General features: G+C 61.7%; 89 protein-coding genes, 3 tRNA genes and 1 pseudogene (1 of these 93 cut by a window edge). 22 read left to right on the plus strand and 71 right to left on the minus strand.

Annotated features, from left to right (window positions below):
* Positions 1-615 carry the 3' portion of an acyl-CoA carboxylase subunit beta gene (locus tag AC0ZT5_RS31050; RefSeq protein ID WP_488499543.1) on the plus strand. Its footprint begins 918 nt before the window's first position, so only the last 615 of its 1,533 coding nucleotides appear in the window; its start codon lies beyond the left edge, outside the window; its stop codon occupies positions 613-615.
* 7 nt (positions 616-622) lie between these two features.
* Positions 623-1,693, plus strand: a complete 1,071-nt coding sequence (locus AC0ZT5_RS31055) for a M48 family metallopeptidase (protein WP_488499544.1) — start codon at positions 623-625, stop codon at positions 1,691-1,693.
* Between the two features lie 29 nt (positions 1,694-1,722).
* Here AC0ZT5_RS31055 and AC0ZT5_RS31060 read toward each other — a convergent pair whose 3' ends face one another.
* The gene (locus AC0ZT5_RS31060) at positions 1,723-3,840 is read right to left on the minus strand and encodes a hypothetical protein (protein WP_488499545.1); all 2,118 of its coding nucleotides are present in this window, start codon (positions 3,838-3,840) and stop codon (positions 1,723-1,725) included.
* Positions 3,723-5,255, minus strand: a complete 1,533-nt coding sequence (locus AC0ZT5_RS31065; RefSeq protein ID WP_488499546.1) for an NAD(P)H-hydrate dehydratase — start codon at positions 5,253-5,255, stop codon at positions 3,723-3,725. Before AC0ZT5_RS31065 ends, AC0ZT5_RS31060 begins: the two co-directional genes overlap by 118 nt.
* Before the next feature lie 359 nt (positions 5,256-5,614).
* Here AC0ZT5_RS31065 and AC0ZT5_RS31070 point away from each other — a divergent pair, with 359 nt between their 5' ends.
* Positions 5,615-5,953 (plus strand): P-II family nitrogen regulator, encoded by a 339-nt coding sequence (locus AC0ZT5_RS31070; protein WP_006205430.1) that lies wholly within the window; start codon positions 5,615-5,617, stop codon positions 5,951-5,953.
* Positions 5,954-6,019: 66 nt separating this feature from the next.
* Entirely contained in the window at positions 6,020-7,429 is a 1,410-nt protein-coding gene (glnA, locus tag AC0ZT5_RS31075) for a type I glutamate--ammonia ligase (RefSeq protein WP_111548994.1), read from the plus strand.
* A gap of 689 nt (positions 7,430-8,118) precedes the next feature.
* On the opposite strand, the gene AC0ZT5_RS31080 is transcribed toward glnA, so the two are convergent.
* Complete coding sequence (locus AC0ZT5_RS31080) at positions 8,119-9,159, minus strand: glutamine synthetase beta-grasp domain-containing protein (protein WP_488499547.1); 1,041 nt, start codon at positions 9,157-9,159, stop codon at positions 8,119-8,121.
* Positions 9,160-9,476: 317 nt separating this feature from the next.
* On the opposite strand from AC0ZT5_RS31080, the gene AC0ZT5_RS31085 reads away from it, so the two are divergent.
* Positions 9,477-9,674: a DUF2735 domain-containing protein gene (locus AC0ZT5_RS31085; protein ID WP_457155357.1), complete on the plus strand. Its 198-nt coding sequence runs from the start codon at positions 9,477-9,479 to the stop codon at positions 9,672-9,674.
* 83 nt (positions 9,675-9,757) lie between these two features.
* Here the strand turns inward: AC0ZT5_RS31085 and AC0ZT5_RS31090 are convergent, their stop codons facing one another.
* The 10 genes from AC0ZT5_RS31090 to AC0ZT5_RS31135 all read right to left on the minus strand — a co-directional run bounded on the left by AC0ZT5_RS31090 (position 9,758) and on the right by AC0ZT5_RS31135 (position 21,575).
* Complete coding sequence (locus AC0ZT5_RS31090; RefSeq protein WP_488499588.1) at positions 9,758-11,647, minus strand: MFS transporter; 1,890 nt, start codon at positions 11,645-11,647, stop codon at positions 9,758-9,760.
* Between the two features lie 190 nt (positions 11,648-11,837).
* The gene (locus tag AC0ZT5_RS31095) at positions 11,838-12,629 is read right to left on the minus strand and encodes an ATP12 family chaperone protein (RefSeq protein ID WP_488499548.1); all 792 of its coding nucleotides are present in this window, start codon (positions 12,627-12,629) and stop codon (positions 11,838-11,840) included.
* Between the two features lie 12 nt (positions 12,630-12,641).
* The gene (locus tag AC0ZT5_RS31100) at positions 12,642-13,514 is read right to left on the minus strand and encodes a DMT family transporter (RefSeq protein ID WP_488499589.1); all 873 of its coding nucleotides are present in this window, start codon (positions 13,512-13,514) and stop codon (positions 12,642-12,644) included.
* Positions 13,515-13,561: 47 nt separating this feature from the next.
* Positions 13,562-14,542, minus strand: coding sequence for an RluA family pseudouridine synthase (locus tag AC0ZT5_RS31105; protein ID WP_109672261.1), 981 nt, complete (start codon positions 14,540-14,542; stop codon positions 13,562-13,564).
* Positions 14,543-14,604: 62 nt separating this feature from the next.
* Positions 14,605-14,979 carry a fluoride efflux transporter CrcB gene (gene crcB, locus AC0ZT5_RS31110; RefSeq protein WP_488499549.1) on the minus strand — a complete coding sequence of 125 codons (375 nt, stop codon included), beginning with the start codon at positions 14,977-14,979 and terminating at the stop codon, positions 14,605-14,607.
* Between the two features lie 140 nt (positions 14,980-15,119).
* A complete protein-coding gene (locus tag AC0ZT5_RS31115; protein WP_488499550.1) occupies positions 15,120-16,778 on the minus strand; it encodes a hypothetical protein in 1,659 nt (552 codons plus the stop codon).
* Positions 16,779-17,062: 284 nt separating this feature from the next.
* The gene (locus tag AC0ZT5_RS31120) at positions 17,063-17,893 is read right to left on the minus strand and encodes an aspartyl/asparaginyl beta-hydroxylase domain-containing protein (RefSeq protein WP_488499551.1); all 831 of its coding nucleotides are present in this window, start codon (positions 17,891-17,893) and stop codon (positions 17,063-17,065) included.
* A gap of 161 nt (positions 17,894-18,054) precedes the next feature.
* Entirely contained in the window at positions 18,055-18,732 is a 678-nt protein-coding gene (locus AC0ZT5_RS31125; RefSeq protein ID WP_488499552.1) for a DUF930 domain-containing protein, read from the minus strand.
* Between the two features lie 5 nt (positions 18,733-18,737).
* Complete coding sequence (locus AC0ZT5_RS31130) at positions 18,738-20,045, minus strand: replication-associated recombination protein A (protein WP_095089693.1); 1,308 nt, start codon at positions 20,043-20,045, stop codon at positions 18,738-18,740.
* A gap of 42 nt (positions 20,046-20,087) precedes the next feature.
* Positions 20,088-21,575, minus strand: a complete 1,488-nt coding sequence (locus AC0ZT5_RS31135; RefSeq protein WP_488499553.1) for a DegQ family serine endoprotease — start codon at positions 21,573-21,575, stop codon at positions 20,088-20,090.
* 215 nt (positions 21,576-21,790) lie between these two features.
* Here AC0ZT5_RS31135 and AC0ZT5_RS31140 point away from each other — a divergent pair, with 215 nt between their 5' ends.
* The gene (locus tag AC0ZT5_RS31140) at positions 21,791-22,321 is read left to right on the plus strand and encodes a hypothetical protein (RefSeq protein ID WP_488499554.1); all 531 of its coding nucleotides are present in this window, start codon (positions 21,791-21,793) and stop codon (positions 22,319-22,321) included.
* Positions 22,322-22,391: 70 nt separating this feature from the next.
* Here the strand turns inward: AC0ZT5_RS31140 and rplQ are convergent, their stop codons facing one another.
* The 28 genes from rplQ to AC0ZT5_RS31280 all read right to left on the minus strand — a co-directional run bounded on the left by rplQ (position 22,392) and on the right by AC0ZT5_RS31280 (position 37,932).
* Entirely contained in the window at positions 22,392-22,823 is a 432-nt protein-coding gene (gene rplQ, locus AC0ZT5_RS31145) for a 50S ribosomal protein L17 (RefSeq protein WP_056588614.1), read from the minus strand.
* Between the two features lie 37 nt (positions 22,824-22,860).
* Positions 22,861-23,871, minus strand: coding sequence for a DNA-directed RNA polymerase subunit alpha (locus tag AC0ZT5_RS31150; RefSeq protein WP_013531438.1), 1,011 nt, complete (start codon positions 23,869-23,871; stop codon positions 22,861-22,863).
* Between the two features lie 105 nt (positions 23,872-23,976).
* Positions 23,977-24,366 carry a 30S ribosomal protein S11 gene (rpsK, locus tag AC0ZT5_RS31155; protein WP_006205444.1) on the minus strand — a complete coding sequence of 130 codons (390 nt, stop codon included), beginning with the start codon at positions 24,364-24,366 and terminating at the stop codon, positions 23,977-23,979.
* A gap of 125 nt (positions 24,367-24,491) precedes the next feature.
* Positions 24,492-24,860, minus strand: coding sequence for a 30S ribosomal protein S13 (gene rpsM, locus AC0ZT5_RS31160; protein ID WP_006205445.1), 369 nt, complete (start codon positions 24,858-24,860; stop codon positions 24,492-24,494).
* 192 nt (positions 24,861-25,052) lie between these two features.
* Positions 25,053-25,649, minus strand: coding sequence for an adenylate kinase (locus AC0ZT5_RS31165; protein WP_488499555.1), 597 nt, complete (start codon positions 25,647-25,649; stop codon positions 25,053-25,055).
* Positions 25,646-26,986: a preprotein translocase subunit SecY gene (secY, locus tag AC0ZT5_RS31170; RefSeq protein ID WP_126069209.1), complete on the minus strand. Its 1,341-nt coding sequence runs from the start codon at positions 26,984-26,986 to the stop codon at positions 25,646-25,648. Before secY ends, AC0ZT5_RS31165 begins: the two co-directional genes overlap by 4 nt.
* A gap of 184 nt (positions 26,987-27,170) precedes the next feature.
* Positions 27,171-27,644, minus strand: a complete 474-nt coding sequence (gene rplO, locus AC0ZT5_RS31175) for a 50S ribosomal protein L15 (RefSeq protein ID WP_027044981.1) — start codon at positions 27,642-27,644, stop codon at positions 27,171-27,173.
* Positions 27,645-27,666: 22 nt separating this feature from the next.
* Complete coding sequence (rpmD, locus tag AC0ZT5_RS31180; RefSeq protein ID WP_023736690.1) at positions 27,667-27,864, minus strand: 50S ribosomal protein L30; 198 nt, start codon at positions 27,862-27,864, stop codon at positions 27,667-27,669.
* A gap of 24 nt (positions 27,865-27,888) precedes the next feature.
* Positions 27,889-28,452, minus strand: coding sequence for a 30S ribosomal protein S5 (rpsE, locus tag AC0ZT5_RS31185; RefSeq protein WP_006333394.1), 564 nt, complete (start codon positions 28,450-28,452; stop codon positions 27,889-27,891).
* Between the two features lie 82 nt (positions 28,453-28,534).
* The gene (gene rplR, locus AC0ZT5_RS31190; RefSeq protein ID WP_023757972.1) at positions 28,535-28,894 is read right to left on the minus strand and encodes a 50S ribosomal protein L18; all 360 of its coding nucleotides are present in this window, start codon (positions 28,892-28,894) and stop codon (positions 28,535-28,537) included.
* 141 nt (positions 28,895-29,035) lie between these two features.
* Positions 29,036-29,569: a 50S ribosomal protein L6 gene (gene rplF, locus AC0ZT5_RS31195; RefSeq protein WP_095089683.1), complete on the minus strand. Its 534-nt coding sequence runs from the start codon at positions 29,567-29,569 to the stop codon at positions 29,036-29,038.
* A gap of 89 nt (positions 29,570-29,658) precedes the next feature.
* Positions 29,659-30,057, minus strand: coding sequence for a 30S ribosomal protein S8 (rpsH, locus tag AC0ZT5_RS31200; protein ID WP_006205453.1), 399 nt, complete (start codon positions 30,055-30,057; stop codon positions 29,659-29,661).
* Between the two features lie 12 nt (positions 30,058-30,069).
* Entirely contained in the window at positions 30,070-30,375 is a 306-nt protein-coding gene (gene rpsN, locus AC0ZT5_RS31205; protein WP_013895695.1) for a 30S ribosomal protein S14, read from the minus strand.
* 27 nt (positions 30,376-30,402) lie between these two features.
* Positions 30,403-31,002 carry a 50S ribosomal protein L5 gene (gene rplE / locus AC0ZT5_RS31210; protein WP_095089681.1) on the minus strand — a complete coding sequence of 200 codons (600 nt, stop codon included), beginning with the start codon at positions 31,000-31,002 and terminating at the stop codon, positions 30,403-30,405.
* Complete coding sequence (gene rplX / locus AC0ZT5_RS31215; protein ID WP_013531428.1) at positions 30,995-31,309, minus strand: 50S ribosomal protein L24; 315 nt, start codon at positions 31,307-31,309, stop codon at positions 30,995-30,997. Before rplX ends, rplE begins: the two co-directional genes overlap by 8 nt.
* Positions 31,310-31,321: 12 nt before the next feature.
* A complete protein-coding gene (gene rplN, locus AC0ZT5_RS31220) occupies positions 31,322-31,690 on the minus strand; it encodes a 50S ribosomal protein L14 (protein ID WP_006205457.1) in 369 nt (122 codons plus the stop codon).
* A gap of 72 nt (positions 31,691-31,762) precedes the next feature.
* Positions 31,763-32,002, minus strand: a complete 240-nt coding sequence (rpsQ, locus tag AC0ZT5_RS31225) for a 30S ribosomal protein S17 (RefSeq protein ID WP_010909280.1) — start codon at positions 32,000-32,002, stop codon at positions 31,763-31,765.
* An 11-nt stretch (positions 32,003-32,013) separates the two neighbouring features.
* Positions 32,014-32,214 carry a 50S ribosomal protein L29 gene (rpmC, locus tag AC0ZT5_RS31230; protein ID WP_006205459.1) on the minus strand — a complete coding sequence of 67 codons (201 nt, stop codon included), beginning with the start codon at positions 32,212-32,214 and terminating at the stop codon, positions 32,014-32,016.
* A 13-nt stretch (positions 32,215-32,227) separates the two neighbouring features.
* On the minus strand, positions 32,228-32,641 hold the full coding sequence (rplP, locus tag AC0ZT5_RS31235; RefSeq protein WP_013531427.1) for a 50S ribosomal protein L16: 414 nt from the start codon (positions 32,639-32,641) through the stop codon (positions 32,228-32,230).
* A gap of 27 nt (positions 32,642-32,668) precedes the next feature.
* On the minus strand, positions 32,669-33,394 hold the full coding sequence (rpsC, locus tag AC0ZT5_RS31240; protein WP_013895697.1) for a 30S ribosomal protein S3: 726 nt from the start codon (positions 33,392-33,394) through the stop codon (positions 32,669-32,671).
* Complete coding sequence (rplV, locus tag AC0ZT5_RS31245) at positions 33,394-33,783, minus strand: 50S ribosomal protein L22 (protein WP_006205462.1); 390 nt, start codon at positions 33,781-33,783, stop codon at positions 33,394-33,396. The genes rpsC and rplV overlap by 1 nt, the downstream gene beginning before the upstream one ends.
* Before the next feature lie 2 nt (positions 33,784-33,785).
* A complete protein-coding gene (rpsS, locus tag AC0ZT5_RS31250; protein ID WP_006205463.1) occupies positions 33,786-34,064 on the minus strand; it encodes a 30S ribosomal protein S19 in 279 nt (92 codons plus the stop codon).
* Positions 34,065-34,080: 16 nt separating this feature from the next.
* Entirely contained in the window at positions 34,081-34,914 is an 834-nt protein-coding gene (gene rplB / locus AC0ZT5_RS31255) for a 50S ribosomal protein L2 (RefSeq protein WP_488499556.1), read from the minus strand.
* A gap of 22 nt (positions 34,915-34,936) precedes the next feature.
* Positions 34,937-35,230 (minus strand): 50S ribosomal protein L23, encoded by a 294-nt coding sequence (locus AC0ZT5_RS31260; protein WP_010909275.1) that lies wholly within the window; start codon positions 35,228-35,230, stop codon positions 34,937-34,939.
* Positions 35,227-35,847, minus strand: a complete 621-nt coding sequence (gene rplD, locus AC0ZT5_RS31265; RefSeq protein ID WP_006333366.1) for a 50S ribosomal protein L4 — start codon at positions 35,845-35,847, stop codon at positions 35,227-35,229. Before rplD ends, AC0ZT5_RS31260 begins: the two co-directional genes overlap by 4 nt.
* A complete protein-coding gene (gene rplC, locus AC0ZT5_RS31270) occupies positions 35,847-36,560 on the minus strand; it encodes a 50S ribosomal protein L3 (protein ID WP_379097705.1) in 714 nt (237 codons plus the stop codon). The genes rplD and rplC overlap by 1 nt, the downstream gene beginning before the upstream one ends.
* 61 nt (positions 36,561-36,621) lie before the next feature.
* On the minus strand, positions 36,622-36,930 hold the full coding sequence (rpsJ, locus tag AC0ZT5_RS31275) for a 30S ribosomal protein S10 (RefSeq protein WP_010909272.1): 309 nt from the start codon (positions 36,928-36,930) through the stop codon (positions 36,622-36,624).
* A gap of 69 nt (positions 36,931-36,999) precedes the next feature.
* Positions 37,000-37,932, minus strand: a complete 933-nt coding sequence (locus tag AC0ZT5_RS31280; protein WP_488499590.1) for a GTP-binding protein — start codon at positions 37,930-37,932, stop codon at positions 37,000-37,002.
* Positions 37,933-38,029: 97 nt separating this feature from the next.
* Here AC0ZT5_RS31280 and AC0ZT5_RS31285 point away from each other — a divergent pair, with 97 nt between their 5' ends.
* Positions 38,030-38,917 (plus strand): DMT family transporter, encoded by an 888-nt coding sequence (locus tag AC0ZT5_RS31285; RefSeq protein WP_488499557.1) that lies wholly within the window; start codon positions 38,030-38,032, stop codon positions 38,915-38,917.
* Positions 38,918-39,051: 134 nt separating this feature from the next.
* Positions 39,052-39,189, plus strand: coding sequence for a hypothetical protein (locus AC0ZT5_RS31290; RefSeq protein WP_184872294.1), 138 nt, complete (start codon positions 39,052-39,054; stop codon positions 39,187-39,189).
* A 113-nt stretch (positions 39,190-39,302) separates the two neighbouring features.
* Here the strand turns inward: AC0ZT5_RS31290 and AC0ZT5_RS31295 are convergent, their stop codons facing one another.
* Positions 39,303-39,557: a GlsB/YeaQ/YmgE family stress response membrane protein gene (locus AC0ZT5_RS31295; protein WP_477291784.1), complete on the minus strand. Its 255-nt coding sequence runs from the start codon at positions 39,555-39,557 to the stop codon at positions 39,303-39,305.
* 130 nt (positions 39,558-39,687) lie between these two features.
* Between AC0ZT5_RS31295 and AC0ZT5_RS31300 the strand changes: the two genes are divergently transcribed.
* From AC0ZT5_RS31300 to AC0ZT5_RS31310, 3 genes are all read left to right on the plus strand, one after another.
* Positions 39,688-40,152 (plus strand): YidB family protein, encoded by a 465-nt coding sequence (locus tag AC0ZT5_RS31300; RefSeq protein ID WP_457152121.1) that lies wholly within the window; start codon positions 39,688-39,690, stop codon positions 40,150-40,152.
* Positions 40,153-40,504: 352 nt separating this feature from the next.
* A complete protein-coding gene (locus AC0ZT5_RS31305) occupies positions 40,505-41,095 on the plus strand; it encodes an ankyrin repeat domain-containing protein (protein ID WP_488499558.1) in 591 nt (196 codons plus the stop codon).
* Between the two features lie 12 nt (positions 41,096-41,107).
* On the plus strand, positions 41,108-41,611 hold the full coding sequence (locus tag AC0ZT5_RS31310) for a YHS domain-containing (seleno)protein (protein ID WP_488499559.1): 504 nt from the start codon (positions 41,108-41,110) through the stop codon (positions 41,609-41,611).
* 11 nt (positions 41,612-41,622) lie between these two features.
* On the opposite strand, the gene AC0ZT5_RS31315 is transcribed toward AC0ZT5_RS31310, so the two are convergent.
* The 3 genes from AC0ZT5_RS31315 to AC0ZT5_RS31325 all read right to left on the minus strand — a co-directional run bounded on the left by AC0ZT5_RS31315 (position 41,623) and on the right by AC0ZT5_RS31325 (position 44,629).
* On the minus strand, positions 41,623-43,800 hold the full coding sequence (locus tag AC0ZT5_RS31315; RefSeq protein ID WP_488499560.1) for a tetratricopeptide repeat protein: 2,178 nt from the start codon (positions 43,798-43,800) through the stop codon (positions 41,623-41,625).
* Between the two features lie 581 nt (positions 43,801-44,381).
* A tRNA-Gly gene (locus tag AC0ZT5_RS31320) sits at positions 44,382-44,455 on the minus strand.
* An 89-nt stretch (positions 44,456-44,544) separates the two neighbouring features.
* Positions 44,545-44,629, minus strand: a tRNA-Tyr gene (locus AC0ZT5_RS31325).
* A gap of 198 nt (positions 44,630-44,827) precedes the next feature.
* On the opposite strand from AC0ZT5_RS31325, the gene AC0ZT5_RS31330 reads away from it, so the two are divergent.
* Complete coding sequence (locus AC0ZT5_RS31330) at positions 44,828-45,676, plus strand: TrmH family RNA methyltransferase (RefSeq protein WP_488499561.1); 849 nt, start codon at positions 44,828-44,830, stop codon at positions 45,674-45,676.
* Positions 45,677-45,790: 114 nt separating this feature from the next.
* Here AC0ZT5_RS31330 and AC0ZT5_RS31335 read toward each other — a convergent pair whose 3' ends face one another.
* The 3 genes from AC0ZT5_RS31335 to gcl all read right to left on the minus strand — a co-directional run bounded on the left by AC0ZT5_RS31335 (position 45,791) and on the right by gcl (position 49,503).
* A complete protein-coding gene (locus AC0ZT5_RS31335; RefSeq protein WP_488499562.1) occupies positions 45,791-46,708 on the minus strand; it encodes a 2-hydroxy-3-oxopropionate reductase in 918 nt (305 codons plus the stop codon).
* 191 nt (positions 46,709-46,899) lie between these two features.
* The gene (gene otnI, locus AC0ZT5_RS31340) at positions 46,900-47,697 is read right to left on the minus strand and encodes a 2-oxo-tetronate isomerase (protein WP_488499563.1); all 798 of its coding nucleotides are present in this window, start codon (positions 47,695-47,697) and stop codon (positions 46,900-46,902) included.
* 24 nt (positions 47,698-47,721) lie between these two features.
* The gene (gene gcl, locus AC0ZT5_RS31345) at positions 47,722-49,503 is read right to left on the minus strand and encodes a glyoxylate carboligase (RefSeq protein ID WP_488499564.1); all 1,782 of its coding nucleotides are present in this window, start codon (positions 49,501-49,503) and stop codon (positions 47,722-47,724) included.
* 214 nt (positions 49,504-49,717) lie between these two features.
* Here gcl and bhcR point away from each other — a divergent pair, with 214 nt between their 5' ends.
* Complete coding sequence (gene bhcR / locus AC0ZT5_RS31350) at positions 49,718-50,539, plus strand: HTH-type transcriptional regulator BhcR (protein ID WP_095091670.1); 822 nt, start codon at positions 49,718-49,720, stop codon at positions 50,537-50,539.
* Between the two features lie 16 nt (positions 50,540-50,555).
* On the opposite strand, the gene AC0ZT5_RS31355 is transcribed toward bhcR, so the two are convergent.
* From AC0ZT5_RS31355 to AC0ZT5_RS31370, 4 genes are all read right to left on the minus strand, one after another.
* On the minus strand, positions 50,556-50,798 hold the full coding sequence (locus AC0ZT5_RS31355; protein WP_488499565.1) for a hypothetical protein: 243 nt from the start codon (positions 50,796-50,798) through the stop codon (positions 50,556-50,558).
* A gap of 146 nt (positions 50,799-50,944) precedes the next feature.
* Positions 50,945-51,250 (minus strand): BA14K family protein, encoded by a 306-nt coding sequence (locus AC0ZT5_RS31360; protein WP_477228473.1) that lies wholly within the window; start codon positions 51,248-51,250, stop codon positions 50,945-50,947.
* Positions 51,251-51,508: 258 nt separating this feature from the next.
* Complete coding sequence (locus AC0ZT5_RS31365) at positions 51,509-51,700, minus strand: hypothetical protein (RefSeq protein WP_488499566.1); 192 nt, start codon at positions 51,698-51,700, stop codon at positions 51,509-51,511.
* A 388-nt stretch (positions 51,701-52,088) separates the two neighbouring features.
* Positions 52,089-52,256: a hypothetical protein gene (locus AC0ZT5_RS31370; RefSeq protein WP_477291804.1), complete on the minus strand. Its 168-nt coding sequence runs from the start codon at positions 52,254-52,256 to the stop codon at positions 52,089-52,091.
* 157 nt (positions 52,257-52,413) lie between these two features.
* On the opposite strand from AC0ZT5_RS31370, the gene AC0ZT5_RS31375 reads away from it, so the two are divergent.
* Positions 52,414-52,489 (plus strand) — tRNA-Thr (locus AC0ZT5_RS31375).
* Between the two features lie 807 nt (positions 52,490-53,296).
* Here the strand turns inward: AC0ZT5_RS31375 and AC0ZT5_RS31380 are convergent.
* Complete coding sequence (locus AC0ZT5_RS31380) at positions 53,297-53,863, minus strand: DUF2569 family protein (protein ID WP_095090677.1); 567 nt, start codon at positions 53,861-53,863, stop codon at positions 53,297-53,299.
* A gap of 112 nt (positions 53,864-53,975) precedes the next feature.
* On the minus strand, positions 53,976-54,590 hold the full coding sequence (locus tag AC0ZT5_RS31385; RefSeq protein ID WP_184870629.1) for a TetR/AcrR family transcriptional regulator: 615 nt from the start codon (positions 54,588-54,590) through the stop codon (positions 53,976-53,978).
* Between the two features lie 91 nt (positions 54,591-54,681).
* Here AC0ZT5_RS31385 and AC0ZT5_RS31390 point away from each other — a divergent pair, with 91 nt between their 5' ends.
* From AC0ZT5_RS31390 to AC0ZT5_RS31410, 5 genes are read left to right on the plus strand one after another with little or no spacing between them, the layout of a single operon-like run.
* The gene (locus AC0ZT5_RS31390; RefSeq protein ID WP_488499567.1) at positions 54,682-55,773 is read left to right on the plus strand and encodes a polyamine ABC transporter substrate-binding protein; all 1,092 of its coding nucleotides are present in this window, start codon (positions 54,682-54,684) and stop codon (positions 55,771-55,773) included.
* A 13-nt stretch (positions 55,774-55,786) separates the two neighbouring features.
* On the plus strand, positions 55,787-56,653 hold the full coding sequence (locus AC0ZT5_RS31395; RefSeq protein WP_488499568.1) for an ABC transporter permease: 867 nt from the start codon (positions 55,787-55,789) through the stop codon (positions 56,651-56,653).
* 1 nt (position 56,654) lies between these two features.
* Complete coding sequence (locus AC0ZT5_RS31400) at positions 56,655-57,437, plus strand: ABC transporter permease (protein WP_457153373.1); 783 nt, start codon at positions 56,655-56,657, stop codon at positions 57,435-57,437.
* Entirely contained in the window at positions 57,434-58,498 is a 1,065-nt protein-coding gene (locus tag AC0ZT5_RS31405; RefSeq protein WP_488499569.1) for an ABC transporter ATP-binding protein, read from the plus strand. Before AC0ZT5_RS31400 ends, AC0ZT5_RS31405 begins: the two co-directional genes overlap by 4 nt.
* Positions 58,499-58,500: 2 nt before the next feature.
* Positions 58,501-59,259, plus strand: a complete 759-nt coding sequence (locus tag AC0ZT5_RS31410) for an MBL fold metallo-hydrolase (RefSeq protein ID WP_488499570.1) — start codon at positions 58,501-58,503, stop codon at positions 59,257-59,259.
* A gap of 8 nt (positions 59,260-59,267) precedes the next feature.
* Here the strand turns inward: AC0ZT5_RS31410 and AC0ZT5_RS31415 are convergent, their stop codons facing one another.
* From AC0ZT5_RS31415 to AC0ZT5_RS31445, 7 genes are all read right to left on the minus strand, one after another.
* Positions 59,268-59,957, minus strand: coding sequence for a TetR/AcrR family transcriptional regulator (locus AC0ZT5_RS31415; protein WP_488499571.1), 690 nt, complete (start codon positions 59,955-59,957; stop codon positions 59,268-59,270).
* A 109-nt stretch (positions 59,958-60,066) separates the two neighbouring features.
* On the minus strand, positions 60,067-61,494 hold the full coding sequence (locus AC0ZT5_RS31420; protein WP_488499572.1) for an amidase: 1,428 nt from the start codon (positions 61,492-61,494) through the stop codon (positions 60,067-60,069).
* Between the two features lie 89 nt (positions 61,495-61,583).
* Positions 61,584-62,618: an extracellular solute-binding protein gene (locus AC0ZT5_RS31425; RefSeq protein WP_488499573.1), complete on the minus strand. Its 1,035-nt coding sequence runs from the start codon at positions 62,616-62,618 to the stop codon at positions 61,584-61,586.
* Between the two features lie 39 nt (positions 62,619-62,657).
* On the minus strand, positions 62,658-63,458 hold the full coding sequence (locus AC0ZT5_RS31430) for an ABC transporter permease (RefSeq protein WP_488499574.1): 801 nt from the start codon (positions 63,456-63,458) through the stop codon (positions 62,658-62,660).
* Complete coding sequence (locus tag AC0ZT5_RS31435; RefSeq protein ID WP_488499575.1) at positions 63,451-64,371, minus strand: ABC transporter permease; 921 nt, start codon at positions 64,369-64,371, stop codon at positions 63,451-63,453. The genes AC0ZT5_RS31430 and AC0ZT5_RS31435 overlap by 8 nt, the downstream gene beginning before the upstream one ends.
* 4 nt (positions 64,372-64,375) lie before the next feature.
* A complete protein-coding gene (locus AC0ZT5_RS31440) occupies positions 64,376-65,467 on the minus strand; it encodes an ABC transporter ATP-binding protein (RefSeq protein WP_488499576.1) in 1,092 nt (363 codons plus the stop codon).
* A gap of 361 nt (positions 65,468-65,828) precedes the next feature.
* Positions 65,829-66,785, minus strand: coding sequence for an NAD-dependent epimerase/dehydratase family protein (locus AC0ZT5_RS31445; RefSeq protein WP_488499577.1), 957 nt, complete (start codon positions 66,783-66,785; stop codon positions 65,829-65,831).
* A gap of 659 nt (positions 66,786-67,444) precedes the next feature.
* On the opposite strand from AC0ZT5_RS31445, the gene AC0ZT5_RS31450 reads away from it, so the two are divergent.
* Positions 67,445-68,218: an NAD kinase gene (locus AC0ZT5_RS31450; RefSeq protein ID WP_488499578.1), complete on the plus strand. Its 774-nt coding sequence runs from the start codon at positions 67,445-67,447 to the stop codon at positions 68,216-68,218.
* 193 nt (positions 68,219-68,411) lie between these two features.
* Positions 68,412-70,004, plus strand: coding sequence for a DEAD/DEAH box helicase (locus AC0ZT5_RS31455; RefSeq protein WP_477287625.1), 1,593 nt, complete (start codon positions 68,412-68,414; stop codon positions 70,002-70,004).
* A 171-nt stretch (positions 70,005-70,175) separates the two neighbouring features.
* Here AC0ZT5_RS31455 and AC0ZT5_RS31460 read toward each other — a convergent pair whose 3' ends face one another.
* The 10 genes and pseudogenes from AC0ZT5_RS31460 to AC0ZT5_RS31505 form a co-directional block, all read right to left on the minus strand.
* The gene (locus AC0ZT5_RS31460) at positions 70,176-70,781 is read right to left on the minus strand and encodes a hypothetical protein (protein WP_488499579.1); all 606 of its coding nucleotides are present in this window, start codon (positions 70,779-70,781) and stop codon (positions 70,176-70,178) included.
* A 244-nt stretch (positions 70,782-71,025) separates the two neighbouring features.
* Positions 71,026-71,676 (minus strand): YiaD family glycine zipper/OmpA-like lipoprotein, encoded by a 651-nt coding sequence (locus AC0ZT5_RS31465; protein ID WP_095090696.1) that lies wholly within the window; start codon positions 71,674-71,676, stop codon positions 71,026-71,028.
* A 153-nt stretch (positions 71,677-71,829) separates the two neighbouring features.
* Positions 71,830-72,198, minus strand: a complete 369-nt coding sequence (locus tag AC0ZT5_RS31470) for a GFA family protein (RefSeq protein ID WP_095091674.1) — start codon at positions 72,196-72,198, stop codon at positions 71,830-71,832.
* 138 nt (positions 72,199-72,336) lie between these two features.
* Positions 72,337-72,711 (minus strand): hypothetical protein, encoded by a 375-nt coding sequence (locus AC0ZT5_RS31475; protein ID WP_488499580.1) that lies wholly within the window; start codon positions 72,709-72,711, stop codon positions 72,337-72,339.
* Positions 72,712-72,903: 192 nt separating this feature from the next.
* Positions 72,904-73,323 (minus strand): GFA family protein, encoded by a 420-nt coding sequence (locus AC0ZT5_RS31480; RefSeq protein ID WP_488499581.1) that lies wholly within the window; start codon positions 73,321-73,323, stop codon positions 72,904-72,906.
* A 285-nt stretch (positions 73,324-73,608) separates the two neighbouring features.
* A complete protein-coding gene (locus tag AC0ZT5_RS31485) occupies positions 73,609-73,923 on the minus strand; it encodes an EthD family reductase (RefSeq protein ID WP_488499582.1) in 315 nt (104 codons plus the stop codon).
* 53 nt (positions 73,924-73,976) lie between these two features.
* Positions 73,977-74,758, minus strand: a pseudogene (locus AC0ZT5_RS31490) (IS5 family transposase).
* Positions 74,759-74,827: 69 nt separating this feature from the next.
* Positions 74,828-75,959, minus strand: a protein-coding gene (prfB, locus tag AC0ZT5_RS31495; RefSeq protein ID WP_477306147.1) for a peptide chain release factor 2 whose coding sequence is annotated in 2 segments (ribosomal slippage) — positions 74,828-75,892 and positions 75,894-75,959 — 1,131 coding nt in all. Because the reading frame shifts where the segments join, the coding sequence is not laid out codon by codon here.
* Between the two features lie 117 nt (positions 75,960-76,076).
* On the minus strand, positions 76,077-78,533 hold the full coding sequence (locus tag AC0ZT5_RS31500; RefSeq protein ID WP_477228494.1) for a penicillin-binding protein 1A: 2,457 nt from the start codon (positions 78,531-78,533) through the stop codon (positions 76,077-76,079).
* 213 nt (positions 78,534-78,746) lie between these two features.
* A complete protein-coding gene (locus AC0ZT5_RS31505) occupies positions 78,747-80,009 on the minus strand; it encodes an N-acetylmuramoyl-L-alanine amidase (protein ID WP_488499583.1) in 1,263 nt (420 codons plus the stop codon).
* A gap of 653 nt (positions 80,010-80,662) precedes the next feature.
* Between AC0ZT5_RS31505 and AC0ZT5_RS31510 the strand changes: the two genes are divergently transcribed.
* Positions 80,663-83,644, plus strand: coding sequence for an Rne/Rng family ribonuclease (locus AC0ZT5_RS31510; protein ID WP_488499584.1), 2,982 nt, complete (start codon positions 80,663-80,665; stop codon positions 83,642-83,644).
* Positions 83,645-83,688 lie beyond the last annotated feature (44 nt).

An 83,688-nucleotide genomic window follows, 5' to 3' on the forward strand; every position in this document is an offset into this window, starting at 1 on the left:
ATCGTCACCGGGTTCGGACGCGTCGAGGGCCGCACCGTCGGCTTCGTCGCCAACCAGCCGATGGTGCTGGCTGGCGTGCTCGATTCAGATGCAAGCCGCAAGGCGGCTCGTTTCGTGCGCTTCTGCGACTGCTTTTCGATCCCGATCGTCACCTTTGTCGATGTTCCCGGCTTCCTGCCCGGCACCGCGCAGGAATATGGCGGGCTGATCAAGCATGGCGCGAAACTCCTCTTCGCCTATGCCGAGGCCACCGTGCCGAAGATCACCGTCATCACCCGCAAGGCCTATGGCGGTGCCTATGACGTGATGGCGTCAAAACACCTGCGCGGCGACATGAATTATGCCTGGCCGACGGCGCAAATCGCGGTGATGGGCGCCAGGGGCGCGGTCGAGATCATCTACCGCAAGGACGTTGGTGATGCTGAAAAGATCGCAGCCCATACAAAGGCTTACGAAGATCGCTTCCTGTCGCCCTTCGTCGCCGCCGAGCGCGGCTATGTCGATGAGGTGATCATGCCGCACTCGACCCGTCGCCGCATCGCGCGCGCGCTCCGGATGCTGCGCAACAAGGACATGCAGAACCCCTGGAAGAAGCACGACAACATCCCGCTGTGAGGCGCTGATGTCGCGCCTGATCCTTTCTGTGGGAACGAGCTTCGGCAGGTTTGCCATCCTGCTTTTTGCCCTGCCGCTTTTCTGCCCTGTGCTGCTGTGGCTGTTGTTGCTCGACCGAAATCCGCTCGCGGTTATCGCGGGCGGGGTTATCGCCATACCGGCCGCAATGCTGGCTTTTGTTCTGTTGATCGGAGCATTGTTCGCCGGCTTTCGATCCAGCCAGGTACAAGGCATCTCCCAGCACTCGGCTCCCAAATTGTGGGCTGTGTGGGAAGGTGTTGCTGGTAAACATCGTGCCGGCCGAACAACGATAGTGCTGAGCGACAACCTCAACGCCAGTATAGGGGAAGAGCGTCCGTTTCTCGGCCTGCTTGGTCGTCGGGTGATCTTGACGGTCGGTATTCCGTTGCTTGCGGTGACCGACGACAAGGCGTTTGCGGCGATCTTGGCCCATGAGGACGCGCATCTGAGAAACAGAGATACAAACGGCGGACTCAATCTTGCCGAACTCGACAAAAGCTTCGACTTGATCTTCGACTACGCCCCTCCGGGGAGGACCGTTTCCGGCAGTTTGTTTTACTGGTTGCTCAGTCCACTGTCATCCGCCATGGAACGCGAAGGAATACGGTTGTCACGACGGGCGGAGATCGAAGCCGATCGTCATGCAGCGACGTCCGGCGATGCATACCAGGCAGCGCGTGCGCTGCTGCTGATCGGCGCAGCCGACGCGTTCTTCGAGCATCGGGTTTATGATCCACTCAAGCGTGAATTGCTTGGCACGATGGTTCCACCTCCTCCACCGCTCGATAGAGTTTTGAGGGCAGCCAAGGAACTGACGAGCCACTCCATCCTGCAAGAGTATGCTCAAAAGGCCTGGGATGCCCCAGACAACGAAAGTGCCGATCATCCGCCATGGTCCGAACGTCTGGCTGCGCTCGGATATAGCTCGGTCCCTGCGATGGAGCCGGTTTTGGTTTCAGCCCTTTCCAGCCTTTTGAGCAATGAAGTTGTTACCGAGCGCGTTCATCATTTCGATGGTGAATGGACATCGAAGGTCGCCGACCATCTTGATCGATAGATAGCCACCCGGATTGTTTCTGGGAGCGGCTACTCCTCTTCCGCCGCGCCAAATCCTGCCCCCATGGTGGCACGGACGGAACTGCCCCAGGGCGTCGCGTGGTTGTCGATGCGCATCTGGAAGATGAAATAGGTCGGCGAGCAGAAGCCGATACCCTTGATCTTACCGATGCCAGGCGTATCGGGCGGCAGCGATTGGCACATATAGTCCTCGCGGCAGAAATGATCGGCCGAACAAGCCGGCCGGTTGCCGCGGTTGACGGCGCCGCCAAGGCATTGGTCGAAATTGTTGGTGGCCACGCAGATGTCGAATTTCTTGCCGCCGACCAGCCCGCAGATCTCGTTCGGCATCGGCTTGCCGGATTTGAAGGCCGCGAAGGCGCGGTCTTTGTCGCCGCAGCCGCGATAAGCGATCCCGCCAGGCACGCCGATCTTCGGCGGACGGCAGGTGTAGGCAGTGCGCGAGACATCCTGCGCAAAGGCCGCGAACTGGCCTGATATTTTGAAGCGGTCGTTGAAAGGCTGCGTTGCGTTGCTGGCGATCGATCCGGTCAGGCAGGGATGGCCGGAAAACATGTCGGGGCTGTCCTTGGGCAGCAGGCATTGCGCCAGCTTCGTCCGCACACCCGAAGCGCTGGCTAGCGGCGTGCAGATGGTGCCGCCACCGCACTGCCAGGTCTTGCCGAAGCGTGCGGCATCGTCCGGCATCAGGCACGGCATTGCCATCTCTGCCGGCGCGTAGTCAATCGCGCCGGCGTCCGTCCAGGCAACCGGTGGTGCAAAGGAGAGCGGGCGGAAGCGGTTCGGCACCTTGCCTTGCGCCATGGCGCGCAGCCAGGCCTGGCGGCGCGGGATCTCGGCGTGAAGATGCGGCGAAATGCCGACCTCGATGCGGTTGAGCGGCGAGGTCGTCTTGTCGTCGAGGCCGATGAAATGGAAACCGGCGGTGGAACCAGCCTGATGGCAACCCTGGCAGGCGCCATTGTCCAGCCGCTCGATGAGAGCTTCCGGTGTGCGCAGCAGTTTGAGCCCGGAATAATCGAGCGATGCGAATTCCCCGGGCTGAAGCAGTGGCGTGAACGGGTGGTTGGCCTGCCGCGCGCTGCCGAAGGTCGACCACGAGATGACCTTCCTGGCCAGGAATTCGTCGGGGATCTCGTAGACGCCTTCGTCGACCGCAGGCAGATTGGCGCTGACATAGGCGGCCAGCCTTGCCTTCAGCGCCGCGTCTTGCGAAAGCCGCGCGGCGTCAGTCGTGTTCTCCAGCGGCTTCTCGCTGACGGTGCCGCCATCGATGCCGAATATCCGCATGAGATAGGCGGCCTGGCCGCCGAACTCGGTTTCCTGGCCAGAGGGAAAGCGCACCACCTGGGCGTTGAGTTCCAGCTGCTTGAAGGTCAGCCCGGCCTTCTCCAGCGGACCGCCAGTCAGCCAGCCAGCATCGACGGTCTCGTCAAGCTGTGGCGTCCAGCGTCCGGCAACGCCGACGCAGCCGCCGTCGGCATCGGGCGCCGCGCTGTAGACGGCGTTGAAATTGAACGGCAGACGCGACGCCAACAGCTTGCCATTTTTGCGGAAACTGTAGGCAAGGCGGTAGATGAAGCGCACCTCGCCGCAGCTCTTTTCACCCAGCAACACCGCGAAGTCGCCACGGTCAAGCCGGTTGACGACGCCGACCAGCCGGAAGCGCGCGGCATCGGTCTTCAGCCAGCGCATGTCCATGATGCGGCCGACATTGCCGTCGGTGACCTCGTAGAGCGGCCGCCCGCCGGCCTTCATGTCGGCGCGCAGCGCGGCGACATCGGCCGCCACAGTGTCGACGACAGCGTGATAGGCCGGCGCCTTGTCGTAGAGAGCTTTCAGGTCGCCCGCGCCCGCCGCGCCAAACATCTCGGCAAAGCCATAGCCCTTGGCATCGAGCGCGGCGAGCACCGCCGGATCATCGACGATCGTCACTGGACCTTCGGCGCGGGCTGCCGACGCCACGAAGACAGCAAGGAGGGTGGCGAGCAACAGAGCCAGGGCGCGGCTCATCGAGCGGCCGAACGCGCTTCGGCAAGGTCGCGCAGCACCGGCACCAGCGCCGGCGGCAGATCCTCGGCGATCAGCCCCGGCCCGAACCGGCTGCCGGCCTCGGCATGGATCCACACCGCGGCGCAGGCCGCTTCGAACGCCGGCATGCCTTGGGCAAGCAGCCCGGCGGTGATGCCGGACAGCACGTCGCCCGACCCGGCGGTGGCGAGCCATGGCGCGCCATTGGCGTTGATCGCCGCCCGGCCGTTCGGTGCCGCGATCACCGTGTCGGCACCCTTGTAGACGATGACGGCATTGGCACGCACGGCGGCTGCGCGTGCCTTGTCGAGCTTGGAGGACGCAACGTCATCGGCGATATTGGGAAACAGCCTGGCGAACTCCCCTTCGTGCGGCGTCATCACCAGGGCCGGCGCGCCCGGTTGGCGAGAAGCTTCGAACAGGACGTCCGGCGCCTCACGAAAAGAGGTGATCGCGTCGGCATCGAACACGAGGCCGTCAATCCGGGTTGACGTATCCCTTGGCTGGGCACGGCTGAGCAGCGCGAGTGCAAATTGCCGCGTCTTTTCGCCAATGCCGAAGCCGGGCCCGAGAACAAAAGCCGACGGCCGGCGTTCGTCGATGAACGAGGCGATGTCGACGCTGTCATCGGCCTTGCGCAGCATGATCGAGGTAAGATGCACAGCGTTTACCTGCACGGCATTGGCCGGCGACAGCACGGTGACCGCCCCTGCCCCGCTTCTCGCGGCGGCTAGTGCCGACAGCCGCGCCGCGCCGGTAGCGCTCGGACCGCCGGAAAAGACGCCGACATGGCCGCGCTTGTATTTGTGTGCGTCCACCGCCGGCACGGGAAATTCCCGCAACCACAGGTCCGGCACATTCTCAAAAGTCGACACGGCGAGCTGGGCGATGACGATGTCGTCGATGCCGATATCGGCGAGCACGGTTTCACCACATTGCTCTCGTCCCGGGAGCAGCAGGTGGCCGGGCTTTTTCCGCGCGAAGGTCACGGTGACCTCGGCGTGAAACGCCCTGCCCAATATTGCGCCGCTGGCTCCTGAGACACCCGATGGCAGGTCGACCGCGACAACAGGCAAGCGCAGAGCTGTTGCAGTGTCAACGGCTTTCGCGGCATCGCCGGCCAGCGGCTTGGACAGCCCTGCCCCGTAAAGCGCGTCGACGACAATCGAGCCGGCCTCGGCGGCAAAATCCGACAGTGGCCGAGGCTTGACCGGGCATTGCGCGGCGGCGAGCGCCGCATCGCTTTGCGGCCTCGGCGTGCCGCTCGCCCAGATCGTCGTGCCGACGCCGCAGCTGGCCAGCAACCGGGCAACGACATAGCCATCGCCGCCATTGTTGCCGGGGCCACACAGCACATGGACACGCGCCACTGCAGGATAACGCGCCAGGACCAGAGCCGCGACCGCTTCGCCGGCACGGCGCATCAGGCCGATACCGTCGGTTGTACCGGCGGCAATCGTCAGCCGATCGGCCTCGCTCATTTCGGCCGGGGAAAGAAGTTCGTTGCTCATGGATTGCCGATCCGCATTCGATCAAGCATTGTCCAATTTTCGATCCGAAGCAAACAAAGGGGAGTTGGCGAAATTTGCGGCGATATCGTTGGGATGAAGGCATCGCAGGCACAAAACTGCCCGCTGAATGAGCGATATGCCTAATTATTATGCGGATGCACATGCTGGCGCCCTGTCGGCTCCAGCAGCCCATGCCGCACCTGATGCAGCGAATGACGCGAATTTGCTTCCCGGTGCGGCGCGGCTTTGAAATCGTATGAGACCGCTTCAAATCCATCCAATTGGCACAGTTCGTGCTTGATGGAGGCGCAAGCGGGGGTTCACAACCCGTTTTTTTGGCAGTGGAGGCTACTTTTTACATGAAAAAGATCGAAGCGATCATCAAGCCATTCAAGCTGGACGAAGTGAAGGAAGCGCTTCAGGAGGCCGGACTGCAAGGCATCACCGTCACCGAGGCCAAAGGCTTCGGTCGCCAGAAAGGCCATACCGAACTCTACCGCGGGGCCGAATATGTCGTCGATTTTCTGCCCAAAGTGAAGATCGAGGTCGTGCTTGGCGACGACGCGGTCGAAGGCGCGATCGAAGCCATCCGCAAGGCGGCCCAGACAGGCCGTATCGGCGACGGCAAGATCTTCGTCTCCAACATCGAGGAAGTCGTGCGAATCCGCACTGGCGAAACCGGCATGGACGCGGTCTGATCCGATCCGCCCATCCGCCTGAAAACCGTCATCATCAAAAAACGTCATCAAACAGGGATACATGACATGACGACAGCCAAAGACATCATGAAGCAGATCAAGGACAACGACGTGAAATTCGTCGACCTGCGCTTCACCGACCCGAAGGGCAAGCTGCAACACGTGACGATGGATGTCATCGAGGTCGAGGAAGACATGTTCGCTGATGGCGTCATGTTCGACGGCTCTTCGATTGCCGGCTGGAAGGCCATCAACGAGTCCGACATGGTGCTGATGCCCGATCCGGACACGGTCCACATGGACCCGTTCTTCGCGCAGTCGACCATGGTCATCCTGTGCGACATCCTCGATCCGGTTTCGGGCGAATCCTACAACCGTGATCCGCGCGGCACGGCCAAGAAGGCCGAGGCTTACATGAAGTCGGAAGGCATCGGCGACCAGATCTTCGTCGGCCCGGAAGCCGAATTCTTCGTCTTCGACGATGTGAAGTACAAGGCCGACCCTTACAACACCGGCTTCAAGCTCGATTCCACCGAACTGCCGTCGAACGACGACACCGACTACGAGACCGGCAATCTCGGCCACCGTCCGCGCATCAAGGGCGGCTATTTCCCAGTGCCGCCGATCGATTCCGCCCAGGATATGCGTTCCGAGATGCTGACCGTGCTCGCCGAAATGGGTGTGCGGGTCGAAAAGCACCACCACGAGGTGGCGGCCGCCCAGCACGAACTCGGCATCAAGTTCGATACGCTCGTGCGCAACGCCGACAAGATGCTGATCTACAAGTATGTCGTGCACCAGGTCGCCAACGCCTACGGCAAGACGGCCACCTTCATGCCGAAGCCGATCTTCGGCGACAACGGCTCGGGCATGCACGTCCACCAGTCGATCTGGAAGAACGGCAAGCCGACCTTCGCCGGCAATGAATATGCCGGCCTGTCGGAAAGCTGCCTGTTCTACATCGGCGGCATCATCAAGCATGCCAAGGCGATCAACGCCTTCACCAATCCGCTGACCAACTCCTACAAGCGTCTGGTGCCGGGCTACGAAGCGCCGGTGCTGCTCGCCTATTCGGCGCGCAACCGCTCGGCATCCTGCCGCATCCCGTTCGGCTCCTCGCCCAAGTCCAAGCGCGTCGAGGTCCGCTTCCCCGATCCGGGTGCGAACCCCTACCTCGCTTTCGCCGCCATGCTGATGGCCGGCCTCGACGGCATCAAGAACAAGATCCATCCCGGCCAGCCGATGGACAAGGATCTCTACGACCTGCCGCCGAAGGAGCTGAAGAAGATCCCGACCGTCTGCGGTTCGCTGCGCGAAGCGCTGCAGAGCCTCGACAAGGATCGCGGCTTCCTGAAAGCCGGCGGCGTCTTCGACGACGACCAGATCGACAGCTACATCGAACTGAAGATGGCCGAGGTGATGCGCTTCGAAATGACCCCGCATCCTGTCGAGTACGACATGTACTACTCGGTCTAAGATTCGATATACTATTCAAGCCCTTGAAAGAGTTCCCTCTTTCAAGGGCTTTTTGCTGCGCTCCGATGGGCCCCGCCTGTACCGGCAGGTCCGCGCCCATCGCGATGACGCCCCTTTGCCATTGAGCTTTTCGGCGTGTGTGAATGCCTGGGTTGCTGAGCCCGCGTTTCATGGGCTGGCAGAAAGAGGTCGGTCGATGTTGAACATGAAAGCCAGGAGCGAGCGGCGCACTGCCTCAGGCTACAGTGACCGCTCGTCCGGCGCCCACGCCTATGCCGCCGTTCAAGTAAACCCCGCCCGTCCGAACAGCATCGCGTGACGTAACCCCAAGAGCTTCGAATACGCATGCTGCACTGCGATCTGTCAACGCCGCCAAACCGGCGGCGGACAGCCGATTCCACAACATGAACAGATGGTTATGGAAGGGTGCGAGGTCACGGATAGTGCTCAAAATGCCAGTTTTCCGGGCTTTCTGAAGGACTGCCGCTGGAAACTGGAACAATGGCAGCCGAGGCTTCGACCGGATTCGCGACCGCCTAAATTGCCTGACTTTTTCTGGGTATGTTTTGCCGAGGCCCGATCCGCCGGGTAACGGCAAAAAAGAACCCCAGCTTTCGCCGGGGTTCTTGGATGGACTTGGAAAAATCTCAGACTGTCACGGCATGGACGTGAAGTCCCGATTCGAATGACTACGCCGCTGCCGAAACCTCAGCGCTCGTCGGCACCGAGGCGATCGTCTTCAGAATCTGCGAGGCGATCTGGTAGGGGTCGCCCTGGGAATTCGGGCGGCGGTCTTCCAGATAGCCCTTGTAGTCGTTCTTGATGAAGGAATGCGGGACGCGGATCGAAGCACCGCGATCGGCGATGCCATAGCTGAACCTGTTCCACGGCGCTGTCTCGTGCTTGCCGGTCAAACGCTTGTCGTTGTCCGGGCCATAGACGGCGATGTGATCCATCAGGTTCTTGTCGAAGGCTGCCATCAGCGCTTCGAAATAGGCCTTGCCGCCGACGTCGCGCATATAGGCGGTCGAGAAGTTGGCGTGCATGCCCGAGCCGTTCCAGTCGGTGTCGCCGAGTGGCTTGCAATGGTATTCGATGTCGATACCGAATTTCTCGGTCAGGCGCTGCATCAAATAGCGGGCCATCCACATCTGGTCGGCGGCCTTCTTGGAGCCCTTGCCGAAAATCTGGAATTCCCACTGGCCCTTGGCCACTTCGGCGTTGATGCCTTCGTGGTTGATGCCGGCCGCCAGGCAGAGGTCGAGATGCTCTTCGACGATCTGGCGGGCGACGGAGCCGACGTTGGAATATCCGACGCCGGTGTAGTACGGGCCCTGCGGTGCCGGATAGCCGCTTTCCGGGAAGCCCAGTGGGCGGCCGTCCTTGTAGAAGAAATATTCCTGCTCGAAACCGAACCAGGCGCCCTCGTCATCGAGGATGGTGGCGCGCTTGTTGGAGGCATGCGGCGTGACGCCGTCTGGCATCATGACTTCGCACATGACAAGCACGCCGTTGCTGCGGGCCGGATCCGGATAGACCGCGACCGGCTTCAGCACGCAATCGGAGCTGTGGCCCTCGGCCTGCTGTGTCGACGAGCCATCAAAGCCCCACAGCGGAAGCTGCTCGAGCGTCGGGAATTCGGCGAATTCCTTGACTTGCGTCTTGCCGCGAAGGTTGGGGACCGGGGTGTATCCATCGAGCCAAATGTACTCGAGCTTGTATTTCGTCATTCTAGCCTCTCGTTGCTTGATCACCGAACACTGGACGGCGTCGACATGCGTCTGCCACCAGCAGCCGGCCTGCCGGATTACTAAAATGCAATTCGTGTGCCACTCTTGACCTGCAGGGTGCGGCAAAATTGACGCCGCATTCCTTTGAAGTTGGCAAGCCGCCTAAGCAATGCGTTGAGATCAATCACAATCGCAATTCGCACAAATAATAGGCAAATATTGATCTTTTCGTAGGCATATTGCCTAACTTGATTGCAGACCTTATCTTCGAACTAGGTTGAATCGACAAGGTTCGACAGGAAGAAAGGAGCCCGACAATGGAAATCATTTCCACGCGTCCGTCGGCAAAAATTCTGATGTTCCCGGCGGCAGCGCGCGTCTCTGCCTCAAATTTGAGCGGCAAGGCTAAGTTTGCGGCAGAGCTTGCCTCACTGCGCGGTGTTCGGGCGGATTTCGGCGACGGCTGGTATCACGATGCGGCGATAGAGGACGCGAAGCAGGACCGTCAAAGCTAAGCCCCTACCCTCATCGCATGATTATCATTGAAAAACCCGGCGCGATCGCTCGCGCCGGGTTTTCGTTGACTACCGAGCAGTCGTTACTGCTTGGTGTTCAGATCGGTTCCCAGCGTGTCCCTGACGAAGATCATGCCGATGACCAGCGACATCGCGGCGATGACCACCGGGTACCACAGACCAAAGTAGATATCGCCCCTGTAGGCACTGAGTGCGAACACCGTCGCCGGCAGCAGGCCACCGAACCAGCCATTGCCGATGTGATAGGGCAACGACATGCCGGTGTAGCGTATGCGGGTCGGGAACATCTCGACCAGGATCGCGGCAATCGGGCCGTAGACCATGGTCACGAACAGGACCAGGATGAACAGGATGCCGATCGTCATCGGCCAGTTGATCCCCGCCGGGTCGGCGAACATGGCGAAAGCACCGCCGCCCGGTATATTGTAGACGGTGACCTCGGGCGCACCCGCTGCCTCGTCGGCGGTCAGCAGCTTGTCCTTGATCGCCTGATCGGTCGGGACCGTCGCCTTCTCGCCGGCGCGAATGGCGGCGGCATCGAGCTTCAGTTCCGGGTTGGCGGCGACAAACGCATCAAGCTTCTGGTCCGGGATCTTGATCGCCGCGCGCTTCAGCGGATAGCCGCCGTCCCGCAGCGACATGTTGACGGCCTTGATGAAGGCGGCGTCCTTGGCTTTCGCCTGATCGCCAGCGGCGATGGCATCGTAGGATTCCACCGTCTCGTTGCCGATCTTGACCGACGCGGCCGTCCCGGCCGCGGCCGTCGACACCACGTCATAGGGAACCGAGTTCTTGGTCAGGAACGAGGTCGCGATGTCACAAGACGTCGTGAACTTCGCCGTGCCGACCGGATTGAACTGGAACTTGCAGTCGCCGGGTGCCGCCGTCACCGTAGCACGTGTGTTCTGCTGGGCCGTGGCGAGCGCCGGATTAGCGGCCCAGGTCAATGCCTTGAACAACGGGAAGGTGCAGACGATCGCCAAGGCAAGGCCCGCCATGATGATCGGCTTGCGCCCGATCTTGTCGGAGAGCCAGCCGAAGACGACGAAGAAGATCGAGCCGAGGGCGAGCGCTATGGCGATCATGATGTTGACCGACTGCGCGTCGACCTTGAGCACGTTTTGCAGGAAGAACAGCGCGTAGAACTGGCCATTGTACCAGACCACGGCCTGACCGGCGGTGAGGCCGAGCAGCGCCAGCAGCGCGATCCGGGCATTCTTCCATTGACCAAACGCTTCCGAAAGCGGCGCTTTGGAGCCCTTGCCCTCATCCTTCATGCGCTGGAAGGTCGGCGATTCGGAGAGCGAAAGCCGGATCCAGATCGAGATGCCGAGCAGCAGGAAGGAGACGATGAACGGAATGCGCCAACCCCATGAGGCGTAGGTTTCCTTGCTCATCGAACCCTGGACGATCAGGATGACGACCAGCGACAGGAACAGGCCGAGCGTTGCCGTCGTCTGGATCCACGAGGTGTAGTAGCCGCGTCGGTTGTCCGGTGCATGCTCGGCGACATAGGTGGCCGCGCCGCCATATTCGCCGCCCAGCGCCAGGCCTTGCAGCATGCGCAGGACAATCAGGATCACGGGAGCCGCGATGCCCAAAGTCGCATATCCAGGCAGCAGGCCGACTAGGAAGGTCGAAAGGCCCATGATCGTCATGGTGACAAGGAACGTATATTTGCGGCCAACAAGGTCGCCGATGCGGCCGAACAGCAGCGCACCGAACGGTCGTACCAGGAAGCCGGCGGCGAACGCCAGCAGCGCGAAGATGTTGCGCGTCGCTTCAGGAATGGTTGGACTGAAGAAGGTCGAACCAATGAACACCGCGAGCGAGCCGTAGAGATAGAAATCATACCATTCGAAAACGGTACCCAGCGAGGAAGCGAAGATGACCTTCTTTTCCTCCCGCGTCATGCCGCGGCTGGTTCCGCCGGCGGTCGATGCCATTGCCATAGAATTGTCCTCCCGTGAGACCTTTTCCTCGATGCTGTACCTCATTGTCCGCGTTCTCCTCCGAACATGGACTCATGCACTGCGATCACGGAAAAAATGACAGAAAGCGCGCGCCAACGTCAGGGCGTCTTTGGGATTATGACTTTGGTATTAGGTGCGCTGCGGGATGAATCGGCGAGCGGTGCAGCCGTCAGCCCTTGAGCGCTTCGAGCAGAGTGGCGGCAGCCATCATGTCGCGCTTGCGGGCCGAGCGGCGCGCGACCGCTTCGGCGTCCTGTCCCCAATGCTCGATCTGCCAGTCCTCGTCGACATGGCCGGCGGCCCAGGCCGCCTCGGCGTCGAGTTCGCCGAAATCGACAGCCAGCGCCAGCAGCGCCGAACCGGTCAGCGAGGTCATCACATGGATGGCAGCGAGCCGCAGCGGTTCGGCACGCTGAGCAAGATGACTTCCCAGCACGGCGATCGTTTCGCGCGGCTGCTCGACATGGATGATGCCCTCGGCGAGGTTGAAGCGAGCCCCGAGGCTGCCGCGCACCCAATCAAGGACTGGGTCCCAATGTTCGTTCTGCCGCTCCACCAAGCCTTGCGGCGCATCGGCGCGGTAGCAGAGCAGATCGGACGAAGCGAAGCGCAGAATGTCTTCCAGCACCGCCTGCGGATCGCTGGCGACGCCGTCGATAGCAGTGTTGACGAGGCGCATCACCGGCATCGTCACCGGGTTGATGGTTTCGCCCTGCGCTGCGAACTCGTCGGCGACGAGTGCAGCCGCCGCCTCGGTCGGCAGCGCCAGCAGCGCCTTGCCTGGCGTGCGCACCGGCTTGCCGTCGATATGCACGGCAAAGCCGTCTTCCACCGGCGCCACCGCGACGGTCTTGTAGAAGCGCTTCGGCAGAGGCGTCTTCATCTGGATCTGGGCGCGGCGCACCGGATCCGGATCGGAAAGCTGCTTGCCCGCTTCGAGGTCGTTGAGGATATCACGCATAGGAAGTCTCTCTCAAACCAGCACGAGCTTGCGCGACGGCCGGTTGACGATGATCAGGCCGGCGGCAATCAGGCCAAGTGCCAGGAAGATGCGCATGGTCAGCGGCTCATTCAAGAACATGGCGCCGCACAGCACGCCGAAAACCGGCGACAGGAAGGTGAAGCTGGACAGGCCCGAGGCCGGATAGCGCCTCAGCAGCCAGAACCAAAGCACATAGGTGAAGGCAACGATGTAGACTGCCTGGAAAAGCAGAGCCAATGTCGGCAGCACGGCAGGGTCGCGGATGGGCGATCCGGCGAGCGGCAGCACCAGTATGCCGACGACTGCCGCACCGGCGAGCTGATAGAGCAGCAACTTCTCGGCACTCGCCTCAACCAGCTTGGACCGCTTGATGAGGATGTTGGTCAAGGCCCAGAAAAATCCGGAGCCAAGGCTCAAGAGATCGCCGAACAGCATGTCCCCGCCGCCGCCAAGCTTGTCGGAAAAGACCGCGATGAGGCCGGCAAAGGCCAGCAGCAGGCCGAGGAACTTGCGCAAGGTGATCTGCTCACCGAGCAGGAAGTGGCCGCCGACCAACATCCAGAACGGCATTGTGTTGACCAGCAGCGTGTTGCGGGCGACGGTCGTGTGCTCCAAGCCGACATAGAGGCAGAGGAACTCGATGCCGAACAGCACGCCAACCGCGATGCCGGCGAGCAATGTTCCATCGCGCGTGAAAAGAGCGATGCCGCGCCAGCGGCACCAGCCGAAGACACACAGGCCGCCGATGATCGAGCGCGCAATCGACAGGAAGACAGGATCGTAACCGGCGTAGGAGATCTTGGCGGCGACGTAGTTCAACCCCCAGGAGAAGGTCAGGCCGACCATGATTGCGGCGGCGGCCATGTCGACCGTGTCGCGCCGGTCGAGCGTATCGGTCGCGCCGCTCACGATCAGTCCTCCGCGCTGGCGTCGTCGAAGCCGATCAGGTTCCAGCTCTGGCGCATATGCGGCGGCATCGGCGCGGTCACATCGATGACGCCCTTGTCCGGGTGCGGAATGATGATGCGGCGCGCATGCAAATGCAGGCGGTTCTGAATGCCACCGGGAAAATCCCAATTGGTGTCGGCCTCGAAATATTTCGGGTCGCCGAGGATCGGGCAGCCAATATAGGCAGCGTGGACGCGAAGCTGGTGCGTGCGGCCGGTGTAGGGCTCCATTTCCAGCCAGGTCATCGTCTGCGCCGCCTGCTCGATTATGCGGTAGTAGGACACGGCGTGGTCGGCGCCCTTTTCGCCATGCGCGGCGACACGCACGCGATCGCCATCGGGCGTCGGCTCCTTGATCAGCCAGGTCGAGATCTTGTCCTCGCGCTTGGGCGGCACGCCCTTGACCAGCGCCCAATAGGTCTTCTTGGTCTCGCGGGCGCGAAACGCTTCCGACAGCTTCATGGCGGCAAGCCGGGTGCGAGCGACGACCAGCACGCCCGAAGTATCGCGGTCGAGCCGGTGCACCAGCCGCGGCTTCTCGCCCTTCTGGTTGCGCCAGGCTTCCAGCATGTCGTCGACATTGCGGGTGACGCCCGAGCCGCCCTGCACCGCGAGGCCTGCCGGCTTGTTGAAGACGAAGACCTTGGGATCTTCATGGATCAGCATTTTCGCCAGGACGTCGGCATCGCCCTGGTTGCGGATCGAGTGACCGGTCAGCGCGCTCTCGCCCTTCTTGTCCACCTCGAGCGGCGGAACGCGCACCATCTGGCCGGGTTCGACACGGGTGTCGGCCTTGACGCGGCCGCCATCGACGCGGATCTGGCCGGAGCGCAGCAGCTTTTGCAGATGGCCGAAGCCAAGGCCCGGGAAATGGGTCTTGAACCAGCGGTCGAGCCGCATGCCCGCCTCGCCGGCCTCCACTGTGATCTGTTCAACGCCTGCCATATGTTTGTTCGCTTATCCGTTTCCCGAGCAGGGTTCGGCCCGCTCTCGGCGCGGCAATAACACTATGAAACGGTTCTTGCGAGCCAAAGTCCCACAAACAGGGCGATAATGGCGCCAATGACGCTGGCAAGGGCATATCCAAACGCCGGCAGCGTGGCCCCCCGCTCCCACAAAGTCGCGAAATCGAGCGAGAACGCGGAAAAGGTGGTGAAGCCGCCAAAGATGCCGGTGGCGACGAACAGTCTGAGTTCATTCGATCCGCCGCGCCGCGCCAAGGTGGCGATGAACAGGCCCATGGCGAACGAGCCGATGATGTTGATGGCCATCGTCCCCCACGGATAGTTGGGGCCGACAAGACGCAGCGCGCCCATGTTGGTGAGATGACGAATGCCAGCGCCGATGCCGCCGCCGACTACAACGAGAAGCAGATTGAACATGGCCGTTTACTGCCTCCACTAGCGCGGCATGGTCAATCCCCTGAACCTGAAGACGATGCGGTTGGGACCGCGCAGACAATCGAGCGCGAGCCACCTTTCGCGCCCGTCGTCGAGTTGCTCAGAGGTCGTCAACCTGATCGTCACCAGTCAGGCGTTGTCCAGCCTGGGTATTTTTTCCTGAATTCGCTGTAAAGGGCATCGAGTTCCGTTTTGCTGACGGGGCGCACCTGTTCATAGAGGTAGCCCTTGACGCCGTCGGACAGCTGGTATGTCGCAATGCGCTTATAGGCGGCGCCGATACCTTTCCCTTCGACAATATCCTGGTCGGGTATCGTGACACAGATCTGCGCACCCGATTGCAAATGGGTAACAGGAGGGTCGGTTACGACGACATATCTCGATTTCAACGCCTCCGGTGCGAATTGATCGCGACTATCAACCTGGCAAGACCATCCGACACGAGGGTAAAGGTCCATGTCCATTTCAAACAACAGCGAACTATTCATGACCCCGCCTGAGGCAAACACCGAGAAGCGGTCCTCAGGCCGCATTTCCCTGACAAGATCGTCGATGAGGCGTCTGTACTCGGGCAGATTGTCGAGGTGAAGAGGAAGCGTATCTTCCCTGGCAAAAACATAGCCGATCGGTGACAGCAACTGGCGGCCGATTGGGAAAAAGGTACCCAAATACGCAAAACAGGCGACAACAGCTATGACGACGGTTGACCATCGAGATTTCAGCGCCGGCATCGAAACGATCGCAACGATTGCCTGGGCATATGCAGGAAAGAGCCAAAGAAACATTGGCATCGAATGATGACGGTCCGGATCCTGCGTCCGGGTGAAGAGGAAGAAGGTGAGCACCGAGGCGAGAGCACAGAACAAAGCGAAACTGTTGCGGCGTATAATGGAGATATAAAGGCCCACTATGATCAACAGCCAGGTCACATAGCTGAGCCGCGCTCCCACCTGGTCGATCTGCGAAACGAAGTTGGTTTTGTATCCGCTGTAAAGGTCACCGTAGCTGGTTCCCAGAATCTTGAGGATCAGGGGTTGCTGGAAGGCCAATGCGGCCCCGGCAATCACAAAAAGCGCGCACACGCCCCCTAACGCGGCGTTCCGGAATGCCACGAAGTCGCGGTCCTTTGCGACCTGCAACAAACAAAAGAAGGCTGCAGAAATTGCGATCCCTATGACAGCAAATGCATACCAACGGCGCAGCATGAACGCCAACCACAAGCATATGCCGATGCGTATTCCGTTGATCACCGGTTCGCGCGTCAGGAGCCTTGATTTCCAGAGAAAATAGGTTGCCGCAGAAAGCGCGAGGCAACCGGCAATATCCGGCAATCCACGAAGTGTCGCCGACCAGAACGGCGTGTAGAGAATGGCCGCGATCCACACGACAAACCAGCTTCGGGGCGAAGGAGTGTCGGAGACCGCCTCCAGGTAGCTCATTCGTCCTATGAAAAGAGCGGTCGGGACCAGGTAAACGATGACTATTCCAGCGATATAGGAAAGCCTTGAACCGCCTAAAAACATGTGAAACGGCATAAGCGGCACCAGAATTGCCGCACTGTAGTCATCCCTCGCGACAGAGGCCCTCAATTGGCTCAGCCACTCGATCGGGCTCTCGGCCAGGAGCGAGCCATACTGGTCAAACCCATTGAAATAGGCGGCAAAATCCCAATAGTAGACGGGCTCCTCAAGCCATACGTATGTCGCGGCGAAAGCAACGCCCAACAACGCGGTACATATGTAGATTTTTAGCCAGAATCCGAGGGTTTCGTACTTCGTCACTTGAGGCCGCCAAGGAAGGGAAGAGACAGGACTGTCGAGGCAAACCGGGACTCCCGCCGATGCAGCCAGGAAGCCGTTCCGGCAAACAGGAACCCCACGCGATTCGTATCAGGAACTGTTGAGAGCTTGGCGGGATGTATACTTGAACGCATGGCCATCGCAAGCATTCGGAACGCCCTCAAAAGACACGGGGCGGAACAGCGATGCACGGGGCAGTGGATCAGTGGCGCGTTACAAGCGCCTCAATGCCGCCGGCAGGGCCGGCAGCGTTGTCGATTTCAGGCTCAGGTCGTCCCGACCTTCTTCGGCCTGGTCGAACCGATCATTTTCCAGTTCTTGTAGAACATAGAGTTGATGCGCTCGACACTCACCGAGACGACGGCGAGCATGCCCGCGATCAGCCCAGGAACCGGGGATGGTCTGATAATGTCCATGAACACGCAGTAGCGGCGGCCATCATATTCGTTGACCGAGCGATGCAGCAGCGTGTCGTCGAAGATGAACAGCGGGTTGTCGTACCAGTAGTTCTTGACGTTGCCGCACTCGACGAAAATCTCCGATTTCACCGGGATCAGATTGTAGAGAATCCGCAGGCTGAGCCGCAGCGGGCCGAAGTGCCATGAGGTCGATTCGCGCTTGCTGAAGACGGAAACTGCGATGGTCTTGATGTATTTGAAGTCCTTGTTGAACTCGGCGACGTTGTCGATCTTGTGCTTGCCGTACCACTGATAGACGTACATGCCGCGCCGGCCGGCGCCGAAATTGGCGTCGATGTCGGCTATGATCTCGTCCTTGCGCGCCTTGAAGATGTCCAGGACCTCATTGACCTCGCGCTGATAGTCAGCGGGGAACTGTTCCAGTTTCCAGACGCCGGGATTGCGGTAGCACAAGAGATCGACCAGCAGGTTGAAAGGCGAAAGCAGCCAGGTGAACAGGCCGTTGCCGAGAAAATAGCCCGAGAACAGCGACAGGTCCTTGCGGTCATTGCGCAGCACATCGATGAGGCCGAGGACGATAAAGACCGATGTCAGGATCGGGATGAAGTAAAAGCCAAGGGCGAGAAGCGGGATGGCAATGGCGAATTTGCGAAGGGTTTTGCGAAGGGTTTTTGTCATTTTTCCACGCGCGAAGCGCGATCCTGTTGCGAATGAGGTGCCAAAATCATGGCAACGACCACCGCCCGGCCGTGCGCCTTGATAAGGTTTTTTGGGTCACCACACAACGGCCGTGGTATCGCGGCCGGCTGGCTGCCTTGTGAAAGTCTGCCGGATTTCGGTCAATGCACCGCCGGCAGGCCAAGCTCGTCCCATTTTTCCCTGGGGACCAGATCGCCAACCAGGAATTCGAAGCCGACGACGCTTTCGCCGTCCCCAGCCAGTTGGCATCTGAACCTCAAGCTATACCAGTTTCTGCGACTGCGGAAAGCCGCGCCATTCGCGGCGATGGTGGTTCCAGTGATTTCTTCCTCCGCCGTAGCGTAGGGCACGACCCGCTCAGGCTGAAAATCCGTGCGCCATTTGCGGATCTGATCCATGGCTTCGAGATTGCACAGCTGAACCATGCGCTCGTCGGAAGCGAAGGTGGCGAGATCGGCGCGTGCCTGCCGGCTGCGCGGATCGGCCAGTGTCTTGGCCGACAGCATTTCGGTCGGCCGGATCAGGGCAGGCGCGGCGGGCGGTTGAGGTCTGGGCAGGCTCGAAGTGGGCGGAGGCACCGCTGCATGTGCCTCGGCCAGTGCCGGGGTCACGGAAGCAGGCGGTGGCCTGGTCGCCGCTTCGAACTGCTGCGGCGTCAGGATGTCGACCGACACCCGCTCCTCCTCCAGCCGTTTGGGCCGCTTCGGCAACGGCATCAGGGCCAGCGCCGCAGCCAGCAGCGTGTGAACAACGACCGAAGCGGAAATGCCCCAAGGCGAAGCCTGGTTTGGAAGCGTGACGACGACCGGGCCACGCAATCCTGCTATTCCCGCTCTTTGCGCAGCTTCGCCCAATAGTCGAGCCGCTTTCTGATGTCGCGCTCGAAGCCGCGCTCTGGCGGATCATAAAAGGTCTGCCGGCCCATCTTCTCGGGAAAATAGTCCTGGCCCGAAAAGGCATCCGGCTCGTCATGGTCGTAGCGATAACCGGCGCCGTAATCCTCCTCTTTCATCAGCTTGGTCGGCGCGTTGAGGATGTGCTTCGGCGGCAGCAGCGAGCCATGCTCCTTCGCCGCACGCGTGGCTGCCTTGAAGGCGGTGTAGACGGCATTGGATTTGGGCGCGGTGGCGAGATAGACGGTGGCCTCGGCAAAGGCGAGTTCGCCCTCGGGCGAGCCGAGATAGTCGTAGGCGTCCTTGGCGGCATTGGCGACGACAAGCGCCTGCGGGTCGGCAAGGCCAATGTCTTCCATGGCCATGCGCACCAGCCGGCGGCCGAGATAGAGCGGATCCTCGCCGGCATCGAACATGCGCGCCAGATAATAGAGCGCGGCGTCGGGATCCGAACCGCGAACCGATTTGTGCAGCGCCGAGATCAGATTGTAATGGCCGTCCTGGCCCTTGTCGTAGATCGGCGCGCGGCGCTGGACGATGCGCTGCAGACCTTCGGGGTTGAAGATCTCGCCTGGCTTTGCAGCCCGCCACACCTCTTCAGCAAGCGTCAGCGAGGCACGGCCATCGCCATCGCTCATGCGAATGAGCATCGCCCTCGCCTCGTCGTCGAGCGGCAGCGCCCTGCCCTCGGTCTCCTCGGCTCGCGCCATCAGCTTGGCGATGCTTTCCTCGCCCAATGAGTGGAAGACCAGCACACGCGCGCGCGACAACAGAGCCGCGTTCAGTTCGAAGGACGGGTTTTCGGTGGTGGCACCGACCAGCACGACCGTGCCGTCCTCCATGACAGGGAGAAAGGAATCCTGCTGGGCGCGGTTGAAGCGATGGATCTCGTCAACGAACAACAAGGTCTGGCGACCGTTGGTGCGGCGCAGCTTGGCGGCTTCGAACACTTTTTTCAGGTCGGCGACGCCGGAAAACACCGCCGATATCTGCTCGAAGGCAAGGCTGGTTTCGCCGGCAAGCAACCGCGCTACAGTGGTCTTGCCGGTGCCGGGCGGTCCCCAGAAGATCATCGAGCCAAGTGAGCCGGAACCAATCAGCCGGGTCAGCGCCCCATCAGGGCCGGTCAGATGCTCCTGGCCGACGACCTCGCCGAGGTTTTTCGGCCGCAGCCTGTCGGCGAGCGGCCGCCCGGGCGACGCCTTTTCCGGTTCATCGACGCTGAACAGATCGGCCATGCACTTCTTTTTGGTTGGAGCATGAACCCGAAGGGACGTGCTTTAATAACGCAACACCTGACGCAGTATCTGCCCGCCGCGCTCGACGGTAAAGCGCCACCAGCGCGTATCCGCCTGGGCGGCCTGCTCCAGGGTCGCCGCGGTATCGATGGTGGTCCCGTTCACCTCGCGCACGATATCGCCCGGCTGGAATCCGAAATCGGCGGCCGGCGAGTCGCGGTTGATGTCGACCACGGTGACGCCCTTGATGTCTGTGCGCAGGCCAAGCTTCTGGGCAAGCCGGGGCGACAGTTCGGCGACCTTGGCGCCCGAGAACGGGCTGCGGCCGTGCAGCGTCACTTCAGCCGCCTTCATGCCTTCCGGAGCGCGCTCCAGCGCGATGTCCATCGCCGCCTGCTGGCCCTTGGTCAGAACCGCGAAATTTGCATTGGTGCCGATCGACAGCGTCGCCATCCGGTAATCCAGCGCTTCGATGCTCTCGACCGGCTTGCCGTTGAGCTGCATGACGACGTCGCCAGGCTTGAGCCCCGCCTTGGCGGCCGGGCCGGTCGCCTCGACCGACGAGACCAAAGCACCGGTCGGCTTCTCCATGCCGAGCGATTCGGCAATCTGCGGCGTCACCGCTTCGAACTCGGCGCCGATATAGGGCCGTTCGAAGAAGTCGAGCCCGGCCTTGGCCGCATCGGCGAAGGCGCGCACCATGTTTGCGGGGATGGCAAAGCCGATGCCGATCGAGCCGCCGCTGCGGCTGTAGATCGCCGTGTTGATGCCGACCAGCTGGCCGCCCATGTTGATCAGCGCACCTCCCGAATTGCCGGGATTGATGGCGGCGTCGGTCTGGATGAAGAAGCTTGAATCGGCGACGCCAATATGGCTGCGGGCAAGTGCCGAAACGATGCCGCTGGTGGTGGTCTGGCCGACACCGAAAGGATTGCCGATGGCCAGTACCAGATCGCCGACCTCGAGCGCGTCGGAATCGCCGATGGCGATGACCGGAAACGGCTTGTCCGAGGTGATCTTGAGCACCGCAAGGTCGAGTGTCTCGTCCTTCAGCATCACCTTGCTGTCGAACTCACGCCCGTCCGCGGTCGCCACCTTGACCTGGTCGGCATCCTTGATGACGTGGTAATTGGTGACCACGATGCCGGTCGGATCGACCAGCACGCCGGAGCCCAGGGAAGACTGGGCGCGCGGCTGCGAGCGGCCGAAGAATTCCTCGAAGAACGGATCACCGTCGAAGGGCGACGTCACCTTGGCGGTCTGCGAGGCATAGACGTTGACCACGGCCGGCGCCGTCTGCTTGACCAGCGGGGCGAACGACAGTTGCACCTCTTCACGTCCGAACGGCACGCGCTTGTCGGGACCGGATGTAGAATTCTCGCCTTCGACGCCATGCAAGAGGTCGGTCAGCACGTCGGACAGGCCGGGATCTGTCTTGGTCTCCTCGGCCAATGCCTGCCTGACCACCGGTGCGGCTGCGAACGCCATCATGGCGAAGAGCAGGACAAGGGACAGTCGGTTGGCGCGCATTCACGAATCCTCCAAGGCGAGTTCGGGGGCATTGTCCCGACGATTGTGCAAAATGAAAGGCTAAGCCGCTGAAATCCGATTATTTTATGCAGCAAAGCAGCTATAGGTCGACCTGAACCTGAAAACCCTCGTCGGCCCTCATGAAAAGACAGTTCGTTTCATTCCGTGACTTTTTGAGGACCGGCAAACTGGGCCCGGTCTTCCATGGCATGAAAATGATCGAGATCGCCGACGTGCTCGGTACACCTGATCACGCCGATCCAGATTATTGGACTTTCGGAAAGCTCGAGATTTCCTTTGATGACGAGGCGCCGTGCCAGATGAACTGGTTTCAAATCGAAGAAGCCGGTTACCTCGAAGGCGATTTCGAGATTCTTACCGAGACCCTTGCGCTTTCGTTAGATGGCTTCAATGGAAACACGAAGCCATCGGAATTCCTGGCTGCGGCCTTGTGGCCGCCAGAAGAGGTCATGGTCTTCTATACCTCGGCCGGCGGCGATATCGAGCTGAACATATGTGCCGGTCCCATCCAGATTCATTTCCGGGTTGATGCGGATTTCATCGAAGATCAGGACATCGGAAAATATCTGAACAGCGCTACGGCCTCCCAATTGATCAGCGATATCGACCGTCGAACGGCAGTAGACAGCATCTACTCCTACCCGCATCCGGCAGTTGAACAGATTACACAAGCGATCGATTGGAAGCCGATTGGCGGTCGAGACTATCTCGATCTTGCCCGGTAAGGGACAGAGCCCTTCAACAATAAAAAAGGGGCCCGTGGGCCCCTTTGCATTGACTCCGGAAAACCAAGCCTTATGCGGCTGCGGCGTCCGCGTCGGTGCCTTCGGCTTCGATGCGTGCGCGGTCGCCGGCGCCCTTGGCCGAGGTGTCGCGATCGACGAACTCGATGACAGCCATCGCGGCATTGTCGCCGTGACGGAAGCCCGCCTTCATGATGCGCAGATAGCCGCCGTTGCGGGTGGCATAGCGCGGGGCGATGGTGTCGAACAGGCGCTTGACGACGCCTTCATTGCCGATCTGCGCGATCACCTGGCGGCGGGCGTGCAGGTCACCGCGCTTGCCGAGAGTCACCAGCTTCTCGACGATCGGACGCAGATCCTTCGCCTTCGGCAGGGTGGTGACGATCTGCTCGTGCTCGAGCAGCGACACGGCCAGGTTGGCGAACATCGACTTGCGGTGGCTTATGCTGCGGGCGAACCGGCGGCCCTTAAATCCGTGGCGCATGGCTCTTCTCCTTCATTGCGGGTTCAGAGGCAACGCCTCAATATTGATCTTCGTAACGCTTGGCGAGGTCTTCGATGTTTTCCGGCGGCCAGTCCGGCACTTCCATGCCGAGGTGCAGGCCCATTGCCGCCAGGACTTCCTTGATCTCGTTCAGCGACTTGCGGCCGAAATTCGGGGTGCGCAGCATCTCGGCTTCGGTCTTCTGGATCAGGTCGCCGATATAGACGATGTTGTCGTTCTTCAGGCAGTTGGCCGAACGCACCGAAAGCTCGAGCTCGTCGACCTTCTTGAGCAGCGCCGGGTTGAAGGCGAGCTCGGTGACGGCTTCGGCGGCGACTTCCTTCTGCGGCTCGTCGAAGTTGACGAACAGGCCGAGCTGGTCCTGCAGGATGCGGGCAGCGAAAGCCACCGCGTCCTCGCCGGTGATCGAACCGTCGGTCTCGATCGTCATGGTCAGCTTGTCATAATCGAGAACCTGGCCCTCGCGGGTGTTCTCGACCTTGTAGGAGACCTTCTTGACCGGCGAATACAGGCTGTCGACCGGGATCAGGCCGATCGGCGCGTCTTCGGCGCGGTTGCGGTCGGCCGGCACGTAACCCTTGCCGGTGTCGACGGTGAATTCCATGCGGATTTCAGCGCCCTCGTCCAGCGTGCAGATGACGTGGTCGGGGTTGAGGATTTCGACGTCGCCAACCGTCTGGATGTCGCCGGCGAGAACCGCACCCGGTCCCTGCTTGCGCACGACCATGCGCTTGGGGCCATCGCCTTCCATGCGGATGGCGATTTCCTTGATGTTCAAGACGATGTCGGTCACGTCCTCGCGCACACCGGCGATGGACGAGAATTCATGCAGAACGCCGTCGATCTGCACGGCGGTAACAGCCGCACCGCGCAGCGAAGACAGAAGCACGCGGCGCAGCGCGTTGCCGAGCGTCAGGCCAAAGCCACGCTCGAGCGGCTCGGCGACCAACGTGGTCAGCGTCTTCTTCTTAGACGAGAACTCGATCTTGTTCGGCTTGATCAGTTCCTGCCAATTTTTCTGGATCATGATGCTTTCCTTCCGTTGACCCGCCACCATCCAATCGTGGCGGGCGACTTGGAATGCCGTGGAGGAGCGCCCCAAGGGGCGCTCGCGCGGCGTTCGGTAATTTTTTTAGACGCGGCGCTTTTTGCGCGGGCGGCAGCCATTGTGCGGGATCGGCGTCACATCACGGATCGAGGTGATGGTGAAGCCGGCCGCCTGCAGGGCGCGCAGTGCCGATTCACGACCGGAGCCTGGTCCGCAGACCTCGACTTCGAGCATGCGCATGCCGTGTTCCTGGGCCTTCTTGGCAACGTCCTCGGCAGCCATCTGGGCAGCGAACGGGGTCGACTTGCGCGAACCCTTGAAGCCCTGGGCACCGGCCGACGACCAGGCAATCGAATTGCCCTGCGCGTCGGTGATGGTGATCATCGTGTTGTTGAAGGTCGAATTGACGTGGGCAACGCCCGACGAGATGTTCTTGCGTTCGCGACGGCGAACACGAGCGGCTTCCTTGGCCATGATGGTCCTTTCAGTTGATCTCTACACCGCCGTAATGCCAGCGGCTCCACCTTGCAAAAGCGAGTGGGGAGTAGCGAATAGTGGGTAGAAACCTATTCGCTACGAGCCAATCGCTGTTCGCTCAATTACTTCTTCTTGCCGGCGATCGACTTGGCCGGGCCCTTGCGGGTGCGCGCATTGGTATGCGTGCGCTGGCCGCGAACCGGCAGCGAGCGGCGGTGACGCAGGCCGCGGTAGCAGCCGAGGTCCATCAGCCGCTTGATGTTCATCGAGACTTCGCGGCGCAGATCGCCCTCGACCTGGTAGTCGCGGTCGATGGTTTCGCGGATCTGCAGCACTTCCGCGTCGGTGAGCTGGTTGACGCGACGCTCGGCCGGGATGCCGACCTTGTCGACGATCTCCTGGGCGAACTTCTTGCCAATGCCGTGAATGTACTGAAGCGCAATGACGACGCGCTTGTTGGTCGGAATGTTGACGCCGGCTATACGAGCCATATTCTTCTCTTCTCCATGTGGGCCGGACGAACCGGCGCTATCTTAAGTTGCCCCGCGTCCGGTGGAGGCCGGCCCATGCGGGAGTTTCCAGTTCAAAGCGGCTGCCTTGCCCTTGCGGACAAGCAAAGCCGATGCCTGATAGGAAGACGGGCCGCCATACCGCAGCGAACCGCTCCAGTCAAGTGCAATCGTTTAAATTCCCCGCGTTGCGTCCCTGAGCACCGCTTCGATCTGTCCCGTCACGGCATCGATATCGGCCATGCCGTCGACGCTGCGGAGCTTGCCCTTGGCATAATAGTAGCCAATCAGCGGCGCCGTCTTCTTGTAGTATTCCCTCAGACGCTCCTCGAACACGGTAGGATTGTCGTCCTTGCGCACGGGCTGGCCGGCGGCCTGCGCCTCGTTGGCGCGCTTGACGATACGACCCACCAGCGCCTTGTCGTCGACGACAAGTTCAATGACCGCATCGAGGCCCTGCGAGCGTTCCGTAAGCATCTGCTCTACCGCGTCCGCCTGCACCAGGGTTCGCGGATATCCGTCGAGGATGAAGCCCTTCGCGCAATCCGGCTGATCGATACGTTCGGCGACGATGGCGTTGACGATGGCGTCGGAAACCAGTTCACCGGCATCCATCACCGCCTTGGCGCGTTTGCCGACTTCGGTGCCAGCCTGGACTGCAGCACGCAGCATGTCGCCCGTCGAGAGCTGGGGTATGCCGTGTTTTTCTACCAGTCTTTGTGCTTGTGTCCCCTTGCCCGCCCCTGGCGGCCCAAGCAATATCAACCTCATCTGGCTTTCTTCCCCCCGCGCAGCTTCGACTTCTTGATCAGGCCTTCATACTGGTGCGCGATCAGGTGGCCCTGAATCTGCGCAACCGTATCGAGCGTGACACTGACCACGATCAGAAGCGATGTGCCACCAAGGTAGAATGGTACGCCAGTCGCCGAGATCAGGAACTCCGGCAGCAAGCACACCAGCACAAGATAGATGGCGCCGACGACGGTGATGCGGGTGAGAACGTAATCGATGTAATCGGCGGTGCGCTCGCCCGGACGATAGCCCGGGATGAACCCCGAATGCTTCTTGAGCTGGTCGGCGGTGTCCTTCGGGTTGAAGACAATCGCAGTGTAGAAGAAGGCGAAGAACACGATCATCGCCGCGTAGAATGCCATGTAGAGCGGCTGGCCGTGGCCGAGCGACGCCAGCACGGTGCTGGCCCAGGCCGGCATGTTGGTCGTCTGCGAGAAGCCGGCGACGGTGGCCGGCAGCAACAGCAGCGACGACGCGAAGATCGGCGGAATGACGCCCGACGTGTTGAGCTTCAGCGGCAGATGCGAGGTATCGCCCTGGAACATGCGGTTGCCGACCTGGCGCTTCGGATACTGGATCAGCAAGCGGCGCTGGGCGCGCTCGAAGAACACGATCAAGGCGATGACGACGATGGCCAGGACGATGATCGCCAGGATCAGGCCGGTCGACAGCGCGCCGGTGCGGCCAAGCTCCAGCGTGCCGGAGATGGCATGCGGCAGGCCGGCGACGATACCGGAGAAGATGATCAGCGAGATGCCGTTGCCGATGCCGCGGGCGGTGATCTGTTCGCCCAGCCACATCAGGAACATGGTGCCGCCGACCAGGGTGACGACGGTCGAGATGCGGAAGAACATGCCGGGATCGCTGACGATGCCGTTGCCGCCTTCCAGGCCGACCGAAATGCCATAGGCCTGAACCAGCGCTAGCAGCACGGTGCCGTAGCGCGTGTACTGGTTGATGACCTTGCGGCCCTGTTCGCCTTCCTTCTTCAGAGCTTCCAGCGACGGGATGACCGACGTCATCAGCTGCATGATGATGGAGGCGGAGATGTAAGGCATGATGCCGAGCGCAAAGATCGCCATGCGCTGTACGGCACCGCCGGCGAACATGTTGAACATGCCGAGCACGCCCTTGCTCTGCGAAGAGAAGGCCTGGGCGAAGGCGTCGGGATTGATGCCGGGAAGCGGAATATAGGTGCCGAGGCGATAGACGAGCAACGCGCCGATGGTGAACCAGATGCGTTTCTTCAGGTCCTCCGCTTTGGCGAAGGCCGAGAAATTCAGATTCGAGGCTAGTTGTTCAGCAGCCGAAGCCATGCCTGATTCTCCGCTTGGTAACGCTTGATGGCCCTTGAGGTCAGGCGGCGCGTTTCACCGAAGCTCACGAGATAAGCTCCGGGCTCTAAACATGCAAGCGGCCGCGTTGACGCGGCCGCCTAATTGAGCAGATCAAAGCGCAATCGTGAGCAAAAACGGATCCCGCTCGCGCTTCAAATTGCTGTTACTCGGCAGCTGCCTTTTCCGGCAACTTGACCGAGCCGCCGGCCTTTTCGATCTTCTCGATCGCGGCCTTGGAGGCGCCGGCGACGTCGAAGGCGAGCTTCGCCTTGATCTCGCCGTCCGAGAGGATGCGCACGCCGTCCTTGACGCGGCGGATGACGCCGGCAGCGACCAGCGATTCTGCCGTCACGGTCGCCTTGGCGTCGAGCTTCTTGGCGTCGATGGCCACCTGGATACGGGCCAGCGAGACGACGGTGAAGCTCTTGGCGAAGATGTTGTTGAAGCCACGCTTCGGCAGACGCCTGTAGAGCGGCATCTGGCCACCCTCGAAGCCGTTGATGGCGACGCCGGAGCGCGCCTTCTGGCCCTTGACGCCGCGACCGGCGGTCTTGCCGGAGCCGGAGCCGATGCCGCGGCCGAGACGCTTCTTGGAGTGCGTCGCGCCGTCCTTGTCACGCAGATCGTTGAGTTTCATCTGGGTTCTCCTGCGCTCTGGCTCAGCCCTCGTCCACGACGCGGACGAGATGCTGGACGGCAGCGATCATGCCGCGCACGGAGGGCGTATCTTCCAGCGTGCGCTGCTTGTGCATCTTGTTGAGGCCGAGCCCGACCAGCGTCGCGCGCTGTTCCTTCGGGCGGCGGATCGGCGAGCCGATCTGCTCAACGGTGACGGTCTTTGTTGCTTTCTTGGCCATGGTCAAAATCCCTGGTCAGATCGACTATTCTTCAGCCGCAACGGCGGTGCCGCGGCGAGCCTGAAGGGTCGAATACTTGATGCCACGAGCAGCAGCCACATCCTTGGGATGCATCTGGCTCTTCAGCGCGTCGAAGGTGGCGCGAACCATGTTGTAGGGGTTCGACGAACCCATCGACTTGGCGACCACGTCATGCATGCCGAGCGTCTCGAAGACGGCGCGCATCGGGCCACCGGCGATGATGCCGGTACCTTGTTTGGCAGCGCGCAGCAGAACGCGTCCAGCGCCCCAGCGTCCTTCGACGTCGTGGTGCAGCGTACGACCCGAGCGCAGCGGCACGAAGATCATGTCGCGCTTGGCCGATTCAGTTGCCTTGCGGATAGCTTCCGGCACTTCGCGCGCCTTGCCGTGACCAAAACCGACGCGGCCCTTCTGGTCACCGACGACGACGAGTGCTGCAAAACCAAAGCGACGGCCGCCCTTGACGACCTTGGCGACGCGGTTGATGTGGACGAGCTTGTCCACCATGCCGTCATCGCGTTCTTCACGATCGCGGCCGCGGCCGCCATCCCTACGTTCCTGTGCCATATCCTGTTCCTTGTTTTTTTCCGGAAGCACGGTTGCTGATAAGATCCGGCGCCTCTGTGGGTCAACCGGGGGCGAAAGTTCTTTAGAAGCTCAAGCCGCCTTCACGGGCAGCCTCGGCGAGCGCCTTGACGCGGCCGTGATAGATGTAGGCGCCGCGATCGAAGACGACTTCCTTGACGCCGGCCTTGGTGGCGCGTTCGGCGATCAGCTTGCCGATCGCGGCGGCAGCGGCGGTGTCGGCGCCGGTCTTGAGCGAACCCTTGAGGTCCTTCTCGAGCGTCGAGGCAGCGACGATGGTGTGGCCCTTGGCGTCGTCGATGACCTGCACATAGATGTTCTTCGACGTGCGGTGAACCGACAGACGCGGACGCTCGCCGGCGACCTTCTTGATCTGACGACGGACGCGCTGCGCACGGCGCTGCGTGGATTCCTTGGTACCCATGATAGTCTTCCTTGCCTTCAAAAAAACGGGGGCCGCCATATGCGGTAGGCGAAAGCGCCTCCCGCGACCGCTCCCCGCGGCGTTACACTTCTTTGGCTTGGTCCTTTCCGAAAAGTCTGCACCTTTTCGGGGCCAAGCCCACTACTTCTTCTTGCCTTCCTTGCGGACGATCTTCTCGCCAGCATAGCGGACGCCCTTGCCCTTGTAGGGCTCGGGACCGCGGTATTCGCGGATCTCGGCGGCAACCTGGCCGACCTGCTGCTTGTCGATGCCGGTCACGGTGATTTCCGTCGGCTTCGGCACAGCGATCGTAATGCCTGCTGGCGTCTCGTAGACGACGTCATGGCTAAAGCCAAGTGCCAGCTGCAGGTTCTTGCCCTGCATGGCGGCGCGATAGCCGACGCCGGTGATCTCGAGCTTCTTCTCGAAGCCGTCCTTCACACCCTGCAGGATGTTGACGATCTGCGTGCGCGACATGCCCCACTTGGAGCGCGCCGTCTTGGTCTGGTCGCGCGGCTGGACAGCGATCTCGCTGCCTTCCATCTTGACCAGCACTTCTTCGTTCACCACGAACTTCAGCTCGCCCTTGGGGCCCTTCGCCGTCACGGTCTGGCCGTTGACGGTCGCGGTCACGCCCTGCGGCAGCGAAACGGGTTTCTTTCCAATACGAGACATTTTGTTGTCCTCGTCACTTCTCTTGTTTCAGGTCTCTGTCTTCGGGCATGACCCCGAAGACCGGATTCCAATTTGCCGATCACGCCAGATCAGAAGATCTGGCAGAGGATTTCACCACCGACGTTCTGTTCACGCGCTTCGTGGTCGGCCATCACGCCCTTCGGTGTCGAAAGGATGGCGATGCCGAGGCCGTTGGCGACGTGCGGAATAGACTTGGCCGAAACGTAGACGCGGCGGCCTGGCTTCGAGACGCGGGCGATTTCGCGCACGACGGGCGCGCCGTCGAAATACTTCAGCTCGATCTCGATTTCGGACTTGCCGTTGTCGAAGTCGGTCTGGCTGTAATCGCGAATATAGCCTTCAGCCTTCAGCACGTCGAGGACGCGGGTACGCAGGCGCGAGGCCGGCGTCGAAACGCTCGACTTCTTGCGGCCGTAGGCGTTGCGGATGCGGGTCAGCATATCGCCGAGAGGATCGCTCAATGACATGTTATGTCCTCCTTACCAGCTCGACTTGACCAGGCCCGGGATCTGGCCGTTGTTGCCGAGATCACGGAGCGCGATGCGCGATACTTTGAGCTTGCGATAGTAGGCACGCGGACGGCCGGTGACTTCGCAGCGGTTGCGGATGCGGATCTTGGCCGAGTTGCGCGGCATGGCGGCAAGCTTGAGCTGAGCACGGAAGCGCTCTTCCATCGGCTTGGACTGATCCATGATGATCGCCTTCAGCGCAGCGCGCTTGGGACCGTACTGGTCGGCAAGCTTGCGGCGCCTGTTGTTCTTCTCGACTGAGCTGGTCTTTGCCATTTCAGATTTTTCCTTTTCTCGCTGCCGTTACTGGCGGAAGGGGAAGTTGAAAGCCTTGAGCAATGCCCTGGCTTCGTCGTCCGTCTTCGCAGTCGTACAAACGATGACGTCCATGCCCCAGATCTGATCAACCTTGTCGTAGTTGATCTCCGGGAACACGATGTGTTCCTTGATGCCCATGGCGTAGTTGCCACGGCCATCGAAGCTCTTCGGATTGAGCCCGCGGAAGTCGCGGACGCGTGGCAGTGCGATGTTCACGAGGCGGTCGAGGAACTCGTACATGCGTTCCTTGCGCAGCGTGACCTTGGCGCCGATCGGCATCTTCTCGCGGACCTTGAAGCCGGCGATGGAGTTGCGGGCGCGGGTGACGACGGCCTTCTGGCCGGCGATCATCGCCAGGTCTTCGGCCGCGATCGAAGGCTTCTTCGAATCGCCGGTCGCTTCGCCAACACCCATGTTCAGCACGATCTTGTCGATGCGCGGAACCTGCATCTCGTTGTCGTAGCCGAACTGCTCCTGCAGCGCCTTGCGGATGGTCTCGTTGTAGACCTGCTTGAGGCGCGGCGTGTTCTGAGCCTTGGACTGCTTGCTTTCAGCCTTGGGCTTCGTGGTTTGAGCCTTAGCCATTGATGACTTCTCCCGAGCGCTTGGCGACGCGCACCTTCTTGCCGTCCTTCTGGAAGATGAAGCCGACGCGGGTCGGCTTGCCATCCTTGGGGTCGGCCAGCGCGATGTTCGACAGCTGGATCGGCGCTTCCTTGGTGATGATCCCGCCCTCTTGGGACTGGGACTGCTTCTGGTGACGACGGATCATGTTGACGCCGCGCACCAGCGCGGTGTCTTCCTTCGGCTGAACCGAGAGGACTTCGCCCGAACGGCCCTTGTCCTTGCCGGCCAGCACGACGACCTTGTCGCCTTTTCTAATCTTTTGCATTGGTCCGGCTCCTTACAGCACTTCTGGCGCGAGCGAGATGATCTTCATGTGGTTCTTGGCGCGGAGTTCGCGCGGAACCGGTCCGAAGATACGCGTGCCGATCGGCTCTTTCTTGTTGTCGACGAGAACGGCTGCGTTCTTGTCGAAACGGATCACGCTGCCGTCCGGGCGGCGGATGTCCTTGGCCGTGCGAACCACGACCGCCTTCATCACATCGCCCTTCTTCACGCGGCCGCGCGGGATGGCTTCCTTGATCGACACCACGATGATGTCGCCCACGGAAGCGTATTTCCGCTTCGAGCCGCCCAGCACCTTGATGCACATGACACGACGGGCGCCGGAATTATCCGCGACGTCGAGGTTTGTTTGCATCTGAATCATGACTGGCCGCCTTCTTCTTTTCTAACGGGACGGGCTCTAAGCCCCTCCCCGGTCTGTCCAAAATTCGTTTGTTTACGCCTGGTCCGAAGACACGACGATCCAGCGCTTGTCCTTGGAAATCGGCTTCGATTCCTGGATGAACACCTGATCGCCAACCTTGTGGGCGTTGTTCTCGTCGTGCGCCTTGTACTTCTTGGTCATGCGCACGGTCTTCTTCATCACGGGATGCGTGAAGCGCCGTTCGACCTTGACGACAACCGTCTTCTCGTTCTTGTCGCTGACGACGGTGCCCTGCAGAATGCGCTTTGGCATGGTTTTCGTCCTTAAGCCTTCTTAGCCGCGGACTTTTCCGCAGCGATGGTCTTGATACGCGCAATGTCCTTACGGACCTGTCTCACGCGCGCGGTCTTCTCGAGCTGGCCGGTGGCCTTCTGGAAGCGCAGGTTGAACTGCTCCTTCTTCAGGCTGGCCAGGTCGTCGGTCAGCTGGTCCTGGGTCTTGGTCCGGATGTCTTCGGCTTTCATGATCAGCCCGTCCTTATTCTGCGATGCGCTGCACGAAGCGCGTCTTGACCGAGAGCTTGGCCGCGCCGAGACGCAGTGCCTCACGGGCGGTTTCTTCATTGACGCCGTCGATCTCGAACATGATGCGGCCCGGCTTGACGCGCGCCGCCCAGTAGTCGACCGCGCCCTTGCCCTTGCCCATGCGCACTTCGGTCGGCTTCGAAGTGACCGGCACGTCCGGGAAAATACGGATCCAGACGCGACCGGCGCGCTTCATTTCACGCGTGATCGCGCGGCGGGCCGCCTCGATCTCACGTGCGGTGACGCGGTTCGGCTCAAGCGCCTTCAGCCCGAAACCACCGAAATCCAGGTTGGTGCCGCCCTTTGCGGTACCATGGATACGGCCCTTGAACTGCTTGCGGAACTTTGTGCGCTTTGGCTGCAGCATCGTTCTAACTCCAAATTCCTAAATGTCTCAGGCGTTTTCGCGACGACGACCGCGCTCGCGATCACCACCACCGCCATGTGCAGCATCACCCTCGGTCGCACGACGTTCCGAAGCCATCGGGTCGTGCTCGAGGATCTCGCCCTTGAACACCCAGACCTTGACGCCGCAGATGCCGTACGCCGTGTTCGCCTCGGCCGTGCCGTAGTCGACATCGGCGCGCAGCGTATGCAGCGGCACGCGGCCTTCGCGGTACCATTCCATGCGCGCGATCTCGGCGCCGCCAAGACGGCCCGCGCAGTTAATGCGGATGCCTTCGGCACCAAGGCGCATCGCCGACTGCACGGCGCGCTTCATGGCGCGACGGAACGCGATACGACGCTCGAGCTGCTGGGCGATCGACTGGGCGACCAGGGTCGCGTCGATTTCCGGCTTGCGCACTTCAACGATGTTGAGGTGCGTCTCGGACTTCGTCATCTCCATCAGCTTCTTGCGAAGCTTCTCGATGTCGGCGCCCTTCTTGCCGATGATCAGACCCGGGCGCGCGGCGTGGATGGTGACGCGGCACTTCTTGTGCGGACGCTCGATGACGACCTTCGAGATCGCAGCCTGCTTGAGTTCCTTCTCAAGATACTTGCGGATCTTGATGTCCTCATGCAGCAACTTGCCGTACTCGCCGGTGTTCGCGAACCAGCGCGAATCCCAGGTGCGGTTGATGCCGAGGCGAAGACCGATCGGATTGACTTTCTGGCCCATTATGCGGCCTCCCCTTTTTCTTCGACTTCACGAACGACGATCGTGAGGTGCGAGAACGGCTTCTCGATACGGCTGGCGCGACCACGGCCACGGGCATGGAACCGCTTCATGACGATCGACTTGCCGACATAGGCTTCCGCCACGATCAGTGCATCGACGTCGAGGTCGTGGTTGTTTTCCGCGTTGGCGATTGCCGATTCCAGCGTCTTCTTGACCGTGCCGGAAATCCGCTTGGCCGAGAATTCGAGATCGGAAAGCGCTGTCGCGACCTTCTTGCCGCGGATCAACGCGGCAACGAGGTTCAGCTTCTGCGGGCTGATACGGATCGTGCGCAATACGGCGCGCGCTTCGTTGTCAGCAAGCCTGCGCGGAGCTTTGGCCTTGCCCATGATTATTTCCTCTTCGCCTTCTTATCCGCGCCGTGACCGTAATAGGTCCGGGTCGGAGCGAATTCACCGAACTTGTGACCGACCATGTCCTCGTTCACCGAGACGGGAACATGCTTCTGGCCGTTGTAGACACCGAAGGTGAAGCCGACGAACTGCGGCAGGATGGTGGAGCGACGGCTCCACATCTTGATCACCTCATTGCGACCACCTTCACGAACCTTGTCCACCTTCTTGAGAAGGTAGCCGTCGATGAAGGGGCCTTTCCAAATAGAACGAGTCACTTGGCGTTACCTCTTCTTAGCTCTTGCGCTGATGGCGCGAGCGCAGGATGAACTTGTCGGTCGCCTTGTTGGACCGCGTCTTCTTGCCCTTGGTCGGCTTGCCCCAGGGCGAAACCGGATGGCGGCCACCCGAGGTGCGGCCTTCGCCGCCGCCGTGCGGATGGTCGACCGGATTCATGGTCACGCCGCGATTGTGCGGACGCTTGCCACGCCAAACCGTACGACCAGCCTTGCCGTCGTTGATGTTGCCATGGTCCGGATTGGACACGGCACCGACGGTGGCCATGCACGAGCCGTGCACGACACGCTGCTCGCCCGAGTTCAGGCGCAGGATCGCCATGCCCTGGTCGCGGCCGACCAGCTGGCCGTAGCCACCTGCCGAACGGGCAACCTGGGCGCCCTTGCCCGGCTTCAGCTCGATGTTGTGGACGATGGTGCCGACCGGCATCGAGGCCAACGGCATCGCATTGCCCGGCTTCACGTCGACGGCTTCACCGGAAACGATCTTGTCGCCGGGGGCCAGACGCTGCGGAGCGATGATGTAGGACAGCTCGCCATCGTCGTACTTGATCAGCGCGATGAAGGCGGTGCGGTTCGGATCGTATTCGATGCGCTCGACCGTGCCGACAATGTCGAACTTGCGGCGCTTGAAGTCGATGATGCGGTACGAACGCTTGTGGCCACCACCGATGAAGCGGGCGGTGATGCGACCGTAGTTGTTGCGGCCGCCCGACTTGGTCAGGCCCTCGGTCAGACCCTTGACGGGCTTGCCCTTGTAGAGGCCCGAGCGGTCGACGATGACCAGCTGGCGGGTGCTCGGCGTTACCGGGTTGAATTTTTTCAGTGCCATTGTTCTGTCCTCGCGGCCTTGCTCAGAGACCCGTCGCGACGTCGATCGACTGGCCGTCGGCCAGCGTCACAATCGCCTTCTTGACGTCGCTCTGGCGGCCGATCGTGCCGCGGAAGCGCTTGATCTTGCCCTTGCGGACAAGCGTGTTCACGGCCATCACCTTGACGCCGAACAGCGCTTCGACGGCGGCCTTGATTTCCGGCTTCGACGCCTTCTTGGCGACGTTGAAGACGACCTGGTTCTGCTCGGAGGCCATGGTCGACTTTTCGGTGATCGCCGGCGAGACGATCACGTCGTAATGACGAAGGTCGGTCATTTAAAGCGCTCCTCGAGAGCCTCGACGGCGGCCTTCGAAAGGACCAGCGTGCCGCGGCGCAGAATGTCGTAGACGTTGATGCCCTGGATGGGCAGCACGTCGATGTTGGGGATGTTCGTCGCCGCCAGCTTGAAGTTCTTGTCAAGCTCGGCACCGCCGATCACCAAAGCGTTGGTCAGGCCCAGCGTCGCGAAATTCGCGATCAGCGCCTTGGTCTTGGCCTCGGTCAGCTTCAGCTCGTCGATGATGATGATCGACGCGCTCTTGGCCTTGGCCGAGAGAGCATGCTTGAGGCCAAGCGCGCGAACCTTCTTCGGCAGTTCGTGCTCATGGCTGCGAACGACCGGGCCGTGGGCCTTGCCGCCGCCGCGGAACTGCGGAGCGCGTGCCGAATGGTGACGGGCGCGGCCCGTACCCTTCTGCTTGTACATCTTGGCGCCGGTGCGCGCGATCTCCGCGCGGCCCTTGGCCTTGTGCGTGCCCTGCTGCTTCTTGGCGAGCTGCCAGCGCACGACGCGCTGCAGGATGTCCTCGCGCGGATCAAGGCCGAAAATCTCCTCGGAGAGTTCCACCTTGCCGGCGTCCTTGCCGCCAAGCGTTGTGATCTTGAGATCCATTATTCCGCTCCCTCTGTGGCCGGAGCCTCGTTCTTAGCAACGGCGCGGATCGCGGCAGGCTTCGGCGCATTGGCCGGCAGTGCCACCTTGGCCGCATCGCGGACCAGGATCCAGGCGCCCTTCGATCCAGGAACCGCACCGCGGATCAGGATCAGGCCGCGGTCGGCGTCGGTCGAAACGATCTCGACATTCTGCGTGGTGACGCGGGTGTCGCCCATGTGGCCAGCCATATGCTTGCCCTTGAACACCTTGCCCGGGTCCTGGCGCTGACCGGTCGAACCGTGCGTACGGTGCGAGACCGAGTTACCGTGCGTCGCGCGGCCACCGCCCATGTGGTGGCGCTTGATGACGCCCTGAAAACCCTTGCCGATCGTCGTGCCCGTCACATCGACCTTCTGGCCGGGGACGAAATGCTCGACGGTGATCTCGGCGCCGACATCGATCATGTTGTCAGCAGAGACGCGGAACTCGGCGACCTTCGCCTTCGGCTCGACGGAAGCGGTCGCGAAATGGCCGCGCATCGCCTTCGACGTGTTCTTCACCTTGGCAAGGCCAACGCCGAGCTGAACGGCGGTGTAGCCATTCTTCTCCTGCGTGCGCTGCGCCACGACCTGACAGTTCTCCATCTGGAGAACGGTGACGGGAACATGTTCCCCGGCATCGTTGTAGATGCGGGTCATTCCCACCTTCTTTGCAATCACACCTGAACGCATCGGTTCAATTCCTTTAGAGTTCCGGGCCAGGGGCACCGCCCCTTACCGCGCTCTCATTCCCTTAGAGCTTGATCTCGACGTCCACACCGGCGGCCAGATCGAGCTTCATCAAAGCATCGACTGTCTGCGGGGTCGGATCGACGATGTCGAGCAGACGCTTGTGCGTGCGCATCTCGAACTGCTCGCGGCTCTTCTTGTCGACGTGAGGCGACCGGTTGACCGTGAACTTTTCGATCCGCGTCGGCAGCGGAATGGGGCCGCGGACGTTGGCACCGGTGCGCTTGGCCGTCGACACGATTTCCTTCGTCGAGGCGTCGAGCACGCGGTGATCAAACGCCTTCAGGCGGATGCGGATATTCTGTCCGTTCATGCGTCACTTCCTTGTTCTGGCGCGGCGCGGGCAACTCCTGCGCCCGCGACAGATCGGTTTAAGTCCAAATTACTCTTTGATGGTGACGACGATGCCGGCACCGACGGTGCGGCCGCCTTCACGGATAGCGAAGCGCAGCTTCTCTTCCATGGCGATCGGCACGATCAGCTCGACATCGACCGTGATGTTGTCGCCCGGCATCACCATCTCGGTGCCTTCCGGCAGCGACACGATACCGGTCACGTCCGTCGTGCGGAAATAGAACTGCGGACGGTAGTTGGTGAAGAACGGCGTGTGACGGCCACCTTCGTCCTTGGTCAGGATGTAGGCTTCGGCCACGAACTTCTTGTGCGGCTTCACCGTGCCCGGCTTGGCCAGGAACGGCTTGTCGAGCGGACGAACCGGCGTCGGGATGTAGGCGTCGACCGCAGCCATCAGCTCGCGGATCGCGTCCTCGCCGATCTTCTTGTCGGAATCTTCCAGAGCAGCCAGCGCCGAACCCTTGACGATCGGAATGTCGTCGCCGGGGAACTCGTTCTTGGTCAAAAGCTCGCGAACCTCGAGCTCGACCAGTTCGAGCAGCTCGGCGTCGTCGACCTGGTCGACCTTGTTCAAAAACACCACGATCGACGGCACGCCAACCTGACGGGCAAGCAGGATGTGCTCGCGGGTCTGCGGCATCGGGCCGTCGGCAGCCGACACAACCAGGATCGCGCCGTCCATCTGCGCCGCACCGGTGATCATGTTCTTCACATAGTCGGCGTGGCCGGGGCAGTCGACGTGAGCGTAGTGGCGGTTGGCCGTCTCGTATTCGACATGCGCCGTCGAGATCGTGATGCCGCGCGCCTTCTCCTCAGGGGCCGCGTCGATCTGGTCATAGCGCTTGTATTCGCCAAAATACTTCGTGATCGCCGCCGTCAGCGACGTCTTGCCATGGTCAACGTGACCAATCGTGCCGATGTTCACATGAGGCTTGTTACGCTCGAATTTACCTTTTGCCATAGCCGCCACGGCGCTGTTTTGCCTGCCCATCCGTGTCTGATTCACCGCCAGGTCATGGCCCATTGCGGTCGTCATTGAGGTCTGATTTCCTCGCCGGATGCATTTCGTTCCGACCGCCATCCGCGGCCCCCTGTTCATGATCGTCTCGACCGGATCGTATCTCGTAAACGATACGATGATGAAACTCGCGACGTCGGGCCTGCCGTCCTACGAAGTGCTGTTTCTGCGCGGTGCGGCGGCAACGCTCTGGGGTTTCCCGCTGTTGTTCGCGCTGGGCTACGGCAAGCAGATTCCGCTGATCTTCGACAGGCACGTGCTGCACAGGAACCTGCTCGAGCTGGCGGCGATCCTCTGCTACGTGGTGGCGCTCGCCAACATGCAGATCGCGGATTCGACAGCACTCGGTCAGATCACGCCGCTGTTGATGCTGGTCGGCTCCTCGATCCTGTTCGGCGAGCGGATCGGCGGCCAGAGGATGGCGCTGATCGGGCTCGGCTTCATCGGCGCGCTGATGGTGGCGCAACCGACCATGCAAGGCATTTCGGTGTACGCCTTGCTGGCGCTCGGCAACGCGACGCTGTCGGCGGCACGCGACCTTGCCGGCAGGCGGGTTACGGCAGAGGTGCCGGGGATGATCGTGGCGATCTCCGCCGTCGTGGTGGTGCTGATCGGTGCCGGAGCCGCGCATCTGGTTTCCGAACGCTGGGTTATGCCGGAGGCGCGCCATCTGCTGCTGATGGCAGGCGCCGGATTTTTCCTGATCTTCGGCCACTTCTTCATCTTCATGGCCTATCGCGTCGGGCCGACCAGTGCGGTGGCGCCGTTCTACTATTGCTTCACCGTCTGGGCGGTCATTTCGGGCCTGTTGGTGTTCGGGCAATTCCCCAATGCGCTGGCGGTCTGCGGCATCCTGCTGGTGGTGGGCAGCGGACTTGCCATCGTCTCGCTGGACCAGCGCAAGCGCCGACTGACCGTCGTCGCCTAGCAGCGCCCAAGCAGGCCAGGCGGGCGATCACCCGCGTCTCTCCGCGCGCTGTTGCCGAGCCGAAAAAGATCGTCTAATCGGCGAAGACCGTCCAATCCAGGACGCCATGATCAATCAGCCAAGGGAGTTTCCCCATGACGGATTTTGACCAGAACAAGAACTCCGACGCCGAGCACAAGGCCGCCATCCGCAAGTCAATCATCGGCTGGACGGTGTTCATCGCGGGAACGCTGATCTTTTTCGCCGCAGCCGACGCAGTGCTGATGCCATAGGCAGATATCGCGTACCGGCCCGAAGCTGGTCCTCGGCAGAAATTCGTATTTCAGACGATCCGGCCGGCACCTGGGCGGTTCATCGTTTCACGGAAACGCAGAACCTCTTTGTCTTACGCCCGTCTTCCGCTGAACTGGTGGTAGGCCCACAGCACGACCACCGCGCCGATCACGGCGACGATCAGGCTGTAGATGTTGAGGCCGGTGACGCCCGACGCGCCGAAGGCGCTGAAGATCAGGCCGCCGACAATGGCGCCGACGATGCCGAGCACGATGTCCATCAAAATGCCCTGGCCGCTCTTGTTGACGATCTTGCTGCCCAAGAAGCCGGCGATGACGCCGAGTATGATCCAGCTGATGATTGACATTTTTTCCTCTCCATCCACCCGCCAGCCGAACATTTTCATAGGATTGTCAAAAGCTCAAGCCAGCTTGAAATTCCGCCCGCATGCCCCATTGTTGAGGTGGGGTTGGGCTGGTCGTTATGGAGGATCCACTATGGGACTTTTTGACAACGCCGTTCCCGGCGGCAACATCACCAAACCGCTGATGATCGCGCTCGGCGCGCTGCTGGTCGGAAAAATGCTTAGCGGCAGAAGTGCTGAACAACCGGACCAGACCGAGACCCCGGCCCCGACCGGACCCGCTTCCACCGGTACGACCTCCGCCGACGGCGGCCTGCTCGGCGGATTGGGCGGCCTGCTCGACAAGCTCAGGGATGCCGGCCACGGCAATGTCGCCGACTCGTGGGTCGGCACCGGGCAGAACCAGTCGATCAACGCCAATGATCTCGGCGCCGCACTCGGGCCGCAGGTCATTCACGAGATCGCGCAACGGACGGGGATGGACGAGCAGGAACTGCTCAAGCAGCTGTCCACGGCCCTGCCCGGCGTCATCGACAAGCTGACGCCGAACGGCCAGGTGCCGCAGCAGCACCAGGTTGCGTCCGCGTTCAACAGCTAGCGCCACGCAGACGTCTGCACAGGGGAGCGCCGCGCGGTGTTTCGACCTGGAGATCGTGTGGACGCAAGTCTGGTCACCCTGAAAGACCGACTTTTGACCCGGAGCAGACTCTCGCAGGCGAAGATGCGCATGTCGCTTTGCGCCGCATCTCGGGCACTACGACGGTCCCGTCCATTCACCAAAATCGGACATCGATGGGGCAGAGGCAACAGACAGCTTTGCGCCAAGTCCGGTCGTTCGTGGCGCAATCCCAAGCGGACATTTCATTTTTCCGGGCAACGTCAAACTGCCACAATGCGGAGCACTGTCGTCCCGAACTTGTACGCTATCCTCGCGCGTGATATCGATACTGATGCGTGGACTGCTGATACTTGTCGTATTGGCGCTTGCCGCGACCAATGCAGCGGCGGGCGACTTGTTGTTCGACGCCATAGCTGCCGGCGACAAAGTGGGTGTCGAGCAAGCTCTCGCGAGTGGTGCCGGCGTTGACACCCGGGCGCGCGACCAAGCAACCCTTCTCATAGCTGCAGCGCTCGACAACCAGCCGGACATCGCCGAATTCCTGCTGGGCAAGGGTGCCGACGTCATGGCGCGTAACTCGGGCGGCTTCACCCCGCTTCATGCGGCGGCCTTCTCGGGCAGCCTGCCGATCGCCAAGCTGTTGCTGGAAAAAGGAGCTGTGCTCGACGATGCCGCCAACAAGGCGGGTGCTACCCCGTTGTTGGTGGCCGGCGAGGAAAACCACGTTGAACTGGCCGAATTCCTTATTGCGAAAGGTGCCGATGTGAACCATCCCGAGGGCCATGGCTACATGCCGACTACGCGCGCATTCTGGAAGGGCAACACGGATATCATACGACTGTTCAAACGCCATGGTGCTACCTGCCAAGCCAAGATCCTTGGCGAGGCGAACGCGGCGAAGTGCGCCGAAATCCACGATTAACGGAGGATGCAGATGAGCACGATGATCAAGTCACGACCGGTTCGGAATATGGGGGCGGCTGCCCTGGTCGCGATAGCTGCGGTCGCCGGCGCGGGATCGGCCTGTGCGGACGATTCGGTAAACACCGGCTATTTCGGCGGTGTGGCGATCATGGGCTACGACACGGTCGCTTACTTCACTGACGGCAAGGCCGTGAAGGGCTCCGAAGAGTTCAGTTATGACTGGCTGGGGACACCCTGGCATTTCGCCAGCAAGAAACACCTGGAAATGTTCATGAGCGAACCGGTCAAGTACGCTCCTCAATATGGCGGCTACTGTGCTGCCGAAGTCGTGGGCGGAGGGGTCACGATCAACGTCGATCCGGAAGCATTCAAGATTATCGACGGTAAGCTCTACCTGATCTACGACGTCAGCAATGCGGACCATTTCGCCGCGCATGCAGCTGAAAACATACCGAAAGCCGATGCCAACTGGCCGAAGGTCGCGGCCAATTTGGAGCTCGACAAATATCACTGAGACGCGCGCATCTACTTAACCACCGCGAAGTGGAATACCTTGCTTGAGTTGACGAAGGAATAGCCGCCGCCGCTATCGTCGCGGCGTCTGTAGACAGGTCCGCAATCGGGGCGCCCGAACATATTCTCGCTCAGCTCGCACAAGAGGTCGCCATCGACGTAGACGGTCTCGGTGACCAGCCGCGTCGTCGAGCGGAAAGCCGCCTTGCCGTCGCTCCCGATCTGAAGGAAGGCTGGTTGGAGACCGGGTTCGATCTGGCCCTGCAGCGTATGGCCCAGCACCAGCGAGGCGATCTCCCCGCCCTTCAAGCGGTTGTGCTCGTCGCCGGCGAAGCCGAACGGCCATTCGGGCAAGCCCGCCTGCTGCAACGCGTCGATGATGAGAGCCAAATCCTGCCGGTTACGGTATTGGGTACCGCTGAGTCGGTATGCGGACAATGAATCGAACCCCGGTGTCGACATGGAACCTAGTCCCTCGGCGACCGCTGCCCTCGCATCCTGCAGGCGGCCGGCGCGGGCGTAAGCGGCAGCGAGGGTAATTCTGAAATCTCCGACTGACGGCGCATCGTCGCGCGTGCGTTCGAGCGCCTCGATCGCCTTGTCGTTGCTACCTTGAATGAGAAAGACCAGACCGGCAATTTGCCGGTTGATGGGTGAAAGGTTGGGATCGAGCCTGAGCGCCGTCTCGACCGCGGTGGCTGCGTCGGCATGATTGCCGGCGAACAGTTGCACGTATCCTAGAGCTATTTGCGTCTCCGCATCGCCGGGGCCGAGTGCGACGGCTCGCTCGGCCGAAGCGATAGCTTCCTCGTAGCGGCGATCCACGACCTGCATGATGCCAAGAATCGCATAAGGCGACGAAAGGTCCGGGTCGAGTTGCAGCGCACGGCTTGCCTTCTCATAGGCGCGCTTGCGCGCGGGCGCGCTCTGCATGATGTCGTTGAACGATTCGCGCCAGATATAGACTGTCGTGCTTGCATCCGCCGTGAAGGCTTCGGCAAAAGCGGGGTCGAGCTCCTCCGCCTTGTCGTAGAGCGTGAGTGCCTCCCGCAGTCCTTCGCGCCGGCCGGTCCGTGCTGTCTGCTCGGCCCGAAGGTAGAAGTCGTAGGCTTCGAGGTTTTCGGTCGGCGGGCGCGCCATGCGCTCGCTCTCCGCTGCCGAAGGTTGCATGCCAAGCGCCTTGGCGATCTCCTGGCTCATCTCGTCCTGGACGGCAAACACGCCGGCCATGCCACGGTCGAACCGGTTGGCCCACAGATTGTCGCCCGTTGCCGTATCGATGAGCTGGGCATTGAGGCGGATTTGCTCGCCGGTGCGGCGGACGCTCCCCTCGACGACGAAGCGCACGCCAAGGTCGCGCGCGACGTCCGCCAGCGCTGCAGGCTTGTCCTTGTAGGCGAACACAGAGTTGCGCGCGATGACGTCCAGACCGGAAAGCTTGGTGAGGTCGGTGATCAGATCTTCGGTGATGCCGTCAGCGAAATAGTCCTGGCCTGGATCGCCGCCGAGGTTTGCAAACGGCAGCACGGCAACCGATGGCCGCGATGGCACCGAGAACTTCTGCCACGCAAAAATGCCGGCAATCGCGGCAATCGCCAGGACGGCGGCGGCTGCCAGGATCATGACGCGCGGACCCGGCCGGTGGGGCGCGGCCGTGACCTTTCCCGATGCCGCGGGATCGAGCAAGAGTCGATACGCGCGAACCGGATCGGCGATATTCTTGAGGCGCTGCTCTCCCAGACTGGCAAAGCCGACGTCCACCTTGTGCACCGCGTGGTCGAACGCCGTGCCCGAGATGCAAATACCCCCGGGCTCCGCCATTGCCTCCAGACGCGCGGCAATGTTCACGCCATCGCCATAGATGTCATCGCCCTCGACGATGACGTCGCCGAGATTGACGCCGATGCGAAACCGGATCTGCCGGGCATCAGTGGTGCCCCGATCGCGTTCCGCCATTCGGCGCTGGATCACGGCAGCGCACTGGACGGCATCGACGACGCTGGCGAACTCGACGAGCGCGCCGTCGCCCATGAGCTTGATAATGCGGCCGTGGAATTCCTTGATTGCGGGGTCGACCAGTTCGCGACGGCAACCCTTCAATCGTTCGAGCGTGCCTACCTCGTCCTCGCCCATGAGGCGGCTGTAGCCAACCACATCGGCAGCAAGTATCGCGGTAAGCCTTCGCTCCATACCTGCCTGCGCCCTCCCCGGTCGATCAAGCGGCTTCGCTGCAGCCTATTCTAGTCCCGCGTCGGACGCGAGCGCGCGCGACCGCTATCCCGAGGATGTCGGGGTTACTCAGTATGCGCAACGCTCCGATCCTTCCAACCGCGAGTTCTGAACGGAATGCTCTTCGACAAGATGTCCGCTTAGGTCAACAGCGCCGACTTGGCTGAATGTCCGCTTTGGAGGCCGAAATGCGGTGGGAATGACCAGATCGGGTCAGCTCACGACATCAGACCTTGAAGGTACAACGTCCGCCATTGCTCTTCCCCACACAACAAGCGGACCTACTGCTTCTGGCCCAATGCGGTCATCTGAGAACTAGAGGCGGATGGCCGCTTCTGTTTGCTCGGTCTGGCAGATGAGCCGAAAGGCGGCTTTCCACCTATTTCGCGCACGTCCTTTCAGTGCCGCTCTCTGTCGAGGGTAAGCTTAGCAAGCTGAATATCTGCAGTGGACTTTTAGGAATACCGGCGCAGTACTGACAGGCGCAGTGACACGGCACAATCGATTTCAGAGAAAATTCTTATGGATATCAAATAGTTATATGGAGCGGGTAGCGGGAATCGAACCCGCATATTCAGCTTGGAAGGCTGCTGCTCTACCACTGAGCTATACCCGCGCCTTGCACTGAAGTACCGGATTCCCCCGAAAAGCGCCATGCACTTTTCGGTCCGATGCTTTCGCGTTTCAGGGCTTCCGGGCCGGCAGTGGTGGAGAGGGTTGGATTCGAACCAACGTAGGCTAAGCCAACGGATTTACAGTCCGTCCCCTTTAACCACTCGGGCACCTCTCCAGTCTGCCGCCGGAGCCATGCAACGAGGCATTCACGCCAATCCGGACCCGAGTTAAGTCTTCTCCGAAACCAGCGAAGCGCCTTATGGCGGCAAGGCCATTGGGTGTCAACCGCGCAACCGGCGTTTTTCGATGTTGTTCGCCGGCTGCGGCGACGAGCCATATCCTTGACCTGAGGAGACGGCTATAGAAGCCGGCCATGAGCGACAAAACCAACACCCCGAAAGACACACACTACGCCAAGTTGCGGCGCGCCTATCGCGACGAGAAGAGCGGCGGCGCACCGGCGTTCAGGCCCCGGCAGCCGGTTCCACCGGGCGAACATGCCGCGGACGGCCTGGTGCGGCTCTACGGCCTGCACACGGTGCGCGCGGCGCTCGACAATCCGCGCCGCAAGGTCAGAAAGATGCTGGTCACGCGCAATGCGGCCGAACGCCTGGAAATCGCCGATATCGCCGCCCTGCCCTTCAAGGCGGAGCTGGTCGAACCAAGGGACATCGACAAGATCACCGGCTCGGATGCCGTGCATCAGGGCGTGCTGATCGAGGCCGAACCGCTGAAGCCGAAGCGGCTTGATGCACTTGGCGATGCAAGGCTGGTGCTGGTGCTCGACCAGGTCACCGATCCGCACAATGTCGGCGCCATCTTGCGCTCGGCGGTCGCCTTCGGCGCCGGCGCGCTGATCACCACGGCCCGCCACAGCCCACAGGAATCGGGCGTGCTGGCGAAATCGGCCTCCGGCGCGCTGGAGCATATCGACCAGATCGAGGTGAAGAACCTCGCCGACGCGCTCGGCCAGTTGCACGAGGCCGGGTTCCAGACCATCGGGCTCGATTCGGACGGGCCGGCGGAACTCGAAACGAGTTTTGCCGGTGACAGAATAGCGCTGGTGCTCGGCGCCGAGGGCAAGGGCCTGCGCCAGAAGACGCGCGAGACCGTGACGACGCTGGCACGGCTCGACATGCCCGGCGCCATCCGTTCGCTCAATGTGTCGAACGCCGCTGCGATCAGCCTCTATGCGGCGCGGGCATTTTTGAAGCGCGGCTGAGCCTCACGCCAGATATCTCGAAATGCGAAACGGGCTCCAGCGACAGACGCAGGAGCCCGTTCTTCGATAGGCACGAGTTGGCGACTTGGGAACGTGGCGCCACCCTCTCCTGACCTATGCCGCTTTGCCTTTGGCGTCGGCTGCGTTGCCGCCGACCTCGAAACTGGCCATGCGCTCCAGCGCCCTGACCAGAGCCGAGTGATCCTCCCTGGCTCCGCCATTGGCGGCGCAGGAGTTGAACAGCTGCTGCGTGGTGGAAGTGTTGGGCAGCGACACGCCGAGTGCTTTTGCCCCTTCCAGCGCCAGGTTGAGGTCCTTCTGGTGCAGTTCGATGCGGAAGCCCGGCGCGAAGGTGCGCTTGACCATGCGCTCGCCATGCACTTCGAGAATGCGCGAGGCCGCCAGCCCGCCCATCAGCGCTTGCCTGACCTTGGCCGGGTCGGCACCGGCTTTCGATGCAAAAACAAGCGCTTCGGCGACAGCTTCAATGGTCAGCGCGACGACGATCTGGTTGGCCACCTTGGTGGTCTGGCCGACGCCGTTCGGCCCGACCAGGGTGATGTTCTTGCCCATCTTCTCGAACACGGGCCTGGCGCGCTCGAACGCCTTTTCCTCGCCGCCGACCATGATGGTCAGCGACGCCGCCTTGGCGCCGACTTCGCCGCCCGAAACCGGCGCATCGAGATAGTCACAGCCCAACTCATTGATCTTTTTCGCAAACACCTTGGTTTCGATCGGCGAGATCGAGCTCATGTCGACCACCAGCTTGCCCTTGGTCAGGCCGGATGCGACGCCGTTGTCGCCGAACAGCACATCGGCAACCTGTGGTGTATCGGGCACCATCAGGATGATGATATCGACCGCCTTGGCCACCGCGGCATGGCCGGAGACTGACTTCAGTCCCTTGGCGACGAGGTCAGCCGGCGGCTTCGAGCGATGGTCGCTGGCGATGACCGTATAGCCAGCATCCAGCAGATGCCCCGCCATCGGCGCGCCCATGATGCCGAGGCCGATGAAACCGATGGTTTCCATTGTTCTTCTCCGAAAGTGTTGTCCGAACTCATCGAAGGCTGGCGCTGCCCCTCATCCGCCTGCCGGCACCTTCTCCCCGTATAGTGACGGGGAGAAGGAAGTGCTCCAGCGCTGGCGACCCGTCTCCCCGTCCCTATAAGGGGAGAGGGCAAGGGTGAGGGGCGGCGCAAGCGTTGCACAATATCTGGCGCTCAAGCCGCCGCGCTTCCCTGCCCGGCCAGTTCCCTGAACCAATCCAGCCCAGCCTCCGTACCGGCCTTCGGCTTGTATTCCGCGCCGACCCAGCCGGAATAGCCGATGCGGTCGATATGCTCGTAGAGGAAGGGATAGTTGATCTCGCCCGTCCCCGGCTCGTGACGACCGGGATTGTCCGCAAGCTGGATATGCGCGATGCGGCCGAGGTTTGCCTCGATGGTACGGGCGAGATCCCCCTCCATGATCTGCATGTGATAGATGTCATATTGCAGGAACAGGTTCTTCGAACCGATACGGTCGATCAGCGCCAGCGCCTGGTCGGAGTAGTTGAGGAAGAAGCCGGGGATATCGCGGGTGTTGATCGGCTCGATCAGCAGCCGGATGCCGGCCTGCTCCAGCTTTTCCGCCGCAAAGGCGAGGTTTTCGGCAAAGACATCCTCCAGCACCTTGCGGTCGGCGCCCGCGGGCGCGATGCCGGCAAGGCAATTGACCTGCTGGCAGCCGAGCGCCTGCGCATAGGTGATCGCCTTGGCGATGCCCTGGCGGAATTCCGGCACGCGATCCGGCAGCACGGCAATGCCGCGCTCGCCCTTGCCCCAGTCGCCCAGCGGCAGATTGAACAGCACCTGTGTCAGGCCGTTTTTCTTAAGCCGGGCGGCGACCACCTCGGGGGCGTGATCGTAGGGGCCGATATATTCGACGCCCTTGAAGCCCGCGCGGGCAGCTGCGTCAAAACGGTCGAGGAACTCATGCTCGCCAAAGAGCATGGAAAGATTGGCTGAGAAACGCGGCATTTCTTTTTCTCCTTTTCCGCTGATCTAATCCAGCATCACGATCGCCGTCGGGGCGTCTTCCTGATGTTCGGCAAGGTCCTCGAATTCGGTGATCTTGTCGATTTCGGTGCCCATGGAGATGTTGGTGACACGCTCGAGGATGAATTCGAGCACGACCGGAACCTGGTGCTCCTTCATCAGCCGCTGCGCTTCCTTGAAAGCGGCGGCGAATTCCTCGGGCTTGCGTACCCTGACCGCCTTGCAGCCCATCGCCTCGGCAACGGCAACATGGTCGACGCCATAGCCGGCCTCGGGATCGCCCGAGCGGTTGATGTTCTCGAAGGCGAGATTGACCTCGAAATCCATCGAAAAGCCGCGCTGAGCCTGGCGGATCAACCCGAGATAGGCGTTGTTCACGACGACATGAAGATAGGGCAGCTTGTGTTGTGCACCGACCGCCAGTTCCTCGATCATGAACTGGAAATCATAGTCGCCCGACAGCGCCACGATGGTGCGGTCGGGATCGGCGGCGCGAACGCCAAGGGCTGCCGGCAAGGTCCAGCCGAGCGGGCCGGCCTGGCCGCAATTGATCCAGTTGCGCGGCTTGTAGACATGCAGGAACTGCGCGCCGGCGATCTGCGACAGGCCGATCGTGGTGATATAGGTGACATCGCGACCGAACGCCTTGTTCATCTCCTCGTAGACACGCTGCGGCTTCAGCGGCACCTGGTCGAAATGCGTCTTGCGCTTCATGGTCTTCTTGCGGCCCTGGCATTCCTTCGCCCAACCGGACCAGTCGCGCAGCTTGCCAGCCGTCTTCCACTCGGTGGCGACGTCGAGCAGTACCTTCAGTGCCGCGCCCGCATCCGAGACGACGCCAAGGTCCGGCGCGAAGACACGGCCGATCTGCGTCGGCTCGATGTCGACATGGATGAACTTCTTGCCCTTGGTGTAGACGTCGACCGACCCGGTGTGGCGGTTGGCCCAGCGGTTGCCGATGCCGAAGACGAAATCGGCCTCCAGCATCGTCGCATTGCCGTAGCGGTGCGACGTCTGCAGTCCGCACATGCCGGCCATCAGCCGGTGGTCGTCGGGGATGGCGCCCCAACCCATCAGGGTCGGGATGACCGGCACGCCGGAAATCTCGGCGAATTCGATGAGCAGATCCGATGCATCGGCGTTGATGATGCCGCCGCCAGCGACGATCAGCGGCTTTTCGGCCGCGTTGAGCATCGCCAGCGCCTTTTCAGCCTGCGCGCGCGTCATCGCCGGCTTGAACGGCGTCAACGGCTCATAGGCATCGATGTCGAACTCGATCTCGGCCAGTTGCACATCGACCGGCAGGTCGATCAGCACCGGGCCCGGCCGCGACGAGCGCATCAGGTGGAACGCCTTCTGCAGCGTCATCGGCACCAGATAGGGCTCCATGACGGTGACCGCCCATTTGGCGACCGGCGCGGCGATGGCAGCGATGTCGACGGCCTGGAAGTCCTCCTTGTTCAGCCGCGCACGCGGCGCCTGGCCGGTGATGCACAGGATCGGAATGGAATCCGCCGCGGCCGAATAGAGCCCGGTGATCATATCGGTGCCGGCCGGACCCGAGGTGCCGATGCACAGGCCAATATTGCCAGCCTTGGCGCGGGTAAAACCTTCCGCCATGTGCGAGGCGCCCTCGACGTGACGGGCAAGGACATGGCGAATGGTGCCCCTCGCCTTCAGTGCCGAATAGAACGGATTGATCGCCGCGCCCGGCACGCCGAAAGCGCAGGAAATGCCTTCCTTTTCGAGAACGAGAACCGCAGCATCGACAGCGCGCATCCTGGCCATTTTCCGGCCCTCCACAGGGGTTTGTCATTGTTGGATGGCTGAGAATGCCATCAAGCCAGCCATTTTTCAATTTTTTCAGAATATTTTTTCATTTGTAAGAAACGGCGATTAGCCAATGAATTTGAACGGCTTTTCGTTTTCCACCGATTTCATGCCCCCACACAATGAAAAACTTTTTCATTGCCTCTCGCGCCAAATTGCAGACAATGCGGCCATGGAAACCACCGAGAAACGCCAGCGCGGTCGGCCGCGCGCCTTCAACGGGCCATCCGAGCCGACTTCGGTGCAGTCGCTCGACCGCGCGCTGCGCATCCTGGCCATTGTCGCCGAAGGCAGCGGCCTGTCGCTAAGCGAGATATCAGCGCAAAGCGGCCTTGCGGCCTCGACCGCCTACCGCATGCTGACGACGCTCGAAAACCACGGCATGGTCGAATTCGACACCAGCGACCAGCTGTGGTCGATCGGCGTCGAGACCTACCGCATGGGTGCGGCGTTCCTGCGCCGCCGCAAGCTGGTCGACCGCGCCCGTATCGTCATGCAGGAGTTGATGGAGAGGACCGGCGAGACCGCCAATCTCGGCGTCGCCGAGGACGATTGCGTGGTCTTTGTCAGCCAGGTCGAGACGCATCAGGCGATCCGCGCCTTCTTCCGGCCGGGCACGCGCAGCCCGTTCCATGCGTCCGGCATCGGCAAAGCGGTGCTGGCGCATCTCGAACCGGAGCGTGTCGGCACCATCCTGCGCAAGGCCGGGCTGCAGCGCTTCACCGACAGGACGCTTTCCGACATTTCCGCCCTTGCCCACGACCTGGCAACGATCAAACGGCGTGGCTGGTCGGTGGACGATGAGGAGCGGCACCCCGGTATGCGTTGCGTGGCAGCCGCCATCTTCAATGAATTCGGCGAGCCGATCGGTGGTGTCTCGGTGTCGGGGCCGACCGTGCGGGTGACGCCGGAACGGCTGGCCGAGATCGGCCCTTTGGTGCGCGATGCCGCGGCCGAGGTGACCAGGATGATCGGCGGCGCTCTCTCAGCCTGATGCGGCGCGGGGAGACTCACCGCCGCGAGTAGGCCAATCGGGCAAAGAACAGGCAAGCAAGCAGACAGCCGATGGCGAACATGCCCCACACCAGCCCGGCCTGTTCAAGAAAAACCTCGCTGCTTTCGGAATTGGAGCACCAGCCAAGTTCGTTGAAGCAATCCCGCCACAACCAGTAGCGGTCATGCCAGGCCGGCGCGAACAGCAGACCACCGGCTCCCGTGGCGATGGCGAGAACGGCCCAAATTGCTTTCCTCATAGGATCGTTGTCCCGCCGCAATATCTCGAAATCATGGCCTCGGTACCCGGCCGGGATCCCATCCCCTCCCCCGAACATCTTGCGAACGGCAAAAAGAGGGGCGGCGGGGGCGCCCCTCCTGCAGTTGTTTGAGACGCCACCTCCTCTCAGAGACGGCAGTAGTGGCGGTAGCCGTCGTAGCCGACATAGGTGTCTGAGTCCGGATCGTAGCTCGCGTAGCGGTCGAAGCAGCGGCGGACGTGCCACGAGCCGCCGTCTTCGTCGACATAGACGGTGCGGGGCTGCTGGGCGAGCAGGGTGCCCAGGACAAAGCCGCCAACGCCGGCGGCGATGCCGATGCCGAGGTCGTGGTGATGATGCGAATGCGCGGCCGAGGGCTGGACGGTGCCGACCAGCATGGTGGCAGCGACGGTGGTGGCGATGAGGCCGGAAACGAGTGTGCGCGTGAACATGATGATCTCCTTGCTTCGTTGAACGAGGCGATCCATCCGCCTCTTGATCATCTGTCGTTGCGGCAAGGAAAAAGGTTCGAAACTTTCTTCGATTTTCCTGGAACCGCAGAAATCAAACAGTGTGGAGGCCTGCCGGCGCGATGCCAGCACGTATCGACGGAAGTCTGGACCTTGGTGTCGAGGCCGGGAGCTCAGCGACCTGGCACAAGACGCAAAAAGGGCGGCCGAAGCCGCCCTTTGGGGAATTGGGTCCTTCCATCAAAGGAAAATGATCACCCGGCCATGGTGGTGATGATGATGATGGTTGTGGTGCCACCACCAATGCTCGAAATGCCTGTAGTGATGGTGGTGATGCATGCCATGAGCTGACGACGCGCCGACAGTGCCGGCGAGCGCGCCGGTGGCGACGAAAATGGCAACGAGGCCTGACGTAAGAGTGCGCTTGAACATGATGATCTCCTGGATCCTTGATCGAGGCGACCCATTCGCCTCTGACCATCAGTCGGCGCGGTGCGGCAAATGGTTCGAAAGGCTTCGGAGATTTTTCGGCGGCGCCGGAAGACGAGTGAATAGCGAATAGGGAGTAGCGAGTAGCGAAAGAGCCGCACTCGCCACCTGGACTATTCGCTATTCCCTATTCGCTTACCGCTCACCCCATGCCGGTGACATGGCGAAGCCAGAAGGCGAGTGCGATGAAGCCGATGATGGTCCGGAAGATGAGTGAATAGCGAATAGGGAGTAGCGAGTAGCGAAAGAGCCGCGCTCGCCACCTGGACTATTCGCTATTCCCTATTCCCTATTCCCTATTCCCTATTCCCTATTCGCTACTCCCTACCGCTCACCCCATGCCGGTGACGTGGCGAAGCCAGAAGGCGAGTGCGATGAAGCCGATGATGGTGGTGACGCCGGTCCAGTCGACATTGGCCTTCTTCACATCGCTGATGATTTTCACCAGCAGCATCCAGACCACGAAGATGATGGGGAGAATGATGACAAACCTGATCATGCGACACCCCTGCTCGAAGCGATTGCACCTTCCAGATATGTAGGAAGCGATTTGGCGGTTTGCAGGATGCCCTTCCCGGCGGTCCACTCGATGCCGGGTAACCGAAAATGGAGTTTTGTCTTTACTGGCGCAACAAATATGCTAACCGGAGCGCCGTGCCCTTGTAGCTCAGCTGGTAGAGCAGCGGTTTTGTAAACCGAAGGTCGGCGGTTCGATTCCGTCCGGGGGCACCAGTTTCCCGCGGTATGCCAATTAATTCAATGCTTTAGGCATCACCGCTTTGGGCCGCCGTTCTCGCAGCAGCACCTCGATCAAGGCCTGCGCCCCATTGGTGGCCCGACTTGTGGGGTGTAGTCTACGTGCCAATGCGGCCCGCCGGTTGCATCTCCTTCCAGGATGACGTGTGCACCCCAATTTTGCAGCGCGCGCTGCACTTCGGCTTGCTCGTGAGGATTTCCATGTGGAATGGAAATATCGCGGGCGCGGTCATCCAGATGGTTGCTAACCGTAGCCCCGCGTCCGCGGGCGCGGTGTATTATCTGTTCGAACGCCTCGGTGGTTTGCGATCGGGTAGTGCGAGGATGTTGAACGACCCACGCGTCCATCTCGGTAATATGCTGGGCTTGACGATATACCCTCAGGAACTGCGCCCGGTTCGAAAGCCGCCGATCCGCCATCAATTCGGCTTGTCGGCGGACTGTCCGCACTCCGCCGGTAGCATGTATGGCCATGTGGGGAAATTGCCGCTGGAGTTCTCGAATTAGCCCCGCAAGGGTCGTCGGCGGCGAGACACGTTCCCATGTTTCGAGGCTCGGCCGTTGAACACCGTGTCGAATATGGCCGCCGCCAAAATCGGGACGAACCTCAACCGGCGCACGGGTCGACCCGCCATGGAGAAGAGTTCCCGAAATTCTAAGCATTGATGAAATGGCAGCACAGGTTGACTGCTGCTTATGCTAGCATTTTGCGACGGGATCAGCGAGCGGTTTCAGGAATGACCGAGAGCGCGAGCGCTCCAAAATATTCGAATTGCCCCGCTTCTATGCCGCGTTCGCGACCTGGGCGGATGCTTTCACTCTGGTGAACGTGTTGCGCACCCTGACCGATCTGTAGACGTAGGCGACCCATAGTCCGACCAGGACAAACGAGGTTATGGACGTAGCAAGCGCTTCTCCGGTGACCACTTGTCCAACCGGGACGCCGAAAACCGTGGAAACCCAGATCGCGTCCAGGATGAATACCACCGGGATTGCTAGCCATTGGGTGAGGAAGAGCTGCTTGAACCTTAGGCTCCGCCTCAGCATGGCAACGAGCACGACCACTTGAAGCACCAGAAATGCCAGCACCAGCCCAACCTCGCCGTAGACCACCATGGGTCCGTTCGGCACCAGCATAAGCTGGTTGTAACCATCGCTCGAGGAACCCAATGTGGCGAGCGTACGCAATGGAGCCATGGCCTGACCAATCGCGAGAAGCATCAGCCACCCTCCAATTCCGACGAGTTCCGCCGGATTCTGGACGGGCTTGTAGGCAGATCGAACCGCAAAGAAGACAGGCACTCCGATCAACAACAGAAGTATTGCCCAATGCCAGATGGAAAACTGCATTCACCCCTCCCCCAGAAATACCCTCATGGGTTGTAGCAGATTTCAGATTCGACTCAAGGGGGTTGAGCCGCGGCTTGGTCCAAAAATCGATTCTGCTGCCTGCTCCTGACAGTCAGACCGCAATCGCTGCCACGAGAATCCGGTTCTGCCGGCGTATCGCGGCGCGCAATTCCGATATCCTCGCCTCGTCGCGTTTCACGAACTCGATGAACATCATGTTCATGTTGTTGAAGATCAGTTCGCCGAGTGCGGCCCCGTCAATGTCCTGCCGCACCAGGCCGAGCGCCTGCAGGCGGGCGATCAGCGCGCGGATCTGTTCGGTCAGTGAACGGTCGAGCGCGGTGTAGGCCTGGCCGAACGGGCTGTCGGGCAGTTGCGTCGAAATCGCCATTGCCTGCCGCCACATCTCCTTGCTGAGATAGTGCAGCGAGTGTTCGATATAGATGCCGATCAGCGTGTCCAGCGCATCGCCGACATTGGCCGGCGGCTTGGCGACGACACCTTGCCCGGCATTCAGCACCTCGTTGACTTCCAGCGAGACGATGGCGCCGAGGATGTCGCCCTTGTTCTGGTAGTAATTGTAGATCGTGCCAACCGAGACTTCGGCCTGCGCGGCGATCGCCTCGATCTTGGCGCCTTCATAGCCGGCCTCGCGGAAAAGCTCTGCCGCCGCCTCGATAATGCGCCTGTGGCGATCCGCTTTTTGCCTTGCCCGCAATCCGCTCATATCAGCCTCTTGCCACGGAAACAGAATTGACTCAATTTTAGAATTGGTTCAATTTTTTGCAAGAAGCCACAAAGGCAAGGGAGAACACTCGATGTCCGCATCATCCGCATCCAGGAATCTGCTTTCCACCCTGAGGAGCCATTTGCACGCCGCGTGCGCCGCCACGGCGCTACTGCTCGGCGCCGGCAGCTTCGCCCAAGCCGCCGATCTCAACGCGCTGATCTGGTGCGATCATTCCGATCCCGCACTTCTGCAGCCCTTCGAGGAGGCCAACAACGTCAAGGTCAACGTCAAGGAGTTCGAGGGCACCGGCGCCGGGCTCGCCATCGTCGAGCAATCGCAGCCAGGCGACTGGGACGTGATGGTGATCGACTCGATCGACGTGCCGCGCGGCGTCGAAAAGGGCCTGTTCGAGCCGCTGCCCGACGACAAGCTGCCCCTGGCGGACATGTTTCCCCAGGTGAAGATGGACGGCTCCACCGTGGTCGGCGGCAAGCGCTACGGCATCACCGAAAAGTTCGGCTACAACACGATCGGCTACAACAAGACCAAAGTCGACCCGGCCGACATGCAGTCGATGGCGGCGCTGACCGGCGACAAATACAAGGGCAAGGTCGCCATCTACGATTATTATCTGCCGGTCATCGGAATGGCCGCGCTTGCCATCGGCAAGAAGACGGCTGATCTGACCGAAGCCGACCTGCCCGCCCTCAAGGACGAGCTTCTCAAGATGAAGGCCAACGCCAAGCTGGTCGGCGAGGTGACCGCCAGCCAGACGGCGCTGGCGACCGGCGAAGTCGATATCCTGGTCGGCGGCGGCGAATGGGTGACGGCCGGGCTGGCCAAGGAGAACCCGGCGCTGGACTTCTCCATCCCAAAGGAAGGTGCTGTGCTGTGGTCGCAGTCGCTGGCCATGTTCAAGGATTCCAAGAACAAGGACCTGGCGCTGAAATTCATCCAGTACATCATGAGCCCGGAGGGCCAGGCGCGGCTTGCCACCTCGTCCTGCTACTGGGGCATGCCGGCGAACACCAAGGCGGCTTTGACCGACGACCAGAAGAAGATCCTGCGCTTCGACGAACAGCCGGGCTTCCTCGCCCGCGCCCAGGCCTACCCAGCGCCGAACGCCGACCTCGACAAAAAGATGCAGGATATGTGGACCGAAATGCTGCAGGCAAAGTGAGCGGCTGCGGCTGATGAACTCAGTTGGTAACAACGGGCGTACCCTGCCCCGGGCGGGCCGCGCCCTGCCCTGGGCGCTCGTCACGCCGGCGCTCGGCTGGACGCTGTTGTTCTTCGTGCTGCCTTTCATCGCCATGGGGCTGTCCAGCCTGACGGCGCATGACGGCGGCGGTTTCACGGCGTCCAACTACAGCCAGTTCTTCACCAACCCTTCCTACTGGCAGGCGATGGTGAATTCGCTCGAGGTGACGGCGATCGTTACAGTCGTCTCGGTGCTGCTCGCCTACCCCTTCGCCTGGATCCTGGCCGAACAGGTGCCGGAGCGCTGGCAAAGGCTGGCGCTGATGCTGGCCGTGCTGCCGTTCTGGACGTCCTATGTCGTGCGCTCCTATTCCTGGCTGCTGGTACTGGCGCAGAACGGCGTCATCAACCGGGCGCTGACGGGCATCGGCGTGTTCGCCGAGCCCCTGCAACTCGCCAACACGCGTTTCGCCACCGTCACCGGCTTCGTGCATTTCTTCGTCATGCTTTTGACGCTGACGATCTTCGCCAACCTGAAGCAGTTGAGCCCGAGCTATCGGAAGGCGGCCGCCGATCTCGGCGCCGGGCCGGTGCGCACCTTCCTGCATGTCGTCCTGCCGCTGACCTTGCCCGGCATCATGGTCGGCGCCTTCCTCACCTTCGTGCTGTGCATCGGTGACTACATCACGCCGCAGATCCTCGGCGGCAATAACGAGCTTCTGATGCCGCAGCTGGTGATGATGCAGATCGGCCGGCGCGGCGACTTTCCGCTTGCGTCGGCGCTGTCGATCATCCTCATGGCGGTGGTCACCATCGCCTATCTTGCCTGCGCCCGCTGGCTCAAGATCGAGCGGGCGTGAGATGCGCAGGATTGTCCGCATCGTATCCTGGCTCTACGCGCTTGCCGTCTACGGTTTCATCTTCCTTCCGGTGGTCGTGCTGGTGCTGTTCTCGCTCCAGTCGACCTCCTTTCCGATCCCACCCTTCACCGGCCCGTCGCTGCGCTGGTACGACGCGGTTCTGTCGGACACGCGGCTGACTTCGGCGCTGGTCAATTCGCTGCTGGTTGCCTCAATTTCGTCGCTGGCCGCCGTCACGCTCGGCTTCCTTTCCGCCTGGGGCTTTGCCCGCTTCGTCCTGCCCGGCTCCGGCCTGCTGCGCGGACTGATCACGCTGCCCCTGACGGTCAGCTATCTCATCATCGGCATGGGGCTGCTGGTGCTGTTCAACTGGGCCGGCGTGCCGAAATCGCTGCTTGCCGCCGGCATCGGCCATGTCGTGATCAACCTGCCGCTGTGCTTTGCCATCATCTACAGCCAGATGGGCGACCACCAGATAAACATCGAACGCGCGGCGCGCGACCTCGGCGCGCCGGAATGGAAGGTGCTGCTGCTGATCACCGTGCCGGTGATGGCGCCGGCCATCTTCGCCGGCTTCTTCCTGTCGATGACCTTCTCATGGGATGAGTTCGTCATCTCCTTCCTTTTGACCCGCTTCGACACGACCTTGCCGGTCGAGATCTGGAACCTGCTGCGTTCCGGCCTTAATCCCAAGACCAACGCCGTCGGCTCGCTGGTCTTTGCCGTCTCGATCGTGCTGGTCGTGCTGTTCGAACTGACATTGCTGCGCAGGAGAAAAGCATGACCGCGCCTTTGGTGGACATAGACTCGGTCTCGCATCGCTTCGGCCAACAGACGGTGCTCAAGAACGTTTCGCTCAAGATCGAACCGGGCAGTTACACCATCCTGCTCGGACCGTCAGGCTCGGGCAAGACGACGCTGCTGTCCATTCTCGGCGGCTTCGTCACCCCGAGCGAAGGCAAGGTGTTCATCCGCGGCGTCGACTGCACCTCGGTGCCGCCGGCAAAGCGCCCTACGACGACGGTGTTCCAGGACTACGCTCTGTTCCCGCATATGAGCGTCGGCAGCAATGTCGGCTTCGGCCTGCGCATGCAGGGCGTCGATGGCGCGACGCGAGCCGCCCGGGCGCGCGATGCGCTGGCGCTGGTTGGACTGGCCTCTTCCTTCGACAAGAGACCGCACCAGCTCTCCGGCGGCCAGCGACAGCGCGTGGCGCTGGCACGTGCGCTGGTGATCGAACCGGCGGTGCTTTTGCTCGACGAGCCGCTCGGCGCGCTCGACCTCAAACTGCGCCGCCAGATGCAGGACGAGCTGAAGGCGATCCAGAAGCGCGTCGGCACCGCCTTCATCCATGTCACGCACGACCAGGAAGAGGCGATGGCGCTGGCCGACCATTGCGTGGTGATGAATGACGGGCGCATCGAGGACGAAGGGCCGCCCGAGCGCGTCTACGCCCGGCCGGCGACGCGCTTTTCCGCCACCTTCATGGGCGAAAGCACGATCCTGGCCGGCACCGTCACGGAGGCCAGGGATAGGACAAGCACTGTCGCGACGCCGGTCGGGCCGGTTTCGCTGCCGAGCGCGTTGCCGGTGGACTCGGCTGTCGGGCTCGCCATTCGGCCGGAGCACCTTGTCTTCGGCGCGGCCGGCGGCGGTGTCAGGCTTGGTAGCGCTGAGGTCAGCGATGTCGTCTTCCAGGGCAGCTTCAAGCGCGTGCTCGCGGTTTCCATCGAATACCCTGCGCTGCAGTTCATCGCCAGGCTTCCAGCCTCAGCTGGAGTCCAGCCGGGGGACACGGTTGCGGTTTCGTGCGATACCGACCAGATCATCCTGTTGATGGACTGAATATGGGAACGCTTCCGGTCATCGGTGCTCTAGACTGGTACGAGACCATCCGCATGAGCGATGGCGTGACGCTGATCCATGAGCCGTGGATCAAGCCGTTCTTCCGCTGCAACATGTGGCATGTGCGCGGCCGCGACCGTGATCTCCTGTTCGATACCGGCCTCGGCCATTTCAGCCTCATGCGCCATGTGCCGCTGGTGACGGAGCGAAAGCTGACCTGCGTCGCCAGCCACACGCATTTCGATCATATCGGCTGCCATCACGAATTTCCCGACCGCTGCGTGCACGCGGCGGAGGCGGAAATCCTCGCCGATCCGCGCAACGAATGGACGGCCGCCGGCACTTATGCGACCGACGAGATGTTCGACGGTATGGCGCAAGGCTGGAACACGGCGAACTACCGCGTCATGCCTGCCCCGGCCGACCGCCTGCTCGCCCATGGCGACGTCGTCGATCTCGGCGACCGTGCCTTCGAGGTGATCCACACGCCAGGCCATTCACCCGGAGGCATCGCGCTCCACGAGAGGAAGACCGGCATCCTGCTTTCCGGCGACATCATCTATGACGGCCCGCTGATCGACGACGTCTACCACTCCGATATTTCCGACTACATGGCGTCGCTGCTCGCCATGCGCGACCTCGATGTCGCGGTCGTGCATGGCGGCCATTTTCCGAGCTTCGGCAAGGTGCGCTACCGCCAGCTTGTCGACGAGTATCTGGCGCAGAAGCGGCAGGCCGGCTGCCATCTGCGGCAGCCCTAGGAAACGAGTTAGCGCATCAATTCGAAATGTCGCGGAAACGACTGATGCAGCAACATCAGCATCGTCTTCCTCAGCACATCGGAATTGCCCGCCGGCGGGTTGAGATGATCCCAGATCCATGCCCCATGGACGAGATAGTTGAGGCTTTCAGCCAATGTATCGGGGTCGACATCGGTGTAGCCGCCGCTGCGCATGATTTCGATGAGCAGGTCGCGCGCCTCGGCATTGTAGCTGAGATCGCTGGGCAGGCCGATCTCGTTGTAGATCTGCATGCTCTTGCGGTCACTGGAGAACACGACAAAGACAGAGACCCATTTCGGATGCTGCCGCGCGAATCTTTGCGCACATTCGACCGCGCCCATCAGCCGCTCGACCGGCGACAGGCCGGGCACGCGCACCAGCGTCGCCCACAATTCATCGTACTGATCGCTGAGATACTGCAGCACGGCGCGAAACAGGTTCTCCTTGCTGCGAAAGTGGAAAACCACCAGTGCGTTGGAGGATCCGACATGCTCGGCGATGCGCTGCATCGTGACGCTTGCCAGGCCTTCGTCGGCGATGAGATCGATGGTGGCGTCGATGATGCGCTGGATGCTGGCCTCGCCGCGCTCGCGCCGGCGATCCCTGGGGGCCGGCTCTAGCCGATTGTCGCCAGCCTCGGCGACCATTGCCTTCGCGGCTGCCTTGCGTTGCGCCATTTCTGTCCAGCCTTTCAAACCTTGCGGCGGAGTTTTCCAGCCCCGCGCGCCGGCTCACCATAACCGAAGCCGGAGATCAAGCACCAGCGCGGCAAGGGCCACATGGCTCTCACAACGACGGTCGCGTTTCGGCGTTTGTGTACCACTGTCCCTGAGCCGTCTCATAGGCCAGCGCCGCCCGGAAGACATCGGCGTCGCAATAGGTGCGTCCGACAATCTGGATGCCGGTCGGCACGCCATTCGTCGCGCGGCCCGACGGCATGGACAGAACCGGGCAACGGCTCAGCATGTTGAACGGTGTCGTCATCACCCAGCCAAGCGAAGGGTTCACCTGCTTTCCGTTGATCTCGACGGTGTCCCTGGTGTGGTCGAACTCCGCCGCCACCGCGGGAAGCGCATTGGTCGGGCAGATCAGCACATCATATGTCTCCAGCAACGGTCCGAGCGTCTGGTACATCCTGGCCGCCACGTCGAGGGTTGCGACAAAATCCGTGGCCTTCGACTTTCGCCCATCTTCGGCAAATTGCCGTGCATAGCTGGTCATATCCCCGCCGTGCTGCTTGAGAAGTTGCGCCAGCGAAGCGCCGAAGAGGTGCTCCAGATAGGCAATGCCGGCCTTGAGCACCTCGTCGCCCCAGCCCAGATCCACCTCCTCGACGGTGGCGCCAAGTGAGCGGAACACGTCGCAGGCAGCGAGTGTGTTTTTGCGCACCTCCGCATCCACTTCGAAGGAGCCGAGGTCCATCGACAAAGCAATCTTCCAGCCCTTGATCGGCTTGTAGTCGAGCGGAAGGCGAAATTTCGGGCGCAGCGTGGCGATGTCGAGCGGGCTTGGTCCCGCCATGACATTCTGCAGCAGGATCGCATCCCCGACGTTTCGCGCCAGCGGGCCGGTGTGGCAATAGAAGTCGAGATTGAACGGCGGCTCGTCCGGGTTGCGGCCATAAGGCGGTTTGAAGCCCACGAGACCGCAAGCGGACGCCGGAATGCGGATCGACCCGGCAATGTCCGAACCGGTGGCGATCGCCGATGTGCCCGAGGCCAACGTTGCCGCCGCACCGCCGGACGAACCACCCGGCGTGAAGTCCGGATTCCATGGATTGCGCGTGACGCCCCAGCGCCTCGACCAGGTAAAGCCGGCGCAGCTGAATTCGGGCGTTGCCGTGCGCGCATGAACAATGCCTCCGGCCTTGATGATGCGCTCGTTCATCGTCGAAGTGTGGCCACCAATGGCATCCTTCGACAGCAGCGAGCCGTGCGATGTCGGCTTGCCCTTGATGTAGCTCTCGTCCTTGATGCCGATCGGCAGGCCCTCGAGCGCGCCAGTCCTGGCGCCCCTGGCGTATTTCGCTTCGGCTTTCTTGGCCAGCTCCATCGCCTCGTCGAAATGCGTGAAGGTGAAGCAGTTGATCGCCGGTTTCGTCGCTTCGGCCCGGTCGATGGTCGCCTGCATCAATTCGACGGGCGAAAGCTTCTTCGCCTTGAACAGCCGCAGCGCCTCGCTGGCCGGCATGTAGCAAAGGTCGAGATCAGTCATGGGAAGTCTCCTGCGATCGCCGGATCGCCTTTGGCATGGACGGGAGGTGGTCGCGCCGCGAAATCGCGGCGCGAGAAACCCGGGTCGGGCTATTTCTGGAGATCGGTCCAGATTTTCGTGTAGAGCGCCTGCACATCAGGCGGACAGGCCGGCATGAATTGTCCCTTGGCGGCGAATTCGGCCGGAACGTTCACCTCCGGCGCGTTCTTCATGTCGTCCGGCATGAAGGCTTCCGAGCCTTTGATGCCGTTCGAATAGCGCGCGAAGGCCGAGATCAGTGCGGCGTTCTGCGGGTCCATGATGAAGTTTTGGAAGAGCTTGGCGTTCTCGACATTCCGGGCGTCCTTGAGGACGGCGACGTTGTCCATCCAGATCGGGTAGCCCTCCTTGGGATAGCCATAGACGATCTTGTCGTTCTGCAGCCGCTGGCGGAGCGAAATGCCGTTCCAGTTGACGCCGGCGGCGATGTCGCCCTTGCCGAGGCCGTCGACGGCGCCATAGTCGAAGGACAGCCATTTCGCCTTGGCCTCGACCAGCTTGTCGCGCACCTTCTTCAGCACAGCCTTGTCGTCGGTGCAGTATTGGCCGCCTTCGTAGGCGATGGCGAGGAACATGACATCCCCCATTTCGGGAACGACATTGATCTTGCCGACGAGTTCGGGCGGCGGATCGAGGAAGATCGCGGACGTGTTCACATCACCCGAATAGACCGACTTGTTCACCGACACGCCTGTCGTACCCCACTGCCACGGAACGGTGTATTTGCGGCCCGGATCGAAGGGGACATCGATCCATTTGGGATCGACGTTTTTGAAATTCTCCATCTGGTCCGGGCGCGATTCAAGCAGCAGCCCCTCGCTGATCCAGATCGGGACGACGCTTGCCGACGGCACGACGATGTCGAAACCGGCGCCACCCTGGCGGATCTTGGCGAGCGCTGTGTCGTTGGAATCGAAGTCGGTGACGGTGACCTTGACCTTGTAGGTCTCTTCGAATTTCTTGATCAGATCGGGGTTGGTGTAGTTGCCCCAATTGTAGATGTTGAGTTCACCCTCGGCGCGGGCAGCACCCGTCACGGCCAGCAGCGACAGCCCGATCGCCGTCGCGGTCAGTTTCCAGTTCATGCTCCATGCTCCCATTGTTGGGACCGTCGGCGTGCCGCCTCAGGTCCGTTTCCTGCTGATGAAAAAGAAAGCCGTGACGATGCCGATCGACAGCACGAGGAAGGCCGTCGAGATCGCATTGACTTCCGGCGTGACGGTACGCCGGAGCTGGCCGAGCATGTAGGTGGGCAGCGTGTCCTGGCCGCCCGATTTGACGAATTCAGTGATGACGACGTCATCCAGCGAGACGACGAAGGCGAGCATCAGTCCGGCGAGAATGCCCGGCCAGAGCAATGGCAATGTCACGTGCAGGAATGTCTTCCACTTTGTTGCGTAGAGATCGGCCGCCGCCGTCTCCAGCGCCAGGTCCATGCTTTCAAGCCGCGCCCGGATCGGCAGATAGGCGAACGGGATGCAGAAAGCGGTGTGCGCGGAGACGAGGTAGCCTAGCCCGGAATAGCCGGTCCAGATCTTAATGCGCGAGAAGACGATCAGCAGCGCCACCGCGGTGACGATCTCCGGCACCATCAGCGGCTGGTTGATGAAGGCGAATTTGAGGGTCAATCCCGGATACGGTTTGGTCCTGGTCGTCGCCAACGCCGCCATCGTGGCGGTGATCGTCGCCAGCACGGCTGCGACAGCGGCGATCTGGAACGAGCGGATAGACGCCTCGATGACCAGCCCATTGTTCCAGGCGATGTGAAACCAGCGCAGCGAAAAGCCTTTCCAGATCACAATGGAATCATTGTCGTTGAAGGCGTAGACCACCAGCGTGGCGATCGGCAGGTAAAGCAGGAAGAAACACAGCATCGCCACGCTGACGAAGCCGTTCTGCCGCCGGACGTCGAAGCGATTAGCCATGGGCGCCATCCGACCTTGTCGTGTTGCGGACATAGAACAGCAGCGCCACCATGACGATCGCCATCAAGGTGATCGACAGCGCGGCACCGAGCGGCCAGTTTCTGCCCTGGCCAAACTGAAGCTCGATCAGGTTGCCGATCATCAGATTGGTGCCGCCGCCGAGCACCCTCGGCGTCACATAGGCGCCGAGCGAGGGGATGAAGACGAGGATCGAGCCGGCGACGATGCCCGGCGTGACCAGCGGGATGATGATGCGCCTCAAAACCTCGAACCGCGATGCGTAGAGGTCGTAGCCCGCCTCAACAAGGCGGAAGTCGATCTTCTCCATGCTGGCGTACAGCGGCAGCACCATCAGCGGCAGGAACACGTAGACCATGCCGGCCAGGACGGCGAAATTGGTGTACATGAGCTGTACAGGATGGTCGGTGATCCCAAGCAGTTGCAGCACCGAATTGATGATGCCGTCATTGCGCAGCACCTGCTGCATGGCGAAGGTGCGGATCAGAAGGTTGGTCCAGAACGGGATGGTGATCAGGAACAGCCAGATGTCGCGCCGGTGATCCGGCCGCGTGGCAATGAAATAGGCGGTGGGAAAGCCGAGGATCAGGGTCAGCACGGTGGTTGCCAGCGACAGCGACACCGAGCGCCAGAAGATCGACAGATATGCGGTGGCCAACGACAGCGTGTCGTCGAAGACGTCACGCTCGAACAGCACGCTCACCCAGGCATCGATCGAGAACTGCCATTTTACATCGCCGTAATTGCCTGGCGTCAGGAAGGAATAGACGACCACGATCAGCAGCGGCCCAAGGGCCGCGAGGAAGACGATCAGCAGCGCCGGGGTGGAAAGCAGCCAGCGTGACCTGATGTCGTCACGTTCGGCCTTTTCGGCTACCTCTATCGCGGTCGCCATGGCCCTAGTCCTTCAGCACTTGGGCAGCATCGTCGCCGATCGATATGCCGACCTTGTCTCCGTTTTCGAAGCCGCAGCTGGCACTGCGCGAGTTCTGCTGGCGCACCATGAAGACGCCGCCTTCGTCCAGCCGGACATGGATGTGCGTGTCGGTGCCGAAATAGACGATGGTCTCGATCGTACCGGTCAGGTCGCCGCGGCCTTTGACGAGTTTGGCATGCTCAGGCCGGACCATCAGCGTTGCGTTGCCGCCTGCGCGGAAACCCGCGGCGGCGGTCGCGCAGATCTTCGCACCCGAGCGCAAGGCAATCCGCGCCCGGCCATTGCCCGCACTTTCGACCATGCCGGTCAGGAAGTTCGTCTCGCCGATGAAGTCGGCGACGAACCGTTCCGCCGGGTGGTCATAGACGTCCCAGGGCGTGCCGACCTGCAGGATGTTTCCCGCCGACATCACGGCGATGCGGTCCGACATCGTCAGTGCTTCCTCCTGGTCGTGGGTGACAAAGATGAAGGTGATGCCGGTCTCGTGCTGTAGCCGCTTCAGTTCGATCTGCATTTCCTTGCGCAGCTTGTAGTCGAGCGCCGACAGGGGTTCGTCGAGCAGCAGCACTTTCGGCTGTGGTGCCAGTGCACGGGCCAGCGCCACACGCTGTTGCTGGCCGCCGGAGATCTGGCTGGTGCGGCGCGCGCTGAGCGCTTCCATCTTGACCAGCTTCAACATCGCGTCGACGCGCGCCTTGATCTCAGCCTTCGGCTTGCCCAGCATCTCCAGGCCAAAGCCGATGTTGTCGGCCACCGTCATGTGCGGGAACAGGGCATAAGACTGGAAGACGGTGTTGACCGGCCGCTTGAAAGGCGGCAGCGGCGCGATGTCCTGGCCATAGAGCAGGATTTCGCCGGCGGTTGGAAAGTCGAAGCCGGCAATCAACCGCAGCAACGTCGTCTTTCCGCAGCCCGACGGGCCGAGCAGCGTAAAGAACTCGTTTTCGCGGATCGCGACGGAGACGTTGTCGAGCGCCTTGACCGAATCCTGACCGGCTCCCCGAAAGATCCTGGTGACGCCCTTCGCCTCAACGGCGGGCCGTATGGCTGTCAAGATATTCCCCTCTCCTCCGTGGTCATTCACCAGCGCAAAACCGGCTGACCAACTTGATCCTCACCGATAGGAATAACTATTACTAAACATACAGTCAATATCTTTTTGCAGTCGCGAGCAGGGCATCGACCGTTGAGGATGCCGGCCGATGCGCCGGTAAACCCATCATGATATGCTCAAGGACGAGGCCATTGATGAATTTGGGCAAGTCGTGGCGTGACCGCTGCGGCCTGCAGGGTTTGGATCAAGGTCATGCGCCTGTTTCTGGCAGCCGTGCTGCTGATGACCATGTCGCTCTTCTCCCCTGCGCGCGGCGAGGAGCGTATTGCGCTGGTTGTCGCCAATCCGGTCTAAGAAGGCGTCACATCCTGGTCGCGGCGATCTGTTGGCGAAACCACTCGAACGTCCGCTCGATGCCCTCCCGGTAGCCGGTTGTTGCTTCCCAGCCAGGAAGGACATGCCTCGCCAAAGTCAGATCCGGACATCGGTTGGTTGGATCCTGGGGAACCGGAGGCTGGTGCTCGATGCGGCTGCCAGGGACAAGCGAGCTGACGAATTCAGCGATGCGCAGAACCGAAACCTCGTGATTGTTGCCGATGTTCAGCGGACCCCGGTGCGAGATGCTGTCGCGCCAGAAGAAACGTTCCAGTCCCTCGACGATGTCGTCGACATAACCCCAGCTGCGCGATTGGGAGCCGTCGCCGTAAACCGTAAGGACCCCTGTCGTCAGAGCCTGGATGACAAAGTTCGAAATGGCGCGGCCGTCGTCCATGCGGGTTCGCGGCCCATAGGTGTTGAAAATCCTGACGACACGAACATCAAGCCCGCTGACGCGCTGCTGCTCGAACAGCAATGCCTCGGTGCAGCGCTTGCTTTCATCATAGGCGGCCCTGGGACCCGTGCAGTCGACCGATCCCCTGTAACTCTCGGGTTGCGGCGAAACCTGGGGATCGCCGTAAATTTCCGAAGTCGAGGCAAAGCAGAAACGACCGCCGGGCCTGAGCAGCATTAGAAGATTGAGCGCACCACCTATGTTGGCCTTGATAGTGCGTATCGGCTCGCGCATGTACCATATTGGCGAAGCGGGCGACGCCAGATGGATGATCTCGTCAAAGCGCTCACCGGATGAAAAGCTGTCGGCGTCGGCAATCTGAAGGCTGAAACGCGGGTCGGTGACATGCGCAATGTTGTCTCGCGTCCCGGTCCATAGATTGTCGACGACGACCAGTCTTTCCAGGTCGTTTCGCCACAGCAGACGGTCGATCAGATGCGAGCCTAAGAAACCGCAGCCACCTGAAACCAACACGCTGCGCGACATGGAAAATTCCCCCTCCAGACACCCGGCCAGTCAACGCGCCGCAGGGCTTGTTTTCCAAGAACGACGGATAGTTGGCTTGCGCCACCGGTCCAAAGCCTATCCGCCAATCGAGGCTCTCATCTACGTCGCGAAGGGCCGCAGGCGCAACGAGCAAGCTTGGCGCACGCCATTGATCCGCGGCGGCCCACCGGCCTCGGCTTTAGGGAGAAACAACATGTCTTCGGGAGTTACAGCGCCCGTTGCGGGCATGGCGTTCCGGCTGCGTCGCCGCAGCGCGACGCCGTGGGCTGAGGCCTGAAGCTCGTCTCTTCGGACTGCCGCACCAGTGCGGCGAAGACAAGAGCGAAACTTCCCAGCATCAGGAAGACGATGATAAGGCGTGCTACCGGCAATATGTCGGCCTCTACTGGCTAGGCCCCCGCCACCATCCACTGTCGGCTAACATGACCGATGCGGCTTTACGATAGTTTAACCCTCGTCTTAACCATCACATTCGCGTTGCCTTTGACATTTTGCGCGAACGGCAGGTCCGCATCTCGCCGCTTTGCGATCGCTCGCCGGCCGGAACAACGGCTCTCTTTGCAGACGTACCCTGCCCATGCTACCCCGACGCTGGCGCGGCCCCGGTAACCGGCTGCCGCGGTCGTCATCGGGGAGCCATGAGCCAAACCGCCAGCCGCATCGCCTTCGTCTCGTCCGACACCGCTGACGCCAAGACGGCGCTGGAAGGCCTGTCGGCGCGCTATGGACAGTCCTCCATCGAGGATGCCGGGATCGTCGTCGCCCTTGGCGGCGACGGCTTCCTGCTGCAGACCCTGCGTGACACGATGGGGACGGGCAAGAAGGTCTACGGCATGAACCGTGGCACCATCGGTTTCCTCATGAACGAATATCGCTCCGGTGGCCTCACCGAGCGTCTCGCGGCCGCTGTCGCCGAAACGATCCGCCCGCTGGAGATGCTGGCGGAGACCTCGGAAGGCGAAACGGTTTCGGCGCTGGCGATCAACGAGGTGGCGCTTTGGCGCCAATCCTATCAGACGGCCAAGATCCGCATCACCGTCGACGAGCAGGTACGGCTCGAGGAACTGAGCTGCGACGGCGTGATGATCGCGACGCCTGCCGGGTCCACCGCCTACAATCTTTCCGCGCATGGGCCGATCCTGCCGCTCGACGCGCCGCTGCTGGCGCTGACCCCGGTCAGCCCGTTTCGCCCGCGCCGCTGGCGCGGCGCATTGCTCTCCAACAAGGCGACCGTGCGCTTCGACATCCTCGAGCCGGAAAAGCGGCCGGTGAACGCTGCCGCCGACCATACCGAGGTCAAGGCGGTGACCTCGGTCACGGTGCGGGAATCACCAACCGCGACGGCAACGTTGCTGTTCGATCCCAATCATTCCTGGAACGAACGCATTCTCGCCGAGCAGTTCCGCTACTGAGCGGCGCAGCGATCAACGCCTCGATTAAGCATTGCGATTAAGGTTACAACTTCACAATCGTGCCATTCCTGCCCGTTTCTGTTGACAAATCGTGGGCTTGCGCCTAATCGCAATACCAATCTTGCAGGCGCGTGGCGCTTGCCGCGACACACATGCTGTTGCGCTTCCCCGAACCAGCCAAAGACAACAACACTTGTCCTCAGACACCACGACCGCTCCAGAAGCGTTGACCTTTTCAGACCTAGGCCTGTCGCCGAAGGTCCTTTCCGCAGTCACCGATGCCGGCTACACCCAGCCGACGCCGATCCAGGCCGGTGCCATCCCACACGCCTTGCTGGGCAAGGATATTTTGGGCATCGCCCAGACCGGCACCGGCAAGACGGCCTCCTTCGTGCTGCCAATGCTGACCCGCCTCGAAAAAGGCCGAGCCCGCGCCCGCATGCCGCGCACGCTGATCCTGGAGCCGACCCGCGAGCTCGCCGCACAGGTCGAGGAAAATTTCATCAGATATGGCAAGAACCACAAGCTCAACATCGCGCTGTTGATCGGCGGTGTTTCGTTCGACGAACAGGACAAGAAGCTGGAGCGCGGCGCCGACGTGCTGATCGCGACGCCCGGCCGCCTGCTCGACCACCGCGAGCGTGGCAAGCTGTTGCTCAACGGCGTCGAGATCCTCGTCATCGACGAAGCGGACCGTATGCTCGACATGGGCTTCATCCCCGACATCGAGCGCATCTGCGAGATGATCCCATTCACCAGGCAGACACTGTTCTTCTCGGCGACGATGCCGCCTGAGATCACCAAGCTCACCGAGAAATTCCTGCACGCGCCGGTGCGCGTCGAGGTCTCGAAGGCCGCGTCGGCCGCCACCAACATCATCCAGCGCCTGGTCAAATCCGGCTCCAAGCCGTGGGACAAGCGCGAGACGCTGCGCAACCTGATCAAGGCCGAGGACGCGGAGCTGAAGAACGCCATCATCTTCTGCAACCGAAAGGTCGAGGTGTCGGAGCTGTTCCGCTCGCTGCTGAAGTATGATTTTGACGCCGGCGCGCTGCATGGCGACATGGACCAGCGTGCGCGCATGCAGATGCTGGCCAATTTCCGCGATGGCAAGCTGCGCTATCTCGTTGCTTCCGACGTCGCCGCACGTGGCCTCGACATCCCCGACGTCAGCCACGTCTTCAACTACGACGTGCCGATCCATGCCGAAGACTATGTCCATCGTATCGGCCGCACCGGCCGTGCCGGGCGCTCGGGCAAATCCTTCACCATCGCGACCAAGTCGGACACCAAGTATATCGACGCCATCGAGCGGCTGATCGGCAACAAGATCGAGTGGCATGATGGCGACCTGTCGACGGTGGTCGCCAGCGAAGGCGGCGAGGACGATGCTCCGCGCCGTGGCAAGGGCGCGCCGCGCCGCGCCGGCCGCAAGGATGACGATCGCAAGGACAGGGGCGAGCGCAAGAGGGGCGGCGAACGTCGCTCCAAACACAGTGAGGAAGACGCCCCGGCCGTCATTGCGCAGCAGCAGGAACAGCCTGATGTGCCAGAGACCGCGGTCGCCGACATCGGCGAACGGCGTGCACGCAAGGAAGCGATCCGCTCGGAAAACATCGAGCGCAAATCATCCGATCGCAACGAACCGCGCGCTCCGGAACGTGGCGACACCAGGCCGCAGCGCGACAGCAACCGCCCTGCCCGCCACCGCCAGGAAGACAACGACACCACTGTCGGCTTCGGCGACGACATGCCGGCCTTCATGCGGATCGTCGCCAAGGTCTGATCCCCAATCGCTTTCGAAGGCAAGCCGGCCATCGGCTTGCCTTCACGGTAAGCTCGTAGAGCGGTTCACCGATTCTTTGAAACCCCGAACCGCTCTATCTCTCTGTTTTGACGCATTCCGGACGGAAGACGCTTCGCATGTGCTGGAATTGCTCCCAGCCTGGCTCGCCCGTTACATCGGGCCAGGCATCATCTTGGTCGGCTTCTCCAGCATCGGAAACTCGGCCTTGTTGCATTTCACCTTCGGGTTCGTCGGACTGAATAGGCCGTTCGGATTGTCCACGAACCAGGCGTGAAGATCGTAGTGAACGAACTCCCTCGGGATGAGCGGATAGTGTCCCTCCATGGGGCCCATGAAGGTTTGGCCAAACAGCTTCGGCGGCGCTTTGATGTCCGGCGTCAGCGGCACCAGCCATTCCGCCCCGACAAGGCGCAGGCCTTTTTTAGTCGGTTCGTAGATCAGCACGTTGGGGTGCATCGGATCGAGTTTTTGGCCGACGCTGGGGACGTTGACGAAATGGATACCCATGGCGCCTTTCGGGTAATCCATCGTGCCCGGTATCTTTTCTCCGCTGAAGTAGACGCAGCCGACTGTCGACAGATAGAGGTCGCGGACGGCGGCGGTGTAGTCCTCATATTTGGCTAGCGACTTCTTCAAGGCCTCTATGTCGGCCTTGCCGGCATCCTCGGCCTGAGCCGTGGCGACGCCCAACCATGCGCCCACAAGAGTGGTTAAAGCGAGGACGCCGCAGCGCCCAAGGCTGGCTGTTCTTGTCATGCATTCCTCCCAGATTTTCTGAATCTGGCCGTGCAAGACCGAGGCGGGAAAAAATGCTGATTGCGCGGCCAGTTGTATCCGCCTCATCCTCTCCGGAACAGGGTCGATGCTATTCCTTTCCGTGGCTGCGGGAAACTAGTTAGTTAGAACTAGCTAATTCGCTGAGCGCCAATCTGCGCCGGCATCTGCTCAAACAAAAACGGCCCCATATATGGGGCCGTTTTGCATTCGCTTGCCGGACAGATCAGGTGAGCGGCGACAGCTGGATCTCGACGCGGCGGTTCTGGGCACGGCCTTCGGCGGTCGCATTGGATGCGATCGGCCGCGTCTTGCCGAAACCGGTGACGGCGAAGCGGCGCTGATCGACGCCCTGGCCGGACAGGTAGTTGGCGACCGCCAGCGCGCGCCGCTGCGACAGATCGAAATTGTGCTGGTCGCCACCTGTCGAATCGGTGTGGCCGAAAACGTCGACCGTGGTCTGCTTGAACTTCTTCAGCACCAGCGCGACCGAATTCAGCACCTGGTAGAAGCCGGGCTTCACGGCATCCTGATCCGTGTTGAAGGTGATGTCGGACGGCATGTTGAGGATGATCTGGTCGCCACTACGGGTGACGCTGACACCGGTGCCCTGAAGCTGCCGGCGCAGTTCGGCCTCGTTCTGGTCCATCGTGGCGCCGATGGCGCCGCCCGCAAGCGCGCCGATACCCGCGCCGATCAGTGCGTTGCGACGGTCGTTACCACCGGCAAGCAGCCCGAGGCTGGCACCTGCCAGGGCGCCAAGACCGGCACCCGCGGCGGTGTTGGAAATCTTCTGGTCGCCTGTGTACGGATCGGTGGTGGTGCAGGCGCTCACAAGCAAAGCCGTCGCCACAACGACGAGCACAGTCTTTTTCATAGGATCGTCCCTCTCCAGGTCACGCCACTGCAATGGCGCCAAATCAGCCCTTCCCGCGACTTGTAACATGAAATGCGGCGAAAAGCGGAACGGCAAAAGCTGCCGCAACGGCTTTTCCCCGACGCCGATTGGCCGGTCGCCATCATGGCGAGGCTACCAGAGATTCTTGCCGTCGATGACGACCACCTCGACCTTGTCGAGATCGAAATCGTCGAACAGCCGCGAATTGACACTGATCTTGGGATTGTCGAAATCAGGCTCGCCGGTCGACCAATCCGGCGTTTCTGTGAAGGTGCCGCAGCCGCATGTGGCGCAAAAACCGTGCTTTACGGTTTTTGACCCCCATTGGTAGACGGAAACGTTCTCCGGCGGGCTGGTGAGCTTGAATTGCGACGGAACGTAGTAGGCCCAGAGCGAGCCCCGTTTCGAGCAGAACGAGCAGGTGCATTGCGTCACCGTCTGCGGTGCCTGCGAAACCTCGAATGTCGTCCCCTTGCAATGACAGCTTGCCTTGATGGTCATCAACGAACTCCTCCTGTCGCCCACCGTCTCGTGCGGCAAAGGCAGCATAAAGAGGCGCTCCTGACAACTCTCTGTCAGCAGAGGCGCGCCAGACGGCGCGCCGTCTGAACCTTCCATTCCAAATCCAGACCAGAAGGCCTAGAAGGACGACGGCGGCACGAACAGGCAGATGGTCTTGCCGGCATCGAGCCCGGCTTCATGGGCGCACCAATGGAATTCACCGTCGGGCGAATCCTTGATTCGTCTGTCGCTGTAGGCCAACACCTCCCCGGTGTCCTTGATGACATAACCTTCCGGGCGCTCGCTGATCGAGGTTTGCGACACCTCGCGGCAATCGTAGTTGGCGCAGCAGGCGAACGGATAGCTCCAGCCTTGCGGCTTCGCCGCGGTCGGCTTGGCATCATGCGCCAACGCCGGCGAGGACAGCATTGCTATCATTGGAATTGCAAGCAGGGATAACAGAAGTCGGCCGGCCGGTCGAACGGCTTTGGCCGATCTGGGTGTGGCAGACATGGAAACGTTCCTTTCAAACGAGCCATCAAGCGTTTCGCTTGCCCGTTCCCTGAACGTGTCTTCCCAGCGGCCGGATCGTCAGCTAGCAGATATGCTGCGCCCAGCCATAAATGCTTTTGTCTCCCCTCAATGCGGTGATGGTGAGCGCAAATGTGAGTCGGCGCAAGAAATTGCTACGTGGCAGACCGACGCCTATTCGTCGACAGATCCGGCAATCACGTGCTCTTGATATTGCGGCAGGTCGTCGGTGATGGGGAACCAGCCCGCCTTGGAGCCCACGAAGATATGGGCGGACGGGCGGATCGACGGATCGTCGGCAAGAGTTCCCATCGCCACGTGGACAAAAGCCCCCTCGCGAACGAGCGAATACAGCAATGATCCGCACAACCCGCAATGCGCATCATGGCCGCTTTGATCGCCGAAGATCAGAAGCTTGTCCTCGCCTTCGCTCAAGGCAAATTTTTCGCGCTCGATACCGGCGAACGGCTTGAAGGCGGAACCCGTGGTTCGTCGGCAATTGGAACAGTGGCAGTTGGCAGCGTAAACAAACTCGTCCCGAACGGCGTATTGCACAGCGCCGCACAGACATTTTCCGACAAGCTTGCGAGCCATTGTCCTATCCATGTCTATGTGGGCCCGCGGTTCTGGAGCCCTGCTCCATCCCGATGGAATCGGGATGGAATTCGTGCTCCAAGGACTAGGTCACCGACTCATAAAGCGCATCCAGATTTTGGCTGAAGCGAGTTTGACGAGAGCAAGGTAGTTTTCGCTTCAACGGCAACCACATGTTCCCGATCGTCGAACGGTCCGGCACCGGCTACGTCACCATGGATCAGGTGCGCCAGCACTACGCCGATCCCGGAAAGTTCAACGGCTACGCCTGACGCGCCGAACCCCCTACCCTCCAACGATTTCGCTGATCTGCACGATGGGCGCGATGTCCGTATAGTTGGCGACGTCCGCGACGATCTCCGCGCGGTGAGGTCCGAACGCCTCCTGGAATGTCCCCAGGGTCGGCGAGTAGATGTGGCACGCCGCGACGAACTCCGGCGCGCTTCCAGGTTCGCGACCCGCAAGGCCCTTATCGATCTCGTAGCGCAGGCAGGCATCGCCGAGCCGTTCCTGGATCAGTGGCATGTGGCGGGTGCGGTAGTAGTCGTGATCGAACTTCGAGCCGCCATCGGCCGGATAGTAGACGCTCATCTTGATCATGGTCGGGCTCCTGCCTGAACGCCTCTCCGAGCGTCCGAGGGGGCCTTTCTAGCTCACCGACTCGTAAAGCGCATCCAGATTTTGGCTGAAGCGAGTTTGGCGAGAGCAAGGTAGTTTTCGCTGTGCTTTTCGAAGCGGGTGGCGACGGCACGGAAGTGCTTGAGTTTGCTGAAGCGTTCGACGAGGTTGCGGTAGCGATAGAGGAAGGCGCTGAACGGCGGGCGGCGTTTGCGGCCGGACATCGGCTTGATGTTGGCCCACGCGCCGCGCGCGGCCATCTCGAGGCGCAAGGCATCACTGTCGTAGGCGCGATCGGAGAGCAGCACGTCGCCGCCGCCGAGCGTATCGAGCATGTCGGCGGCGCTCCTGCCATCGTGTGCTTGTCCGGGCGTCAGCTTGAGCGCGATCGGCAGGCCGCGCGCGTCGCGTGGATCTTGGTGGTCAGTCCACCGCGCGAGCGCCCATGCATCTGTCGTCAGGCTCACGGCCCGGGGGGCGGTATCCGGCGCCCCTTTTTACCGTTGGCACCATGCTGGTGAACCCGGATCGACGAGCTGTCGATCATCTGCCCGCCATCGTAAGCCCTTGATACAGCATCGAAGATGCCGGTCCCATACGCCCGCCTTGCGCCATCTGACGAAGCGGTTGTAGCAGGTCGTATACGGGCGTAGCGCTCGGGAATGTCCGCCCACGGCGAGCCGGTCCGAAGACGCCAGTAAATCCCGTTCAGAACACGCCGCTCGTCAACCCGAGGCACCCCGCGCGGCTTGCTCGGTAGCAGCGGCTCGATCACCGACCACTCGAAATCCGTCAACTCGTAGCGAGGCTGGCCCATCAGCAGCTCCCTTCAAGAAGCTTGAATCAGAACCTTGCAGCTACCGCCAGCAGTTCATGAGTGCGTGACCTAATCCAGATCCGCCACCGCTTCACCCGCACCGCCTTCGATGCGCTGCGACAAAGAGGCTTCCATGAAATCGTCGAGGTCGCCATCGAGCACGCTCGACGGGCTGGTGCTCTCGACGCCGGTGCGGAGATCCTTCACCAGCTGATAGGGTTGCAGCACATAAGAGCGGATCTGGTGACCCCAGCCGATATCGCTCTTCGACGCTTCGGTCGCGTTGGCAACCGCCTCGCGCTTCTTCAGCTCTTCCTCGTAGAGGCGCGAGCGCAACATCTCCCAGGCCTTGGCCTTGTTCTTGTGCTGCGACCGTTCGGCCTGGCAGGCGACCGCGATGCCGGTGGCAAGGTGTGTGATGCGCACCGCCGAATCGGTAGTGTTGACGTGCTGGCCGCCCGAGCCGGACGAGCGGTAGGTGTCGATGCGGACATCGGATTCGGAAACGTCGATCTCGATCGTGTCGTCGATGACCGGATAGACCCAGATGCTGGCGAACGACGTATGCCGGCGCGCATTGCTGTCATAGGGCGAAATGCGCACCAGGCGATGAACGCCCGATTCCGTCTTCAGCCAGCCATAGGCGTTGTGGCCCTTGATCAGCAGCGTGGCGGACTTGATGCCGGCCTCTTCGCCGTCATGCACTTCCAGCACCTCGACCTTGAAGCGGCGCCGCTCGGCCCAGCGCGTGTACATGCGCAAAAGCATCGAGGCCCAGTCCTGGCTTTCGGTGCCGCCTGCGCCGGCATGGACTTCGAGATAGGTGTCATTGGCGTCGGCCTCGCCCGACAGCAGCGTCTCGACCTGGCGGGCTTTCGCTTCGCCCTGCATCGAACGGAGCGCGGCTTCCGCCTCGGCGATGACGCCCTCGTCGCCCTCTTCCTCACCGAGTTCGATCAGCCCGATATTGTCATCCAGCGCCTGCGTCAGGCCTTTCACCGAGGCGATACCTTCCTCGAGGCCCTGCCGTTCGCGCATCAGCTTCTGCGCTTCCAGCGGTTCGTTCCAGAGGCTGGCGTCCTCGGCGCGCACGTTGAGGTATTCAAGCCGCTTTATGGCCTGATCCCAGTCAAAGATGCCTCCTCAGCAGGGTAATCGCCTGCCTGATCTCGTCGACAATATTCTGCGTTTCCGCGCGCATGGCTGGCTGTTCTGTCCTGTTTGATGAAATCGGTCGGCGCGATACATAGGGAGGCCGCCGCCGGCTGTAAAGCAAAATGGGCTGGCGCAAGGCCAGCCCATCCGCTCATGAAAATCGTCAGTAAAGGCCGCCGCCACCGGACTGGATGGCCTGGTTGGCCTGCGGCGACAGTGCACCGCCGGTGGCATTGGAGCCGTCGGCGCCCATGCCGATCACCCAATAGCTGTCGGCAGGCCCGGTACCCGGCTTGAAGGCTTCGATGATGGTGCCGGGATCGCCCGAAGCGGCACGCATGCCGGTCTTGCGATTGATGGCGATCAGATTCATGCCTTCCGGCACCTTGAAGTCGACATTGGGCGTGCCATCCAGCGCCACCCGCATGAAGTCCTTGAAGATAGGTGCCGCGAGACCACCGCCGGTAGCGCCATGGCCAAGGCCGCGCGGCGTGTCGTAGCCCATGTAGAGGCCGACGACGAGGTTGGGCGTAAAACCGATGAACCAGGCGTCCTTTTCGTCGTTCGTCGTCCCGGTCTTGCCGGCGATGTGGCGGCCGAGTTCGCCGATGGTGGCGCCGGTGCCGCGCTGCACGACACCTTCCATCATCGAGGTGATCTGATAGGCGGTCATCGGATCGAGCACCTGCTCGGAATTGTCGACCAGTTCCGGTTCCGGCTGGTTCTGCCATTCGGGCGCATTGCAGCCCTGGCAGCCACGTTCGTCCTGCTTGAACACCGTCTTGCCGTAGCGGTCCTGGATGCGGTCGATCAGCGACGGCTTGATCGACTTGCCGCCGTTGGCCATGATCGAGTAGGCCGACACCATGCGCATCACGGTCGTTTCGCCGGAGCCCAGCGCCATCGGCAGATACGGCGCCAGATGGTCGTAGACACCAAAGCGCTCGGCATACTCGACGACCAGCTTCATGCCCATATCGTTGGCAAGCCGCACCGTCATCAGGTTGCGCGACTTCTCGATGCCGGAGCGCAATGTCGCCGGACCAGCAACGGTGCCGTCATAGTTCTTCGGCGTCCAGGTCGTGTTGCCGCTCTGGATGGTGATCGGCCCGTCCATGATCACCGAGGCCGGCGTATAGCCATTGTCGAGCGCGGCCGAATAGACGATCGGCTTGAACGAGGAGCCTGGCTGGCGCATGGCTTGCGTCGCGCGGTTGAATTCGGACTGGGCGTAGGAGAAGCCGCCGACCATGGCCAGCACGCGGCCGGTATGCGGATCCATGGCGATCAGGCCGCCCTCCACCTCGGGAACCTGGCGCAGGCTGTAGGCGCCATCGGCGCCATCGTTCTTCTGCACGAAGATGACGTCGCCCGGTTTCAACACGTCCGCCGGCGACTTGGCCTTGACGGTCTTGCCGTCGACCAGATGGCGCATGGCGAAACCCATGTCGTCCTTGCTGACGGTGCCTTCGACGCGTTCCTTGACGATCTCGCCCGACGCCTGGCGCGCCGGCTGCAGGCCGATCGACAGGCCGGTCTCCGAACTGTCGAGCACGACGGCCAGCGACCATTCGGGGACATCCTCCAGCCCCTTGACGTTGCCCAGCGGCACGCCCCAGTCGCCGGACACGTCGATGGTCGTCACCGGTCCGCGATAACCGCGCAGCGTGTCGTATTTCATCAATCCGTTCTGCATCGCCTTGCGGGCGATGAGCTGAACCTTCGGATCAAGCGTGGTGCGGACGGAAAGGCCGCCTTCGTAAAGCGCATTCTCGCCGTAACGGGCGATGATCTGGCGGCGCACCTCCTCGGTGAAGTACTCGCCGGCGAAAAGATAGGTGCCGTTGCGGCGCGGCGTCACGCCCAGCGGCTCGGCCTTGGCCTTGGCGCCTTCCTCACGCGTCACGTAGCCATTCTCGACCATCTGGTCGATGACCCAGTTGCGGCGCTCCAGCGCGCGATCGGCATGTTTGAAGGGATGGTAGTTGTTCGGCCCCTTCGGCAGCGAAGCCAAATAGGCGGCCTCGGCCACGGTCAGCTCGTTGACCGACTTGTCGAAATAGGTCAGCGCCGCACCGGCGACGCCATAGGCGCCGAAGCCGAAGAAGATTTCGTTGAGGTAGAGCTCGAGAATACGATCCTTGGGATAGGCCTGCTCGATGCGGAAGGCGAGGATCATCTCCTTGATCTTGCGCTCATAGGTCTGGTCCGAGGACAACAGGAAGTTCTTCGCCACCTGCTGGGTGATCGTCGAGGCGCCGACCTGGCGCTTGCCTGAGCCAAAATTCTGCAGGTTGACGATGATTGCGCGGCCAAGGCCGGTCACGTCGATGCCGGGGTGGTTGTAGAAGTTCTTGTCTTCGGCGGACAGGAACGCCGCCTTGACGCGATCCGGTATGGCCTGGATCGGCAGGTACAGGCGCCGCTCACGGGCATATTCGGCCATCAGCGCGCCGTCCGACGCATGGATGCGGGTGGTCACCGGCGGCTCGTATTTGGCCAGCACCTCGTAGTCGGGCAGGTCCTTCGACAAATGGCCGATGTAGATCGCAACGCCCGCCGCGACCAAAAGGGCCAGCGTCGTGCCGATGCCGAAAAAATAGCCAATGAGACGAATCATACCCGCTCCAGTCCTTGGTTCGGGAATTTCCTAAACGAAGCCGCCTTCCGCGCAAGCTTTCGAGCCGGTCCCAATCCGCAATCGAAAACTCATGTCGCCACCATGTGGACAAAATACGGCAATGCCTGAATTCGTGACCGCAGGCCGTAAATAAAGGCAACAGCTGTTGTCGCCGCGCAACGCTGCCCCTGGTTGTGGGCGACGCGGAGCATGTCAGCCTCCGGTTCCGGCTCCGGTCTTGGCTGACGCGAAAAGTGCGACGGCATTGGTTATACTCTGAGCCGCCTTGCCGCGCCAGTCGGCGTTGAGCAACTGCGCCTCGTCCTTGGCATTCGAGAGATAACCCAGTTCGACCAGCACGGATGGCACGTCGGGTGCTTTCAGCACCTTGAACCCCGCCGAACGTTGCGGATTGTTGATGAGGCCGACGCTGGTCGAAAGCTGGCCGACCAGCGTGTGGGCGAAGCTCATCGAGAAATTGTGCGTCTCGCGGCGGATCAGGTCGATCAGGATGTCGGTGACTTCCTTGCTGTCGTTCTTGATTTCCATGCCGGCGAACTGGTCGGAGAGATTTTCGCGGTCGGCAAGCGCCTGCGCCTCGGGATCCGAAGCCTTGTCGGAAACGGTGTAGACGGTGGCGCCGCGAATGCCCTTGACGCTGATTGTGTCGGCATGGATGGAAATCAGCAGATCGGCCTCGTGCTGCCGGGCAATGCGCACGCGATCATCCAGCCGCAGGAACTCGTCGGTATCGCGCGTCATGAACACATCGTAGTTACCAACGGCCGCCAGCTTGTCGCGCAACTCAGTGGCGAAGGCGAGCGTGACGTTCTTCTCGATGGTGCCGTTCAGGCCCTCGGCGCCGCCGTCGATGCCGCCATGGCCCGGATCGATGACGACAGTGAAGCGATGGCCCGGATTGGACACCGGTCCGGTGCCGACCCGCGCTCCCTTGTCGGTCGAGACCGTCGATCCGGTGGTCAGCGCCTGATTGGCAAGTGCCGCGTCGAACTCGCGAGCGGAGGCTGCCGAGATGTCGATGGCGATGCGGTAGCCGGTTCCGTCCTCGTTCTTGAGCACATCGAGCTTGTCGACGGCGAACGGTCCCTTGCCGGTGAGGATCAGCCGCGAAACGCCCTCGCCGAGCGCGCCCAGGCGCACGCCCCTGACCAGGCCGCGCGCCTTCAAGTCCTTGGCGTTGATGGCGAATCGTGTGTTCGCAAGATCGATGACGAGACGATTGGGACCGCGCAGCAGGAACCATTTGACATCGGGTTCGCGATCGAAATCCATGACGATGCGCATCTTGGTGGCATCGCCCGCCATCTTGTAGCCTTTTGCCACCAGCGGTGCTTCGGCGGCATTGGCAACGGAGGACGAGGCGGAAGAGATCGCCAGCAACAGCACGAGGCAGAAGGCAACGATGATCCGGCCGCCGACACGACATCCCTTGTCTGTGAAGTCTGCCAGTCCCATCTCTCTTCCAGTCGCTCCCGGTTTGGCGCCAGGCGCCCGTCGTTTCGTCGAAGTGCCGGTAAGGCCGCGAACTCGATTAACGATTGGTATCCAGAGAAGGTTAACCAAGCCTTTTCATGCAAGGGTCGGAGCCTGTACTTACGTTACGGAACTGCTTTTTGCCGGCATCGGAAATCGGGGTTGCCTTCCACCCCGCCAAATCATAAAAGCGATACTGGATCACTGCAATCCTGGAACCGCCCTCCTCCGCAGCTTCCTGCTACAGGGTCAGATGAAAGGCGGCTCCTTTCGCTTCATGCGAAAAGGGTTCAGGTGATCGCGACGAAATTTCGCAGGTGTGCGCCCGTGGCGGGGGAATCGCCTGCGTGAGGAAAACGGCCGGGTTTGTTCCCGCGCCGGCTCTGTAAGAGCAAACAAGCTGGTCCGGTTTGTCCGGGCTTTGGTTCAAAAGGTTCTGCTGGTGACGATGGCTTCAAGCGCAATCATGGAAAGGTCCGCATCAAACCGCGCCATTATGGCTGCGGGCGGCACCGCCATGGCGCTCAAGCGGCGGCCGGCGGACGTTCAATTATCCGGCACCCACACTCCAGACACGCAGCAGCGGGCTTTGCTACGCAAGCTGCGGCTGACGGCTGCCGGGGGGAAACGAAATAATGCCCAACAAAATGCTGATAGACGCCTCCCACCCGGAGGAAACACGCGTTGTCGTCGTTCGCGGTAACCGTATTGAAGAATTCGACTTTGAATCCCAGGACAAGAAGCAGCTCAAAGGAAACATCTACCTAGCCCGCGTAACGCGCGTAGAGCCCTCCCTTCAGGCAGCCTTTGTCGAATATGGCGGCAACCGTCACGGTTTTCTCGCCTTCAGTGAAATACACCCCGACTACTACCAGATTCCGGTCGCCGACCGTCAGGCACTGCTGCGCGCCGAAGCGCAGGAGGCCGAAGACGAGGAGGACGAGGATGGCGACGGCGATGATCGCCAGAGCCGCGATCGCGGGCGGCGCGGACGCCGGCGCGGTGGCAAGAGCCGCGACCGTGGTGAACACAGGCGCGACGCAGGCGCGGCCGGCGAGACCGAAGGCTCCGGCGAGGCAAGCGAAGGCGGCGACAATGGCGATGTGGTTGTCGAGGAGATCTCTCACACTTCGGAGATCATCGAACACGCGGCCGATGCGTCCGAACATGTCGATACGACTGAACATGCCGACACGTCCGAACATGCCGATGCGTCTGGGCAAGACGAAGGTTCTGCCGAGCAGGACGAAACCGAAACGCGCGACGGCGGCCCGACGTCGATCGCCGCCTCGGTCGAAGCCGATGTGATTTCCGAAGCCGTCCCGCAAGCAGAAGGCAGCGAAGCGACGTCAGGCGACAACGATCGCGGCATGCTCGAGGAGGTTCAATCCTCGCACCCGGACGACCACGAGGTCGAATCGGTCGGCGCCGAGGATGCGTTGGAAGAAGTGCGCAACCGCCGCAAGCCGGTGCGCCGCCAGTACAAGATCCAGGAAGTGATCAAGCGCCGGCAGATCCTGCTGGTGCAGGTCGTCAAGGAAGAGCGCGGCAACAAGGGTGCTGCCCTCACCACCTACCTGTCGCTCGCCGGCCGCTATTCGGTGCTGATGCCGAACACGGCGCGCGGCGGGGGCATTTCGCGCAAGATCACCAGCGCGGTCGACCGCAAGCGCCTCAAGGAGGTCGTTGCCGATCTCGAAGTGCCGCAGGGCATGGGCGTCATCCTGCGCACCGCCGGCGAGAGCCGCACCAAGGCCGAGATCAAGCGCGACTACGAGTATCTGATGCGGCTTTGGGAAAATGTCCGCAGTCTCACCTTGCAATCGACGGCCCCTGCCCTCGTCTATGAGGAAGGCAGCCTGATCAAGCGTTCGGTGCGCGACCTCTACAACAAGGATATCGACGAGATCCTTGTCTCCGGCGAGGAAGGCTACCGCGAAGCCAAGGACTTCATGCGCATGCTGATGCCGAGCCACGCCAAGGTGGTTCAACCATTCCGCGACACGACGCCGATCTTCGTGCGCAATGGCATTGAGGCGCAACTCGACCGCATGCTGCAGCCGCAAGTAACGCTGAAGAGCGGCGGCTACATCATCATCAACCAGACCGAGGCGCTGGTCGCCATCGACGTCAATTCGGGCCGTTCCACCAAGGAGCACTCGATCGAGGACACCGCGCTCCACACCAATCTGGAAGCGGCCGAGGAAGTCGCCCGCCAGCTCAGGCTGCGCGATCTTGCCGGCCTGATCGTCATCGACTTCATCGACATGGAGGAGAACCGCAACAACCGCTCCGTCGAGAAGCGGTTGAAGGATCACCTCAAGAACGACCGTGCGCGCATCCAGGTCGGCCGCATCTCGCATTTCGGCCTGATGGAGATGTCACGCCAGCGCATCCGCGCCAGCGTGCTGGAATCGACCATGAAGCCCTGCCCGCATTGCGGCGGCACCGGCCATGTGCGGTCCGATTCATCGGTCGCGCTGATGGTGGTGCGGGCCATCGAGGAATTCCTGCTCAAGGATTCGCGCAGCCACATCACGGTGCGGACGCCGGCGGCGACCGCGCTCTACGTGCTCAACCACAAGCGCGGCACGCTGGTGGAATTAGAAAGCCGCTTCGGCCTGACCATCACCGTCGAGGCCGACGATTCCGTAGGCGCGCAGCATTATGCGATCTTCCGCGGCGCACTGGCGGAAAAGCCGGAAGGCTTTGTCGAGGTGCGCAGCCTGCCGGCCTATGTCGAGCCGGATGAGCCCGAGGACGAGATCGTCGTCATCGAGGAAGACGACGAGGCGCCCGTGCAGGCTGAGCAGCCACGCCAGCAGCAGCCGCAGCAACAACAGCCACGGCCTGCTGCCGGTGGCGAAGAAGGCGAAGGCCGCGACCGCAAGCGCCGCAAGCGCCGGCGGCGTCGTGGCGGCAAGGACCGCGACCGCGAACACGGCGCACCTGCGGACGGGTCTCCCGTCTCCGCACCGGCCGCTGAGTTCTCCGGCTCGGCAACCACTGCCAGCGACAGCGACGCGGAAGCGGACGACGACGCTCCTCTCGGTGTGGCCGAAACGTCTGAAACGGTTGAGGCTTCGGATGAAGGCCAAGGCAAGAAGCGCCGGCGTGGCAAGCGCGGCGGCAAGCGCAATCGCCGCGAAGACGGTGAAGGCGAGGTCGAGACAAGCGCTGGCGAGACGCTCGATGTGTCGGATAGCGACGTAGCGGAAAGCGTGACAGTCTCCAGTGAGTCGGTAGTTGCCGCACCGGCCGAAGAGCCAGTGGCGCTTGCTCCGGCCAATGACGACGCGCCGAGCACGGAAAAGCCGAAGAAGCCACGTCGTGCCGCCAAGCCGAAGAAGGCCGCGGCCGAGGTCGTCGCCGAGGAGCCGGCCGCTGCCGAAGCGGTCGCGGAGGCACCGGCCGAGACGCCGGCCACGGCGTCCGACGAGGCAGCGGCAGCGACGGTCGACGAGGCGCCGAAGTTCCGCCCGTCATTGCGCAAGCTGGCGGCCTTGGATGCGCCGGTCGTGCCGGTGGTGCCTTCGACGTTTGCCGACGAACCGGCGTCCAAGATCGAGGACAAGCCGAAGCGCGCCGGGTGGTGGCAGCGGAAAGGCTTTTTCTAGGCCTTTCAGCCGCTTGACTGGATTTCTTGACAAAAAGAATCCCG

This window comes from Mesorhizobium sp. CNPSo 4670 (genome assembly GCF_057784235.1).

Coding starts and splice junctions, on each gene's coding strand:
- AC0ZT5_RS31055 (WP_488499544.1), top strand. CDS start 623: ATGTCGCGCCTGATCCTTTCTGTGGGAACGAGCTTCGGCAGGTTTGCC.
- AC0ZT5_RS31065 (WP_488499546.1), bottom strand. CDS start 5,255: ATGAGCAACGAACTTCTTTCCCCGGCCGAAATGAGCGAGGCCGATCGG.
- AC0ZT5_RS31070 (WP_006205430.1), top strand. CDS start 5,615: ATGAAAAAGATCGAAGCGATCATCAAGCCATTCAAGCTGGACGAAGTG.
- glnA (WP_111548994.1), top strand. CDS start 6,020: ATGACGACAGCCAAAGACATCATGAAGCAGATCAAGGACAACGACGTG.
- AC0ZT5_RS31080 (WP_488499547.1), bottom strand. CDS start 9,159: ATGACGAAATACAAGCTCGAGTACATTTGGCTCGATGGATACACCCCG.
- AC0ZT5_RS31085 (WP_457155357.1), top strand. CDS start 9,477: ATGGAAATCATTTCCACGCGTCCGTCGGCAAAAATTCTGATGTTCCCG.
- AC0ZT5_RS31090 (WP_488499588.1), bottom strand. CDS start 11,647: ATGGCAATGGCATCGACCGCCGGCGGAACCAGCCGCGGCATGACGCGG.
- AC0ZT5_RS31095 (WP_488499548.1), bottom strand. CDS start 12,629: ATGCGTGATATCCTCAACGACCTCGAAGCGGGCAAGCAGCTTTCCGAT.
- AC0ZT5_RS31100 (WP_488499589.1), bottom strand. CDS start 13,514: ATGGCCGCCGCCGCAATCATGGTCGGCCTGACCTTCTCCTGGGGGTTG.
- AC0ZT5_RS31105 (WP_109672261.1), bottom strand. CDS start 14,542: ATGGCAGGCGTTGAACAGATCACAGTGGAGGCCGGCGAGGCGGGCATG.
- crcB (WP_488499549.1), bottom strand. CDS start 14,979: ATGTTCAATCTGCTTCTCGTTGTAGTCGGCGGCGGCATCGGCGCTGGC.
- AC0ZT5_RS31120 (WP_488499551.1), bottom strand. CDS start 17,893: ATGACAAAAACCCTTCGCAAAACCCTTCGCAAATTCGCCATTGCCATC.
- AC0ZT5_RS31130 (WP_095089693.1), bottom strand. CDS start 20,045: ATGGCCGATCTGTTCAGCGTCGATGAACCGGAAAAGGCGTCGCCCGGG.
- AC0ZT5_RS31135 (WP_488499553.1), bottom strand. CDS start 21,575: ATGCGCGCCAACCGACTGTCCCTTGTCCTGCTCTTCGCCATGATGGCG.
- AC0ZT5_RS31140 (WP_488499554.1), top strand. CDS start 21,791: ATGATCGAGATCGCCGACGTGCTCGGTACACCTGATCACGCCGATCCA.
- rplQ (WP_056588614.1), bottom strand. CDS start 22,823: ATGCGCCACGGATTTAAGGGCCGCCGGTTCGCCCGCAGCATAAGCCAC.
- AC0ZT5_RS31150 (WP_013531438.1), bottom strand. CDS start 23,871: ATGATCCAGAAAAATTGGCAGGAACTGATCAAGCCGAACAAGATCGAG.
- rpsK (WP_006205444.1), bottom strand. CDS start 24,366: ATGGCCAAGGAAGCCGCTCGTGTTCGCCGTCGCGAACGCAAGAACATC.
- rpsM (WP_006205445.1), bottom strand. CDS start 24,860: ATGGCTCGTATAGCCGGCGTCAACATTCCGACCAACAAGCGCGTCGTC.
- AC0ZT5_RS31165 (WP_488499555.1), bottom strand. CDS start 25,649: ATGAGGTTGATATTGCTTGGGCCGCCAGGGGCGGGCAAGGGGACACAA.
- secY (WP_126069209.1), bottom strand. CDS start 26,986: ATGGCTTCGGCTGCTGAACAACTAGCCTCGAATCTGAATTTCTCGGCC.
- rplO (WP_027044981.1), bottom strand. CDS start 27,644: ATGAAACTCAACGATCTGCGTGACAAGGACGGCGCGACGCACTCCAAG.
- rpmD (WP_023736690.1), bottom strand. CDS start 27,864: ATGGCCAAGAAAGCAACAAAGACCGTCACCGTTGAGCAGATCGGCTCG.
- rpsE (WP_006333394.1), bottom strand. CDS start 28,452: ATGGCACAGGAACGTAGGGATGGCGGCCGCGGCCGCGATCGTGAAGAA.
- rplR (WP_023757972.1), bottom strand. CDS start 28,894: ATGGGTACCAAGGAATCCACGCAGCGCCGTGCGCAGCGCGTCCGTCGT.
- rplF (WP_095089683.1), bottom strand. CDS start 29,569: ATGTCTCGTATTGGAAAGAAACCCGTTTCGCTGCCGCAGGGCGTGACC.
- rpsH (WP_006205453.1), bottom strand. CDS start 30,057: ATGTCATTGAGCGATCCTCTCGGCGATATGCTGACCCGCATCCGCAAC.
- rpsN (WP_013895695.1), bottom strand. CDS start 30,375: ATGGCAAAGACCAGCTCAGTCGAGAAGAACAACAGGCGCCGCAAGCTT.
- rplE (WP_095089681.1), bottom strand. CDS start 31,002: ATGGCTAAGGCTCAAACCACGAAGCCCAAGGCTGAAAGCAAGCAGTCC.
- rplX (WP_013531428.1), bottom strand. CDS start 31,309: ATGCAAAAGATTAGAAAAGGCGACAAGGTCGTCGTGCTGGCCGGCAAG.
- rplN (WP_006205457.1), bottom strand. CDS start 31,690: ATGATTCAGATGCAAACAAACCTCGACGTCGCGGATAATTCCGGCGCC.
- rpsQ (WP_010909280.1), bottom strand. CDS start 32,002: ATGCCAAAGCGCATTCTGCAGGGCACCGTCGTCAGCGACAAGAACGAG.
- rpmC (WP_006205459.1), bottom strand. CDS start 32,214: ATGAAAGCCGAAGACATCCGGACCAAGACCCAGGACCAGCTGACCGAC.
- rplP (WP_013531427.1), bottom strand. CDS start 32,641: ATGCTGCAGCCAAAGCGCACAAAGTTCCGCAAGCAGTTCAAGGGCCGT.
- rpsC (WP_013895697.1), bottom strand. CDS start 33,394: ATGGGCCAGAAAGTCAATCCGATCGGTCTTCGCCTCGGCATCAACCGC.
- rplV (WP_006205462.1), bottom strand. CDS start 33,783: ATGGGCAAGGCCAAAGCTCCGCGCAGGCTTGCTGACAACGAAGCGCGC.
- rplB (WP_488499556.1), bottom strand. CDS start 34,914: ATGGCACTGAAAAAATTCAACCCGGTAACGCCGAGCACCCGCCAGCTG.
- AC0ZT5_RS31260 (WP_010909275.1), bottom strand. CDS start 35,230: ATGACCGACCTTCGTCATTACGACGTGATCGTCTCGCCGGCGATCACC.
- rplD (WP_006333366.1), bottom strand. CDS start 35,847: ATGGATCTCAAGATCACAACGCTTGGCGGCAAGGACGCCGGCAAGGTG.
- rplC (WP_379097705.1), bottom strand. CDS start 36,560: ATGCGTTCAGGTGTGATTGCAAAGAAGGTGGGAATGACCCGCATCTAC.
- rpsJ (WP_010909272.1), bottom strand. CDS start 36,930: ATGAACGGACAGAATATCCGCATCCGCCTGAAGGCGTTTGATCACCGC.
- AC0ZT5_RS31280 (WP_488499590.1), bottom strand. CDS start 37,932: ATGGCAAAAGGTAAATTCGAGCGTAACAAGCCTCATGTGAACATCGGC.
- AC0ZT5_RS31285 (WP_488499557.1), top strand. CDS start 38,030: ATGCATTTCGTTCCGACCGCCATCCGCGGCCCCCTGTTCATGATCGTC.
- AC0ZT5_RS31290 (WP_184872294.1), top strand. CDS start 39,052: ATGACGGATTTTGACCAGAACAAGAACTCCGACGCCGAGCACAAGGCC.
- AC0ZT5_RS31295 (WP_477291784.1), bottom strand. CDS start 39,557: ATGTCAATCATCAGCTGGATCATACTCGGCGTCATCGCCGGCTTCTTG.
- AC0ZT5_RS31300 (WP_457152121.1), top strand. CDS start 39,688: ATGGGACTTTTTGACAACGCCGTTCCCGGCGGCAACATCACCAAACCG.
- AC0ZT5_RS31305 (WP_488499558.1), top strand. CDS start 40,505: ATGCGTGGACTGCTGATACTTGTCGTATTGGCGCTTGCCGCGACCAAT.
- AC0ZT5_RS31310 (WP_488499559.1), top strand. CDS start 41,108: ATGAGCACGATGATCAAGTCACGACCGGTTCGGAATATGGGGGCGGCT.
- AC0ZT5_RS31315 (WP_488499560.1), bottom strand. CDS start 43,800: ATGGAGCGAAGGCTTACCGCGATACTTGCTGCCGATGTGGTTGGCTAC.
- AC0ZT5_RS31330 (WP_488499561.1), top strand. CDS start 44,828: ATGAGCGACAAAACCAACACCCCGAAAGACACACACTACGCCAAGTTG.
- AC0ZT5_RS31335 (WP_488499562.1), bottom strand. CDS start 46,708: ATGGAAACCATCGGTTTCATCGGCCTCGGCATCATGGGCGCGCCGATG.
- otnI (WP_488499563.1), bottom strand. CDS start 47,697: ATGCCGCGTTTCTCAGCCAATCTTTCCATGCTCTTTGGCGAGCATGAG.
- gcl (WP_488499564.1), bottom strand. CDS start 49,503: ATGGCCAGGATGCGCGCTGTCGATGCTGCGGTTCTCGTTCTCGAAAAG.
- bhcR (WP_095091670.1), top strand. CDS start 49,718: ATGGAAACCACCGAGAAACGCCAGCGCGGTCGGCCGCGCGCCTTCAAC.
- AC0ZT5_RS31355 (WP_488499565.1), bottom strand. CDS start 50,798: ATGAGGAAAGCAATTTGGGCCGTTCTCGCCATCGCCACGGGAGCCGGT.
- AC0ZT5_RS31360 (WP_477228473.1), bottom strand. CDS start 51,250: ATGTTCACGCGCACACTCGTTTCCGGCCTCATCGCCACCACCGTCGCT.
- AC0ZT5_RS31365 (WP_488499566.1), bottom strand. CDS start 51,700: ATGTTCAAGCGCACTCTTACGTCAGGCCTCGTTGCCATTTTCGTCGCC.
- AC0ZT5_RS31370 (WP_477291804.1), bottom strand. CDS start 52,256: ATGATCAGGTTTGTCATCATTCTCCCCATCATCTTCGTGGTCTGGATG.
- AC0ZT5_RS31380 (WP_095090677.1), bottom strand. CDS start 53,863: ATGCAGTTTTCCATCTGGCATTGGGCAATACTTCTGTTGTTGATCGGA.
- AC0ZT5_RS31385 (WP_184870629.1), bottom strand. CDS start 54,590: ATGAGCGGATTGCGGGCAAGGCAAAAAGCGGATCGCCACAGGCGCATT.
- AC0ZT5_RS31390 (WP_488499567.1), top strand. CDS start 54,682: ATGTCCGCATCATCCGCATCCAGGAATCTGCTTTCCACCCTGAGGAGC.
- AC0ZT5_RS31395 (WP_488499568.1), top strand. CDS start 55,787: ATGAACTCAGTTGGTAACAACGGGCGTACCCTGCCCCGGGCGGGCCGC.
- AC0ZT5_RS31400 (WP_457153373.1), top strand. CDS start 56,655: ATGCGCAGGATTGTCCGCATCGTATCCTGGCTCTACGCGCTTGCCGTC.
- AC0ZT5_RS31405 (WP_488499569.1), top strand. CDS start 57,434: ATGACCGCGCCTTTGGTGGACATAGACTCGGTCTCGCATCGCTTCGGC.
- AC0ZT5_RS31410 (WP_488499570.1), top strand. CDS start 58,501: ATGGGAACGCTTCCGGTCATCGGTGCTCTAGACTGGTACGAGACCATC.
- AC0ZT5_RS31415 (WP_488499571.1), bottom strand. CDS start 59,957: ATGGCGCAACGCAAGGCAGCCGCGAAGGCAATGGTCGCCGAGGCTGGC.
- AC0ZT5_RS31420 (WP_488499572.1), bottom strand. CDS start 61,494: ATGACTGATCTCGACCTTTGCTACATGCCGGCCAGCGAGGCGCTGCGG.
- AC0ZT5_RS31425 (WP_488499573.1), bottom strand. CDS start 62,618: ATGAACTGGAAACTGACCGCGACGGCGATCGGGCTGTCGCTGCTGGCC.
- AC0ZT5_RS31430 (WP_488499574.1), bottom strand. CDS start 63,458: ATGGCTAATCGCTTCGACGTCCGGCGGCAGAACGGCTTCGTCAGCGTG.
- AC0ZT5_RS31435 (WP_488499575.1), bottom strand. CDS start 64,371: ATGGCGACCGCGATAGAGGTAGCCGAAAAGGCCGAACGTGACGACATC.
- AC0ZT5_RS31445 (WP_488499577.1), bottom strand. CDS start 66,785: ATGTCGCGCAGCGTGTTGGTTTCAGGTGGCTGCGGTTTCTTAGGCTCG.
- AC0ZT5_RS31450 (WP_488499578.1), top strand. CDS start 67,445: ATGAGCCAAACCGCCAGCCGCATCGCCTTCGTCTCGTCCGACACCGCT.
- AC0ZT5_RS31460 (WP_488499579.1), bottom strand. CDS start 70,781: ATGACAAGAACAGCCAGCCTTGGGCGCTGCGGCGTCCTCGCTTTAACC.
- AC0ZT5_RS31465 (WP_095090696.1), bottom strand. CDS start 71,676: ATGAAAAAGACTGTGCTCGTCGTTGTGGCGACGGCTTTGCTTGTGAGC.
- AC0ZT5_RS31470 (WP_095091674.1), bottom strand. CDS start 72,198: ATGACCATCAAGGCAAGCTGTCATTGCAAGGGGACGACATTCGAGGTT.
- AC0ZT5_RS31475 (WP_488499580.1), bottom strand. CDS start 72,711: ATGTCTGCCACACCCAGATCGGCCAAAGCCGTTCGACCGGCCGGCCGA.
- AC0ZT5_RS31480 (WP_488499581.1), bottom strand. CDS start 73,323: ATGGCTCGCAAGCTTGTCGGAAAATGTCTGTGCGGCGCTGTGCAATAC.
- AC0ZT5_RS31485 (WP_488499582.1), bottom strand. CDS start 73,923: ATGATCAAGATGAGCGTCTACTATCCGGCCGATGGCGGCTCGAAGTTC.
- AC0ZT5_RS31500 (WP_477228494.1), bottom strand. CDS start 78,533: ATGATTCGTCTCATTGGCTATTTTTTCGGCATCGGCACGACGCTGGCC.
- AC0ZT5_RS31505 (WP_488499583.1), bottom strand. CDS start 80,009: ATGGGACTGGCAGACTTCACAGACAAGGGATGTCGTGTCGGCGGCCGG.
- AC0ZT5_RS31510 (WP_488499584.1), top strand. CDS start 80,663: ATGCCCAACAAAATGCTGATAGACGCCTCCCACCCGGAGGAAACACGC.